Source organism: Embleya sp. AB8 (assembly GCF_049739465.1).
Lineage (GTDB): Bacteria > Actinomycetota > Actinomycetes > Streptomycetales > Streptomycetaceae > Embleya.
Window position 1 is genome coordinate 284,179 of the sequence record NZ_JBMHHY010000004.1, and the last position, 114,947, is coordinate 399,125.

Genomic DNA, 114,947 nt, shown 5'->3' on the forward strand with positions numbered 1-114,947 from the left:
CAATGCCTACGGCGGTGACTGTGTGGAGGTTGCCCACGACCCCACGGTTGTGCCAGTCCGTGACTCGAAGGAACCGGGCATCGGGCACCTGGTGATTCCCTCGGCGTCGTGGTCGGCGCTCGTCGTCACGTTGCGATCCGTTTGACGCCCTGAAGCCCGACGCCCCGAACCACGCTGGCGCGCAACTGGGGTCGGTGGCTGTGTCGTGCGTGCTAGCCGGCGATGCGCACCACAGTCACCGTCAGCTCCGAGTTCGTGATCTGGTACACGACGATCACGGAATTGCACGTCGCCTCGCGCCGGTCCTTGCTGTACGTGGCCGATGAACCGCACCCGTACGGGTCGCGGGCGATGCGGGCCATGCCGTTGTCCAAGTCCTGACGCTGCCTAGGGTTGAGCTTGGCCCGGTCCCTTTCGCACGTCGGCGAGTAGGCGATCCTGTACGTCGGCAAGGTCTTCCCCCTCGATGTGTCGTCGCGCGGCGTCCTCGTACAGCTCACTCACCCACTGGTGGTTCGCTTCGTCCTCTGCTGCGATGCGCGGGTCGAGCGTGCTTGCCCACCGGTACAGGGTCAGATGCATGTCCCGCGCGGGCGTGGCCTCGATCTCCTTCGTGAAGGCGTCGCGCCGGTCCTCTGGTAGTGCGTTGCGGATTCCGGCGATGGTGGCCGGCAGCACGGCCTGTTCACCGCCGACGGTGGTCCGGAAGAACCGTCCGTCCGGTTCCGGTCCGTCCTGGTATTCGTGCTCGTCGGTGTGCTCGTCCACAGGCTTCCTTCGGTGTGTCATGGCCCGGCTACAGTCGGTGTGCCCCTGATCGTGTGGGTTCGTGAAGCAGCGCAGGCACCTGGCCCGAACACGGCCCGTCGGCCTACAGGTTCGCGAGGCATACAAGTCTCCGCCCGCCGGCACCCGACGCCCGTCCTTGAAGTTTTCGATACGACGACGATATGGCCGGGCTCGTAGCCTCGGCGTATGCGTGTGTTGATCGTCGAGGACGAGCCCTATATGGCGCAGGCCATTTGCGATGGTCTGCGTCTGGAAGCCATCGCGGCGGACATCGCAGGTGATGGCGATACCGCGCTGGAGCTGCTGAGCATCAATGGGTACGACATCGCCATCCTCGACCGGGACATTCCCGGGCCCAGCGGTGACGAGGTCGCCAAGAGCATCGTCGCCTCCGGCAGTGGCATGCCGATCCTCATCCTCACCGCTGCCGACCGTCTCGACGACAAGGCCACCGGGTTCGAGCTCGGCGCCGACGACTACCTCACGAAGCCGTTCGAACTTCAGGAACTCGTGCTCAGGCTCAGGGCACTCGACCGCAGGCGTGCGCACAGCAGGCCGCCCGTGCGGGAGATCGGCGGTCTGCGGCTTGACCCGTTCCGCCGGGAGGTCCACCGCGACGGCCGCTATGTCGCGCTCACCAGGAAGCAGTTCGCCGTTCTCGAAGTCCTCGTCGCCGCCGAAGGCGGTGTCGTCAGCGCCGAGGAACTGCTGGAGCGGGCCTGGGACGAGAACGCCGACCCGTTCACCAACGCCGTACGCATCACCGTCTCAGCCCTGCGCAAACGGCTCGGCGAACCCTGGATCATCGCCACCGTGCCGGGCGTCGGCTACCGCATCGACACCGCACCCGGCACCGGACCCGGCACCGGACGCGAGGGGCAGGGCCGTGGATAGGCAGCCCGGTGTGAGCGTGCGCGTCAAGCTCACCCTCAGCTACGCCGGATTCCTCATGCTGGCCGGCGCCCTGCTGATGGGGGCGGTGTGGGTGTTCCTGCTGAGGTACGTCCCCGACCGTGCGATCCTCTACAACCCCGATGACAGGCCCAGCAGCGGTGTTTTCCCCATCCGGTCCGCTCTTTTGCACGTCTTCGCTCCGAGGGCAGCCGCGGTACTGGCATTCCTGCTGGTGTTCGGCCTCGTGGGAGGGTGGATCCTCGCCGGCCGCATACTCGCTCCGCTGACCCACATCACCGATGCCACCCGCATGGCCACCAACGGATCGCTCTCGCACCGCATCCGGCTGCCGGGTCGCGGGGACGAGTTCCGCGAACTCGCCGATGCCTTCGACATCATGCTGGAGCGGCTCGAAGCACACGTTGCCGAGCAGCAGAGATTCGCCGCCAACGCCTCGCATGAACTGCGCACGCCGCTGGCGATCACGCAGGCTCTTCTCGACGTGGCGCGCAACGATCCGCACCGCGACATCGACGAGCTCATCGAGCGCCTCCGCGTCGTCAACACCCGGGCGATCGACCTCACCGAGGCGCTGCTCGTGCTCAGCCGCGCCGACAAGCAGACCTTCACCCGGGAGCCCGTCGACCTGTCCCTGCTCGTGGAAGAGGTCGCCGAGACACTGCTCCCGCTCGCCGAGAAGCGCGGGGTCGCCATCGACACCTCCGGTGACATCGCCACGGCTTCCGGGTCGCCGGCGCTGCTGTTGCAGATGACGACGAACCTCGTGCACAACGCCATCGTGCACAACCTGCCCGAACGCGGTTCGGTGTGGGTCCGCACCGGCGTCCGCTCCGGGACCGCGGTACTCACTGTCGAGAACAGCGGCGAGAAGCTCTCCCCAGAGTTGGTCTCGCCCCTGACCGAACCGTTTCAGCGCGGCACCGAGCGCATCCACAACGACCACGCCGGGGTCGGCCTCGGCCTGGCCATCGTCCAGCGGATCGTCCACGTACACGACGGATCCCTCACCCTCACCCCGCGCGCCGACGGCGGCCTGCGGATCACCGTTCAACTGCCCGCCCCAGCACCGCATTCGGCCAAGTAGCTGAGGAGTTCGATCAGTGCGTGAAGCAAGACAAGACGTTGCGGACGCGCGGCAGCAGGTCGAAGCGGAGGGGCGCGCCGAGACCACCGTGAACGCCGAAACCGCCGAAACCGCCGAAACCGCCGAGACCACCGAAACCGCCGAGACCACCGAGACCACCGAGACCACCGAGACCACAGTGAAGCGCTCGGTCGTCCACCGGGCGATCGGCAGCCTGTGCCGGCCGGGGCCGTGGAAGCGCGGCCGGGTGCTCGCGGCGTTGGCGCTGCTGCTCGGCCTGCTCCTGCTGCTGCATGCGCAGATACCGAACCGGGTCGGGCACATCGGCAGTCTGGTGGAGACCGCCCTGCCGTGGTTCGGCGTGTTCATCCCGGTGCTGCTCGCCGGGGCGCTGTGGCGTCGGTCCGCCGCCGCGGTGGTCGCGCTGCTGCTGCCGGTCGTGACGTGGGTGAGCCTCTTCGGCTGGCTACTCGTCGACAAGTCACGCCCGGGCGGCGACCTCACTGTGGTCAGCCACAACGTCGACGCCGACAACCCCGACCCCGCCGGCACCGCCCGCGACCTGGCCGCCTCCGGCGCGGACCTGCTGGCCCTGGAGGAGATCACCGCACCGGCGAAGCCGGTGTACGAGCAGGAACTGGCGAAGGCGTACCCGTACCACTCGGTACAGGGCACGGTCGGGCTGTGGAGCAAGCTGCCGCTGTCGGATCTCCGGCCGGTCGACATCGCGCAGGACGTCGGGCCGCTGGGGGACTCCAAGCCGGCCGACGTCAAGCTGACCGACAATCGGGCGCTGCGGGCCACGGTGGCCACCGACCACGGGCCGCTGGCCGTGTATGTGGCCCATCTGGGATCCGTTCGCGTGAATCCCAGGGCAGGCTTCTGGACGGCGAGCCGGGACCGGAACGCCGAGGCGCTCGCCAAGGCCGTCGCCACCGAGCAGAACAGGCGGGTGGTGCTGCTCGGCGACCTGAACGGCACCACGGACGACCGCGCGCTCGACGGCATCACCTCGCAGCTGCACTCGGCCCAGGACGCGGCCGGGAACGGCTTCGGCTTCAGCTGGCCGGCGAAGTTCCCGATGGTACGGATCGACCAGATCCTCACCCGGGGCCTGGAGCCGCGGAGTTCGTGGGTGTTGCCGGCCACCGGGAGCGACCACCGGCCGGTGGCGGCTCGGGTCGGCTGGTGACCGCGTCCCGGTACGGGGCGTGCCGGAACAGGCCGGCCGAAAGTTCCGGAACATATCGCCGGCGTATCGAAAACCGCATACGCGCCTGCAACACCGCATTGTCTTGACTGGCGGCATGTCCTACAGCGAACCAGTACACACAGCAGCCGGAACCCGGCGGTACTCCGGGGCAAGCGCCTCGGGCGCGCCGTTGACCGTCCGGCCGATCAGCGCCACCGAGCACTTGGCGTTCGTCCGGTCCCAGCGGTCGGCGAGCTTCCTGCAGACGCCGGCCTGGGGCCGGGTGAAGACCGAGTGGCGCAGCGAGTCCCTCGGCTGGTTCGCCGGCGGGCAGTTGGTCGGTGCCGGGCTCGTGCTGCACCGCCCGGTGCCGAAGCTCGAACGGTTCACGCTGGCCTATCTGCCCGAGGGCCCGGTCATCGATTGGACCGGCGATCTCGGCGGGTGGCTCGACCCGTTGGCGGCTCGGCTCAAGGCGCACGGCGCGTTCGCGATCCGGCTCGGCCCGCCGGTGCGCACGGACACCTGGAGCGCCGTCCAGGTCAAGGAGGGTGTCGCCGACCCGGGCACCGGGCGGCTCACCGAGGTGCCCGGCCAGTGGTCCGACCCGGTCGGCGCCCGGGTGGCCGACCGGCTCAGGGGTGCGGGCTGGCTGCCGCAGAGCCCACAGGACGGCTTCGGGGTCGGGCATCCGCAATTCAAGTACGAGCTTCGGTTGGCCGGCAGAACCGAGGAGCAGCTCCTCCAGGGCATGAACCAGCAGTGGCGCCGCAACATCAAGAAGGCGGCCAAGGAGGGAGTCGAGGTCACGGTCGATACGGTCGGCGCGGGCCTGAAGGCGTTCCACGACCTCTACGTCCACACCGCCGAGCGGGACCGCTTCACGCCCCGGCCGCCGGGCTACTTCGAGACCATGTTCGCCGCGCTGAGCGCGGAGGATCCCGAGCGGATCAAGCTCTATCTGGCCCGCCACCGGGACGACTTGGTCGCCGCCACGATCCTGGTCCGGGTCGGTGCCCACGCGGTGTACTCCTACGGCGCCTCCTCTACCGAGAAGCGCGAGGTGCGCGGCTCCAACGCCTGCCAGTGGGCGATGATCCGCGACTCGCTCGCGGCCGGCTGCGACGTCTACGACCTGCGCGGCATCACCCCCACCCTCGACGCCGACGACCCGCATGTCGGGCTGATCCGGTTCAAGGTGGGCACCGGCGGTCAGGCGGTGAGGTACGTGGGCGAGTGGGACCTGCCCCTGCGGCCGATGGTCTACCGGGCCTTCGACCTCTACATGAGGCGCCGCGAGCGGTAGGCCCGACGGCCGCGGGCGGTAGGCCCGACGGCCGCAGGCGGTAGGCCCGACAGCCGCAGGCGGTAGGCCCGACAGCCGCAGGCGGTAGTGGGCCCGACCGGCGGGAGGCAGCAGGCGGGAGGCCCAATTACCCGAGCCGGGCGGCCACTTCGTCGAGGCGGGCCCCGCGGGACGCCTTGACGAGCACCACGTCGTCGGCGGCGAGCCGGCCGCGCAGCCAGGTGACGGTCGCGTCGTTGCCGTCGAGCAGCACCGCCCGCTCCCCCGCTCCGTCGGCGATCGACCGGGCGGCCTCGCCGACCACGACCACCACATCGGCGCGGGCGGCGGCGTACTCCCCGATGGCCCGGTGCTCGGCCGCACTGGCGTCGCCGAGTTCGAGCATCTCGCCGAGTACGGCGATGCGGCGCCCACCCTCGATCGCCGCCAGCGCGTCCAGGGCGGCGCGGGTCGAGTCGGGGTTGGCGTTGTAGGAGTCGTCGAGCAGCCTCGCGCCACCGGCGAGGACACGCAGCTCCATCCGCCACCGAGACAGGGAAGCGGTGGCCAGCGCCGCCGCGGCCAGGTCGAGGGGTACTCCGGCCGCCAGCCCCGCGGCAGCGGCGGCCGACGCGTTGAGCGCCTGGTGGGCGCCCACGTGCGGCAGCGTGACGGATGCGCAGGCGGCGGCGGTCCGCAGCGTGCAGGACGGACGGCCGAGCCGGTCCAGAACCAGGTCGAGCATCGTCACGTCGGCGTGCTCCGCCCGACCGAAGGTCAGCACGGGGCCGTCGGTGAGCGCACGCATCGTGTCCACGCGGGGATCGTCGGCGTTGAGTACGGCGGTGCCGCCGGGCGCGAGCCCCCGCACCAGCTCGCCCTTGGTTTCGGCGATGGCCGCGCGCGACCCGAACTCGCCCAGGTGCGCTTGGCCGACATTGAGGACGACGCCGATGTCGGGCGCGACCAGGCCGGTGAGCTCGGCGATGTCGCCGATGTGGCGGGCGCCCAGCTCCAGTACGAGGAACCGGGTGGCCGCGTCCGCACGCAGCATGGTGAGCGGCACACCCAGCTCGTTGTTGCGCGAGCCGATCGTGGCGACCGTCGGCCCCGCGCTCGAAAGCACCGCCGCCAGCAGGTCCTTGGTGCTGGTCTTGCCCTGCGAACCGGTCACCCCGACCACGGTGAGGCCGTCGCGCAGCCGGGCCACGACGTGCGCGGCGAGCGCCTGCAACGCGGCCCGAGCATCCTCGACGACGACGGTGGGCAGCAGCGTGGGCCGGGAGCCGAGCACGGCCACCGCGCCGGCCCGGCCGGCCTGACCGACGTATTCGTGGCCGTCGACGTGCTCACCGGCGAAGGCGACGAAGAGGCCGCCCGGTTCGGCCTGCCGGCCGTCGAGTACGGCCGGCGTGGTCACCGTCACGGACGCGTCGCCCTCGACCGTCCCGCCGACAATCGCGGCGATCGCGCCGAGGCCGAGGGGGATCATGCTGATTCCTGGTAGGTCATGCCATCAGTCAATGCGCCGCGGTGTATCGCCGGCATATCGAAATCCACATACGTTCCGACAACACCACGACGCCTTGACTGTACGTATGACCTACCGCGAACCACCCCGCATCACCGTCTATGGGTGCGGCCCCGATGAGGCCGTCTTGTTCCGAGAGCTGACGCCTCGCTTCGGTGTGACGCCAACCATTACGGACGCACCGGTATCCGAAGCGAATATCGAGCTGGCCGCCGGAAGCCGATCCGTCAGTGTCGGCCACAAGACCCCCATCGCCAACACCACTCTTCTTGCGCTCGGCCGAGTCGGCGTGACGTATATCTCCACACGGAGCATCGGGTGCAACCACATCGATGTGGAATACGCGGCCGGCATCGGCATCACGGTGGAGAACGTCAGCTACTCGCCGGACAGTGTGGCCGACTTCACGCTGATGCTGATGCTGATGGCGGTACGCAACGCGAAATCCATCATCCGGCGCGCGGAAGTCCACGATTACCGACTGAACGAAGTGCGCGGCAGGGAACTGCGCGATCTGACCGTCGGCGTGATCGGCACCGGACGCATCGGCGCGGCGGTCATGGACCGGCTGCGCGGTTTCGGTTGCCGCATACTCGCCCACGACAATCGCCCCAAAACCCCCGCCGATTACGTTCCGCTCGACGATTTGTTGCAGCAGAGCGACCTGGTCACGCTCCACACACCGCTCAACCCGGATACGCATCATCTGCTGAACCGGCAGCGTATCGAGCAGCTGAAACAGGGCGCGCTGATCGTCAATACCGGACGAGGGGCACTCATCGACACCGAAGCCCTTGCGTCGGCCCTGGAAAGCGGCAGGCTCGGCGGCGCGGCATTGGATGTCGTCGAGGGTGAGGAGGGAATCTTCTACGCCGACTACCGAACCAGGCCCATGAAAAGCAAGTCACTGCTGCGGCTGCAAGAGCTGCCGAATGTGCTCATCAGCCCGCACACCGCCTACTACACGGACCACGCCCTGCGTGACACGGTAGAAAACTCCCTCACCAACTGCCTGAAATCGGAAAGCGGGAACCGGCATGGATAAGCTGAAGGTCGGCATCATATTCGGCGGACGTTCCGAAGAGCACCCCATCTCCATCAAGTCCGCCCAAGAGATCGCCCGGAACCTCGACGCCGAGAAGTACGAACCGTTCTATATCGGCATCACGAAGGACGGCGCCTGGAAGCTCTGCGCCGGCCCCGACCCGGACTGGGAGAACGGAAACTGCCGTCCGGCCGCGCTGTCGCCGGACCGCACCGTGCACGGACTGCTCGTCCGGGAAGAGGGGCAGGCGCCGGGGCGGTACGAGACGATCCCCTTGGACGTCGTACTGCCCGTGCTGCACGGCAAGCACGGCGAGGACGGTGCGATACAGGGGCTGCTCGAACTCTCCGGCATCCCCTATGTCGGCTGCGATGTGCCGAGTTCCGCACTGTGCATGGACAAATCCCTTGCCTACACCGTCGCCGCAAGCGCGGGAATCGCCACGCCGAATTTCCGGATCATCGCGGCGGAGCAAAACATCGATCCCGATCCCGGCCCGCTCACCTATCCGGTCTTCGTGAAGCCGGCACGTTCGGGCTCTTCTTTCGGCGTCACCAAGGTGTCCCGGGCAGAAGAACTGCACAGCGCGGTGGAGACCGCACGGCAGTATGACACGAAGGTGCTGATCGAAGAGGCCGTCGTCGGCAGCGAGATCGGCTGCGCCATCCTGGGTAACGAACTCGACCTGATGGCGGGCGAGGTGGACCGGATCGCGCTCTCCCACGGCTTCTTCCGGATCCATCAGGAGGCTGCGCCGGAAACCGGTTCCGACAACTCGACGGCGATCGTTCCGGCCGACATTCCCGCGGAGTCACGCCTGCTCGTCCAGGAGACCGCCATGGCCGTATACCGCGCCTTGGGTTGCCGCGGTCTCGCCCGGGTGGACCTGTTCCTCAAGGAGGACGGAGCGGTGGTCCTCAACGAGGTGAACACATTCCCCGGCATGACCTCGTACAGCCGCTATCCCCGCATGATGGCGGCCACAGGCATACCGCTCGGCGAAGTGCTCGACCGAATCCTGTCCCTGGCCTTGACGGGAAAGAGCCGATGAACGACGACTTCGTATTCGTGGACGAACTTGCGTCCGGATCAGCCGGATCAGCCGGAACAGCCGGAACAGCCGGAACAGCCGGAATTCGCTGGGACGCCAAGTACGCCACCTGGGACAACTTCACCGGCAAGCCCGTGGACGGATATCTGGCCAATCGAATCGTCGGCACCAGGGCGCTGTGCGAAGGACTGGAACGAGCGCGCGAGCACGCCGAATCCCTGGGCTTCGGCCTGCTCCTCTGGGACGGATATCGCCCGCAACGCGCCGTCGACTGCTTCATACGCTGGTCAAAGCAGCCGGAGGACGGCCGCACGAAGGCGCGGCACTATCCGAACATCGGCCGGGCCGAGATGTTCGAGCAGGGATATGTGGCCGCCAAGTCGGGTCACAGCCGGGGCAGCACCGTTGACCTCACGCTCTACGATCTGGCTTCGCAGGAGATCCTCCCCATGGGCGGCGGCCATGACTTGATGGATTCCATCTCGCATCACGGAGCACAGGGGATCACGCAGGCCGAAGCAAGAAACCGCCGGCACCTGCGCACCCTCATGGAGACCTGCGGTTTCAGCGCATACGACTGCGAGTGGTGGCACTACACGCTGACCGACGAACCGTATCCGGACACGTATTTCGATTTCCCCATCGCATAGTCGAGCACACCGACCTGTCGGCGAGGCCCTCCCGAGGGTGCCCGACTCCCGACTTCCCCGGGAGGGCGTTGGCGTGGTCGTCGGCGGTCAGTCCCAGAAGCCCTCGTGGACCTCGCGGGCCTCCGGAAGGGCGACCGGGCCGATGACCGTCAGATCGCGTTGGCCGGCCCGGAAGACCTCGCGGCAGGGCAGGGCCAGCGTCGGGTTCTCCTCGTTGGCGCCGGTCATGGCGCGGAGTTCGTCCTCGCCGACGGCGTAGACGACGCGGCCGAGATTGCTCCAGTAGATGGCGCCGGCGCACATCGCGCACGGTTCGGTACTGGTGTAGAGCGAGCAGGTGCGCAGGAACTCCGCGTCGTACTGCGCCGTGGCGCGCCGGACGAGATTGGTCTCGGCATGGCCGGTGACGTCGCGTTCGGTGGTGACCGTGTTCTCGGCCGTCAGCAGGACGGTGCCGTCCGGGCCGGCGAGGACCGCGCCGAAGGGATGGTTGCCGGCCGCACGGGCACTGCGGGCCAGTGCGACGGCGGTGCGCAGGATCTCGACGTCGGCCGTGCCGGCGGCGGTTGTGGTCGGGTCGGTGGTCATCCGGGGATCTCCTCGGGTCGGCCCGTCGACGGATCGAGGCCGCTCCGGACATCGGTTGGACGGCCTTGCAGGGTGCCGGCAGCATGGTACGCCATGGCGAACATCGAGCCGGTGACCGCCGCAGACCTCCAATCGATGCAGGGTCTGGCGCAGCGTGTCACCGCCATCCGCCGTTGCTGGGCGCGGCGCTAACTCCGGCCGCCGAAGGTCCAGCTGTGCACCTCGATGGATTCGTACAAGTCGGCCTGGGCGTATGGGCTTTGGGCCAGCAGGGCCGCCGCGGCGGCGTGGTCCGGGAGTTCGGCCAGGATCGTGGTGCCCAGCCATTGCGAGGCATCCTCGGAGTGCAGCGGGCCACAGGCGATCAGGGACTTCCCATGCTCGCCGTCGAGCAGCCGGCGGCGTTGTTCCTCGTGCAACGTGTCCCGGGTCGCGGTTGCGCCGGGTCGGGCGTGGGCGAGGATCAGGAAGCGAGCGGGCTCGACCGAAGTACCCGAGTTCCCCACGAAATCCCACATCGTCCGGCCGAGGGTGTTGCTCCAGCGGCGGATCAGGACCTCTTCCTCGTATACGCCGGCGCGGTGGTTCGGCTCCTCGAAGGCGAACACCCGGGCGGCGTCCGGGCCGGGGAGGTCGACGATGTGCATGCTGCCGGTCAGGGTCAGCCCGTCGGCGGACCAGGTCGGCCCCCGGGCGATCATGCCCTCGGCGTATCCGTCCATGAACGAGTGGTGCGCTTCGAGCAGTTCGTGGCGCAGCGGCCTGGTGCCGGGCCGGTCGCGACAGTAGAAGAAGTACTCCATGTGGATGTCGACCCCCTCGGTGGCGACGTTCACAGTACGCGAGGGAGGGCATTCGTGCTGACGAGCAGCCCGAACGCCCTCCCGGCGATCATGATCCGCATCCGCATCCGCAGGGGCGCGCGGGCGTCAGCCGACCTTGTCGACGAATTCCGTCGTGTACGTCTTGGTCAGATCGACCGAGTCCTTCTTGCCCTTGACGCTGGGGGAGAACTTGCCCAGTACGTCGAGGACGTTGCGCGCGCCGGCCGGGTCCATCTTGCCGTCGCCGTTGAACATGGCCATCGTGTCCTTGATGGACTGTTCGTACAGCGCCTTGCCGCCGTTGGCGTAGTCGGCCGGCATCTGGGCGGCGATCTCGGCGGGCAAGTGGGTGTTGATGTAGCGCAGCGTCTTGACGAAGGCGTTGGCCAGCTTCTGGACCGTCTCCTTGTTCCGGCCGACCCAGCCGCAGTCCATGTACAGGGAACTCGCCGGGTACAGCCCGCCCAGTGCCTTGCGCGTGCCCTCGACGGTGCGCGTGTCGACCAGGACCTTCGCCTTGCCGGTGTTGACCAGTTGCGCGATCGTCGGGTCGGTGGTCATCCCCGCGTCGATGCCGCCGTTGTCGATCGCGGCGATGAACGGCTGCCCGGAACCGGCCTTGACCGGCGTGTAGTCGGACGTCGCGACGCCGTTGGCGGTGGCCAGGTATTGGGTGAGGAAGTCGGTGGAGGAACCCGGGCTGGTGAAGCCGAGCTTGGCCCCCTTGAAGTCGGCGGGCGAGCGGATCTTGCCCGCCTTGTCGGTGGCCACCATCTCCGCCTCGCCCGGGATGTTGGCGAACTGCACCACGCTTTGGATGCACTTGCCCTTGGTCTGGAGATCGATCGTGTGGTCGTAGAAACCGACCACCCCCTGGACGTCCCCGCTGATCAAGGAGTTCTCCGCCTGGGCACCGGCAGGCTCGGTGAGCAGTTCGACGTCCAGGCCCTCGGCCTTGAAATAGCCCAGCCGCTCGGTGAGCATCGCCGGCAGATAGATCACCTTCTCGATCCCGCCGACCATGATCTTGGCCTTCGCCGGACCGGAACCCGACGACGACGAAGCGGAGTTGCGGGAATCCTGACACCCCGACAACACGCCTGCGGTCAACAGCGCCGCCACGCCGGCGGCCAGGCTCGCGCGAACCTTCATGAGCAGTCTCCTGGGAATTCGGTTCCGGAACGGCGATGACTGAGCGCTGAGGGCCGAGCGCTGAGCGCCGAGGTTGGGGGCTGGGGGCTGCGGGTCAAAGCCGGATCTCCGCGCTCGCGGCCGGCGGGCGCCACTTCAACAGGCGCTTCTCGACGATCGCCAACAACGATTCGGCCAGCAGGGCGATGACGGTGATCACGATCATGCCCGCGTAGATCCCGGCCGCGTCGAAGGTGCCCTGGGAGCGGTTGATCAGCAGGCCCAGGCCCTTGCTCGCGCCGGTGAACTCGCCGACCACCGCGCCGATCAGGGCGAAGCCGAACGCGGAGTGCAGGGACGCGAGGATCCACGAGGTGGCGCTGGGCACCACGATGCTGGTCAGCACCTGGGTACGACTCGCGCCCAGGATGCGGGCGTTGTCGACCAGGTTGCGGTCCACCTCCCTGGCCCCCTGGAACGCGTTGAAGAACACCGCGAAGAACACCAGGACGAACGCCGTGGCCACCTTCGAGGACAGCCCGAGCCCGAACCAGATCACGAACAGCGAGGCCAGCACGATCCGCGGGACCGCATTGGCGGCCTTGATGAACGGTGCCGCGACCTCGGCGATCATCGGGCTGCGCCCGAGCAGGATGCCCAACACCACCCCGGCGGCCGAGCCCAGGACGAATCCGCCCGCGGCCTCCTGGAGGGTCACCGAGATCTGCTCCCAGATGCTGCCCTGGCTGGTGCCGTCGGTGAACCACTCGACCAGGCGGTCCCAGATCAGGGTGGGCTTGGAGTAGAAGAACGGGTCGATCCAGTGCGTCGCGGCCAGTTCCCAACTGCCCAGCCACAACACCACCAGCAGGGCACGCAGCGACCACATCCGCGCCCGGCGCCGCCGTCGGGCCCGCACCGCGAGCGCGCCCAGGTCCGGCTCCGACGCCGGCTCCTTGGTGTCCGACTCCTTGGTGTCCGGCTCCTTGGTGTCCGGCCGACGCGCGGGGTCCGACCCGGCGCGGACCGCGGTCTGCGCCTGCGTGTCCGGCCCGCCGGCGGTGATCGGGGTCGGCGTCGGCGTCGGCGTCGGTGTCGACTCAGGCGGCATGTCCGGCTCCTCGTTCGCGGGTGATGGTGACCTCCGTGCGCAGCGACTCCCAGATCTCCCGGTAGATCTCCAGGAATCGCGGGGTCAGTCGGACCTCCTCGACGGTGCGCGGGCGCTCAAGGGGCACCGGGAAGGAGTCCTTGACGGTGGCCGGGGAGGCGGTCATCACCACGACCCGATCGGCCAGCGCGATCGCCTCGTCCAGGTCGTGGGTGACGAACACGACGGCCGCGCCGGTGCCCGCCCACAGCCGCAACAGCTCGTCCTGCATCAGCGCCCTGGTCTGCACGTCCAGGGCGCTGAAGGGCTCGTCCATCAGCAGCACGCTCGGCTCGTTGACCAGCGTCTGGGCGAGCGAGACCCGCTTGCGCATGCCGCCGGAGAGCTGGTGCGGGTAGTAGTGCTCGAACGCGCCCAGGCCCACCCGGTCCACCCAGGCCCGGGCCTGCTCACGGGCGGCGGCCCGCGAGGCCCCTCGATAGCGGGGGCCGGCCGCGACGTTGTCCAGCACCGAACGCCACGGCAACACCGCGTCCTGCTGGAACATGTAGCCGACCCCCTCGGGGACGCCGTCCACGGGCACCCCGCGGACCAGTGCCTCGCCGAGCGAGGGCGGCTCCAGGCCGGAAATCAGGGACAGTGCGGTCGACTTCCCACATCCGGTCGGGCCGACCACGGCGACGAACTCGCCCGCCTCGACCCGCAGGTCGAGATCGCGCACCGCGGTGTGTACGCCACCGCTGTGGGTCGGGAACCTTTTCATTGCGGCGCGCAGTTCGACAAGTGGTTGCGTTGCCATGGAGATCCTTTCCGTGCCGATCCAGGGAGTCGTGCCGATCCGAGGAGTCGTGCCGATCCGAGGAGTCGTGCCGATCCGAGGAGTTGCGGCGATCCGAGGAGTTGCGGCGATCCGAGGAGTTGCGGCCATCCGAGGGGTCGCGGCGACCCGTCGGGTTCGATCGGATCCGATGTGCCGCCGGTCACAACGACCGTTGGCCGAGGAACGTACTGACGGTCGACGCGGACGATCGACTTGCCCGCGTTGCGCGCGACGTTTCGAATAGATCTCGTTTTGCGCATTGTGCGCACCCCGGGGATGGGCAGGATTCCGCGACGCGGCTACCGTCCCCCCTCATGAGTCGTCCCCGTCTTTCCTTCATCGCGCAGATGTTGCTGTTGCAACTCGCGCTGGTCGTGGTGGTCGCGGGGTTCGGCTTCGCCCTGATCAGCCGGCTGCTCGACGGGCAACTGACCAACCAGTACGAGGAGCGCGCCTTGTCCGTGGCGCGCAGCGTGGCGTCCGACCCGACGCTGGCCGCGGCCGTCGTGGCGGACGACGCGGAGGGGACCGTACGCGCCCGCGCCGAGGCCGCCCGGCGGGCGACCAGGGCACTGTTCGTGGTGATCACCGACGAGAAAGGCATGCGGCTGGCCCACCCCAACCCCGACCTGATCGGCCGACGGGTCAGCACCGACCCCTCCGCCGCGCTGGCCGGACAGGAGGTCTCCAACCTCGAGGTGGGCACCCTCGGCATCTCCGCCCGCGGCAAGGTCCCGGTCCGCGCGGCGGACGGCACCGTCGTCGGTGAAGTCAGCGTCGGCTTCGACGCCGACGACCTACGCCGGCACGGACTGGAGGTGATGCGCATCGTCGGGCTCTACTCGGCGGGAGCCTGCCTGCTCGGCATCATCGGCTCGCTGCTGCTGGCCCGCCGACTGCGCCGACAGACCCTCGGCCTGGAACCCCACGAACTCGCCGAACTGATGCAGGAACACGAGGCGGTGCTGCACGGCGTCGGAGAGGGCGTTCTCGCGGTCGATGGCACCGGAATGGTCACCGTATGCAATGGCGAGGCGCGGCGGCTGCTCGGCCTCGACGATGCGCTCGGCAACCGGGTCGAGGCCCTGGAGTTGCCGGCCAGGCTGCGCAAGGCACTTTCGGTACAGGGAAGTTGCGACAACATCGTAGCGGTGGCCGGGGATCGGGTGGTGGTGGCCAGCGCGCGGGAGGTCCGCCGAGAACGCCGTGACCTCGGGCGTGTGCTGACCGTGCGTGATCGTACCGACCTGGACAAGCTCACCCGCGAACTCGACTCGGTGCGCGGTCTCACCCACGCGCTGCGCGCCCAGCGGCACGAGTTCGCGAACCGGTTGCACACCCTGTCCGGGCTGATCCAACTCGGACACCACGACGAAGCCGTGCAGTATCTCCAGGCGTTGACGGCGGGCGCGGGCACCGACCCGCAACCGGACGCGGTCCGCGACCCGTTCCTGCGCTCGTTCATGGCGGCCAAGGCGGCCGTCGCCCGCGAACACGGGGTACGCCTGGTGATCGGCGAGACCAGTTGGGTGCCGACCACGGTCCTGGCCCCGACCGAGGTGACCACCGTGCTCGGCAACCTGGTCGACAACGCGTTGGAGGCGGCCCGCACGGGGTTGCGGATGCCGCCGTCGGTCGAGGTCGACCTGCTCGCCGACGGCGCCGACCTGCACATCTTCGTGGTCGACTCGGGCGCGGGGGTGGCGCCGGAGTTGCGCACGCTGATCTTCCGGGACGGGGTGAGCACCCACCGGGACGAGGAGCGCGGGCTCGGCCTGGCCATCGCGGCGCAGGCGGCCCGCCGCACCGGAGGCGGGATCCAACTCGCGGATCCGGGCGGGGCCGCGCACGGCGCGGTGTTCACGGCGCAGTTGCGGAACGTGTTGACGGTCGGGCCGGACGGGCACACGACGGACGATCCCGATCCGGATGCCGAGGTCGATGTTGCGATGGACGTCGCGGTCGAGGTCACGGTCGAGGTCGCGGTGGATGTCGATGTTGCGGTGGATGTCGTCACCGAAGGGGTGCGCAGATGATTCGGGTTCTGGTCGTCGACGACGACTTCCGAGTGGCCCAGGTACACGCCGGGTTCGTGGCGCGGATCGCCGGCTTCGAGGTGGTCGGCACCGCGCGCAGCGCCGCCGAGGCGCGGATGCGGGTCCGCGAGTCGGCCCCGGATCTGCTGCTCCTGGACGTGTATCTCCCGGACGCGTCGGGCCTGACCCTGCTGCGCGAGTTCGACGTCGACGCGATGGTGCTCACGGCGGCCTCGGACGCCGCGTCGATCCGCAGTGCGCTGCGCCGAGGCGCGCTGAACTACCTGGTCAAGCCGTTCGCCGAGCGCGACTTGGCGGATCGGCTGGCCGCGTACGCGCGCTATCGCAAGGTGCTCACGAGCGGCGGCGCGCTCGGCCAGCCGGATCTGGACCGGGCGTTGCGCGCGTTGCGCGAGGGTGACCGCAGGCCGGACGCGCGCAGCGGTCCCTCGGTCACCGGCCGGCTGATCTCCCGGGCCCTGGAGGAGGCGGACGGGCCGCTGTCCGCGACCCGGATCGCCGGCCTGCTCGGCATATCCCGGGCGACGGCGCAGCGCTATCTGGGCGCGCTGGTCGAGTCCGGGGCGGCGCTGGTGACCCTGCGGTACGGGGCGACCGGCAGGCCGGAACACCTGTACGCGTGGCCGAAGTCCGGCTCGGCGGCGGCCCCGGCGGCGGCCCCGGTGTCGGCATCCGTACGGCAGGGGCAACTGGTGGGGCCGGGCGGGGACGCCGACCTCGATCGGGGGTGAGTGCGTCGCAACACGCGACGCACGAGGCGCATCCGTACCGCCCTGCGCCGACCCGTCGGCCCCTCCGCTCACCGACGCCCCGTCGCCCGGGCGATCGAATTTGGCCAGTTTAGCCAGCGAATTCACCCTGATCGCGAGTTCGGCGCGGGATCCGGGCGGCCGGACGGTGTTGTCCGATGCCCGCTCGCACGGCCCCCCGCGCGCCGGATTGCCGCAGGTCGGGCGCATGGCGTCGGGTCGGATGGTCTTCCGGCGGGAACTGCGTTCGAGCGGCGGCGAGTTCGCCTGCGGCGCAGGTGTCGACCCCCCGACCGCCGGCCAACCTAGCGTAACGGTCTTGTCTCCGACGGTGATCATGGCATTGGATCGGTGGCGCAGTAACGATCGTGCACGACTGTGCGCGACCGTTTGCAAGCACATACGACCGTTTGCGAGCGTTTGCGACCGGTACAGCGTTCCGGAGATCCGAGTCGGTGCCGTCGACGACCGCACCGAGGCAACCCACCCGACCAGGGAGTGGACCGTGATTCTCGACAACCTGAGCGACGCCAACGAACCGAGGCACGCCAACGAACCGAAGCCGAGGAGCAACACGTCGGCATACCCCGTCAGTTCCTACACGGAGTGGGACCCACTGGAAGAGGTGATCGTCGGCATCGTCGACGGAGCCGCCTTCCCCACGTGGCACATGTCCCTGCCACCCGTGCTCCCCACCGACCAACACGACACCTTCCGCAGCCGGGCCGGCCAACCCTTCCCAGCCGAGCAAGTCGAGGCCGCCCGCCGGGAGTTGGAGCAGTTCGTACACATCCTCGAAGCCGAGGGGGTGACCGTCCGCCGCCCGGAACCCATCCCCCAGCAACAGACCTACAGCACCCTGGACTGGGCCAGCACCGGAATGTACGCCGCCATGCCCCGGGACGCGCTCCTGGTCGTCGGCGACGAGATCATCGAATGCCCGATGGCCTGGCGCTCACGCTACTTCGAGACGCTCGCCTACCGGCCGCTGCTCAAGGAGTACTTCCGAGCCGGCGCCCGATGGAGCTCCGCACCCAAGCCGGAACTCAAGGACGAGCAATTCGACCAGAGTTGGACCGATCCCGGTGACGAAGGCCCGACCCGACTCGTGGTCACCGAATTCGAACCCACCTTCGACGCCGCCGACTTCACCCGCTGCGGCCGGGACATCATCGCCCAGACGAGCAACGTCACCAACACCTTCGGCATCGAGTGGCTGCGCCGCCACCTGGGCGACGAATACCGCATCCACGTCTTCGAGTTCAAGGACTCGCACCCGATGCACATCGACGCCACGCTGGTACCGATGGCCCCCGGGAAGCTGCTGATCCACCCGGACCGCGTCCCCGAGGTGCCGAAGTTGTTCAAGGGGTGGGACGTGATGGCGGCACCACAGCCGGTCATCCCCGACGGGCACCCGCTCTACATGACCAGCAAGTGGCTCAACATGAACATCCTGATGCTGGACGAGGAACGAGTGATCGTCGAGCGTCAGGACGAGCCGATGATCGACGCGATGCGCAGGTTCGGCTTCACGCCGATCCCCTGCGACTTCCGGAACTTCAACAGCTTCGGCGGCTCGTTCCATTGCGCCACGCTCGACGTGCGCCGCCGCGGCACCCTCGAATCCTACCTGTGAGGAAGGCGCGGAATCAGGCGATGAGAATATGGCGGAACACCCCGAAGGACATACTGCTCCTCGGGCTCAGCGTGGCGCAGTTCGCCGGCACCGTCTGGCTCGCCGTCCGCTGGGACGACGCCTCGATCCCGGCCCGGGCCGGCGGTACCGCCGCGCTCGCGGTGATGACGGCGTACAACATCATCGTCATCTCCCATCTGTTCACCCACGTCCCCTGGTTCACCTCGGACCGACTCAACGCGGCGGTGTCCGTGCTGAATTCGGCCAACATCGGCCAGTCGGTACAGGCGTACCAGCTCACCCACGTCCGCAACCACCACCGGTTCAACAACGACTACCCGGGCCCGGACGGCAGCACCCGCGACACCACGTCGACCTACCGCCGGGGCCGGAACGGCGAACACGCGCCGCTGCTGCGCTACGCACTCGGCGGCGCCGTCGAGTCGACCATCGACCGCGCCCGGGAAGTCCTCTACGTGGTACGGCTGTGGCGGGTCGGCCCCGGCGAGACCAGGCTGCGCTCGCTGGCCTCGCGTCGGGAACGCCGACGGATCGGCGAACTGCGGTTGATCCAGGCGGATCGGGCCGCACACGTACTCACCCCCGCGCTGCTCGCGCTGATCTCCTGGCAGTGGGTCCTGCTCAGCTACCTGCCGGCCTACTTCGTGGCGTTGACGATGGTGAACGTACAGAACTACTACCGGCATTACGGCGCCGACCCCACCGAACGCGCGGCCGACTCGGTGAGCCACTACGGACGGCTGTACAACCTGCTCACCTTCAACGACGGCTTCCACCAGGAACACCACCTGAGCCCCGGGATGCACTGGTCGAAGATGCCGCAGGTACGCGAGCGCAACCGGGACCGGCTCGACGCGCAACCGCGCATAGTCAGCCCGGTACCGGCCATGCTCGGCTTCCTCGACCGGCGCAGGCCGCTGCTCCACCGCACCTCGACCTCGGGCGCCGAACTCGGAGGGACGTCGTGATCACCGGACGGGCGCTGTCCACCGAGGGGTTCCGCGTACACGAGACCTCCGGCGTGGTCGACGTGCACGCCGTCCGGGACGTACTGCACGGCGAGTTGGCCGCCCATCGGGTGCGCGGATTCATCACGCCACCGGACTGCGCACGGATCACCGCCAACTTCTGGGCCGCACCGCAGCGCACCCCGCGCTACGGCGCGGGTGCGGACGGCGTCGAAGGATACTTCGTCGGCGCCTCGCACATCGAGAAGACCTCCGCGGACTACCTGACCGCGGTCGCCGACTCGGCGGACGCGGTCGCGGCGCTGTACGAGGGCGCCGTCGATCCGGTCACCGCGCTGCGCGACCAACTGGTCACCCACGGCGTGGTGTCCGGGGCTCGCCCGGCCGCACACGAGGGACGGATCGCGGGCAACTCCAAGGCGGTGTGCTGGAATCAAACCGGCGCGTATCAACTGATGCCGCACGACGACCTGGCCCAACTCCGCGACCCACTCCAGGCCGGCTTCGAGATCCAACGACTGTCCCGGGTGATGGCAATCAACGCATACCCGCAAGTACCCGAGGGCGTCGGGGCCTTGCGGCTGTGGAACGTCGAACCGGACGACGCCTCCCGGGCCGCGCTCGGCCTGACGTACAGCGGATTCCCCTATCCCCCGGAGCTGTTGGCACATCACCCCGACCTGACCGTACCCGTCGCCACCGGCGACCTGTGCGTGATCAACGGCAACCTGGCCCACGCGGTGGTGGGCAGCGAACACGCCCAACCCGCCGCACGGTTGCTGCTGACCTGCTTCACGGCGATCGGAGGTGCCGGCGAACTCGTCTGGTGGACCTGAGCGTTGTCGGGCCGAGAAGGACACGCCACACCGCCTCGGCCCGAACTCATGGCGCGACCGGCCGCGACTCGACCAGCGCGAGGCCACCGACGGACGCGAGCATCAATACGGTGCCCACGATCGTCGCCGCGGTAAGCCGTTCGTCCAGGAGCAATACGGCCAACACCGCCGCACTGACCGGCTCGATCAACATCACCACCGACGCGGTGACGGCCCGTACGGCGGCGGTCCCGGCAAAGTACAGCGGGTACGCAAGCGCGGTCGTCACCGCGGCCACATACAACATCATCACCAACACCCGCCCCGGCTGCGCCGTTTCCGGCCACGCCCCCTCACCGAGGGCGAACGGCAACATCACCGCCGCCCCGATGCCGAACGACCACACGGTCAACGTGCCGGGGTCCTCCCCCGCCCCACGCCGCCCGGTCCACCGCCCGAGCAGGCTCGACGCGGCAAACCCGGCGGCGGACAACAACGCCAACCCCACACCCACCGGCCGCACATCGGTCCGCTCATTGCCCAACACCAGCACGGCGAGCCCGATCAACGCCCCACCGATCGCCAACCACCCGCTGCGCCCGATCCGTTCCCCCAGGAACAACCGCCCACCGGCAGCGGTCAACACCGGCGCGGCACCGAGCGCCACGATGGTCGCCACGGCCAACCCGGTCTCCATCACCGCACCGAAGTAGGCCGACTGGAACACGGCGAGCCCGACACCGGTACCGGTGAACAACAGCGCACGACGGCCGGGTGACTGCACGGAGCGGGAGGGTGCGACGGCCGGGCGGCGGCGGGATGGCCGCAGCAGGCCCGCCGTCAACAACAACACCATGCCACTCACGAATCGCCAGAACGAAACGGCCATCGGCCCGAAGTCACTGGACCGATAGACCACTTCGACCGCCGCCCCGGTCGTCCCCCAGGTGACCCCGGCGATCGAGAGATAGGTCAACCCGCGCGGCACCGACAACGAGGGCCGGCGCTCGGCGGCGGACGTCACCACGACACACTTCCCTGCCGGGCGGCGGGACGGGCGGCGAGCGCTGCGAGGCACATGAGCGTCACTCTAGGCCATCGGTGCGTCACCGAGACATTGTCCTTGATCACGCAATGCGCCGATTCCACGGCATTACGTGAGATTCGGCCACTAGCATGGCGACGGAATCACCGAGCCAAGCGCACTTCGGGCGGTAAACCGCATCGCGGTATCAGCGCGAATTCCCGCTGCACGCAAGAGCAACGCGCCCGGAACCGGTGATTCCCGCTGGGGCGCAGAACGTTCTTGCCGGGGTGGGACGTTCGCCGAGACACTGAAATCGTGTGCGGAGGAACAAAGATGATCGAGGACATCGAGTCGGCCACACCGGCTCTGTGCCGCCTACAACTCGGCGCGGAAATGCGCCGGTTGCGACACGAGGCCGGCCTCAAGTCCAGCCAGGTCGCCAAGCGCCTCCTGTGGAGCCCATCGAAGGTGACCCGGGTCGAGTACGGGGACAACTCGGTGGTGGACCCGGAGGACGCGACGATGTTGTGCGACCTCTTCGGCGCCGACGCCGAGACGCGGAGGCTGCTGATCGACTACGCGATGGTGACCAAGACGAAGCAGGATCGGTGGGCATCGGCTGGGGAGCATCCTGCTGTCCGGCCAACCCTGCACGCCTTCATCGGGCTGGAAGCCTCGGCAGCCGTGGTCCGTTGCTACGCATCGGACCATGTGCCCGGGTTGCTGCAAACGGAAGCCTACGCCCGGGCAACCCACAGGGCGGCGCCGACGAAGTCCAGCACCGAGGCGATCGAGCAAGGGGTCGCCGCTCGCATGGCACGCAAAGAGGTACTGCACCGAGAGGAGGCACCTCTGGAACTCCTCGTCATCCTCAACGAGTCCGTACTGCACCGCCACGCCGGGGGTCCGGCCGTGGCACGCGAACAGCTCGAACATATCGCCGACGTCTCGACTCTCGACAACGTGCGAGTGCAGGTGATGCCGTTCAGCTTGGGGATCCACACGGGCATGAACGGCCCGTTCACCATCATCCGATTTGCCAGAGCGTCCGCATCGCGACCGATCGTCTACTTGGAGAACATGGCCTCGAATTGGGTCGTCGCACAGGAAAGCATCATCGACAACTACGAGCACATCTTCGGCGAACTTCAAGCACTCGCTCCGAGCCCGCAAGAGGCCCGGAAGATGATCCATGAAGCAATCAAGGAGATTTGATTCATGACCGCCGGCATATGGTTCAAGTCCAGCTACAGCCTCCCGAACAACGACTGCGTCGAAGGATCCCACTCCCCCGACGACACCATCTCCATACGCGACTCCAAGGCCCCCGACCAAGGCATCTTCCGCTTCCCCGGCCCCATCTGGACCCCCTTCCTCGCCGCCCTCAAAACCAACGAACCCCCCTCCCAATCCTCGTAACCCACCCCCCGACGGAGTCAAGGCCGTGCTGCGGGGTGCGATGGCCGGCGTCCACAACGGCGCGCAACCCTCAGTACGGCTGGGGCGGAACCCGTACCGTCTCGCCGCCGTAGATCGATTCGCGCTCCACGGTCTCCCCCGTCCGCACCAGATCGGCCTGGCCGAGCATGACCGTCTCCTCGCCGACGTGGACGGCGTACATCCACCCGTCCGCAGCCTCGGAACCACCGAGGACCACCCCGCGAGTTCCGGCAACCCCCAGGCGCACGGCCGCTTCCGTGTTCAGCACGGCAACCACGTCGAAGAAGTCGATATCGCCCATCAAGCCCATCAATACGTCACCTTGCCGTGAGACCCACGTTCACTTGCCCGCCTTCCCAAGCGTAGGGCGGAGTTCCCCGTTCTCTCGTGTCCGGCGAGCGCCCACTCGATCGCCTCCACGTACTGGCCCGGGTGGAATCGGGCCTCGACCATGTCCTCGCGGTCGACGCCACGACGCCCACGTAGTGGGCCGGTTCACTCGCGGTCCAGGCGCGGCCGTGCAACAGCGCGAGGCAGATCGCGGCTCGGGTGGGGTCGGCCGGCAGCCCGGCAAGCCGGGCCAGAGGTTGCCCGGACGTGAGGCCATCATGCCCCGGCTACGGTTCGGCGTGCGCCGAAGTATTCCGCACGTAGCGTCGGCCGCATGACGATCTCCGACCCGCCCATCCACCCGTCCCGTGTCACCGCATACGCCGACGCCCGCGCAGTGCTCGACCAACCACTGCTGGTCCCCGAACCCGCCGCCGACGCGGCGGACGCACCCGCCGGCTCACTGGCCTGGCTGCGCGCCTCCGTCGCCCGCTTCACCGGCGACGCACAGACGCACGCCCGTCGCCACGCTCACGCGAAGGCCGAGCCGGCCGGGTTGGACCCGCGCGAACTGCGCCGGGCCGCCGCCGGTTCAGCGGTCGGCGCGGATGACCGGCACACGGTCGTGCGCATCCTGGCCGAAGAGCTGGGCCTGCCGGGCCCGAACGCCGTGGCTGATGCGGTCGTGACGGTCTCCGCCGGGTACTTCGGCGACGAACTGACACCCTCCCAGGCGAAGGCCGCCGACGAGGCCGTCGCGTCGCTGCTTGCCCGGACCGCCCGGAAGGACGGCGTGGGGGACCTGGAGGCCGCCGCGCAGCGGATCGGGCTGTTGGTGCAGGCGTGCGATGCGACCGCCCGATTGGTCGAGCACGCTCGCCGGGCCGCGCTGGGCGGGCTCCCGCCAAGTAGCGCGGACGTCCTCCTCGCCGAGGTGCTGCGGCAGGACCCGCCGGTGACCGCGCTGCGCCGACGAGCGCCGGCCGACGTCCGCGTGGGCGGGCTGGACCTGCGGGCCGGGGAGGTGGTGCTGGTCGACGTCACCGCCGCACAGCACGCCCCCGCCGGCGGCGACCGGTCCGATCCGGACATCGGCGCCCATGACGATCCGGCCCCTCTCGCCTTCGGCGCGGGGCCGCACCGGTGTCCGGGCCAGGCCCAGGCACTGGCGCTCGCCGCCGGGCTGCTGGAACGGGACGACCCGGCCGCGCAGGTCACAGAGGCGGTCGCACGGGTGCTGGACCTCGCCGCGACCTGGACTGCCTGGGACGGGCAACCGCAGGCGGTGGACGACCGCGTCTACACCCCGCACAAGGCGATCCGCCGGGTCGCCGACCATCTGGTGGACCACCTCGCCGAGTTGGAGGCCCGTCTGGCCGGCCAGGAGCCGCAGCCGGACCACTGGCACGCATCGGCGACCACCACCCCGGCCGACCTCGCGCCGTTCACCACGGCGGACCTCGACGAGGCGCGCAGCCGCCTGGTCCGGCTCGGCAGGATCTGGGCCGACCGCCTCGGGGCGCTGAGCGACGCGCAGTTGGACCGCTCGCCCGGCCCGGGCTGGTCCTTCCGACTGCTCGCCGCGCACGTCGCCGGCTCGCTGGACTACTACGCCGGAGCCGTCGGCCATCTCGGCGCCGCTGCCAACCCCGAGGAGCAGATATGAGCACTGTCGGCGCTTCCGCCGCCATCGCCTTCCGCGAACTGCACCACCGCCCCGGCGCGCCGTTGTTGCTGCCGAACGCCTGGGACCACGCTTCTGCGACCGCGCTCGCCGCGGCCGGCTTCCCCGCCGTCGGTACCACCAGCCTCGGTGTCGCCGCCGCGGCCGGGCTGCCGGACGGGGCCGGCCGGACCCGTGCTGAGACGCTGCGGCTCGCGCGCCGGATCGGCGGCGAGCTCTTCCTGCTACCTACCTATGCACTTCCAGCTGTACGCGTCACGGCGTTCTCGGTGTCATCCGTCGCAGGCAACGTCGATGCGGGCCAGTAGCGCGGCGGTGCCGTCCTCTGTGACGATGCGGTGGGCGAGTTCGACCGCTCGTTGCCGGTGGGTCGGATCGGCCGTGCAGGCGGTGATTGCCTCGGCGAGGGCTTCGGCGGTGAGTTCGTGGAACGGCAGGGGGCGCGGGGCGACTCCCAGCCGGTGCAGCCGGGCCGCCCAGAACGGCTGGTCGGCCATGACGGGTACCGGCACGGCGGGCACCCCGGCGCGCAGTCCGGCCCCGGTGGTGCCCGCTCCGGCGTGGTGGACGACGGCGGCCGTGCGCGGGAACAGCCAGTCGTGTGGGAGGTCGCCGATCGCCAGGATGTCGTCGCCGACCGCGCTCAGGCCGGCCCACCCCGCCTGCACCACCGCGCGCGCCCCCGCCCGGGCCACTGCCGCGGCCACCAGCTCGCCCAGGCGTTCGCCCTGGCCCGGTGCCATGCTGCCGAATCCGATGAACACCGGGGGCGGACCGGCCCGGAGGAAGTCGACCAGGTCGGCCGGGGGCCGCCAACCTCGCGGCCGGGCAGGCCACCAGTAACCCGCCACCTCGACCTCGGACGGCCAGTCCGCCGGGCGCGGTACCACCCGTGGACTGAAGCCGTGGAAGACCGGCCGGATCCGTCCCGATCGCACCGACGCCACGGCGGCGGGCACGGCGGGCAACCCGAGCCGGGCGCGCAGCCGCGTCACGACCCCTTCCTGGAGCGTTCCGGCCCGCGCCAACAGCGCCCGGCCCGCAGCGAGGTTGCCGTCCGGCCCGAGGTCGTCGGCGCCCGGCCCGCCGGGCAGCGGGAACTCCCGCGTGGCAAAGGCCGGCGCGAGGTAGGTACCGATGACCGGGACGGCGAACGCCTCGCCGGCCGCCCGGCTCACGGATGCGGGGCCGAACGCGGTGAGCACCAGATCGGCGCCCTCCGCCACGGCCGCCACCACCCCGTCCGCCAACCGGTCCAGGAACGCAGAGGTCACCGCCCGCACCGCCTCCGGTGACGTCGCCAGAGCGCGGGCGCGGATCAACTCCTGCGGATCCCCCGGCAGAAGCCGGTGGTCGAGGCCGCACCCGGCGACGAGTCCGGCAAAGGGCGGGTGCGCGGCCACGGCGACCCGATGCCCGGCGTCCAGCAGACGCCGCCCCAGACCCGTGAACGGTGCGACGTCGCCGCGCGAACCGGCGGTGACGATCAGAATCCGCATGTGATGATCCTCCTCGGCGAGTGCCGCCCCGGGCGCACCGGAAGGCGGCGGTCGCCGTGGACGCTAACGGCTCCTGCGCGGTGGAGGTTCAACCAGCTGTGACGCACGGCACGCACGGCGAGAACACACAGGGCGAGCACACACAGAGCGAAAACACGGTGGGCATCGGCGAGTTGGCCGCGCGCACCGGGCTGCCGGTGAAGACCGTCCGCTACTACTCCGACATCGGGCTGCTGCCCGAGAGCGCACGCAGCCGAGGCGGTCACCGCAGATACGCCGCGAACGCCCTGCCCCGGCTCCGCCTGATTCAGCGCCTCCGCGCGCTCGACACCCCGATCGCCGTAATCGCCGCAGTGATGACGGGAGAACACTCCCTGGCCGACCTCGTCACCCGCGAACTGGACACCGTCCAGGCGCACATGCGTGAGCTGACGTGGCGCCGGGGGCTACTGCGGGCGCTGGACGACTGCCCCGAGCCGGAACGGCTTCGCCGCCTCGCACTGCTCGCCGAGGTGGGCAGGCTCGACGAGGCCCACGACCGCCTGGTCCGGTACTGGCACTGGGCGCTCCCGACCGACTTGCCACACCGCCTGACCCGGGCCGTCATCGAAGGCGCGGTGCCCGAACCGCCGGCCACCCCGACCGGCACGACCACCCTCGCCTACGCCGAACTCCACGCCCTGACCGGCAAAGACGACCGGCGCCGCCAACCGCAGAGCCACCAGGTCGGCGACGTCGCGTCGTTCTACTCCGGCATCATGGACGCCTGCACCCTGGCCGCCGAGGCCCTGGCCGCCGACTGCCCGGCCCAACGCGCCGAGGCCCTCGACCACTTCGTACGCACCTACGCCCGCATCGGCGGCCACGACGACACCCCGGCGTTCCGCGCACACCTGCGCACCCGATTCCGCCACGCGGCGCACCACGACGCGTTCCCGCTGCGCTACTGGCGACACGTCCTCGCCGTCACCGGCGAAACCCCGCCCCGATCCACCGTCACCGGCCCGGGACACCTCGCCGCTTCCCTCGCCACCCTGCACCAACAAGTCGCCGGCCTCCCCCTGGCCGCAGAGCGCCGGAATACCGAAGAAACGCCACAATGACGGTTCGACGTCACCGCGCGCACAACCGGTCCAATGCCGACTGGCTCTCATCGTCCGCCGCACGGCAGATCATCAACCGTTGGTCCGGATCCTGAAGTGGCATGAGCACTTCGAAATGCACGGCGATCCCACCGACGTCGGGATGCCGCATCACCTTGCGCCCGCGCCCGTTGACCATGATCTCCCGCTCGGCCCACAGTCGCGCGAATTCCTGGTCCCCGGTGGTGAGTTCGGCGATGAGGTCGGTCAATGCCCGATCCTCCGGATGCGCGGCCCACGCAGCGCGCAGGTGGGCGACCCCCTCCCGCACGACACGTTCGCGGTCGACATACAAGTCGCGCATCTCCGGATGCATCAGGCACAACCACATCGCATTGCGCTGCGCCGGCGGCAGGGTGTCGAAATCCAGTAGCAGCCTCGCCATCTCGCCGTTCCAGGCCAGGATGTCGTAGCGGTGGTTCATCAACATGGCCGGCAGCGGCGACAGGTCGGCGACCAGCCGGGCCAGCGGCGGCGCCGCACTGGTGGCGGGCCGGTCGGCGCTGCGCGGCCGCTGCCGGGCCAGGTCGAAGAGGTAGGCACGCTCGTCGGGGGCCAGGCGCAGCGCCCGGGCCAGCGCCTCGACCACGTCCGCCGAGGGCCGCAGCCCGCGGGCCTGTTCCAGCCGCACGACGTAGTCGATGCTGATCCCGGCCAGTTCGGCGACCTCTTCGCGGCGCAGTCCCGGGGTCCGCCGGGACTGCCGGCGCGACGGCAGGTCGAAATCGTGCGGGTCCAGGCGTTCGCGCCGGGTCCGCAGGAACGCGGCCAGCTCGTGTGTCGGGTCCACGGTGCGACTCGTCATGCCCGGTCCAACAGCCAGGGTAGGACCGGTGTTCCCAGGAAGTTCCTTCCCTTACCCCCGGCTCGCGACGGCCGCAGCCTGGTGTCACTGGTTCTCGACAACGAATCACAAGCAACGGATCACAAGCAATGGATCACACGCAACGGATCACACGCAACGGATCACACGCACAGGAGGACACGATGTCGCTCACCCTCGATACCTTCCGACTGCTGGGCCGCTCCGGGCTGCGGGTCTCGCCGCTGGCACTGGGCGCGGCAACGTTCGGCACCGAGTGGGGCTGGGGCGCCGAACAGGACGAGGCGCGCAAGCTGTTCGACCTCTACGTCGAGCGCGGCGGCAACTTCATCGACACCGCCAACACGTACACCGATGGCAGCTCCGAGCGCCTGCTGGGCGAATTCACCCGCGACAACCGCGAAAGCCTGGTGCTGGCCACGAAATACACCACCCTGCGCCGGCCCGGCGACCCGAACTCCGGGGGCCCACACCGCAAGAGCCTGTTCGCATCGGTGGAAGCCAGTCTGCGCCGGCTGCAGACGGACTACCTCGATCTGCTCTACCTGCACGTGTGGGACTTCACGACACCGGTCGAGGAGATCCTGCGCGGCATGGACGATCTGGTACGGCAGGGCAAGGTCTTGTACGTGGCGATCTCCAACGCCCCGGCCTGGCAGGTGTCCCGCATGCAGGCGATCGCCGACCTGCGTGGCTGGTCGCCGCTGGTCGCGCTGCAGATCGAGTACAACCTGATCGAGCGCACCGGGGAACGTGACCTGATCCCGATGGCACGCGAAATGGGGTTGGGCGTGGTGCCGTACTCGCCACTGGCCGGCGGGGTACTCACCGGCAAGTACAGCCGCGCCGACCTGACCGCGCCGAACGCCCCGGTCGACGACGGCACCCGTAAGAACTTCAACCTCGCCAACGGCGGACTCACCGAACGCAACCTGGACATCGCCGATGTCGTACGGGAGGTCGCCACGGAGCTGGACCGCAGCACCGCCCAGGTCGGGCTGGCCTGGACGCTACAGAACCCGGATGTGACCGCATCGCTCATCGGCGCCCGCACCCTCGCGCAGCTGGAGGACAATCTGGGCGCCCTGGAGATCACCTTCACCGCCTCCCAACTGGCCCGCCTCGACGAAGCCGGCGCGATCGAACTCGGCTTCCCGCACGACCTGCTCGCCGGCGACCGGATGCGCGCGGCGACCCGCGGCGACCTGAAGATCGAAACCCGCCGCTGAGCCGACCCCCGATCGAGCCCCGATCGACCCCCGATCGAGCCCCGAGGGCGGCGCCGGCGCCGTCCTCGGGACGATCATGCGTCAACGGTGGCAGCCGGTCGGTCGGCCCGGCTGCCGGTGGGAGCCCTCCTGGCGGGCAAGCCAGGACAGGGCGGCGGAGCGGGCGAGGCGTCGGCAGGTGTGTTCGCAGTCCTCGTCGATGCCGAAGACACGGTTGTGGTGCATGTGCAGCAGGGCCGGCGTGACCGATTCCGGGGTGATCTGCCCGGTGGCGTGGAGGAGTTCGCGGTAGGCAGCGAGCGCCGCACGACGTCGTGCCCAGCGCGCGACCACCTCCGCGCCGCCCGGTATCGCCCGCAGTGCGGCGTGGTCCTCGCGTGGATCGGCCAGCCGGATCGCCTCGTCGTGGACGCTTCGGGCGGACGCGGGCGACGAGGTCCGGTCCAGGGTCTCGACGAGCCCACGCATACCCGCACCGGTGTCGCCGCTGAAGGAGGTGACGAGATCGACGAATCCGGCTGCCGTCAGCGCCTGTGGATCCGTCCCCCGGACGCCGAGTTGGACGAGAGCCGCCGCCGAGTCGGCGGCGAACACCTCCTCCGCCGCGGCCATCGCCGCGCCGGGACCGTAGCGGCCGACCTCGGGATGGTAGGTGTCCCATTGCATGCCGCCGAGCAACCCGAGCGCACGCAGGTCCGCGACCCAGTCGCCGACGCGACGGGCGGTCGGGCCGAAGACGTCGGTATCGGCGTCGGCATCGGCGTCGGCATCGACGCCGGCATCGCGGAGCCGGATCCAGAGACGCAGATGCGGATGCGGGCCGCTGGAGCGGACGAACCACCACCGGGGCGCGACATCCCAGCGCGCCCACAGGGCCGGCAGGTGGGCAGTGAGGATTTCGGTCTGGCGGTCCGGGTGTCCGTACAGCTTCGCGTACGCCCACGCCGACCCCGACGCTCCCGGAAGGTGCCCGGGGCCGCCGATGATCACGGGCCCGGGCCCGTGCCCGTGGTTGGAACGCCGCGCAGTGGGTTGGCGTACGGCAGCGAGCGCAAGCGCGATCTCGTGCGGGCGTCCGTCGCACCAGCCGTACGCGGAGGTGTCGGGCGCCTCGTCGAGCGTGGCGTGCCCGACCCGGTTCAGGTGCTCGCGCAGGAGTTGCGCGTGCGCCTTCTCGGTCAGGTCCAGGCGCAGGCGTTGATCGGCGTCGCCGAGCCGGACCGTCTCGGGCGCACGGAACCGGGCCCGCCAGGCGGTCAGGGTCCGGGTCCACTGCTCCCAGGAGGCGTCCGGTGCGGCGAGGTCGCGCGCCTCCAGGCGCCATCGAGCGGTCGAGACGACGACCCGGCCGTGACGCAGGCGCGGCAGGAAGGGCAGTTTGCGCGCCGCTCCCCAGTGGAACGCGGCCAGTTGGGTATGCGCGCGGGGAAGCTCGTAGAGGAAGCGCGCCAGCGGATGCGCGATATTGGTCAGCTTCACGGCGTCGACCGCCGTGGGTTCCAGCACGCGCCCGTCGGTCGAGGACAGCAGATACATGCGATCCGCGTCGGCGCGGACGGCAAGATCGCGCAACGCCAACCCCGTTCCGGGGGTGGCGTGTTCGGCAAGCGAGATCACCTGCGGCAGCACGGCCGGCGTACGGCCGACGTTCTCGTTGACGACCCGGAGCGGCGGACTGGATATCTGCACCCGCAACGCACCGGGCTCACCGCTGGGCAGATCGGCGTAAATCCCGGTCATCCGCTCGCGATCGACCGCATCGAGGAGATCGAGGAAGCGGCCCGCAGCGGCGCCGGCCGCCGCAGACGCACCCGCCACGACGAGATCGAAACGCCCCAGGTCCAGTTCGGTACGGCTGCGGGCCTCGATGCGGAAGCACAGTTCGATGTCGGCCGGAGGGCTCGGCGCGGCGCCGCCGGGTCCGCCCAGATCCGCGAACGCCCGTTCGTCGAGGGCGATTTCGTCAACAGCATCGAACGCCGCTCGTTGCGCCCAGGACAACAACCGCTCGTCGCGCGCGGACAGTCGCGACGCGGGACGTTCGCGCCGGGAGGAACGATAGCCGGCGGGATAGCCCAAACCGACGTCCGCATCGACCACTTCCCGCAAGGGAACCGCACCGCCGATGCCGTAGCGCTCCAGAAACGCCGCGTGGTACGCACGCCAGGCCAGACTCCCCGGCGAAGGTGCGCCCAGCCGCGCCAGAGTATCCGCCGCCTCCTCCGCCACCCGGCCGACCACCGCCGGCAGGACCAACGAGGAGTCCACCCGCAGATCCACACACAGCGGCTGCTCCACCACATCCGACAACGCACGCATCTCCCGACGCAGATCCGTACGCATCCTCCGACGCGCGCCCGGAGCCGCCTGCTCATGACGCAGCAACTCCCCATGAATCCCACGTAGTTGCCGAGCCAAGGCCGCCGCGCCGGTATCCCTCTCGGCGCCCACCGCCGCCAACAGGTCGACCACGTGGCCGGTGGCATCGGTGACCGTCATCGGCGCACGCAACCCCGTCAGCAACACCCGCAGCGCCACCAACTCGCCCACGAGCGTGTCCCGCACCGACGCGGGCGTATCGGGATACTCGGCCGCGAGCCGCGCACGCAGATCCGCGACGAGGATCGGCGTCCGCGCCGCGCGAAGAACCGACTCGACAGCGCGGGTGTGCCGCATGGTCACATCCGCCGGGCCCACATCGGCACGCACGGCCTGCCGAAACGGCAACACCAACTTCCCGCCACGAACGATGTGGGTCGGATCGGCGACAACCTCGATCCGGTCCAACAACTCCGGACACGCCTCGAGCCGACCAACCACGTCCGCAAGCCACGTGGCATCCGCACGCGCCACAGGACGGTGCTCCGAGCCCACGCGCAGGGTCACGGCCGACCCGAAACGAACCGGCGCCACACCGGCGAACAGACCGAACGGCGTGGCCCGATACCGCATCCGCAGCAGATACCTCACCAGCGACACCACAACCCGCCGCACCTGCCGAGGCGAGGCATCACCTCCCCCGCACAGCGCAACAATCCGCGCAGCCAAGACCGGGCTCGCCAATTCCACCGCCTCGGCAACCGCCTCCTGCGCCCACGCCCGCTTCACCCAGTCCCGCCAACACTCCACATCCGCAGGGCTGTTGCCATCCAGATCCGGCCACGGCGGCACCTGCCACCCACCCGGATACGCGGCAAACCGCACAAGCGCCGCATCGACGTACCGGTACACCCCCAGCACCCCCAAGTCCCCCTCATCCCCCAGGTCCCCCAGGTCCCCCACCACAAAGCCCAATCCACACCCACCGACTCGACGCCAAGCAAACCAGCACGAACCGCGCCAGGGAACGGACCTGTCCGAAACACGGCGGCGGGCGGCCCGGGGTCGGCCGGGCGTCAGGCGTGCGGTTCGTCGGTGTCCAGGGTCATGCCCGACGTGGCGCTCATCATGCGGCGCAGGACGGTGTCGGCCCGCTCGCCGTCGCGAGCCATGACCGCGTCGAGCAGGTCACGGTGTGCTGCGTGACCCGCCGGGTCGGTCGCCCACCGACGCGCGTCCTCCGGCGTGGGTCGGCTCCAGCGCCGGTACAGTTCGGCCTCCTCCCGCAGGGACGCGGCGAGGTCGCGCAGCCGGGGGTTGGCGCAGCCGGCCAGAAGCGCGGTGTGGAAGTCGGCGTGGGCAATCAGCCAGTCCTCGTCGGGCTGGTCGCCGTCGCCGAGTGGGGTCTGCTCGAACGTGTGATGGGCGGCCAGTACGCGGGCCTGCCACGCGAGGTCGCCCTCGTCGATGGCGCGGCTCAGGGCGAGGGATTCGATCTCGGTGCGGGCATCGGTCAGGTCGGCCAGCCCACGGGCGGTGACGTCGGTGACCCGGAACCCGAGGTGTGCTTCGGAATCCACCAGGTTCCTGGCGACCAGCTTGAGCAATGCCTCGCGCACTGCGCCGGTGCTCACCCCGTAACGCTCGCTGAGCTCAGGGAACTTCAGCCGCTGCCCGGGCCGAAGCCTGCCGCCCAGAATGTCGGCCCGGATGCGATCGTGCGCCGCCTCGCTGCGGGTCTGCTGCCCGGTTCCTCTCGCCACGGGACGGATCCTACAACATTCGACAGATGGCGAAACTTTTAAAAGTATGGTTGAGTATTGAAAGTCAGCAGGCGCCTGGCACTGCGCCTGGCATTACCAACCGGAGGACCCGATGACCAGCCCGTATGACACCCTGCCCGCCGTTCCCGGCTTCTCGGTCACCAGCGCGGACGTCACCGACGGGGCGCAGCTGCCGCCGGCGCAGTTCGCCGCCGCAAGTGGCGTCGCCGGGGCCGAGGACCGCTCCCCGCAACTGTCATGGAGCGGCTTCCCGGCCGCCACCCGCAGCTTCGTCGTCACGATGTACGACCCGGACGCCCCGACCCCGTCCGGCTTCTGGCACTGGGCGGTGGCCGACCTCGCCGCCGACACGACGTCCCTCGACACCGGCGCCGGCACACCCGGCGCCGGCAAGCTGCCGGACGGCGCGTTCCACATCCCCAACGACGTCCGCGCGACCACCTACGTCGGCGCCGCGCCGCCGCCGGGAACCGGCAAGCACCGCTACTACATCGCCATCAACGCCCTCGACATACCGTCGGTGACCACCCTCGGCATCACCCCGGACTCAACCCCGGCCGCCCTCGGCTTCCTCATCGCCGGACACACCCTCGCCCGAGCCGTCCTGGTGGCGTGGGCCGAGGGCGAATAGGGCCCGGTATTCCCCCGCCGCGTGCGCCGTCACCACACCGGAGGCAGCGCTCGCGGCCCGGCTCCCCTTGAACCCAATCGCAGTGGAGCTTGTTGCGTTCGAATTTCCGGGGGAGTCGGAGGCGCCGACGATCTGCCCGGCGACGTAATCGCAACCGGCACCACAGCCGGCGTCGGCGTGGCCATGACCCCACCGCAGTACCTCCGGCCCGGAGACGTCGTCGCGGTCGAGATCGAGTCCATCGGCGTGCTCCGCACCCCCATCGTCAAACCTGACGAATACCGCTAGCAGGCACCGATCAGCCGGACTCCACAGCGCACCCACGAGTCACCCGGACCGACCGTCCCAAAGCCGCCCGGCGAATCGTCACGCCCGAACCGGCCGCTGTCATCGATCGATCCACACGGAACAGGGGGCATGACCCGGCGCTAAAGCCCGGTGCTGCCGTCGATACGTTCCCGAAGCAGGTCGGCGTGACCGTTATGACGGGCATACTCCTCGATCATGTGAACGTAGATCCAGCGGAGGCTGACGTCCTGCTCCATGAGGCGACCGGTATCGGTAAGAGCATGGCCGTCGCAGTACGTGCGGGCGCGAGCGATCTCCGCATGCCAGGTGGTGAGCGCGTCGCGCAAAGTGGCACCCTCGGCCAGCTCGAAACCGCCGTCGGGACCACGCGGATCGGTCTGCGTACCGTAGATGGGCGGGACCTGTTCCCCGGCCAACACGCGGCGGAACCAGTTCCGTTCCACCTCCGCCATGTGCTGGACGAGACCGGTCAACGTCAATCCGGACGGCAGCACGGACGCAACGGCGGCCTGCTCGTCGTCCAAACCCGCGCACTTCATGGCAAGTGTGGCGCGGTGAAAGTCGAGCCAGCTTTCAAGCGTGGTGCGCTCGTCGGCGTTCAGAGGCGGGATGGGACGTTCGATGGCACTCACCAACCGATTATCACCGGCAACCGAGGCCGCCGACAGCAAATCCCCACAACAGCACGAGTGTTGCCCGACACGCCACTGGCCACGGCAACAGCAACCGACACCGTGAACCGGCCCGCGGTTCCTACGTCGAACGTCGCGCGCAGACAGAGAGGAGAAACCAACCAGTCTCACGGGCAGCTGGGTAGGCAGTGTCAGGCGCAGGCCGGACCGCGCCGCCTGATTCAGCCGAGGCGGCCGATGAGGATGACGACGATGGTCAGGGTGGTGTCGGTGATCTCGTACATCAACCGGTACCGGCCGACGCGCATGCGGCGCAGGTCAGGGGGGCCGTACTCGAAGGTGCCCTCGGGTCGGGGGTCGTTGGCTTGATTGATGACCTTGCGGTGGTTGATCGGCCTGCGCCCGTCCTCCCGGCGGAACGGGCCTCGGACCCCCTGGTCAGGGGATCCGAGGCCCGCGTTTCGGTGCTTCGCGGGGCCGTTGGTGGAGCGACCTTCGGTCCGCGTTTTGTTAACTCGATCTCGCCGTCTCGGTGGGAGAACGGGTCAGCAGGTGATCGGTACGTTGATGCTTACCGGTGTCGTCGACCAATCGGGGGCGGACGAGACGGTGAATGTGCCGTGTAGGACCGAGCCGCACGGGACCGTGCCGTCGAGGCTGTACACCTTCTCCGCGGCGCCCGTGTAGCGCAGGTTGCGCTGTGCCAGGCCGAGGGACGGGCCGCCGACGATGTTGCCGGTCAGCGTGGTCTGCAGGTACTTGAGCTGGGGCGGCGGGCCGCCGGGCGAGGGTGAAGTCGCCATGATCCGGCCGAAGATGCGGACATCGCCGCCGGTGATCTCGACGCATACGTCGGTTTGCAGGCCGACCTGAATGCCGGGTATTCCACACGAAACGGTGGTGGCGACCGCATCGGTGGCCGTGGTCGGGGAGGCGGCGAACGTGGGAGCGGCGTTGACGGCCGTCAGGCACGCGGCGCCGATCAGGGTCAGGGCTAAGCGCTTCATCGAAGTTCTCCTTGGTGCCGGGGAATGGAGATTGGAGATTGGAGATTGGGCATGCGCATGCGCATGCGCATGCCCGCGGCGAGGTGTGACATTGCACATCTCGCTGCTCTCCAGCCTCCCCGGCCCCGCGTCACTTGTTAAGCCCCTCTGCCTGAAGATTGTGTGACTTGGACAACAACCACACGAGTCACATCGGTCGCACAGGCCCCTTGCTTACCGCACCCCGCAGATCGTCCGCCCGGCCGCGCCCCCGGCACTACTGGCGCGGCCGGGCGGAACGGCCTACCCCCGGAACGCCTCCGTGCGTTCCCGGTCGGCCTCGGCCAAAGCCTTGGTGACCGCGTCGACACCGGCGCGGAGGCCGTAGACCGGTGTACCGGGCTGCTGGCGCCAGGAGTCGTCCAGGCCTCCCGCGTCCACGGAGTCGAAGCCGAGTTGGTCGATCAGTGTGCGCACGGTCTGCTTCGCCGACTCGTCGTCGCCCGCCACCGGCAGGGCCTGCCGGTCGGGATGGCCGGCCGGGAGGGGGCGCTCCAGGAGGTCCTCGGCGAAGGTGCCGTTGAAGGCCTTGATCACCGGGTGGCCCAGGTGCCGCTCGGTCCAGCGGCTTTCGGTCAGGCCCTCGTCCTCGATGGCGGCGATTCGGCCGTCGCGCTGCTGCGGGTAGTAGTTGTTGGTGTCGATCACGGTGAACCCGTCGGCGGCTCCGTCGAAGAGGCCGGCCGGTAGGTTCGGGACGTTCTTCAGCGGGATCGTCACCACGACGATCTCCGCGCCTCGGGCCGCCTCGGCCACGGTGACGGGCGTGGCGCCGGTCTCCTCGGCGAGGGCCGTCAGGGTCTCGGGGCCACGGGAGTTCGCGATGGACACCTCGTGTCCGATGGCGGTGAGCCGGCGGGTGAGGTTGCCGCCGATGTTGCCGGCGCCGATGATGCCAATCTTCATGAGCTCTCCTGTGTGTGCGGAATCCGGGGGTGGGTGATGGGTGATGGAAGTCCGATGTCGGGTGGCGGGCATCCGCTGTTGTCTATGCCCCGAACCCCGCCGAGCCGCACGGCATTCCGCGATCGCCGCCGGCGCCGACACATATCGGCGCGGCATCCGCCAAAGGTCCACACACGTCCGCCACACCACCCGCCGGCCGGCCGGCGTCAGCGTCCCTCCCAGCCGTCGTGATCCGCTCCTCCGCCGACGACGACGGCAGCGGCAGCGGAGCGGCGCCGCAAAAGTTCCGTTGTCACGGCAAGCGGCGGCCAGTTCAGGCGGCCGTGGCGGGCGACGGCGTATGCGCGCAGTCGGACGTCCGGCGCGGTGAGCGGGACCAGCCGGACGCCCGGGAACGTGTCGGTGCCCAGCGGGAGCAGGCCGACGCCGAGGCCGGCCGCGATCATCCCCTGCACCAGGTCGAGGCTGTCCGCCTGGTGGGTGATGCGCGGGCTGAATCCCACCATCGAGGCGAGCGTGCGGATCACCGTCTCGTCGGCGGTGTTGCGGGAGTTGACGATCCAGTCGTGGGCGTCGAAGCGGGCGAAGACCTTCGGTGTCGTCCCGGTACGGACGTCCGCGTCGGCCGGTACGCCCAGGCCCCAGCGCGCGGTCCACAACGCGGTGGCGCGTAGGGTCGGGTCCTCGGCGGCGGGCGCCAGGTTGTAGTCGTAGGTCAGCGCCAGGTCCGTGGCGTCCTCGGCCAGGAGAGCCAGTGCCTCGGCCGGTTCGTGCTCGCGGATCAGCACGCGTACGCGCGGATGGCTGGTGGCGAGTTCGGTGACCACGGGCAGTAGATAGGCCCGGATCGCGGTGGCGAACCCGGCGATCCGCAGCGTGCCGTTGGGCTCCGCGCCCGGGGACAGGTCGTGCTGCGCCGCCTCGACGGCGGCGAGGATGGTCACGGCGTGCTCGGCCAGTCGGCGTCCCGCCGGGGTGAGGCGGACCAGGCGTCCGTGCGGCTCGATCAGGGCGGTGCCCAGGTCTCGGGCCAGGGCCGCGATCTGCTGCGAGACCGTCGACGTGGTGGTGCCCAGTACGTCCGCGACCGCGCGCATGGAACCCAGCCGGGCCAACTCCACCAGCACCTGCAGCCGTCGGGTCTCCATCCGCTCATTGTCCCGTCCTGTCCGGTCCTCGTCCGGCATACGTCATCCGGGATACGTCATCCGGGATACGTCATCCGGGATTCATCGTCCAGGAATCATCGTCCAGGAATCTTGAACGATACGTTGCGAATCGGCACGTGGACACGAACGATGCGGACGCCCTCTACTTGGGGTCATGATCTCGCCGAAAACGCCGCGCCTGCCCGACCCCGCGACCGGTGCCCTGATGGCCGTCGCCGCCATGTCCACCGTGCAACTGGGGTTGGCACTCTCGGTACCGCTGATCGACCGGCTCGGCGCACCGGCCACGGCCGGGCTGCGGCTCGCCTGGGCGGGCGTACTCCTGCTGATTCTCATCCGGCCGCGCCCACGCGACTTCGCCGGCCGGGATCTGTGGGCGTGCGTCGTACTGGGCGCGGTGAGCGGCGGGATGATGTTGTTCTTCATGCTGGCCGTCGCGCGCCTGCCGCTGGGCACCGCGAGCGCGCTGGAGTTCCTGGGGCCGTTGGCGGTGTCGCTGTATGGAGGTAAAGCCGGAGGAAAAGCCGGAGCAGGCCGCGGGCGCAGGCGGTGGACCGTCCTGGCCGGCCTCGGCGTCGTCCTCCTCACCGAGCCCTGGCATGCCGGCATCGACCCCGCCGGCCTGGCCTTCGCGCTTGCCGCCGCGGCGGGCTGGGCGGCGTACATCCTGCTGACCCAGCACGTCGGCGACCGGGTCACCGGGCTGAACGGGTTGGCCGTGTCGATGCCCGTGGCCGGGCTCCTGGCGATCCTGGTCGCCGCGCCGACCGGCCTCGGTCGGGTGACCTGGCCGCTGTTGCTGACCATGTTGGGGTTGGCCGTGCTCAGCGCCGTACTGCCGTTCACCCTCGAATTCCTCGCGTTGCGGCGGCTGACTACCTCCGCGTTCGGCACGCTGATGAGCCTGGAGCCCGCGATCGCGCTCCTGATGGGCCTGTTGGTGCTCGGCCAGATACCCGGCGCGGTGCCCGTGGCCGGCATCGTGTTCGTGGTGATCGCCGGCGTCGGCGCCACCCGCATCGGCGCCCGCGCGACCACTGCTCCCCGGGACCCGTTCCCCGTACAGTCCCCCGCCCAGGACCCCGTTCAGGCTTCCTGACCACCCGCCAGGAACGGCAGTACGTGCGGGAGTATCTCGGCCGACCGGCTCCAGCCGCCCAGGTGGTCGGCGTCCGGTACGGAGAAGAAGCCTCTGCCGGTCTGCCGGGCGAACTCCCGTACCGGGCCGTGCCATGGGTCGGCCGTACCCGCGTACATCAACATCGGCACACCCGTGTCCGCGAGCCGTGCTCGCACACCCGGTTCGTACCGGATCGCAGCGAAGTTCGCCCGTAGGGCCACCGGCGGGACGGCCTCGATCACCGCGGCCAATTCGGGATCGGCCAGCGCCCCCTGCTTCATCAGCGGGTACGGATCGGTGTCGGCCGGGAGGCCGAAGTGTGCCAACAGCGCGTCGACCGCGGTTCGGAAGCCGTCGATCGGGTCGAAGGCGCCGGCGACGAGTCGGGTGAGCCGCTCCGGCGCGTACAGGGCGACGCCGTAGCCGGTCAGCGCCCCCAACGAGTAGCCCCAGTACGCGGCGCGGTCCACTCCGGCGTCGTCGAGTACGGCGGTGACGTATTCGGCCCGCCGCGCCAACGCGTACGCCGCCGGGTCCTCCGGCGCATCGCTACCGCCCAGGCCCAGCGGGTCCACGGTGATCACCGTATGCGCCGCCGCCAGCGCCGATGTGTAGCCCGCCCGGCTCCAGTGCGAGCCGACCTGGAACATGCCCGGATGCAGGACCACCGGCGGCCCGTCCCCGAACACCTCGTAGGCGACCTTGAATCCGTTCCTGCGTGCAATGGGCACCCGTTGCTCCTGACCACCGATTCACCACCGATTCACCACCGGCTTACCACCGATGATTCGCCGACCCGCCCGGCGAGGCGGGTTCGAGGCTACCGCCGGTCGGTCAAGGGGTGCGCAGGGTTGTCGCCGCCTTGTAGGTGCGCAGTACCGGGGCGGTTTCGATGCGGGTGATGGCTTCCCAGGCGACTCGTCGGGTCAGGTAGTGGTGTAGGGCTTCGGCGTTTTGGCACAGGGCGTGGGCGACCAGGTTTGTCGGGCCCGTTGTCGCGGCGACCAGGGCGAGTTCGTCGTGTGTGGCCAGTGCGGTGGCGACCGTGTCGAGGTGGGCGGGGGCGACCTGCATCCACAGCAGCGCGGATACCGTGATGCCCAGTAGTGCCGGGTCGATGTCCACGTCGAAGAACAGCGCGTCGCGGGCGCGTAGTTCGGCCAGTCGGCGGGCCGCCGTGGACGCGGTGGTGCCGGTCGCGGCGGCCAGGTCGGCGTAGCCGAGGCGGGCGTCCTCGCGTAGTGCGGACAGCAGTTGGCGGTCCGCGTCGGTGAGGACGTACGCGGGGACATCGGGGGTCGCCGGGTCGGTGGTGTCCGGGATGCCGGACTCGGCGCGCAGCCTGGCCTGCCCGGCCTCGTCCAGGATGTCGACCCGGCCGCGCCACGCGGTCGGCCCGCCCAGGTAGGTGTGCAGCAGGTAGTGCGCGGACACCGCGGTGATCCCGGCCGTGCGCGGGATGTCGCGCAGCAGCAGGGCGTGCGCGTCGGGGCCCGTCGGCGCGGTGTGGATGATCGCGACGATCTCGGTGCCGCCGGAGGTCAGCCGCACCCAGGAGGTGTCGGGGCGGCGGGCCAGTGCGAGTGCGATGTCGTGTGCGTTGCGGGTGGCGGCGGTCAGCCGGATGAACCACTGGTGCGTACCGGAGTTGCGCGGTGTGGGCAGTGCGACCACGCGCAGTCCGGCGTGCGCGTAGAGCCGGCGGTAGCGGCGGACCACGGTCTGCGTGGAGGAGCCGAGGATGTCGGCGATGAGCGTGAACGGTGCCCGTGCGTCCACCTGTAGGGCGTGGATCAGGCCTCGGTCCAGGTCGTCGAGTGTGAGCATGATCGGCAAACTAGCCGAGGTTGGTGGAAGTAATCAGCGATGGGGGTCGGTGGAGTGGAAGTCGGTGGGGGTCGGGCGGCACGGTGATCGTCGGGCGGCTGCCGGCTGCCGACTCCCGGCTGCCGGCTGCCGGCTGCCGGCTGCCGGCTGCCGGCTGCCGGCTGCCGGCTGCCGGACGGGGCGACTCCGCCGTCCACGGCTCGGTCACCGTCACGACCACCGCCACACCTGCGCCGTCCCCCTTGGGAGATCCATGCCCGGCACCGCCAAGTCCGGCACCGCCAAATCCGGCACCGCCGCCCGGTCCAGCACCACCAAACGCACCCGGTCGGCCCTCGTCCCCGCTCCGCCCCCGCCCCCGTCCCCGCACGTTCACCGCCGAGGTCTCGCCCTCGCCGCCGTGTTGATCGCCGAGGCGATGAATCTCCTCGACGCCACGATCGTGCAGGTCGCGGGACCGGTGATCCACGCCGATCTCGGTGGCGCCCGGGCCACCATCCCGTGGTTCAGCACCGCCTATACCCTCACCTTCGCGTTGGGGCTCTTGACCGGCGCCCGACTCGGCGATCTCGCCGGGCGCAGGCGGGTGTTCCGGATGGGTGTCGTGGCGTTCGCCGTCGCGTCCCTGGCCTGTGCGTTCGCACCCGGTGCCGGGGCGCTGATCGGGTTGCGCGCCGTGCAGGGTGCCGCGGCGGCGGCGATCATCCCGCAGACGTTCGGGCTGATCCGCGCGATGTACGACGGGGACCAACTCACCCGGGCGCTCGGCCTGATCGGTCCGGTCATGGGTCTGTCCGCGGTCCTCGGCCCGGTCCTCGGCGGCGTGTTGACCCATGCCGACCTGCTCGGCTCGTCGTGGCGCGCGGTGTTCCTGGTCAATCTCCCGCTCGCCGCCGCCGTCCTGGCCGCGACTCCGTACCTGACCGAGGACCGTGCCCCGATCCGTCCCCGCCTCGACCCGGCGGGCACGGCCCTGGCCATGCTCGGTACCGCGCTCGTCGTCGGCCCGCTCGCCACCGGCGACCCCGCGCCCGGTGGCTGGGCGGTCGCGGCTGTCGGCGTCGCGGTGCTGGCCGGGTTCGTCGCGCATCAGCGTCGTACGGCGCGGCGCGGCCATGCCCCGCTGATCGAGCCGGCCCTGCTGCGCGGTCGGGCGTTCCCCGCCGCGCTGGCCACCTCGATGTTGTTCTTCGCGGTGCTGAACGGGGTCATGATCACCGTCGTACTGCACCTCGAACTCGGCCTCCACGACGGCCCGCTCACCGCCGGGCTCACCCTGTTGCCGTGGTCCGCCGGATTGGCGATCGGGTCGTGGGCGGCGGGCAGTCGGCTGGTTCCCCGGTACGGGACGCGCGTCCTGCACACCGGCCTCGGCGTACTCGCGATCGGCCTGGCCGGCGCCGTGCTCGCGTATCGGCTCGCGGACCCTGCCGGTTACCCCGCCGCGCTGCCGGTCGCCCTCGGCGTGGCCGGGCTCGGCACCGGCCTGTTCACCCCGCCGTTCTTCGGTACGGCGCTGAGCGGGGTCGGCCCGCAGGAGACCGGCTCGGCCGCAGGTCTCCTCAACGCCGTGCAACAACTCGGCGGCACCCTCGGTGTCGCCGTCGTCGGCGGCGTCTACCTGAACGCGCCGGGCAGCGCGCGCACCGCGGCCCAGCACGCGCTGTGGGCGGCGGCGCTGTTCCTGGGCGCGACGGCGGTGGCAGCCGCGGTGATGACCGCGCGGCCCGGGCGCCGCTGATCCGTGGGGGCCGCCGATCCGTGGGCGCCGCCGGGCCCGGTCGGCCGGATCGACGGGGCCCGGTGCGGCTACTCGCCGCGGTTCCCGCCCGTACTGCCGTAGCGGAGTCCGTCGACCAGTAGGGCGATCATTCGTTGTGTGTGGCCGGTGGGGTCTTCCTCGGCGGGCAGGGTCAGGTTGCGGGTGGCGAGCAGGAGGTCTTCCGCGTCGACGTCGGAGCGGATCCGACCGGCCTTCGCGGCGGCGTCCAGGAGCATGCCGAGCGCCGGCATGAAGCGCTGGTCGAAGTAGGCGGGCAGGGTTTCGTAGGTCGGGTCGCCGGAGTGGAGGGCGGCGCTGAGTCCGCGTTTCGCGGCGATGAAAACCGTGAAGCGCTGCAACCACTTGGCGAGTGCCTCGGCCGGTTCGTACTGCGCCGCGAGGTCCGGTGCGGCGTCGGCGCACGCGTCGACCTCGCGCCGGAAGACCGCGGCGATCAGGTCGGCGCGTTGCGGGAAGTGGCGGTAGAAGGTGCCGGCGCCGACGCCCGCCTTGGCGGTGATCTGGCGTACGGGGGCGTCCACCCCCGAGGTGGCGAAGACCTCCGCCGCCGCGGCGAGCAGGGCGTCCATGCTCCGTTGCGCATCGGCGCGCACACGCTTGGCGGGCGGCCCCTCGGCCGCGCCGGCCCCCCCGGTCGGGTCGTCGTTCACGATGTACCCCCTTGCCAAAACGGAACGACGTTCCGTATCGTCTAAGTCGAACGTTGTTCCGCTTACTCAAGGAAGCCTAGCGTGCCGCTACCGGCGCGGGCCACCGCATGAGAAGCCAGAGAAGCCAGAGAAACCCGCGAAGCCCAAGAAGCCCGCGAAGCCCGCGAAGCCCGCGAAGCCCGCGAAGCCCAACAAACCCGAGAAACCCAAGAACCCTGAGAAGCCTGAGGAACCCGATGAAATATCGCACGCTCGGTCGAACCGGTATCAAGGTCAGCCCCTACTGCCTGGGCGCGATGATGTTCGGCGCCGCGGGAAACCCCGATCACGACGACGCCGTCAAGATCATCCACAAGGCGCTCGACGCCGGCATCAACTTCGTCGACACCGCCGACGCCTACTCGCGCGGCGAGTCCGAGGAGATCGTCGGCAAGGCCCTCAAGGGCCGCCGGGACCAGGTCGTACTGGCCACCAAGGCGCACCTGCCGATGGGCGACGACCCCAACCAGCGGGGCAACTCGCGGCGTTGGCTGGTCCGCGCACTGGACGACTCGCTGCGCCGCCTGCAGACCGACCATGTCGACCTGTACCAGATCCACCGGCCCGCGCCGGACACCGACGTCGAGGAAACCCTCTCCGCCCTCACCGACCTGGTCCGCGCCGGCAAGGTCCGCACCATCGGCACCTCCACCTTCCCCGCCTCGGACCTGGTCGAGGCGCAGTGGGTCGCCGAGCGGCGCGGCCTGGAGCGGTTCCGTACCGAGCAGCCGCCGTACTCGATCCTCAACCGGGGCATCGAGCGCGAGGTACTCCCGGCCTGCGAGCGCTACGGCATGGGCGCCCTGGTCTGGAGCCCGCTCGCCCAGGGCATGCTCACCGGCCGCTACCGCAAGGGCCGCCCGACCGACGGCCTCCGGGCCAACCGTGGCTACCGGCACCTGACCGACGAACGCCGCCTGGACACGGTCGAACAACTCATCCTCGTCGCCCGGGACGCCGGCATCTCGCTGACCCACCTGGCCATGGCCTTCGCGATCGCCCACCCCGGGGTCACCTCGGCGATCCTCGGCCCACGCACGATGGACCACCTCGACGACCTCCTCGCAGGCGCCGAGATCACCCTGACCGACGAGATCCTCGACCGCATCGACACCATCGTGCCCGCCGGCACCGACGTGGGCGCACTGGACATGGCGTACAACCCACCCACCATCGAACACCCGCACCTACGCCGCCGCCTGCCCCACGAACGCTCCGCCGCGTAGTTCCGTCGGGGACGCGGCGGATCGGGCCGGGGCTTCAGTGCGGATCTCGCCGGGAGTTCGGGTCGGGCCCGGTTGATCAAGTGGGGGCGGCGTGCCGCGCCTGCGGATCCGGCGATGTCCCGCCGACGCCGCCCGCAGCCCGCCGGCCCGCTCAGCGGCCCACCGCGTAGCCCTGTATGCCTCGTGCGTCGGCGGCGGCGGAGAGTACGCCGGTGTGTGGGTCGCGGGCTACGGCGCACAATCGGCCCTGGGACCACGGCTCGGCCACCGTGATGTCGTGGCCCCGGGCGCGGAGGGCGGCGATCTGCGGGTCGCCGAGGCGGGATTCGACGGTGAGGCTGCCGGGGTGCGTCGTGCGTGGGTGGAAGGAGCCCGGGAAGGCGGCGGTGTGCCAGTTGGGGGCGTCGATGGCGGCTTGCAGGTCGAGGCCGCCGAGGGTGACGGCGAGGAAGAAGTGCAGGGCCCACTGGTCCTGTTGGTCGCCGCCCGGAGTGCCGAAGGCCAGGATCGGGACGCCGTCGCGGGATGCGATCGACGGTGACAGGGTGGTGCGCGGGCGGCGGCCCGGGGTCAGCGAGTTGGGCAGGTCCGGCGCCAACCAGGCCATCTGCAACCGGGTGCCGAGTGGGAAGCCGAGTCCGGGCACCGCCGGGCTCGCCTGGAGCCAACCGCCGCTGGGGGTGGCCGAGATCAGGTTGCCCCAGCGGTCGACGATGTCCAGGTGGCAGGTGTCGCCCCGGGTCAGCCCGTCGGTGCGGACGGTCGGCTCCCCCGCGCCGGGATTCGCCCCCGGCACGCCGACGGCCGCCGGGCGCAGTGCCGGCAAGCGGGGTGTCCGGCCGCCCGGACTGCCCGGGCGCAGTTCGAGGGAGGCCCGCCGGTCGATCAGCGCGCGTCGGCCGGCGTTGTACGCGTCGGACAGCAACTCGGTGATCGGCACGGGGGCGGCGTCCCCGTACCAGGCCTCCCGGTCGGCCATGGCCAGCTTGGTGCCCTCGACCAGGGTGTGTACGTAGTCGGGGTCGTCGTACCCGAACCCGTCCGGGAGCAGGGCGAGTTGCTGGAGGAAGACCGGGCCCTGGCTCCACGGGCCGGGCTTGTGCACGGTCCAGCCGCGCCAGTCGTAGCCGACCGGCGCCTCGTAGTGGGCCCGGTGCCGGGCGAGGTCGTCGCCGGTGAGGGTGGCCGCGTGTCGCCGGCCGGAGGTGTCCATCGCGGGCAGGGCGGCGAAGGCCGCGATGGCCTCGGCGATGAAGCCCTCGCGCCAGATCCGCCGGGCCGCGTCGATCGTGGCCTCGCGCGAGGCCACCCCTGGGGAGGCCGCCCGGCTTTCCCGGAGCAGCGTGCGCCAGGTGCCGGCCAGGGCGCGGTTGCGGAACAACGTCCCCGGCGCCGGCGCGGGCAGGTACAGCTCGGCCGACGTGGTCCACTCGGTCTCGAACAGCTCCCGCACCCGCGCCACGGTCGCGGTCAGCAGCGGCGAGACGGGATGGCCGTGTTCGGCGTAGCCGATCGCGTACGCCAGCACCTCGGCGAGCGACTTCGTCCCGTGATCGCGCAGCAGCACGAGCCAGGCGTCGAAGGCACCCGGCACGGCGGCGGCCAGCGGCCCGGTCCCGGGCACCAGGTCGAGTCCGAGCGACCGGTAGTGCCCGATCGTCGCCCCCTGCGGCGCGGGCCCCTGTCCGCACAACAGCCGCACGTCCGCGCCCGCCGGGGCGAACAGGATCGGTACCTCGCCGGCCGGCCCGTTCAGGTGCGGCTGGACCACGTGCAGTACGAATCCGGCGGCCACCGCCGCATCGAAGGCGTTGCCGCCGTCCTCCAACACCGCCATCGCCGACTGCGAGGCGAGCCAGTGCGTGGTGGACACGACGCCGAAGGTGCCTCGTATGGTCGGCCGCGTGGTCCAGTCACCCATCGCGTCTCCTCCGTCATGTGGCCCGGCCGGGCCGCTCGTACCGAATCACCAAGTGTTGCCGAGACGCTTGGCAGATGTTGCCGATTCCGTGTCATCGCACGCCGAGTTGAATCGCAGTCAGCAGCCGGGCGACCCGCCCGCCACGAACGCGAGCGCGACAGCCAAGGCCATCGCGACCGCGAACGAACCGCCTGCCCCCTCCGATTGGAGCGCGCTGATGACGCCTGCCGCAACGGCGGGACCCCGCCGACGGATCCGGATCGGTATCGACACCGGCGGAACCTTCACCGACGTGGTCGCCCTGGACGAGGAGTCCGGCGAGCTCGTCACCACCAAGACGCCGTCCACGCCGAGCGACCCCGCCGACGGCTTCATGAACGGCATCGACAAGGTGTTGGGCCTGCTCGGCTGCACCGGCGCCGACGTCACCGCCGTCGCGCACGGCACCACGGTGGCCACCAATCAGCTTCTGGAAGACAAGATCGACCGCCTCGGGTTCATCACCACCGAGGGCTACGAGTACATCCTGGAGATCGCCCGCCAGGCCGTCCCGGACGGCTACGGCAACTCCTACTTCTGGGTCAAGCCGGACCGGATCGTGCCGGTCGACCTGGTGCACACCGTCGGCGGCCGGTTCGACCACAAGGGCAACGAGGTGCGCCCGTTCGACGAGGACGGCGCCCGCACCGCCGCCCGCCGACTGCGCGAGCAGGGCATCGTCACCATCGGGGTGTGCTTCCTGCACTCCTACGCCAACCCCGCGCACGAGTTGCGGATGCGCGAGATCCTGCGCGCGGAGCACCCGGACGCGGTGGTCTCGATCAGCTCCGAGGTGCTGCGCGAATACCGCGAGTACGAACGCTCGATGACCACTCTCGTGGACGCCGCGGTCAAGCCGCGCGTGGCCCGCTATGTCGGCGGCATCCGCCGGCGCCTGGACGCGTTCACCACCGACGGCGAGGCGGCCCGCCGGGTCCCGTTCGCGATCATGAAGTCCAACGGCGGCGTGCTCTCCGCCGAGGAGGTCGTGCACCAGCCGATCACCACCGTGCTCTCCGGCCCGGCCGCGGGCGCCCTCGGCGCGGCGCTGATCGCCCGCCGGGCCGGCTTCGACAAGGTGCTCACCTGCGACGGCGGCGGCACCTCCACGGACGTGTCGGTCGTCCTGGGCGGCGAGCCGACGTTGACCACCGAGGGTACGGTCGGCCGCTTCCCGTCCAAGATCCCGATGATCGACGTGGTCACCGTCGGCGCCGGCGGCGGCTCGATCGCCTGGATCTCGCCCGAGGGCACGCTCAAGGTCGGCCCCCGCTCGGCCGGCGCCGACCCCGGCCCGCTGTGCTACGGCAAGGGCGGCACCGAGCCGACCATCACCGACGCGCACGTGCTGCTCGGCCGGATCCCCCCGCACCTGCTCGGCGGCGAGATCCCGCTGGACGTGGCCGCCGCCCGCGAGGGCCTGACCAAGTTCGCCGCCGAACTGGGCATCGGCGTCGAGCAGTGCGCCACCGGCATCCTGGAGATCTCCGCCTGGAACCAGGCCAACGCGCTGCGCCAGATCACCGTCAAGCGCGGCCTGGACGTGCGCGACTTCACCATGGCCACCTTCGGCGGCTCCGGCTCGCTGCTGCTGTGCCGCCTCATCGACATCCTCGGCCTCGCCGGCGTCATCGTGCCGCGCGACCCCGGCAACGTCTCGGCGTTCGGCCTGCTCACCGTCGACGTACGGTGCGACTACGTGCAGACCGCCGTCGGCAGCCACCCCGAGCTCGATCACCCCAAGGTGGCGGGCATCTACGGCGAACTGGCGGGCAAGGCGGGCGCGGCCCTCGACAAGGAGGGCTTCGCGGCCGAGGACCACCGTTATGTGCGCACCGCCGACCTGCGCTACTTCGGCCAGGCGTTCGAGGTCCGGGTGCCGGTGCCGGACGGCCCGTTCGACGCCGAACTCGCGGACACCGTCGCGGAGTCCTTCCACGCCGCGCACGAACAGCTCTACGGCTACAACTTCCGCGGCGACGCCGGCCAGCCGGTGGAGTGGGTCAACCTGCGGGTCACCGGCGTCGGCCCGATCCGCCGCCCCGAACTGCGCGAACTCGCGGGCCGCGAGGGCGATGTCGAGCGGGCCCGGACCGGCACCCGGCAGGTGTGCTTCGTCGACCGCGACGGCTACCTGGACACCGCCGTGTACACCCGGCCCGAACTGGCCCCCGGCGACCTGGTGGTCGGCCCGGCCATCATCGAGGAGTTCGGCTCCACCATCCCGATCCACCCGGGCTTCTCCGCCCGCGTGGACGCCTACGGCAACGTCGTCGTCACCCGCGACACCACCACCTCCGCCCCGAAGGGAGCCTGAGCATGAGTGTCACCGCCACCACCGGCACCGCCGGCACTGCCGGAAACCCGCAGGACGCGCTGCACGGCGTCGACCCCGTGCTCCTGGAGATCGTCGAGGGCACCCTGGCCTCGGTCGAGATGGAGGTCGAGACCGCGATCGGCCGCACCTCCCGCTCGCCGATGATCCGCGACGCGCACGACTTCCGGGCCGGCATCCACGACCGCAAGTTGCGCAAGCTGACCGGGCGTTCGTACTCGGCGCTGGTGCACCCCGTGGCCCGGGACTTCCCGTTGGAGACGATGCGTCCGGGCGACGTGTTCTTCCACAACGACGTCTACGAGTCCGAGGGCGGCATCGGCCACCTGCCCGACCTGTGCGTGACCGTCCCCGTCTTCGCGGACGGCCAAGTGGTCGCGTTCGTCCAGGCGTTCGGGCACCACGACGACATCGGCGGGTGCTGCCCGGGGTCGATGCCCTCGGGTGCGACCAGCGTGTACGAAGAGGGCCTGATGGTCCCGCCGATCAAGCTGTGGGACCAAGGGGTCCCGAACCAGGCCGCGTTGCGGATCATGACCCGCAACTCGCGGATGCCCGACTCGCTCGCCGCCGACCTGGACGCCGAGTGCTCGGCGTGCCTGATGGGCTCGCGCCGGCTCGGCGAACTCTTCGAGCGCTACGGCCGGGAGACCGTCGAGGCGTGCTTCGACGCAATCCTGGACAAGACCACCGAGACCTACCGCCGCGAGATCCTCTCCAAGATCCCGGACGGGGAGTACGTCTGGGAGGACTACGCCGAACACGACGGCGTGGACGAGCCGATGTTGCACACCCAGCGGATCACCCTGACCAAGACGCCCGAGAAGATCGTCATCGACTTCACCGGGACCTCGCGTCAGGCCAAGGGCCCGATCAACCACTGCGGCGACTACGCGGACGGCAACTTCCTCAAGAAGTGGCTCGCGCCGATCCTGCGCAACCTCGCGGACACCCCCGAGCGGATGGCCGAACTCGACGTCAACGAGGGCGTGGTGCCGCTGATCGAGATGAAGTTCCCGGAGAAGGGCACGCTGCTCACGCCGATCTTCCCGGCGCCGACCAACGCCCGCACGTTCGTCATCCTGCGGCTGCTCGGCGTGCTCGCCGGGGTGCTGGCCAAGGCGGTGGACGGCAAGATGCCCGCCGATCAGGAGACGATCCGCTACACCGGCGTGTACGGGCACGACGCGGACGGGCGCGACTACCTGATGCGCGAGGTGCTCGGCGGCGGGTCCGGCGGGCGCTACTACGCGGACGGCGAGGACACGATCCACGTCGTGCCCGACTCGCGCAACCTGCCCACCGAATTCACCGAGTCCCGCTTCCCGTTCCTGGTCGAGCGGCTCGGCCTGGCCACCGACTCGGGCGGCCCGGGGCAGTTCCGCGGCGGGCTCGGCTACGAGAAGCACATCCGGATGTTGCTGGACGCGTCGTTCATGTCCATCGCCGACCGCTCGATCCTGGCCTGCTGGGGTGTCAAGGGCGGCAAGGCCGGGCGTTCCTTCCAGGTGGTGATCGACCCGGGTGGCCCGAACGAGCGCGAGATGGACGGGCTGGTCGACGACGAACCGGTCAAGGCCGGTGAGGTGATCCGGATCCGCACCACCGGCGGTGGCGGCTGGGGCGACCCGCTGGACCGGCTGACCGCGTCCGTGCTGCGCGACGTGCAATGGGGCAAGGTCTCGCGCGGCGCCGCCGCCGACGACTACGGCGTGGTACTCACCGGCGAGGGCGACGCACTCGCCGTGGACGAGCCGGCCACGGCCGCGCTGCGTGCCTCGATGCGGGCCGAACGCCCCGAGGTGGAGCCGTTCTTCGACCGGGGCCCGGGGTATGCGCTCCTCTCCGGCGGGGAGGCGTACCCGGCGGTGGACCTGCTGTAGGCGAACGGTCTTGCCGATACGGCCGCGCCCCCTCTGCTCGGGGCGCGGCCGTACGTACCTTCGCCCATCAGCGTCGCGCGAAATCCACGTCCTCCGGCGCACGTCCCGGCCAGGTCAGTCGGGTCGGCGTCGCCGGGGTCTCGGCCACCACCCGGCCCCGGGAGATCACGTGGGTCGGGCGGACCTGGCGGCGCAGTACGTCGAAGGGCGAATCGGCGGGCAGGACCAGGAAGTTCGCCGGTCGGCCGACGGCCAGGCCGTAGCCCTCGCCGAGATCGAGCACCCGGGCCGCCCGCTCGCCGACCATCGCGAACGCCTCGTCGATCTCGTCCTGACCGGAGAGTTGCGCGGCCAGGATGCCGGCGTGCGCGACCTGGATCGGATCGGCCGTGCCCAGCGGGAACCACGGGTCCATCACGTCGTCGTGGCCGAACGCGACATTGACCCCGGCCGCCAGCATCTCCTTGACCTGGGTCAGCCCGCGCCGCTTCGGGTAGTCGTCGAAGCGGCCCTGGAGGGTCAGGTTCACCATCGGGTTGCACACCAGGTTGATCCCCGAACGGGCCACGATCCGGCGCAACTTGCGGCTGTAGGCGCCGTTGTACGAACCCATCGCGGTGGTATGACTGGCCGTCACCCGGCCGCCCAGCCCGGTACGGCGGGCGAGGGTGGCCACCACCTCCACGAAGCGGGACTGCTCGTCGTCGATCTCGTCGCAGTGCACATCCACCAACAACCCGTGCCGCGCGGCGAGTTCGAAGGCGATCTCCAGGGACCGGACGCCGTCCTCGCGGGTGTCCTCGAAGTGCGGGATCGCGCCGAGCACATCGACCCCGGCGGCCACCGCCCGCTCCATCAACCGCTCGCCGTCGTCGAAGGACACGATGCCCTCCTGGGGAAACGCCACGATCTGCAGATCGAGCACGTCCCGCACCCGCTCGCGCAACTCCACGAGGGCGTGCAGCGCGGTCAGTTCGGGGTCGGTGACATCGCAGTGGCTGCGCACGTGCAGCACGCCGTGCGCGACCTGCCAGCGCAACACCTCCTCGGCGCGGGCCAGTACGTCCTCGCGGGTCAGCAGCGCCTTGCGTTCGGCCCAGCGCTCGATGCCCTCCCACAACGTGCCGGAGACGTTCCAGCGCGGTTGGCCGGCGGTCAGCGCGGTGTCCAGATGGATGTGCGGCTCGACGTAGGGCGGGGTGACGAGCGCGCCGGCGGCGTCGATGGTCGGGCCGCTTCGGGCCGGGCGGCTCTCGGTCGGCGTGATGCCGGTGATCACCCCGGCGTCGACCGCGATGTCCACCCGCTCGGCGCGGTCCAGGAGGCGGCAGTCGGTCACGGTCAGGCGCTGCATGCGGGTTCGCTCCACGGCTCGATCGGGAATTCGGTTCACTGCGCGGCCCGTTCGCGGCGACCGAGCAGCAGGTACAGCCCACCGGCCACCAGCGAGCCGGCCAACCAGGACAGGTCCACATTGCCGATCGCCTCCGCACCCGGGCCGCGCAGCGCCTGCGGCACGCCGTACTCGAAGCACCACGTGGCCACCATCCCGCACACCAGTGCAACGATCGCCGACCAGCGCACATCGGCCAACAGCCCCCGGCGCGGCGGCGCGTAGAGCGCGGGCACGTCGATCTTCTGCCGGGCGAACACATAGAAGTGCACCAGCATCACCGCCGCCCACGGCGCGACCCACGTGACCATGCCGGCCAGCCAGGTGTCCAGGGTGTGCGCCAGGCTCGCCCGGAAGACCAGGAACAGCGTGAAGACGGTGGCGAATCCACCCACCAGACACGACAACACACGCCGCGACACCTTGATGTCCAGGGTCTGCGCACAGAGCGAACAGCTGTACAGATTCAGGATGTTGGTGGCGATGGGCCCATGCAGTACGAGCAGCAGCACGGGGATGGCCAGGCCGCCGAACGAATCGACGATCAGCCGGCCCGGGTCGGCCTTGGCGTTGACCGTGGCCAGCGACGCGCCGAGCACGCCGAGCCAGACGACGGGGATGAACTGGCCGAGCACGCTGGCCGCGTAGAGCCTGCGCCGGGAGGTGGCGCGCGGTACGAACCGCGAGTAGTCCGAGGCGTACGCGAACCAGGTGATCCCCCAGCCGACGCCGATCGCGGTCATCACCGTGCTCATCGCCGACCACCGGTCGCCGCCGCTGAGGGTGCTCGGGTGGCCCCAGTCGATGTCCAGGCGGGTCCAGGCCACCACGGTCATCGCGGCGAGCACGACCAGCGTCGCGGGCACCGTCCAGCGCTCGAACCCGGCGATCGCGCCGAACCCGGACGCGGCGATCGCCACCTGCGTGCCCATCACCACCAGCACGACCACGACCTTGGTGCCGTTGCCGCCGACATAGCCGACGCTGTCCAGCAGGGCCAACACCAGGTCCAGCACGATCCAGGTGTTGATCGCACACCAGCCGGCCGAGATCACGCCCTGCACGGCGGCGGGCAGGTAGGCCCCGCGTCGCCCGAACGCGGCCCGGGCCAGCACCATCTGGGTCACCCCGGTGCGCTGGCCCATCAGTACGAACAGGCCGAAGACCCCCATGCCGACCAGGTTGCCGACCACCAGCACCAGGATGGTGTCGAGCAGCCCGAGGCCGAGCACGATCCCCAGGGCCCCCAGCACCCAGTTGATCGGCGCGATGTTGGCACCGGCCCAGATCCAGAACTGGTGCGCGGGCGTCGAGTCGCGGGCCGTGTCGGGGACGGGCTCCAACGACTGGGTATGGTCGACCGCTCTGGCCGGTTGCGCGGGTTGGTCGAGGATTGCCACGAGGACCTCCGGTGGGGCGGGGGCGGAGCGCTGCGGTGGGGTTGGGGCGATCACTGGGACGATCACCGAAGGTTCCTCGGCCGGGAGGGTCGTGACAACGGACACGGTGACCGCCATACTGACGCGACTTCCGGACGGAGTGTCCATGACGCTGTCCCTGCGAGCGGTCCTCGACCACCCCGTGATGCGCGGCGCCGACCCGACGGTGCCGGATCCGGGCGCGGATCTGGACCGCCCGGTGCGCTGGGTGCACTCCAGCGAGATCTACGAGATCGCCCCGTTGTTGCGCGGCGACGAACTGCTCCTCACCACGGGCCTGGGCCTGGCCGGCCGGGACGCGGCCGAGCGCCGCCGCTACATCGTCGACCTGGCGGCGGCGGGGGTGGCGGGGGTGGCCCTGGAGGTGGGCCGCACGTTCCGCGCGGTCCCCGCCGATGTCGTCGAGGCGGCGACGGAGGCCCGCCTCCCCTTGGTCGTCCTGCGCGGAGTCGTCCCCTTCGTGGCGATAGCCGAAGCCGTCAACGCGGCAATCCTCGACTCGGCGGTGACCCGCCTACGCCACGTCAACGAAGTCGTCCGAGAGCTGTCCGGCGTCCTGGCGCGGGGCGCCGGCGTCGACGAACTCACCACCACGCTGTCCCACCTCACGGGCCGCCCGGTGATCCTGACCGCCATCGACGGAACCCTCACCGCACACGCGGGCACGGACGACCCGACGGAGGTGACCAAGGCCCCCGCGGCGGAAGCCAGCGTGGAACTACGCGGCGCACTGTGGGGCCGACTGGTACTCGGCGAACGAACGCACACACAACCGCCCGGCGCCACCCCCACAGCGGCCACCGCGCGACCGAACGACGCCGTGCCCTGGTCGGCCGCCGCGCCCGAGGTGGCTCGGGAGGTGGTGGAGCATGCGGCGCAGGTGTTCGCGCCCGCGTTGTTGCGGCTCGCGGATCGGGGTGGGTGGGTCGGGCGGGAGCGGCGAGAGCTGGTGGAGGGGCTGCTGCACGATGCGCTCCCGGCCCGTGAGGTCGCGGCGCGGTTGACGGTGTGCGGCCTGGTGCCGGCCGGCACTGCGGTCTGGGCCGGCGTCGCGGTGCAGTTGGCGGATCCCGTACGGGCCGTCACCGCGTTGTACGAGGGGCTGCGGGTGTGTGGCGGCCGGGGCCTGGTCAGCGATGGGCCCGGCGGCGCCGCGTACGCCGTGATCGCACTCGACCGCCCCATCCACGTCACCGAACTCGCCGACCGCCTGGGGCTGTCCGCCGGCACCGGCGACGAACCCACCGCCGCGCTCGGCCCGATGGTGCGCGACGTCGCCCGCGTCGGCCACAGCCTGCGGGCCGCGCGGGACACCCTGCGCCTGGCCCGCCGCGTACACCCGGTCCGCTCCGCGCCGGTCGCCGACACCGTGCTCGCCGACGCATGGGCCCTGGAGCGAGTCCTGGACCGGCTGTCCCCCGAAGAGCTCGCCGACCTGGTCGAGGACCAACTCGGCCCCCTCCTGGCCGCCGACGCCACGCGCGGCACCGGCCTGGTGGACACCCTCGAGGCGTACCTGCGCTGCGGCTGCTCCAAGACCGAGACGGCCGGCGTACTGTTCCTCCGCCGTCAATCGGTCCACCAGCGCCTGGCCCTGATCGAATCCCTCCTCCGGGTCAGTCCGGACGCCCCCGACCGCCAGGGACCCCTGCGCGCCGCCCTCACCGCCCGCGAACTGCTCTCCACCCGAGGCCCGCACAGGCCGTAGGCCATCGCCTTCGGCAGGATGTGCCCGATTCCGGGTGGCCGGCTTGGCGAGCGCGGCCCAAGCACACCACCCGCCCCGCTGCCTAGCGTGGGGCGCATGATCGTGATCACCGGTGCGGCCGGCAAGACCGGGCGGGCGCTGACCTGGGCGTTGGCCGAACGAGGGGCTCGGGTGCGGGCGTTCGTGCGCCGGCCCGAGCAGGTCGCGGCGGCGCTGGCGGCCGGGGCGAGCGAGGCCGTGGTGGGCGATGTCGGCGAACCGGCCGACCTGGCCGAGGGGCTGCGCGGGTGTGCGGCGATCTACCACATCGCGCCGAACGTGCACCCCGACGAACCGGCCATCGGCCGCGCCGTGATCGCCGCCGCGCGGCGCGAGGGCGTCGAGCGGTTCGTGTTCCACTCCGTGCTCCGCCCGCAGTTGCGGGCGATGCCGCATCACGAGGCGAAGGCGCGTGTGGAGGAGGCCCTGTTCGAGTCGGGTCTCGCGGTGACGGTGTTGCAGCCGGGGCCGTACCAGCAGAACACCCTGGACGCCCGCGAGGCGATCGTGCGGATCGGCGACTACGCGGTGCCCTACCGGGTCGACGCGCCGTTCGCCGCCGTGGATCTGCGCGACGTGGCACAGGCGGCGGCGGTGGTGTTGTGCGAGGACGGCCACGCGGACGCGGTGTACGAACTGGCCGGTCCCGAGCCGCTGACCCCCCGGCGGATCGCGGCGGACCTGGCGCTCGTCCTGGACCGGCCGGTGACCGCGCGCCGGATCGACCCGGGCGAGTGGTGCGAGCGCGCCCGGGCCGGCGGGCTGTCCGGCTATGCGCTCGACACGCTGACCGCGATGTTCGCGTACTACGACCGGCACGGCCTGACCGGCAACCCGCGCACGCTCGCCATGCTGCTCGACCGCCCGCCGACCCGCTTCGCGGACTTCGCCCGCCGGGAGTTCACCCCCGACGACGCCCGCCACGCCTAGGCGTTCCACCCCAAGTATTGCCAAGTCAGCACGATCCATTAGGCAGTAACTGACGACGAGCATCGCCGCCGAGCCGCCTAGCTTGGACGCATTCGGCCCTGGACCCGCGCCCCGCACACCACGTGGACGCGCCCTGCCGCACGCATGCACGCATTCAGCTGAAAGGGGTGTCGACGTGAGCGGACCGCTCTGCGACCTCGTCGTGCTCGACCTCTCCCGCGCCCTCGCCGGCCCGCACGCCGCGATGATGCTCGGCGACATGGGCGCCCGCGTCATCAAGGTGGAGAACCCCGACGGCGGGGACGACACCCGGGGCTGGGGCCCGCCCTTCGTCGGCGCCGAGGACGCGCGCGAGTCGACGTACTTCCTGTCCTGCAATCGCAACAAGGAGTCGATCGTCCTCGATCTGAAGACCGAGGAGGGCCGCGCCACGCTGGCCCGGTTGATCCGGCACAGCGACGTGCTCGTGGAGAACTTCCGGACCGGCGTGCTGGATCGGCTCGGCTTCCCGATGGAGGAGCTGACCCGGCTCAACCCGCGCCTGGTGGTGTTGTCCATCACCGGCTTCGGCCACGACGGTCCGCAGGGGGGCAGGCCCGGCTACGACCAGATCGCCCAGGGCGAGGCCGGCCTGATGAGCCTGACCGGCCCCGGTCCCGACGATCCGACCCGGATCGGCGTACCGATCGGCGACCTGTTGGCCGGGATGTACGGCGCGTACGGTGTGGTCGCCGCGCTGCACGAGCGCGAACGCACCGGCCTGGGCCGGGTGGTCCGCACCTCGCTGCTGGCCGCGATCGTCGGCGTACACGCCTTCCAGGGCACCAACTACACCGTCGCCGGCCAGGTCGGGCACGCGCAGGGCAACCTGCACCCCTCCCTCCAGCCGTACGGCTCCTACCGCTGCAAGGACGCGATCATCCAGGTCGCGGTGGGCAGCGAGAAGTTGTGGGCGAAGTTCGCCCCGATGGTCGGCCTGGCCGTGGCCGACCCCCGCTTCGCGGTCAACGCCGATCGGGTGGTCAACCGGGCCGAACTCGCCGACACGATCAACGCCGCGTTCGCCACGCGCGCCGTGGACGAGCTGCTGCCGGAACTGGCCGCCGCCGGCATCCCGGCCGGCGAGGTACGCACCATCGACCGTGTCTACGAGTGGGACCAGACCAGGTCGCAGGGCCTGCTGTTGGACGTCATGCACAGCACGCTCGGCCCGATCACCCTGCCCGGCCCACCGATCCGCCTCGACGGCGGCGCCGACCACACCGACGGCGGTCGGCGTCGGCACGAGGCACCCCCGACGCTCGGGCAACACACGGACAGCGTGCAGGCCTGGCTGGACGCCGAGGACGCCCGCGCCCTGCACGCCGCGCGGCGCGCGTGAGCGCCATCCCCGCACCGGCCCGGCGGACCCGGGTCGGCGCCCACGACCTGATCCGCCGCGTCCTGGACCCGGACACCTGGACGAGCTGGGACACCGCGCCGCAGCGCCCGGCGCGCCTGGACCCCGCCTACGCCGAGGAACTGCGCGTCGCCGCGGCCAGGAGCGGTGTGGACGAGTCGGTACTCACCGGCGAGGGCCGCATCCGCGGTCGCCGAGTGGCCGTCGTGGCCTGCGAGTTCGACTTCCTGGCCGGCTCGATCGGGGTGGCCGCCTCGTCCCGCCTGGTCACCGCGATCGAACGGGCCACCGCTGAACGCCTCCCGCTGGTCGCCTCGCCCACCTCCGGTGGTACCCGGATGCAGGAGGGTACGGTCGCGTTCCTGCAGATGGTCCGGATCAGCGCCGCGGTCGCCGCGCACAAGAGCGCGGGCCTGCCGTACCTGGTCTACCTGCGCGGCCCCACCACCGGTGGCGTGCTCGCCTCGTGGGGCTCGCTCGGCCATGTCACCGCCGCCGAACCCGGCGCGCTGATCGGCTTCCTGGGCCCACGCGTGTACGAGGCGCTGCACGGCGAGCCGTTCCCGGAGGGCGTCCAGGTCGCGGAGAACCTGTACGCGCACGGCCTGGTCGACGCCGTGGTGGACCCGGACCATCTCGGCGAGGTGGCCGCGCGCGTCCTGGACATCGTCACCGCGCCGCGCGAGCACCTTCCCGACGTGGCCCCGCTGCCCGTGGAGGACCTGGCCGACGTCCCCGCGTGGACCTCGGTCGAACTCTCCCGGCGGCCCGAACGCCCGGGCGCCCGCGCCCTGTTGCGGCATGCGGCCGGCTCCGTGGTACCGCTGCACGGGACCGGGCAGGGGGAGAGCGACCCCGGCCTGCTGCTCGCGCTGGCCCGGTTCGGCGGCGCGCCGTGCGTGGTGCTGGCCCAGGACCGGGCCGGCCAGTCCGGCCACGGCCCGTTCGGCCCGGCCGGGTTGCGGGTGGCCCGGCGCGGCATGCGGCTGGCCGCCGAACTGGACCTGCCGCTGGTCAGCGTCGTGGACACCGGCGGCGCCGCGCTCAGCCGGGCCGCCGAGGAGGGCGGGTTGGCCGGCGAAATAGCCCGCTGCCTGGCCGAGTTGGTCACGCTGCCCACCCCGACGTTGTGTCTGCTGCTCGGACAGGGCGCGGGCGGCGGGGCGTTGGCCCTGCTGCCCGCCGACCGGGTGTTGTGCGCGCAGCACGGCTGGTTGTCGCCGCTGCCGCCGGAGGGCGCGTCGGCGCTGCGCTATCGGACCACCGCGCGCGGCGCGGAGATCGCCGCCGCGCAGGGGGTGCGCTCGCTCGATTTGCTGCGCGACGGCGTGGTGGACCGGATCGTGGCCGAGCGCCCCGACGCGGCCGACGAACCGCACGCCTTCCTGGCCCGGCTCGCCCAGGTCCTGGAGTACGAACTGGTCGGCCTGCTGCGTCGGCCGACCGCGGAACGCCGTGCGGCCCGGCTCGACCGGTACGCGCGGTTGGGTTGCCAAACCCGAGGGTGAACCCGAGTGGTGCGCCGCCCGTGAGGCGCACCACTCGGCACGCGAGGGCTCGCCACTCGGCAAGTTCTGCCAGATGGATCAGCCTTTGTGGTCAATAAACCCTCAAGCCGGCGACCCGATCCCCCACCTAGAGTCCCAAGTCCCGGACGAACGCACGGACGGGACTCCCGCGTACGACAGGACAGGAGAGTTCGACACATGCCAACTCCCCGCCCGACTCCCGGCACCGGGAGAGTGCTCATCGCCCTCGGCGGCAACGCCATGACGGGACCGGACGGCAGCGCGACGCCCGACGCCCAGCGGGCCGCCGTCGCGGTGGCGATGGAGGCGGTGGCCGACCTGATCGGCTCCGGCGTCGACGTCGTGCTCACCCACGGCAACGGGCCGCAGGTGGGCAACCTGCTGGTCAAGAACGAGTTGGCCGCGCACGTCGTGCCCCCGGTGACCCTGGACTGGTGCGGCGCGCAGACCCAGGGCACGCTCGGCTTCACCGTCGTCTCCGCCCTCGAGGCCGCACTGCGCCGGCGCGGGCATCCCGCCCGGGTCGCGGCCCTGGTCACCCGCACCCTCGTGGACGGCGCCGACCCGGCGTTCGATCACCCGACCAAGCCGGTCGGGCGGCACCTGCCCCGGGACGAGGCGGAACGCTTCGTCGCCCTCGGCCAGCACTGGGAGGACCGCGGCGCCAAGGGTTGGCGCCGGGTGGTCCCCTCGCCGAACCCGCTCGAGGTGCTCGACGCGCCGGCCATCCGCACGCTGGTCACGGCGGGCTTCACCACGGTCGCGGCCGGTGGCGGCGGCATCCCGGTGGTCCGCGACGCGGACGGCGCCGAGCGCGGCGTGGAGGCGGTCCTGGACAAGGACCTCACCGCCGCGCTGCTGGCCGCGTCGGTGGGCGCGGACGTGTTGGTGATCGCCACGGACGTGCCGAACGCGATGCTCGACTACGGCACCGCGAACCAGCGCGAGCTGGGCCGGGTCACTCCCGAGGAACTGCGCGAACACGCCGCGGCGGGCCAGTTCGCCGGGGGCAGTATGGGACCCAAGGTCGAGGCGGCGGTGCGCTTCGTCGAGGCGGGCGGGCGACGCTCGGTGATCACGTCGCTCGACCGGATCACCGCCGCGGTGGCGGGGGAGGCGGGCACGGTTGTGGAACGAAGCGATCAACAGCAATAACGGCAACGCACGGCAATACGCGGCGACGCACGGCAATACGCGGCAATACCCGGCAACGCATGAACAGCAATAGGCAGCAGCGAACTCCAATGAACGAGGTGGAACGAGTGCCCAGGCCGATCGAGGTTCACAAGGTCGCCATCGAGAGCGTCACCGACGCGTCCGGATTGGCCAAACTGATCGACGACGGCGTGTTCGCCGCGGACGACGTGCTCGCTGTCATCGGCAAGACCGAGGGCAACGGCGGGGTCAACGACTACACCCGCATCCTGGCCGACCGCGCCTTCCGCGAGGTGCTGGTGGCCAAGGGCAAGCGCTCCGTCGAGGAGGCCGGCAAGGTTCCGCTGGTGTGGTCCGGCGGCACCGACGGGGTCATCTCCCCGCACGCGACGATCTTCGCCTACGCGCCGGAGAACCGGTACGAGCCCTCCGACGAGCCGCGCGTGTCGGTCGGTGTGGCGATGAGCGAGACGATTCTGCCCGAGGACATCGGCCGGGTGCCGATGGTGGAGAAGGTCGCCGCGGGCGTACGCGCCGCGATGGCCGTGGCGGGCATCACCGACCCGGCCGACGTGCACTACGTGCAGACCAAGACGCCGCTCCTGGTGCTCGACACGATCAACGACGCCAAGGCGCGCGGGTTCGACGTGTGGACCGAGGACACGCTCAAGTCGATGGACGTGTCCAACTCGACCACCGCGCTTGGCATCGCGGTCGCGCTCGGCGAGATCGAGCTGCCCACGGCCGAGCAGATCCACCGCGACCTGTCGTTGTACTCGTCGGTGGCGTCCTGCTCCTCGGGCGTCGAACTCGACTGCGCGCAGATCGTGGTGGTCGGCAACGTACGCGGGGTGGGCGGCCCGTTCCGGGTCGGCCACGACGTGATGCGCGACGCGCTCGACGCGGACGGCATCTGGTCGGCGATCCGCTCGGCCGGGCTCGACCTGCCGGAGCGGGCCCGCACCTCCGACCTGGGCGACCGACTGGTCAACGTGTTCCTCAAGTGCGAGGCCGACCCGAGCGGCAGCGTGCGCGGACGGCGCAACATCATGCTGGACGACTCGGACGTGCACTGGCACCGGCAGATCAAGGCCACCGTGGGCGGGGTGACCGCGGCCGTCACCGGCGACCCGGCCGTGTTCGTCTCGGTCGCAGCGGTCCACCAGGGCCCCTCGGGCGGCGGGCCGGTCGCGGCGATCGTGCGGATGGACTGACCGCATATCCCAACCCCACGGGGCCACCACCTCATCGTCTCGGAGGTGGTGGCCCCGCCGCGGGCAACGGCCGGGCAACTCCCATACCCTCGACCGGCGTCGGCAGGGGACGCAGGTTGCGGACGGCACCATCTTTAGGTGGCCGACCGCCCGGCAACTCGGCACTTTCGCAGGCAGCCGGCCATCCCCGCCGGATGTGATCGTAGTCGCATGACTACACAAAGCGAGCACCGGTCGCGCATCCGACCACGCCTCCCCCGTCGCGACCCGGCCGGCAGCCGCCGTGGCGGACCGGTGGCCGCCGCGGCCGTACTCACCCTCGCCGGTGTCCTGCTCACCGCGGCCGGCACCCCGGCCGGCGCGCTCACCCGCTCCGACGTACCGCCCGACCCCGGCGACCGAGTCACCGCCGACGCCAACCGCCGTTCCCTGGACGGATTCTGGCAACTGGACGGCTACGGGCTGATCCTCGGGATCCACAACAAGGCATTCCAGCTCTACGAGACGACCGGGATCAGCTGCGCGCCGAGCATTTCCGCCCAACAGGTCGGCACGCCCGACCCGGACGGCACCATCCACTTCGGCGACGGCGGCGGAATCGGCCTCCTGGTCCGCCCCGCCCCGCGACGCAACGCCGCCTCACTGCGCATCGACGGCGCGCTGGGCACCCACCGACTGCGCCGACTGGCCGCGCTGCCCACCACCTGCGGCCGAGCCACGCCCGCCGATCCGGTGAGCACGTTCGACGTGTTCTGGCAGACGTATAAGGAGAACTACGCGTTCTTCGACACTCGGGGCGTCGACTGGGACGCCGCGCGCGCCAAGTATCGGCCCCGGGTCACCGCGAACACCACCGACGATCAGCTCTTCGACATCCTGACCGCGATGACCGACCCGCTGCACGACGCACACGTGGGTCTGCATGCGGCCGGCCCGACGATCAATCGCACCTCCGGCGGCCGGCGGCCGGGCACCGTCAAGCCGACCAAGGAACTCGACGACAAGGTAAAGGAGTTGGTCCAACGCCGGGATCTCGGCGGCGTCCCACTCGAACTGTCCGCCAACGGCGCGATCGGCTACGCGGACCTGCCCGGCGGCCTCGGCTATCTGCGGATCACCCGCTTCGAAAGGTACCGGGCCGGCGGCCACGGCTATCCCGACGACACCACCGAACTGGCCGCCGCCCTGGACACCATCGTCACCTCGGCCCGCACCTCGGGCCCGACCGCGTGGCGCGGGCTGATCGTGGACGTCCGGTTCAACACCGGCGGAGCGGACCCGCTGGGCCTGCAGATCGCCGCGCGGCTGACCGATCGGCCGTATGTGGCCTACACGAAGCAGGCCCGCAACGACCCCGACGATCCGGACGCGTACACCCACCCGCAGCCCTTCCCGGTCGCACCGGCCGCGTCCGCACCGCACTACACCGGCCCGATCGCGCTGCTCACCGGCGGCACCACGGTCAGCGCCGGGGAGACCTTCACCCAGGCCCTGATCGACCGCCCGACCGCCGTCACCCGGATCGGCGAGAACACGCAGGGGGTCTTCTCCGACCGGATGATCCGACTGCTGCCCAACGGCTGGCAGTTCAGTCTGTCCAACGAGCTGTACCTCACCCGCACCGGCCACTCCTTCGAGAGCCCCGGCATCCCGCCCGACATCCGCACCCCGGTCTTCACCGACGAGGAGTTCCGCGACGACCGGGACGGCGCCTTCGACCGGGCCCGGGCGTTGTTGACCCGGATACCCGACTGATCCCGGGCCGCACCTGCACTGCCGTGGGCCGGCAATTTCCTTGCCTGTAGCGGAAGTTGCCGATCCGCAGCCGAGGGTCGGATAGGCTCCCCTGGCCCGGATGTCGCCATGGGTCAGCGCACGCGTACACCGACGAGGAGCAGCCGTGGTCGAGCGGGAGCAGGACGAGTGGGGCTATTCGTCCCCGCCGGCGGGCGAGTCCGCCGAGGAGTGGGTACCGACCGGGATCGACGTCACGGTGCCGAGCGTCGCCCGGGTTTACGACGCGATCCTGGGCGGCAAGAACAATTTCGCCGTCGACCGCGCGATCGCCGACGAGGCGCTGCGGAACCTGTCCAACGAGGGTGCCTGGCACAACCGGCACATCCTGGCCCGGGGTGTGCGCTACCTGGCCGGCCAGGGCATCGACCAGTTCGTCGACCTCGGCTCCGGGCTGCCGACCGTGCAGAACACCCACCAGGTCGCCCAGGAGGTGAACCCGGACGCGGCGGTCGTCTACGTGGACAACGACCCGATCGTGCTCGCGCACGGCCGGGCGCTGCTCGCGGACAACCACCGCACCCGGGTGGTCACCGCCGACCTGCGCGATCCGGCGGATGTGCTGGGCCGCCCGGAGCTGCTCGAACTCGTGGACCTGAAGCGGCCGGTGGGCCTGCTCCTGGTCGCCGTGCTGCACCACCTCGCCGATCACGAGGATCCGGCCGGCGTGGTCCGCGCCTACCGCGACGCGCTCCCGCCCGGCAGCTACGTCTTCATCACCCACTTCTGCGACTCCACGCCGGAGGGGCGCGCCCTGGAGAAGATCTTCCTGACCCAGCTGGGCAGCGGACGCTTCCGCCCGCTGGAGGAGATCGAGGGCTACTTCGAGGGTCTGGAACTGGTCGAGCCCGGTGTGGTGTTGCTGCCGCTGTGGCGCCCGGACGAGCCGGTGACCGAGCCGCTGTCCCCGGAGGGGCACCTGTCGGTGGGCGGCATCGGGCGGCTGCCCGGCTAGGGCGTGCCGTCAAGCCCCCGTCGGGCGGGTCGGCCCGGCCGGCGAGGGCGGCGCGCGATAACCTCGGGCATCATGAGGATCGCCATTCTCGACGACTACCAGAACGTGGCCCTCGGCCTCGCCGACTGGGACTCGCTCGACGCCGAAGTCCGGGTGTTCACCGAGCCGCTCGCCGACGCCGACGCGGTGTGCGCGGCGCTGGCCGGCTTCGACGTGGTGGTCGCGATGCGCGAGCGCACCCGCTTCCCCGCCGACGTGCTGGCCGGCTTGCCCGATCTGCGGCTGCTGGTCAGCACCGGGCCGGTCAACGCGGCGATCGACGTCGCGGCCGCGCGCGAGCGGGGCATCGTGGTGTGCGGGACCGGCATCCTCAAGTACCCGACCGTCGAGCTCACCTGGGCGCTGATCCTGGCCGCCGCGCGCAATCTGCGCACCGAGGCGGACTCGGTACGCGCGGGCGGCTGGCAGGTCGGGCTCGGGGTCGGCCTGCACGGCAAGACGCTCGGCCTGCTCGGCCTGGGCCGACTCGGTGGCGAAGTGGCCCGGATCGGGCAGGCGTTCGGCATGGAGTGCATCGCGTGGAGCGCGAATCTCACCGCCGAACGGGCCGCCGAGCACGGGGTGACCGCGGTCGCCAAGGACGAGCTGTTCGCCCGTGCCGACGTGGTCTCCGTCCACCTGGTGCTGAGCGCGCGCACCACGGCCCTGGTCGGCGCCGCCGAACTCGCCCTGATGCGGCCCACCGCGATCCTGGTCAACACCTCGCGCGGCCCCATCGTGGACGAGGCCGCGCTCCTGGACGTACTGCGGCGCGGCACGATCGGCGGAGCCGCGCTGGATGTGTACGACCGCGAACCGCTGCCGCCGGAGCACCCGTTGCGCGGCCTGGACAACGCGCTGCTCACCCCGCACATCGGCTATGTGGTGCGCGAGACATACGAGATCTTCTACCGGGACGCGGTCGAGAACATCGCCGCCTTCCGGGCCGGCGAGCCGATCCGAGTCATGAAGTAATCGGGTGGAAGTAGTCAGGTATTCATCAAGTAGGCATCCGGAGTCGTCAGTCCGTACGCCTGCGGTCGTCGTCCCGGTCCGGCTCACCGCCTTGCTGCTGGGATGTGCGCGGCCATCCGCGCTGTGCCTGGGTCGGATGCGCCCGGCGGCCGATCCGCATCCCGGTCGGGCCGTCCGGATGCCACCGCAGGTACACGAGCGCGCCCAGCAGGAGCAGTGCAGGCACCGCCACGCCCGCCGCCGCGAACACCACGACGGGGGCTCCGGTGAGCAGCGCGGCGACCAGAAGGCCGGCCGAGGCGCCGGCCAGTAGCAGCGCCGACCACCTCAGGATCGCCGACCACTGCGGCGTACCGGGCCGCGGCGTACCGAACGAGAACTCGACGCGCGGGCGCCGCACTCGCGTGCGCGGCGCCGCTTGGGGGGCCGGTTCGTCGAACACGCGCAGCAGTTCGGTCAACTGCTCGTCCTGCGCGAGGGACTCCTCCAGGCGCGCGAGCGTACGTCGTTCCCGGCCCGAAAGCGAAGGTCCGTCCACCACGTCCACCTCCCACTCGGGGCAGCGGAACGGGGCCGCAGACGGGGTGCGCCGGGCGGTACCCGCCGAGGCGAACCGCGCGCCGGCGGGACCGACCGGCGACCCGGTCTTGGGTTGGGTTGGTTGGTTGGTTGGTTGGCTTGGATTTGGCTTGGGTTCACTCACCTGCGAATGCGAATGTGAGTGCCGATTCCGATCGTCCGGCTCGGGTCACGCACAGCCGCTGTCACTCACAGCCGCCGGATCCCGATCACCCCGCGCAGCGCCAGGGCGAGCGCCATCAGGCACGCCACCGCGCCGACGATCACGTTGCTCGTGATCGATCGGGTGGTGTGCACGGATCCGGAGATCGCCCAGGGAGCGACGATGGTCCACGCGCCGATGACGAACGCGGCCCAACTCATCGCGTGCGTGCGCTCGTAGGCGGTTCCGAAGCCGCCCATCAACAGCGCGAGCGCGACGCCCGTGACCAGGTTGGTCGTGCGCAGCGTGGTGAGATTGTTGAATCCGACGATCCACGGGGAGGCGGCCAGATACACGCCGCACAGCACGCCGAGGGCTTCCGCCGCCTGCGCGACCGCGCCGTGCGTGGCTCGTTCGGAACGGAGTCGGAGATTCGCTATGTCCGGGTGCTGCTCAATCGAAGACGATGTCGACGTGGACACGTCCACCACCCTCTTTCCGAGGAATCGCGGTCCCTTGGTTGATAGCCGTCGGACCAGTGACTAACCCGGCCAAACCAGAATATTTACCGACATTTCCCTCCGATCGTGATCTGCCGGTCACCCTCCCCACGCCCGGGGTCACACCCCGAAGTTGACATTCTCCCTACATATCGAGAAAACTAGATCCAACCTCGCGGAAAGACCGGACCGACGCGGGCGAAGAAGGGCGGCATCGTGGATCCCCTCGCCGTACACAAGGCACTCGCCAATCCGACGCGCCTGCAGATCATGGGCTGGCTCAAGGAACCCGCGAAGTACTTCGACGAGGACTCCTACCGACAGCAGGGCCTCGGCTTCCACATCGGGGTCTGCGTCGGCGACATCCAGTCGCGGGCGGGACTGGCCCAGTCGGTGGTCTCCGGCTACCTCCAGACCCTCAAGGACGCGGGTCTGCTCGACTCCGAGCGCATCGGCAAGTGGACCTACTACCGCCGCAACGAACGCGCGATCGCCGACTTCGCCGAACACGTCCGCACCGAACTCTGACCGCACCGACGCCCTCGGCCGGGGCATCTCCACGCCCTGATCCATCTACATATCTCGATATGTATCAGCAGCCGGGCAAAGCCGAGCGACCATCCACAGACCACCACCCACCCGCAGACCACCCACCCACAGACAGGCGAGCAAAGCCGCAATGAAACCCGCCTCCCTCACCATCGCCACCCTCGCCCTGGGCGTGTTCGGGATCATCACCACCGAGATGGGCATCGTCGGCGTCCTGCCCCAGGTCTCCGCCGAACTCGACGTCGCCCCGGCCACGGCCGGGCTGCTGGTCGGCGTCTTCGCCCTGGTGATCGCGCTCACCGGGCCGTTCATGACGCTGCTCGCCTCGCGGTTCGACCGCAAGACCGTACTGGCCACGTCGATCGCGGTCTTCGCCGCCTCGAACGCCGGGTACGCGCTGACCACCCGGTTCGACGTGATGCTCGCCTTCCGGATCGTCCCGGCGGTGTTCCACCCGGTGTTCTTCTCGGTCGCCCTGGCCACCGCCGCGCGCCTGGTCCCCGCGCGGGACGCGACCCGGGCCACCACCCGGGTCTTCGCGGGCGTCACCGTCGGCTTCGCCCTCGGCGTGCCGCTGACCTCCTACCTGGCCGAACACCTCTCCCTCCAGGCCGCGTTCTGGTTCGGGGCGGCGATCAACCTGATCGCCTTCCTGGGCATCCTGCGCTTCCTGCCCACCCTGCCGGAGGCGCGCCGCCAGTCCTACGGCGACCAGGTCGGCGTACTGCGCAGCGGGCGGATGTGGCTGAGCATCCTGTCGGTGGTGCTGATCTTCGCGGCGATGTTCTCCGTCTACGGCTACTTCGCCGAATACCTGGGCGAGGTCACCGGGCTTGACGGCTCGTGGGTCAGCGGCCTGCTCCTGGTGTTCGGGCTGGTGATGATCCTCGGCAACTTCGCCTTCGGCGCCCTCCTGCGCCGGCACCCCATCCGCACGGCGCTGGCCTATCCGGCGCTCTGCCTGGCGGTGTTCGTCCTGGTCTACGCGACCGGCCCGCACACCACGGCGATGCTGGTGGCCGTCCCGATCTGGGCCGCGATCCACTCCGGCGGCCTGATCGTCAGCCAGACCTGGCTCGGCCGCGACGCCCGAGCGGCCCCGGAGTTCGGCAACAGCCTGTTCATCTCCTTCTCCAACCTGGGCATCACCGCAGGCACCACCACCGCCGGCCGGCTGCTCGCCACCACCGACACCCACCAACTCCCCTGGACCGGTGCCGCCTTCGCCGCCGCCGCCCTCGCCACGATGCTTGTGCGCACCACCCTGGACCGCCGCCTGCCGGCCAGGGCTCACCGCATCGCGACCTCCGCAAGCCCGGCCACCAGTTCCCGATAGTCCCCGCGCATCGGCAACTCCCGCGCCACCCGCACCCGCCGCCGAGCGGCCGGCACCTCCACCCCGCGCACCGGGTCGTGGCCACCTCGCTCGTGGCTCTCCCACCACAGCCCGACCCCACGCCGTCGCGGCGAACCACATGCAGGGCGGCGAGGCCCTTGTTCGGGCGGGGCGGGCGCAGGCGCTTCAGGGTGGCCCGGACGCCGATCTCCGGCACGCGGATTTTCGCCGGCCGAACGGCGCTCACGTGCACGTGGGTGGCGGCCAACACGCTGCGGCGGAAGGTGGTTTTCCCCGATGCCTGGAGGCCGATCGGGATCGCCACTCGCATTCGTGCCTGCCTTCGAGCCGGTTTGGGTCGTTGGAGGAATTGTCGGGGAGTGGTGTGCAGACTGTCGCTATGGAAAAGCTCTCCCTGGATGCCCAGGTCCGTGAACTGCTCGAACTCGCCGCCGCCGGGACCACCGGACGTAGTGCGCACACGGTGTACGGGGGGCATGAGCATGTGTTGCGGCAGACGCTGATCGCGCTCACCTCGGGGACCACGTTGGCCGAGCATGACAACCCCGGTGAGGCCACCCTGTTGGTGATGCGTGGGCGGGTGCGGTTGGTCAGCGGTGAGACGTCGTGGGAGGGGCGGTCCGGGGATTTCCTGGTCGTGCCCAAGTCGCGGCACAGTGTGGACGCGCTGGAGGATTCGGCGGTGTTGCTCACCGTGGCCAAGCGCGGTTGAGTGGAGCCGTGGTGCGTGGGCCCGGGCGGGAACCGCCGTCCGGGCCGCGCCGCGTCGCCATGACAGGTGCGTGGAGAGTCGGCAGGCCACGCCCGAGACCCCGACGGAAGCAGGCATGCGCATGCGGCAGTTCTTCGACGTCGAGACACTGCCGGTCGGCGTGTGGCGCAACGGCGGGGGTGACACCCGGGAGATCGCGGCCGGGCCGGCGGACTCGACCGAGCCGGGGGACTTCGGCTGGCGGGCGAGTGTGGCGACCGTCGCCGCCGACGGGCCGTTCTCCGCGTTCCCGGGCGTGGACCGGACGATCACCCTGCTGAGCGGCGACGGCGTACGACTGGCCGACGGCGAAGGGCTCGATCACCGGCTGGATCGACCGGGCGCGCCGTTCGTGTTCTCCGGGGACCTGGCGGTGCGGGCCACGCTGCTCGGCGGCGGTTGCCGGGTGCTCAACATCATGACCGGGCGCGGGCGCTGGGCCGCGCGGGTACTGCGGATCACCACTCCGGTGGCGCTGCCCGCCGGACACGCCGGCGTGTTGTATGTGCTTGCCGGCGGCGGCGAGGCGGTGCGGGCGGGGCAGGGATGGTGGTGGGCGAGCGGCGCCGCCGGGGAGGCGGCGCCGCTCGCGCCGGGTGCGGTCGTGCTCTGGGCGGACCTGCGACCGCTGTGACGCGGCACCGCGCCGAGCCGGTCAGGGCATCGAGCGCAGGTGGGCCGAGATGGTGTCGGCCAGGGCGTAACCGGCGGTGGCGTCCCAGTTGATCGACCACGTCATCGCACCGCGGATGGTCGGCCATGTGCTCGTCGGTCGGTAGCTGCCGCAACTGGTGCCCTGGGCCAGGCAGTCCAGCGCGTTGTCGACCACGCCGGGCGGGACGTAGCCGCTGCCCGCCGCACGGCCGGTGGCCGGGACACCCAGGGCCACCTGGTCGGGGCGCAGGCCGCCCTGGAGTTGGAGGCACGCCTGGGCGGTGAGGAAGTCGACGCCGCCCTGTGCGTACAGGTTCTGGTCGCAGCCGAACATGGTGCCGGAGTTGTAGTACTGCATGTGCACGATGGTCAGGATGTCCTTGATGGTCAGCGCGAGTTGGAAGTAGGCCGCCTGGGTGGACTGCATGTCCAGGGTCTGCGGGGCCATCGTGATGATCAGCGATGTGCCGATCTGCGCCCGGACCGCGCGCAGCGCGGTGGCCAGGTAGGTCGGGCTGACGCCGTTCTCGAGGTCGATGTCGATGCCGTCGAAGCCGTATTCGCGCAGCAGCCCCGTCGCGGTGCTCGCGAAGGTGGCCGCCGAGGCGTCGTCGCCGACCCAGACCGCGCCCAGTTCGCCGCCGACGGACAGGATCACCTTCTGGCCGCGTGCGTGCATCGTGGCGATGTCGGCCTTGAGGTCGGCGTTGGTGTAGCCGCCGAGCGCGGTGGACAGGCCCGGGTCGACGCCGAAGGTGATCGCGCCCCAGCGGCTCCGGTCGGCCTCGGCGAAGGCGACCGCGACCAGGTTGTAGGACGCGGGCACGTCGCGCAGCCGCAGTGCCGTCGAGCCGTTGACGAAGTTGTGCCAGTAGCCGGTCATCACCCGCTTGGGCAGCCCGGTCGGGTCCTGCCCGGTGGGCCCGTCCGGCCCGGTGGTGGCGGTCACCGGCGCGGAACGGGCGGAGGTACCGGCGCTGTTCGTGGCGGCGACGGAGAAGGTGTAGGCGGTCTGCGGGGTCAGGCCGGCCACCTCGGCCGAGGTGCCGGCGACGGTGGCCACCTTGGTGTCGGCCCGGTAGACGTCGTACCCGGTCGCCCCCGGCACCGCGGCCCAGCCGAGGGTGACGCTGCGCGCGGTGGTGCCGGTGACGGCCAGGCCGGTGGGGACGGCCGGGATCGTGGTGGAGCCGCCCGGGCCGAGGAGCGAGACGTCGTCGGCGTAGTAGGCGGGTTGGCCGTACCAGCCGTTGAGGTGGATCGTCACGCTGGTGGTGTTCGCCCCGGTGCGGAACGACGTGGTGAGTTGTTGCCAGGTGGGGGCCGAGGAGGTCCAGGTGGACACGTCGGTGGTGCCGGTGCCGCTCGCGCCGAGGTAGATGTAGGAGCCCTGGACCCACGCCGACATGGTGTAGGCCGAGTCGGGCCGAACGGCCACGGTCTGGCTGCAACGGGCGTTGTCCCCGCCGGTCGGAGCGGCCTTGAGCGCGCCGGCGCCGCTGTGTACGGGGTTGCCGGTGGCGCTGCCGCTGCCGCCGGAGCAGGTCCAGCCGGACAGGCCGGACTCGAAGCCGCCGTTGACGATCAGTTCGGCAGCGGCGGCGGTGCCGGCGGCGGGCGCGGGCGCGGCGAGCGTGACCAGGCTCGCCGAGGCCAGTGCGCAGGCCGCGAGCAGCGCGGTGAGATACCTGCGCGGCGCATGGGTCTTCCTGGGACGTGGTGGTTCCATCGTCGGTGCCTCCCGTACCGGCCCGGGCAGCGGTGCCCGCGGGCGTGGGTGGTGTGCGTGGGGCACGAACGCTGGCCCCGGCGCGCCGGGACTGTCAATAGGTCTGGACCAATTTTGCCGACCTGGGAAATTCCGTCGAATCCGGAACCGTCGGGGGTGGGTGTGGGCCCACCCCGGACGGGGTCTGACCGGATGGGACGCGCGGCCGCGCGCCGATGTACTTGAGCCGGAAGGAACGGCTCACACGGGGAGAGACAAAGCGATGACAGTACGAATCGGCAGGCGTGGTCGGGCGATCGGCGGTGGCGTGGCGGCGCTGGTGGCAGCGGTGGCGCTGGCCGGGTCGGCCGGGGTGCCGGCCTCGGCGGGCGGGCAGCCCGGCCGCTACGACGACGCGGCGCTGCGCAAGGACCTGCGCACCGTGGCGGCGGCGGCCGACGGGGTGAACCTGGTCGCCCGGGTGCAGACCGAGCACGGCACGATCCAGGCCAGGTCGGGCACCGCCGGTCCGGGGACCCGCACCCCCGTCCCGTGGGACGCGCGGTTCCGGATCGCCAGTACGAGCAAGACGTTCACCGCGACCGTGGCATTGCAACTGGTCGCCGAGGGCCGCCTGTCGCTGGACGACACCGTCGAGCACTGGCTGCCGGGGGTGGTCAAGGGCAACGGCAACGACGGTGCCCGGATCACCGTGCGCGATCTGCTCCGGCAGACCAGCGGGCTGTTCGACTACGTCAACGACCCGCAGGTGCAGGCGACGCTGTTCGGCGACTTCGAGAAGATCCGCAACGACGCCACGCCCGGCCGGGACTGGGTCGCCATCGCGATGCGCCACGCGCCGAACTTCACACCGGATCGGGCGAACCCGAGGTGGGCCTACTCGAACACCAACTACCTGCTCGCCGGGATGATCATCGAGCGCGCCGGCGGGCTGCCCTGGCGCGAGCAGGTCGAGCACCGGATCATCGTCCCGCTGGGCCTGCGGGACACCTCGGTCCCCGGCGCCAACCCGTTCCTGACCGGCCCGCACAACCGGGTGCGGCTGGCCCTGCCCGGCGGCCCGGTGGACACCACCGACACGAGCATCGAGCACGACGCCGACTCGGGCGTGGTCAGCACCACCGCCGATCTGAACACGTTCTTCGCCGCGCTGATGGGCGGCCGACTGCTGCCGCCGGCGCAACTGGCCGAGATGCGCCGCACCGTGGACCGGGCCACCGCCCCGGCGGAGGACCTGGCCGAATGGCCGCAGGGCGGCTACGGCCTGGGCCTGCGCTACGTCCCGCTCGGCTGCGGCGGCGGCTACTGGCACCACGAGGGCGACGGCCTGGGCAGCTACACCCGCACCGCCGCGACCGCCGACGGCAAGCGCACAGTGGCGATCTCCATCACCGCCACCGGCACCGCACCCGACCTGCCCCGCCTCAACACGGCCACCCGTGCCCTGGTCGAACACGCCCTGTGCGCACGCTGATCGGGTCGCCGCGAGTGCCGCGCCCGGCGACGTTTGCCCCGGCGCCGGGACGGGCGCCGGGACGGGGTGAACGTCGCCGGGCGTGGCACTACGTGGTCAGCAACACCACGCGCCCGTCCACGTTGAGTACCCGACCGCCGGGCGCGGCGGACACCGGTACCGCCCACCCCACATGCCCGCACACGGTCAGCGCGGGCGGGCGCAGCCGGAGCCGGGCGGCGAGTTCGGCCCGACCCACCTGGCCGGCTCCCCGCCCGGGCGGCCCCTCGTGCAGGACCAGTACCGACGGGTCCTCGGCCAGTACCCGATCGAGCAGCCCGGTCTGGGTGCGCGCGTCGCGCCGGCCGGGGCGGGCCGGGTCGCCGATGATCCGCCCCACGCCGCCGAACCGTACGCCGCCCACCACCACACAATCCCCGTCGAGCAGCGCGACCCGCGCGCCCGCCTCGGCCAACTCCCCCGCCGCCACCACGTCGTGGTTGCCCGCGACGCCCAACACGAACGAGCATCCGGCGGCGGCGAACGCCCACCACACGTCCCGCACCGCCCCACCGGCCCCGCGCCGATCCGCCGCCGGCGCCGAGTACAGGTCGCCCGCGAGCAGCACACCGACCCGCTCCGGCGCCGGCACCCACCCCTCCCCCGCCCACACCGTCAGGAAGTCGGCCAACGCCACGCCCAGCAGCACCGGCGGCCCACCCCACGGCGACGGCGCGACGCCCTGCAGGTCACCGGCCACCAACACCGCGTCACACCCCGCCGGCAGCCGGTCCACCCGCAACCGCCCCACCGGCAACCGCGCGCCCTCGACGCCACCGCCCCGCCGCGCCCGCCGATAGCCGACCTCGGTCAGCGCCACCGGCTCCCCATCGACGATCCGCATCCCCGCACGATAGGGGCCGATCCCGAGGATCTACGCTGGCGAGCGTGCCAAACGACGACGAACCGGTCTTCAAGCGGAGCAGGTGGGGGGTCCACCGCTACGAGTACAACGTGCGAAACCCCATCGGCCTGACGCTGACCGTGCTCACCCTGATCGCCGCCGGGGTCCTGCTCCTGCTGATGCACAACCACGCCGGCCCGTTCGCCACCCCCGACCCGCCACGCTGGACGCCCCCCGCGGTGACGCAGTGGGACCCGCCGATCGGGTCACTCCCGAGCTGCCATACGTGCACGCCTTCGGCGACCCACTCCCCCTAGGGCGCACACTGCAACGGGCCCCACCCGCTCAGTCCCGCACCGCCCCCAGCCGTTCGTCGCGCAACCGCCGGGCCCGCAGCACCAGTTCGAGTTCGAAGCGGCGATCCGGCCGGTCCATCTCGTCGCCCAACAGCTCGCGGATCTGCCGCAGCCGATAGCGCACGGTCTGCGCGTGCACCCCGAGCCGGGCGGCGATCTCCGGTGCGCCGCCCCGGGTCTCCAGCCACGCGAGCAATGTCTCGGCCAGCCGCCGGGCATGCGTGGGCGAGCAGTTGTCCAGCGGTGCCAGACAGCGCCGGGCCAGGTCCTCGATCAGTTCCTCGGGCGGCAGCAGGACCAGCGCCTCGGTGTGTTCGGTACAGCGGATCACCCGCCCCTCGGGCAGTTGGCCGCGTTCCATCAGGCGCAGCGCCGTACACGCCCAGTGCAGCGACTTGGGCGCGTCGGCGAGCGGTACGGACGGGCCGATCGCGCCCGACCACCCGGCCATCACCCGACGCAGCAGTTCGGGGCGGCCGGCCGCGTCCGGGTCGGGCAGGATCATCCGGGGCCGCTCGCACTCCATGTCCAGGAGCACATCCCGGCCCACCGCCGGCGCCACCGCGTCCGGGGCCGGGCGCAACAGCACGCCGACGGCCACCTGTTCGGGCAACATCCAGCCGATCCGGGCGGCGTGTTCGGCCAGCGCGCCGGCCGGCTCGGTGCCGTATTCGGTGAGCATCAGCTTGATCAACCGTTTCTGCGCCCACAGTCGTTCGCCCACCTGCCGGGCCGCCGCCTCCGCGTAGCCGTGCACGGACTGGGCGACCAGCCCGTCCAGGTACTCGAAGCCCGCCTCGGCCAGTTCGTACATGGCCGGCGGCGGGATCTCCACCTGCTGGCCGATCTCGGCCAGTCGCCGCCAGGCCAGCCGTACGCCCAGCCGATACACCGCCTGGAGCGAATCGAGCGTGCGGCCCTGGAGCACCTCCGCGCGGCCGAACATCTCGAAGATCTCCAGGCGTTCGTGCCTGCGGTCGTCGGTGGCGAGCAGGTGTTCGACGAAGTCGACCAGGGCGTGGCGGATGGCGACCAGGGCCATCGGCTCGCCCGACTCGTCCGGCACCAGCGGCAGGCCGGGATATTCGATCCGGATGTCGCGCAGGATGTCCCGCGCCAGCTCGGGGATCTCGGCCATGGCCAGATCGGCGAACCGGCGCAGTTGCGGCCGGGGTACATCCCGCCAGGCGGTGCGCACGCTCATGTCGCCTCTCCCTCGCGGCGGATGGTCGACGCCGGTGCCCGAACGCACGAACGGCCGTTGCCGGCTGCGGTTCCCGGCTCGCGGGCTCGGCATCAGGGCTGCGCGGTCGGGGGCGGCGGATCGTTCCGGAACGAGACGAGGGGGGTGTTCGGCTGATCGGGCGTGGTGTGCAGCGCGGCGACGATCCCGAACGCGGCTCCCACGGCGAGGGCGGCGGCGAGGATCACGGTCGATCCGGCGGCGAGCAGTCTGTGCATGCTTCGACGAGCCTCTCGATCGGAGGGCACCCCGCCCATTCCCATGCACCGGCTCTATATCAGCACAGTGTGCGAGGTGTATTGACACTCCGTCAAGAGTGCGCCTACGGTTCCCGGCCTGAGACAGACGTGCACGTCCCCGAGGCCGCTCGCCGTCAGGAGTGCCGGATGCGCCGCACCACTTCGTCCCGCTCGTCGATCCCGTCCCTGCTCCTGCTGGGCGCCGGAGTCTTCCTGCTCGTGCTGGCCGCGATGCTGGCCTGGTACGTCGAACCGCAGGCCAAGCGCACCCCCGTCGACATCGACGACACCGTGGTGTTCGCCGGTACCGGCAGCTACTTCGACACCACGACCCTCAAACCGGTCGACCACAAGACGCTCACCGTCACCCGCCACGTGCTCGGCAATGTCGCCGAGTCCGAGCGCAGCGGTCGGGCGGTGTGGGACGTGTCCACCACGATCGACACGCCGGACACGCTCACCTGGCACGACCCGCGCAAGTCGTACCAGTGGACGGTGGCCCGCTGGGTGACCGACCGCCGCACCAATGCGCCCGTGCACTGCTGCGGGGAGACGCCGGCGATTGCGGGCGAGGCGTTCCTGAAGTTCCCGTTCGACCTGGAGAAGCGGCAATACCGCTGGTGGGACGAGACGTTGGGGGCGGCGATCCCGCTCGACTACCGCGGCACCGCGAAGGTGCGCGGACACACCGGCTACCGCTTCACCGGCACCGTGCCGGACACCCGGATCGGCACCCGGCAGGTCCCGGGCACCCTGGTCGGGCTGCCCGCGCAGGGCCAGGTGATCGCCGAGGAGTGGTACGCGAACGCCGGCGTCGACCTGGTCGTCGATCAGCGCACCGGGCGGGTGATCAACGCCAAGATCGCGCCGCGCAAGACCCTGCGCGCGCCGGACGCGGCCACCGCGTCGGTGGTGCTCCTGAACAGCGACCGGATCGAGTTCACCCCCGAGACCCAGCGCAAACAGGTCGACCTGGCCAAGCACGACGACACCAAGCTGACCGTGGTCGGCGAACTCGCCCCGCTGGTGGCCTCGTTGCTCGGTGCCGTGCTCACCGCGGCCGGGGTGGTCCTGCTGGTCCGCGGCCCGCGCGAGCAGGGCGCGCGGCACCCGCGCCGGCGCCGATCGGCACCGGTGGCCGGGCCGGCCGCCGGCCGACCGGCACCGAGTTGACGGTTCGTCGGAGCCGGCCGCGACGAAAGTTGTCACCTGGGTGAGTAGCAACCCCGCACGGCGTGCCCAAAACTACGAACTCACCCCGCACATCCCGTACTTCCCACGCACCGGCACCACGTTCGACCTCTTGGACCGTTTCGCGAACCGACCTCGTTCGATCCAGGCCAGAGACGAGTTGGAGCTCGCATGCCCCAGCACGTACCCCCCGCGTTGCGTCCGGTGACGCCCCTGTCGTCGGTCGAACCCCCGTCGGCGCAGGCCCGCCGGCCACCGCCGCGTCCGCACCCTTCCCCACGTCGCATCGTCTTCCTGGCCCGCCGCGACCTGGCCAACCCGGCCGCCGGCGGGTCCGAGTTCCTGATCGACCGGCTGGCCGACGGGCTCACCGCCCGGGGACACCGGGTGACCCTGCTGTGCGGCGGGCCCGCCGCCGAGCGGGACTACCGGGTGATCTCGGCCGGCGGCGACGCCGACCACTACCTGCGCGCCCGTCGGGCCCTGGACCGCCGGGTCGGCGGCTGCGATCTGCTCGTCGAGGTGTGCAACGGGCTGCCCTATCTGACCCCGCTGTGGCACCGCGGCCCCACCCTGTGTCTGGTCAACCACGTGCACACCGACCAGTGGGGGATGCGCCTTCCCGGCCCGGCCGCCCGGCTCGGCCGCCGCCTGGAGCGCTGGGGCCTGGCCGGCGCCCATCGGGGCAATCTGATCGTCGCGGTGTCCGGCTCCACCGCCGCCGCGCTGCGTACGCTCGGCGTACCGGCCGACCGGATCCGGGTGGTGCACAACGGCGTCGAGGAACCCGGCCCGCTGCTCCCCGAGTCGGACCGACCGCTGTTCCTGGCGGTCGGCCGGCTGGTCGAGTACAAGCGGATCGACCTGCTGCTGCGGCTGTGGGAGCGGGTCCGCCCGGTGACCGGCGGCCGGCTGGTGATCGTCGGCGACGGCCCCGAACGTGATCGGCTGCGCGCGCTCGCCGGACCGGGGGTGTTGTTCACCGGACACATTTCCGAGGCGGAGAAGCACCGACTCCTGTGCTCGGCCTGGTTGTTGCTGCATCCCTCCCTGGTCGAGGGCTGGGGCCTGGTGGTCACCGAGGCCGCCGCCCGCCGCACCCCCGCGATCGGCTTCGACATCCCCGGGCTTCGCGACTCCATCGACGACGGCGTCACCGGCGTACTCGCCCACGGGGAAAGCTCGTTCGCCGCCGCGTGGTGCACCCTCGCGCTCAGCCCCGACCGCCGCGCCGCGATGCGCCGGGCGGCCGAACTGCGCGCCGCCCGCTACCGCTGGACCGCCACCGTGCGGCAGTTCCGCGCGGTGGCCGCGGAAGCCGCCGGCCGCGACACCGGCACCGGCACCGGGTGGTGACCGCGTGAAGGACCCGTCGCTGCGCCGATCCATCGCGCTGTGCCAAGCCTTCCGGCACGAGCAGCGCGACCCGGACCGGTGCTACGACCTGCTCGCCCGCGACGCGGCCGACCAGGTCGAGCGGCACGTGCGGCTGCGCGGCCGGGTCGTGGTGGACGTGGGCGGCGGCAGCGGCCACTTCACCCGCGAGTTCCGCCGGCGCGGCGCGCACGGATTCCTCTTCGAGCCGGACCTGCGCGAGCTGACCGCGCGCGGCACCCCGCCCGAGGGCGCGGTCGTCGCCGACGGCTATCTGCTGCCCCTCGCGGACGGCGTGGCCGACGTGTGCTTCTCCTCCAACGTGCTCGAACACGTCGCCGACCCACGCACGTTCCTCAGCGAACTGGTCCGGGTCACCCGCCCGGGCGGGCTGATCTACGTCTCCTTCACCAACTGGTTCTCCCCGTGGGGCGGCCACGAATGGGCACCCTGGCACTACCTGGGCGCCGAACGTGCCCGCGCCCGCTACCTGCGCCGCACCGGCCGACCCGCCAAGCACACCCTGGGCGAGAACCTGTACGCCGTACACATCGGCCCCACGCTGCGCCACGTCCGGGCCCGCCCGGACGTGGCGGTGGTGTCCGCGCGCTCGCGCTACTGGCCCTTCCTCCCCGGCGCGGTCACCCGCGTGCCCGGCCTGCGGGAGCTCATCACCTGGAACCTGCTCCTCATTCTTCGGCGGTGCCCGTGACGGCGGCGCCATCGCCCGACGCATCCGTCGGTCCCGCTGCCGGCTCCCCGGCGCCCGGGTATCGCGCGCGCTTTGCAGGAGGCACTCGTGGCTGAGACGACCCTGTCCCTCCCCCCGGCGCGGCCGGCCGAGCCGCCCGCCGTGCCGTCGGCGGCCGAACCACCGGCCGACCGACCGCGCGGCAGGCGCTGGTTGCCGGGGTTCTGGGCGCTGGTCTTCCTGGCGTTCCTGGCCCGCTCGCCGGGCCGGATGACGTTCGAGACCAAACTCGGCGTGGTCACCGACCCGTGGGGCTTCCTCGGCGACCTGGGCAGCCTGTGGCACGACCGGGCCGGTTTCGGCGGCCTCACCGACCAGTACGTGGGCTACGCGTTCCCGATCCTGCCCTACTACGCGCTCGCCGATCTGGTCCATCTGCCGGTGTGGTTGGCCGAACGGTTGTGGCTCTCGCTGATCGTCACCGGCGCGTTCTGGGGGGCACTGCGGCTGGCCGAACGGCTTCGTGTGGGCACCTCGCGCAGCCGGCTGCTCGGCGCGGTCGGCTACGCGCTGTGGCCCACGTTCACCATCGTGATCGGCTCCACCTCGGCCGCCGTGTTGCCCGGCGCACTGCTGCCGTGGGTGTTGCTTCCGCTGCTGAACACCCGGCTGAGCCCGCGCGCCGCCGCGACCCGCTCGGCGCTGCTGATCCCGTTCATGGGCGGGGTCAACGCCGCTTCCACGCTGGCCGCGCTGCTCCCGGTCGGGCTGTACCTGCTCAGCCGGCCGGCCGGACCGCGCAGATGGCCGCTGCTCGGCTGGTGGGTTCTGGGTGTGGTGTTGGCGACCGCGTGGTGGGTGGTCCCGCTGCTGTTGCTGGGCGTGTACGGGGAGAACTTCCTGCCCTACGTCGAGCAGGCGGACACCACCACGAGCACGATGTCCGCGACCGAACTGCTGCGCGGCGCGGGCGACTGGGTGGCGTATCTGAACTTCGGCGAGCCGTGGTTGCCCGCCGGGTGGACGGTGGCCACCTCGGCGATCACCATCCTGGGCTCGGCGTTCGCCGCCGCGCTCGGCCTGGCCGGGCTGGCCCGGCGCGATCTGCCCGAGCGGCGCTGGTTGTCGCTGGTCGTGCTGACCGTGGTGGCCATCGCGCTGGCCGGCTACGCGGGTTCGCTCGGCGCGCCGTTCCACGGGCCGGTCCGCGACTGGGTGGACGGGCCGCTGCGGCCGTTCCGCAACATCTACAAGTTCCAACCGGGACTGGCCCTGGCGCTGATCCTGGGCCTGACCCACCTGGTCGGCACGGTGCGCGGGCCCGCGCGGCCGGTGGTCAACGCGCGCCTGGTGCCCGCCGTCGCCGCGTTGCTGATCCTGCCCGGTCTGGCCTGGCCCTACCTGAACGGGACGATCCTGCAGCCCGGCGCGTTCAAGAAGCTGCCGCACCACTGGCAACAGACCGCCGACTGGCTGAAGCAGAACTCCGCCGACACCCGCGCCCTGGTCGTCCCGGCCACCGCGCACGGCCTGTACACGTGGGGCTCGCCGATCGACGAACCGCTCGACCCACTGGCCGATTCCCCGTGGGCGCAACGGGACTTCGTCCCGTTCGGGACCCCCGGCGCGCGGCGGATGACCGACGCGATCGAGCAGGCCCTGCTCACCGGCGGCGAGGTACCCGGACTGCGCGACTTCCTGGCCCGCGCCGGCCTGTACACCGTCGTGGTGCGCAACGACCTGGACCCCGACCAGATCGGCTACGTCCCGCCGCTCGTGGTCGAACGCACCCTGGAGGCCTCCGGCTACCACCGGGTGACCGGATTCGGGCCGCTGATCACCGGCGGCCGGATCCCCGAGGAGACCCCGATCCAGGTACAGGGCCTCTACACCCGGCGGCAGGCCGTGGAGATCTACGAACCGCCCGCCGGCACCCCGCGACCGGGCCGGGTCGGGGGCCGCGCGGTCGCCGACACCGCGCTGCTCAGCGGCGGCCCCGAGGCGCTGATGCAACTGTCCGCCGACCCGACGATGCGCGAGCACCCGACCGTACTCACCGGCGACAAGCACCCCGGCATCGACAAACCCGCCACCCAGATCACCGCGGACGGACTGCGCCGCGCGGACACCCGCTTCGGCCTGGTCAACGCCAACACCTCGTACACCTACACCGCGGGCGAACACAATCCGCCGGACAGCTCGCAGGGCGCCGGCGACCCGCCGAAGCAGATCCTCCCGGTGTCGGGCGTCGCCCACCAGACCACCGCGGTGCTGCGCGGCGCCGCGTCGGTGACCGCCTCCAGCAGCGGCAACTGGCTCTTCCACCTGCCGCAGTACGACCCGGTCAACGCGTTCGACGGCGACCCGGCGACCGCGTGGGCCGAGGGCAGCGCGGACGGACCGGTCGGGCAGTGGTTGCGGGTGGAGTTCACCGGGCCCAAGGACATCCCCGCGACGCTGCGGGTGACCCCGCTGCCCGGGGACGGGATGCGGGCCGCGCCGACCCGGATCCGGATCGAGACCGATCGCGGCGCACAGGACAGCAACCTGCAGCCGGACGGCACACCGCAGACCGTCAAGGCGCCCGCCGGGCAGGCCAAGTGGCTCAAACTCACCATCCTGGCCGCGCAGTCCACCCGCTCCGGGCTCTCCGGCGCCGGATTCGCCGAGGTGTCCATCCCGGGCCTGCAGGTCTCCCGACTGCTGCAACTGCCCACCGACGCCGCCGCGTCCGACGCGCCGAACCAGATCTGGTCGCTGCACCGGGACAACGACCCGGCCGCACTGTCCCCGGTGGCCGCCGAGGACGGACTACACCGCCGGTTCACCACCCCCGCCGACGCCACCCTCGGCTTCGACATCCGCGCCACCGCGAACCCCGGCCCGGACCTGGACCGACTCGTGGTGAGCGCCGCACCGAACCAGGCCCGCCGAATCACCGCCACCGCCGAATCCACCGCGCATACCGCCCCCGGGCTCAGCGCGCGCAACCTGGTCGACGGCGACCTGACCACCGCGTGGATCGCCGGCGACCGCCCGGTGATCCAGCTGAGCTGGCCGGGCCGGGAGACCATCGACCGGATGGTGCTCGCCCCGGCCGGCGGCCTGTCCACCCGCCCCGAGCAGGTGCTGATCAGCTCGCCCAACGGCTCGGCGACCGCGTCCGTCGACGAGAACGGCCTGGTCCGCTTCGAACCGATCACCACCGACCGACTCACCATCACGATCAGCAAGGTCGCCCCACTGACCATCCACAACCCGCTCGCCGACGACCGCCTGCAACTCCCGGTCGGGCTCGGCGAGATCTACGTGCCGGCGCTGGACAAGCTGCGCACCCCGCCGCCGGACCCGTCGGCGCGGTTCACCCTGCCGTGCGGACAGGGCCCACCGCTGGCCGTCGACGGCGTCCTGCACGCGACCGGCGCGACCGGCTCGGTGCGCGACCTGACCGAACGCCGACCCGTGCGGGTCCGGCTGTGCGCCGACGAGGCCCCGGGCGGCACCCTGTCCCTGGGCCGCGGGCCGCACACCGTCGAGGCAGGCAACCAGGGCGCGCTCGAGGTCACCGACATCACCATCAGCCGAGGCCAACTGCCGTCCACCGCACCGCAGTCCGCCCGCTCGGCGGTGGCCGCCGACTGGAGCGGCGACCGGCGCAGCGTGCGGATGGGGGCCGGCGAGGCCACCTACCTCCAGATGTACGAGAACCACAACTCCGGCTGGAAGGCCACACTCGACGGCAAGGAGCTGACGTCGGTACGGATCGACGGCTGGCAACAGGGCTGGCTGGTCCCGGCGGGCGCGGCCGGCACGGTAGAGCTCAGCTACGAACCGGGCGAGGTGTACCGGGGCGGACTGATCGGCGGCGGCGTGGCGCTGCTCGCACTGCTCGCGCTCGCCTTCGTCCGCCGCCGCGACGCGGGCCCGGCCGACCCCGACCACGCGTTGCCGATCGACCCGCCCGCGCCCGGCCCGATCCTGGGCCTGCTCGCGCTCACCGCCGTACTGGTCTTCGTCGCCGGGCCGCTCGCGCTGCTCGTACCGGCCCTGGCCGTGGTCGCCCACCTGCGACACCGCCTCCTGGTCCCGATCGCGCTGGTCGCGATGGCCGGCGCCGGGATCGCGGCGGCGACCGGGGCCAATGACGCGCTGGTCGACGGCGAGGGCTCGTTCGGGCCGGCCGCCCAGGCATTGGCGCTGATCGCGGTGTGCGCGGCGCTGGTGACGGTGGGCGGCGAGTCGGCTCGGGACGACGGCTCGACCGGGGCGAACCCCGGGCCGTGGTACGGGAGTTGGCGACGCCGGTCGCCCTCGGATCTCGCGGAAGGGGCCCATCCGCCGGTCGGCGGACCCGGATCCGGCGCCACCCCGGCCGGCGCGCCGGACCCCGAGTACGGCGGCCTCGCCGCGCTCTTCCCACCCCCGCCGGCCGCTCCCCCGCCGCCCGGCGCGGTGGTGTCCACGGCCGAGCCCGGGACGGTGCCGGTGGCACCGCCGCGGCCCGACGAACCGCCGGCCCCGGGCGCGCCCGCTGCGGCGTCGACCGAGCCCCAGGCGCAGCCGACCACACACCACGCAGGACCGGATCGGGAGGCCGACACGGCCGAGTTGCCGACACTGCCGACGCTCCCGCCACCCGACGGTAAGGGGAACGAACAACCATGACCGCAGTGCGTCCGGCTCGGCGCGACCATCCGGCCGAGCCGGCCCTCGCCCGGATCCCGTTCCCGCTCGTCGACGAATTCTCCCGGCAACACCAGCGGCCGGGCGAGCCGATCGCCGTGCACATGGAGATCCGGCTGCCCGGGCAACCGGAACCGGCCCGGCTGCGCGCCGCGTTCCGGGCCGCGCTGTGCCGGCACGCCCGGGCGCTGGTCCGCGAGGCGCCCGGGCGGTGGTATCGGCGACGCTACGAATGGGAACTCACCGACGCGCCCGACCTCGAACCGGTCGGCTTCCCGCCGGCCGGACCGGACGCATTGGCCCGGGCCCGCGCGGTGGCCCTGGCCGAGGCACCACCACTGTCCCTGGCCCCGCCGATCCGACTGGAGGTGATCCGCTCCTCGCCGACCGCCGCCGGTTGTGTCCTGCTGTGCACGATCCACCACACCGCCCTGGACGGCCCCGCCTTCCTGCGCGTCCTGGCCAGCACCGCCGAGTTGTACGGCGGCGCCGGCGAACCGGCCGACCCACCGCCGAACCACTCGGCCCGCCCCGCCCCCGGCCGCCCGGCCGGACCCACCCTCGATCCCGGCCCGCCACTGGCCCGTTCGGCCCGGGTCGCCCCGGCCCCCGCCGCCCACCCGGGCCGGCGCGTCGGCAACGGCGTGCTGCTCGGCGAACTCCCGGTCCGCCCCCGCCCACCCGGCGCCGACCACACCGTCAACGACCGCCTCCTGGTCGCCACATGCCTGATGATCGCCCGCTGGAATCGGCTGCACGACGCGCCCACCCGGCCGATCCGGATCACCATGCCGATCGACGACCGCCCGCGCGGCGTCGAGATGCCGATCGGCAACGGCACCCGACTGGTCGAAGTCCGCTTCGGCCCCCGGGAATACGCCGGCGAACCCGGCCCGGACCAGATCGCCGAACTGCTCCGCCGCACCGCCCGCCGCACCGCCGAACTCAAGGCGATCCGCCGACCACCACTGGGCCGCGGCGCCGCACTGCTGACCGCGCCGGTGCTCCCGGTCGGGCTGCGCGCCGCGCTCACCCGGGGCCTGGGCCGGGCGATCGGCCCGTGGACGTCCAGCACCCTGCTCAGCAATCTGGGCCGGATCCCCTACCCGCTCGACTTCGGCGACGCCGGCCGCGCCGACGCGGTCTGGGTCTCGGCGCCCACCCGGATGCCCCGGGGACTCACCCTGACCACCACCGGCACCGGCGACCGGCTGCACGTGGCGCTGCGCTGGTCGCGCGCCCTGCTCGACGACGAGGCGGGGCGACGGCTCTACGGCTTCTTCGCGGAATCCCTGGCCGCGGTCTCGGCCGTCCCGCCGACCGAGGGCGGCGCACCATGACCGACACCCACGACCTGCGCCCCGCCGAGCTGCGCGACTTCTACGAGGACCCCGCCGTACCGGTGGCCTCCGGCCCCGAACGCAGCCGCCGCCAGGCCGTCATGCTGGCCCGCGCGCTCGGCCCGGAACCGGCGCTGATCGTCGACATCGGCTGCGGCGACGGCTTTGCGGCCTCGGTCGCCGGACCACTGCTCGCCGGACACACCCTGGTCGGGATCGACTGGTCGCAGGACGCGCTGCGCCGCGCGGCGGGCCGGCTGCGCCACCGCGTACGCGGCGAACTCACGGACGGCGGGCTGCCGTTGGCCGATGCGAGTGTGGATGCCGTGTTGTTCGGCGAGGTGCTCGAACACCTGGTGGACCCGGACGCCGCGCTCGACGAACTGCGCCGCGTACTCAAACCGCGCGGCCACCTGATGCTCTCCACCCCGAACCTGGCCGCCTGGTACAACCGCGCACTGCTCCTGGCCGGCGTGCAACCGATCTTCTCCGAGGTCAGCCTGCGCGGGATCCACGGCCGCCCCGGCGCCCAGGTGGTCGGCCACCTGCGGCTGTACACCGCCCGCGCGCTCCGCGAGTTCCTCACCGCGTCCGGTTTCGAGGTGATCCGGCTCGGCGGGGCACCGTTCCACGGCGTGCCGCGCGTCCTACGCCCCCTGGACCGGGCCGTGTGCGCGGCCCCCTCGCTCGCCTCGATCCTGCTCGTCCACGCGCGGCGGGCCTAGCCATGTGGTGGGGAGTCGCCGCGGCACTGCTCGCCAACGTCCTCTACAGCAGCGGATTCGTGCTGGAGAAGCGGGCGTTGACCGGCCTGCCGGCGCTCACCGCGGGCCGCCCGCTGCGGGTGGTCCGACTGCTGCTGCGCAGCCCGCTGTGGTTGGCCGGCTCGCTCGCGCTCGCCGCGGGCTTCGCCGCGCAACTCGCGGTCTATCGCACGTTGCCGATCGCCGCCGCGCAGGGCATCTTCGTGGCCGGCCTGGTCTTGCTGCTCCTGCTGTCCGCGACGGTGCTCGGTGAGCGGCCCACCGCTCGCGAACGGGCCGGTGTACTGGCCGTACTCGCCGCACTGGCCATGGTGGTCGGCTCGCTGCGCGACTCGGACGCGGTCGGCGAGCGGGCTCCGGTCGGCCGACTGCTCGTGGTCTGCCTGCCCGCACTGGCCGCCGGGTTGTGGCTCTACCTGGCCGCCGCGCGGCGCGACCGGGACCCGAATCGGCCGGCCGGGACCGGCGTCGAGTACGGCGTGGCGGTCGGCCTGCTGTACGGGGTCAGTTCGCTCGCGATCAAGGGCGTCGCCGGCCGATTGACCACGCACGGTGTCGGCAACGCGGCCCTGGCACTGCTGCGTTCGCCCTACCCGTACCTCCTGGTCGGCACCGGCGCCGCCGGCCTGGTGTTGTCCCAGACCGCGCTGCAGCGCTGTCGGGCGTCGCTGATCGTGCCGGTGTGCACCACGGTGTCCGCGCTGTTCACCGCCGTTGTGGGCACGTTCGCCTTCGGCGAGTCGCTGCCCGCCGATTTGCCGCGGCTGACCCTGCGCCTGGCCGGCACCGCGCTCGCGGTCACCGTCCTGCTCGTCCTGCCGCGCCACGACGAAGTCCCCGTGCCCGTGCGGCAATAGCCCGCCGAATCGCCGAATCGACCGCCCGGTAGAGGAGTCGCCCGATGGAACCCGACAACCCGCTGCTGCGGATCCTGGCCTGCCCGCTGGACAAGGGCCCGCTGGTCCTGCTGGGCCCGGAGGACGCCCTGTACAACCCCCGGCTGCGCCGCCGCTATCCGATCCTGGACGGCATCCCGCAGTTGTTGCCCTCCTCCGGTGTCCCGGTCTCCGCCGCCGAACACGCCCGGATCACCGAGCGGACCGGGTCGTGACACTCGCCGCGCGGCTTGCCCCCCGGGTGCCGCCGAGGCTGGTCCGCACCGCCGTCGACGTGCTGTATCCGCGCTTCGAACCGGAGTTGCGCCGACTGGCCGACTTCGTCCCGCGCGGCGGCACCGCGGTGGACGTGGGCGGCTGGTATGGGCCCTGGTCGCGCCGGCTGGCCCGGCGCGCCGACCTGGTGCTGACCGTGGAGCCGGTCCCACACCTGGCCGAACTGATCGGCGCGGGTGGGCCGGCCAACATCCGGGTGGTCGCGGCGGCGGCCGGCGATCGGGCCGAGGGCACCGTCGCGCTGTGGCTCCCGCCGGGCGATCGCGGCGATCGGGGCGTGTCGTCGCTGGTCCGCCGGGCCATCCACGACCGGGCGGTGGAGGTGCCCTGCGTCCGCCTGGACGACCTGGCGGCGACCGACGTCACGTTCGTCAAGATCGACGTGGACGGCAGCGAACCGGCGGTACTGCACGGCGCCGAGGCGATCATCCGCCGCGACCGCCCGGCCCTGTTCATCGAGTTGGAGGCGCGCATCCAGTGCCCCGCGCCCGTGCTCGACTTCCTGACCGAACTCGGCTACCGGGGCTGGGTGTTGCCCGGCCGACGGTGGCTCCCGCTGGCCGACTTCGACCTGGCCGCCCACCAGTCCCGCACCGCCCATGTGGCCGACCGCGGCCTGCTGCGCCGCACCCTGGCACCGTTCAACCGCCGCTACGTCAACTCGGTATTGTTCCTGCCGAAGTCCCGCCGCCCGGGTGCCGATTAGGTCGCCGGCCCCGGCCCCCGCCCCCGCTCACAGCAGACCGCGATCGTGGGCGTAGATCGCGGCGTGTGTGCGGTCGCGCAGGCCGAGCCGGGACAGGATCCGGGAGATGTGGTTCTTGACCGTGCCCTCGCTCAGGAACAACCGGGCGGCGATCTCCCGGTTGGTCGATCCGCCGGCGATCAGCCGGAGCACCTCGGTCTCGCGTCCGGTCAGCAGGCCGGGGTCCGGCGCGGCGGGAGGCGGCGGTTCCGGACGGGTCAGGCCGGCGGCCAGCCGGCGGGTGATCGAGGCGTCGAGTTGGGCGACCCCGTCTCGGGCCAGCCGTACGGCGGCGGCCAGTTGCGCCGCCGGCAGGTTCTTCAGCAGGTAGCCGATCGCCCCCGCGCGCAACGCGTCGGCCACGTACTCGTCGTCGTCGAACGTGGTCAGCATGATCACCCGGCAGCTCGGCGCCCGTTCGGTCAGTTCCCAGGTCGCGGCGACCCCGTCGAGGACCGGCATCCGCACGTCCATCAGCACCACGTCGGGCTGCTCGGCGACCGCGACGGTCACCGCGCGGCGACCGTCCGACACCGCGCCGATCACGCTGATCCCGGGCTGGATGCCGAGCAGCGACGCGATCCCCTCGCGGACCAGTTCCTGGTCGTCGACCACCAACACCCGTACCGGGTCGTCCCGATCCGCGCTCATCGGGCCACCGCCTCGGCCCGGACCGGCACTCGCGGCACGGTGACGGCAACCGTCGTGCCCCGTCCGGGTGTTGCCGCCACCTCGACCCGGCCACCGAGCAGCTCGATCCGCTCGTGCATCGCCCGCAGGCCGAACCCGTCCCGGATGCCCGCGAGGGCATCCTCCCGATCGACCTCGAAGCCGCGCCCGTCGTCCGCGACCGCCAACCGCGCCTCGTCCCGACCACAGTGCGCCGACACGGTCACCCGCCCGGCGTCCGCATGCCGCTGAGCATTGGTCAACCCCTCCTGGGCGGCGCGATACAGCGCGGTGAGCGATTCGACGGGGTAGCCGTGTTCGTCCCCCGACATCTCCAGTGTCACCCGCGCCGGCCCGCCGGCCACGTGCCGCACCAACTCGCTCAGCGCCGCCGACAGCGAGAACGGCTCCCCCTCGTCCCGCAACGCCCGTACCGACACCCGTACTTCGTCCAGGGCCCGGCTTGCCGACCAGCGCGCGTCGGCCAGTGCCCGCTCGGCGACCCGGGCATCCAGGTCGCGAAACGCCGATGCCTTCTCCAACTGGATGGCGATCGCGGTGAGGTGATGGCCGAGTCCGTCGTGAAACTCGCGGGCCAGCCGATTGCGTTCACGCACCGCGGACAATCGCTCGACTCGTTCCGCGTACTCGGCCAACCGCGCGTGCGATTCCCGCAGTTCGCCCAGCGCGTCGGCGAGCCGCAGCCGCCCCGCCTGCTCGCCCACCGCGACCACCGCCAATGCGGCGGCGAGTACCAGGGCCAGTCCGGCCATCAGCAGCTCGGTGACGATGTCGGCGCGCACGTACCACCCAGGCACCCACAACACGTTCCCGAGCAGGATCACCCCCAGGCACGCCGCGCTCAGCGCCACCCCGACCCGACGCCCGAACGCGACGCAGGCGGTCAGCGGCACGAGTACGAACAGCGCCCGGGAGACCCCCGAACGATCCAGCCCGACCGCCGCCCCGAACAGCGCGAGTCGCCCGCCAAGGAGCAGCACCGCCGGCCTCGGCGGCGTTTTGTCGGGACAGCGGCGTCGCTCCACCTCGTCGAGCACGAGCAGCACCAGCAGGCATCCGGCGAACCCGGCCAGGCGCCCGGCCCGAACCGGACCGTCCGCCACCACCGCGCCGTACAGCCCGCCGGCCAGTACCGCGAGATAGACCGTCGGCGGCACCCAGGCCATCGGCCGGGCAGTCGATATCGATATCGATCCGGCCATGTGTTCCCCTGTCCGATCCCCGGGTGCGGTGCGCCGAACGATACCCGCGCGCCGCCGCCCCGAGGCCCGGCCGGCGAGCCGCGCCCAAGGTTTGGCCGAAGGTCATGTGCCGTTCGGCCGGCGCACCCCCTGCCGGCCGCGCCCGCATTCCGACCACTCGGCATCTGTGGCCCGACCACCGGGCGTTCCTAGTCTCGGCCTGCCGGTCATCCGCGTCCCCACCCGGCGAACACCCCACGAACACCCCACGAAGGGCAATCCGTTGGCCAAACCGACCCGCCTCCTGGCCGTCGCCGCGGCACTGCTGCTGACCGCGACGCTCGGCTCGACCGCCGCCGATGCCGACCCGCTCGCCGGCTCCCCCTGCACGGTCCGCGTGCCCGGCGCGGCGAAGGTGATCGGCGCCTGCCTCGCCGACCTGACCACGACCGGCACGATCCCGTCCGGGCACACCAATCCGGCCGACTGGGCCGGCCTGGAAGCACCCGGCACGCACAACCCGTCCGGCGTCGAAGGTGTGCAGCTCGACGGTTACTTCCCGGACACCTCGACGACCAACACCAACCACGGCTGGAACCACGACAGTCAGTTCGTCATCCGGCTGCCGAAGAAGTGGAACGGCGGCCTCGTCGTGGCCGGCCCGCCCGGTCTGCGTGCGCAATACGCCAACGACCGGCTGATCTCCGACCACGTACTCGCCGCCGGTTTCGCCTACGCGGCCACCGACAAGGGCAACACCGGTCCCAAGATCCACCAGGACGGCGTGCGCCCCGGCGAGGCGATCGCCGAATGGCATCGGCGGGTCACCGAGTTGACCGTGGCGGCCAAGCGGGTCGCCGCGCGGCACTACGGTCGGCGGCCGACGACCACGTACGCGGCGGGCGCTTCCGCGGGCGGCTACCTGGTCCGCTGGCAACTCGAACACCATCCCGAGTTGTTCACCGCCGGCATCGAGATGCACGGCCTGCTGCTCACCCCGGACTCGCCCAACATCCTGGACACCGCCCCGGCCGCACTGCGCGCGTATCCGAGGTATCGCGCCGGCGAACCGGGCGCCGCCGAGGCGATGTACGCCGCCGGCTACCCGGTCGGTTCCGAGCCGACCTGGGAGTTTCACTACCGCAACCTGTGGGACCCGCTGCAGCGGATCCTGCGCGAGGAGGTCGACCCCGGGTACGACGGCGCGCAGGAGGCGGGCATCCCGTTCTGCCCGGCGAACACCATGCCGGGCTGCGACGCCGACTACGTCTACGCCGACCGGCCGGCCGCCGTACACCGCACGGTTACCCGACTGTCCCTGACCGGGCGGATCAAGCGCCCGCTGATCAGCCTCCAGGGCACCCTCGACGCGCTGCTGCCGATCACGAAGAGCGGTGACACGTACGCCGGGATGATCGACGACGCGGGGCGCGGCGGGCTGCACCGCTACTACCGGATCACCAACGGCACCCACGCCGACGGCCTCTACCAGGCGTTCCCGAAACTGGTTCGCCCGATGGCGCCGTGCTTCGCGGCGGCCTTCGACGCGCTCGCCGCCTGGACCGGCAGCGGCACGCCACCACCCGCGAGCCACACCGTCCCGGTACCCCCGTCGGGCACGGACTCGGTAAATTCCTGCACCCTCTGACCCTGCCCGATCGATCCGCCCGCGCCCGCGTCGAACACGCGGCGCGGGCGGTCGGGTTCAGCGGCGGCCGGCTTCAGCGCCGGTTGGGAGAGGCCTCGCGCTCGGCGGAGACCGCGCGGGCCGTGCCGGCGTCGCCGGGGGCGGCCTGCACCACGCGGGCGGCCTCGGGCTGCGGCTCGGCGGCGGCCGGCTTCGGCGGGTCCTCCTCGCGCATCGCCTTGGCCTCGCTCTTGAGGATGCGCATCGACCGGCCCAGCGCGCGGGCGGTGTCCGGCAACTTCCGGGATCCGAACAGGATGATCACCACGATCGCCAGGACCAGCAGGTGTCCGGGCTCCAACCCGTTGCGAAGCATCGCCACTCCCCTACTTGCACATCGCGGGACATTGCGGGCCTGGGCAGGCCGATGTCGACACAATACTTGCCGTCTTGCGCAACTGTACAACCCCCTCGGCTCGTACAGCAGGTCGGATCAGGCCCGATTCCCCTGCCGCCGATCGTAACGCCGGCGCACCAGCGTCAGGGCCGTCGCGTACAGCGCGAGCACCCCGGCGAGCGCCAGGTAGTACGCGCCGGGCAGCGGCGCCATCCCGAGCGTCGGCGCCACCGGGGACACCGGCAACAACACCCCGATCCCGGCCAGCGCGGCGGCGGCGCCCAGGATCGGCGTGGACACGCTGCCGTGGGCCGCGCCGCGTCCGGCCCGCAGCAGCAGGATCACCAGCGCCTGGGTGAGCAGGTTCTCGGTGAACCAGCCCGCGTGGAACGCCTCCTGGTCCACCTCACCGCCTTGATGCACCATCAGCACGAGCAGCGTGAAGGTGGCGAGGTCGGCAATCGCGTTGAGCAGGCCGAATCCGGTGATGAAGCGCAGCAGTTCGCGCGGATTCAGCGCGCCGGGGCGGCGCAGCGCGGCGGCGGCCGGGCGGTCGAAGACGAACGCCGCCTGCGCCGCGTCGAAGCACATGTTCTGCACCAGGACCTGCGCGGGCAACATCGGCAGGAACGGCAGCAGCAGGCCCGCCATCAACATCGCGATCACGTTGCCGAGGTTGCAGGACAGGGTGATCCGCAGATAGCCGGCGATCGTGTCGGTGCTGCGCCGCCCGGCGACGATCGCGCCGTCGATGGCGCCGAGATCCTTGGACACCAGCACCACGTCGGCGCTCTCCCGGGCCACGTCCACCGCGTCTCGGGGGCAGATCCCGACATCGCACGCGTGCAGCGCGGGCAGGTCGTTGACGCCGTCGCCGAGGAAGCCGGTGGTATGCCCGCCGGCCCGCAGGGCGCGCACGATCCGTGCCTTGTGCTCGGGCGTACAACGGGCGAACACCGTGTGGTCGGCCGCCAGGCGGGTCAGCGCGGCGTCGTCGAGCCCGTCGATCCGGTCGGCGGTGACCACCTCGCCGGGGTCCAGGCCCAGGTCGCGGCACATCCGCGCGGCGGTACCGGGCAGGTCGCCGGTGAGCACCTTGACCGCGACACCCCGCCCGGCGAGTACGGCCAACGCGTCGGCGGCGGTCGGCGCGAGCGCGTCACGCAGGCCGACGAAGCCGATCAGGGTCAGGCCGCGTGCGTCGGCGGCGTCCTCGACGTCGGTGCCGGCCGGGCGTTCGGTCAGCGCGACCGCGAGCAGCCGCAGGCCGTCGGCGGCCAGTTGCTCGGCGAGCCGCTCGGCGTCGGCCCGGGCGGCGTCGTCCAACTCGCGGACCACGCCGTCGAGCTCGACCCGGGCGCACCGGTCGAGCACGTCGTCCACCGCGCCCTTGACCACCACGGTCAGCGGCCCGGCCCGGCCCGGCCGCCGGACCACGGCACACGAGGTGCGCCGGATCGGATCGAACGGCCACGCGGCGACGCCGTCGTAGTCGGCCGGGTCCTCGGGCACCGCGTACAGCCCGCCGCCGCCCGGCACCTGATCGTGCGGTGCCTGGCCGCCCACCGCGTGGTCGTCCGGCTCGGGTTGCGGTACGGAGGACAGCTCGAACCCGGCCAGCACCGCCTCGTCGAGCGCGTCCGGTACCGGCGGGTCGGCCAGTTGCAGCGTCCACCAGCTGTTCAGCGCGGCCCAGTGCAGCACGCTGGGGTCGGCGCGTCCGGCCGGGTCGAGGTGGCAGTCAAGGACCGGCAGGTCCTGGGTGAGGGTGCCGGTCTTGTCGGTGCACAACACGTCGATCGCACCCAGGTCGTGCAGTGCGGGCAGCCGCTTGACGATCACGTCGTGCTCGCGGGCCAGCAGTCGCGAACCCCGGGCCAGCGTCGTGGTCACGATCACCGGCAACATCTCCGGGGTCAGTCCGACCGCGACGGCCACCGCGAACGGCAGCGTGGCCAGGCCCCGGCCGCGCACCACCGAGTCGGCGAGCAGCACCAGGGCCGGGGTGACCAGCATGAAGCGGATCAGCGTCCAGGAGATCCCGTGCACCGAACGGTCGAACGCGGTCGCCCGGCGGCGCGGCGGCCCGGAACGCCCGCGCGGGGTGCCGGCGAAGCGGGTGCTCGCCCCGGTCGCGTAGACCACCGCCGTGCCGCTGCCCGAGGCCACGCTGCTGCCCTGGAAGCACAGGTGGGGTCGGTCGAACACGGGCGTCGCGGCCTCGCCCGACGGCTGCGCGACCGGCTGTTCGACCGGATGTTTGGGCACCGGCGCGGAGGCACCGGTCAGCGCCGCCTGATAGACCGTCAGCCCACTTGCGCGCAGCAGCCGGACGTCGGCCGGCACCAGGTCGCCCGGGCCGAGGCGGATCACATCGCCCGGTACGAGCTGGTCCACCGGGACCTCGCGGGGCACCGGATCCGGACCGCCCGTCTCCTCGCGGCGGCGCACCGTCGCGGTGGTGGCCACGAGTTGGCGCAGCGCGCCGCCGGCCCGCTCGGCGCGGTGCTCACTGGCGGCGCGCAGCGCGCAGCTGACCACGACCAGGACCACGATCACGCACGCCGTGGTCCAGGCGGCGACCGCGGCGGAGACCAGGCCGAGCCCGAGCAGGACGGCGGTGAACGGGTCGCCCGCGCTGCGCACGAAGCGGCGCGGCAGGGTGGGTGGGCGGCGGCCGGCCATGGTGTTCTCGCCGTGCCGCAGCAGTCGCGCGTCGGCCTCGGCGTCGGTCAGCCCGCGCGGGCCACTGTCCAGGACGCGCAGCAGTTCGAGGGCGGACGAGCCGGCCGCGACCTCGGCGAGCGCGGCATCGGCCGCGGCGCCGCTCCCGCGTCGGCCCGAGCGTGGGCCGGGTACTCGGCCGGTCGTGCCGACCAGGTCTACGGCGTCCTGGGCACCGCCCCCCGCGCCGGACCCGGGGACGACCTCAGGCGCCCAGGCCACGAACCCGCCCCGGCACCGCCTCGGACTCGGCGCGCTCGACGAGGCGTTCGATCAGCCAGCGCACCATGATCACGACGTCGGGGTGGTCGACGAGATAGACGACCCGGCGGCCCTCGCGACGGGAACGGACCAGGCCGGCCAGCTTGAGCTTGGCCAGGTGCTGGCTCACTGCGGGCAGGGCGCCGCCCACCCGCTCGGCGAGCGCGGTCACGTCGCTCTCGCCGCAGGCCAGCGCCCAGACGATGTGCAGGCGTGCGGGCGAGGCCAGCAATCCGAAGGCGCCGGCCGCCTCGGCCAACACCTCGACCGGCGGGTCCTCGAAGTCGCGGACCGCTGACGCCACAGTCGTTCTCCCGTCCACTGCCGGCCGTTGCCGGTCCGTGCAAAGGACACCAGTCTAGGTGGTGGTCCTCACTCGCCGGACGGGCTGGAGTTGTCGGCCCACGCTCGCCTCGGCGGGCGGCCTGCGGCCGGGTTGTCCTCAAGCGCCGGACGGGCTGGGGTTGTCGGCCCACCCTCGCGTCCGCAGGCGGCCTGCGGCCCGCCTGTCCTCAAACGCCGGACGGGCTGGGGTCGTCGGGCCACCGTCGCCTCGGCGGGCGGCCTGCGGCCCGCCTGTCCTCAAACGCCGGACGGGCTGGAGTTGTCGCGCCACCGTCGCCTCGGCGGGCGGCCTGCGGCCCGCTTGTCCTCATGCGCCGGACGGGCTGGGGTTGTCGGCCGACCCTCGCGTCCGCAGGCGGCCTGCGGCCGGCCTGTCCTCAAACGCCGGACGGGCTGGGGTTGTCGGGCCACCGTCGCCTCGGCGGGCGGCCTGCGGCCGGCCTGTCCTCATGCGCCGGACGGGCTGGGGTTGTCGGCCCACCGTCGCGTCCGCAGGCGGCCTGCGGCCGGCCGTCCTCAAACGCCGGACGGGCTGGAGTTGTCAGCCGCCCTCGCGTCGGCAAGTGGCCCCCAACGCCGGACAGGCTGGAGTTGTGAGGCCGCTGTCCCATCCGCAGTCAGGCGTTTGATGACGGAAGACCACCGGCCACGTGTGGAAACGATGGTGGGTCGCAACACTGTCAGCCCGTCCGGCGTTTGAGGACAGGCGGGCCGCAAGCCGCTTGCCCACGCGACGGCAGGTCGCCACCCTCAGCCCGTCCGGCGTTTGAGGACAAGCGGGCCGCAGGCCACGTGCCCACGCGACGGCGGGACACCGTGCCCAGCCCGTCCGGCGTTTGAGGACGGCAGGCCGCAGGCCGCCCGCCGAGGCGACGGCGGGCCGACAACCCCAGCCTGTCCGGCGCTTGAGGACAAGCGGGCCGCAGGTCGCGTGCCCGCGCGACGGCGGGACACCGTGCCCAGCCCGTCCGGCGTGTGAGGACAACCCGATCGTGACGATCGACCGTCGGGCGAATTACAGTTGCTTTGTTGCGCAATTGAGCAACCAGTACTCTGCGTCGCGCGTCCATTGCAGCACGACCGCGCCGCGACGGCGTGTCCGGATGACGAATGGAACAGGCGTGCGGATGGATGACCAGCAGTTGGCGGCCCGGGCCCATCGGTTGCGCAATATCGAGCTGTTCATGGTCCTGGGCGCGATCGCGGTGTCGACCTACGCCGGCGTGGAGACCGAGTTGGCGCTGCGCGGTGGGCTTCCGCACGGATTCGTGCTGCACCTGGTCGGGCTGTGCGTACCGCCGCTGGCCGCGCACCTGGCCGTGCGGCGCTACGCCCGCTTCGCCGATCCGCTGATTCTGCCACTCGCCGTGTTGCTCAGCGGGCTCGGTCTGGTTCTGGTACACCGGCTGGACATCTCCTACAAGGAGACGTACAAGTCGACACCCGCCGCGTCCGGCCAGGTGTTGTGGCTGACCATCGGCATAGCCGTGTTCATCGGCGTCACCGTCTTCGTCAAGCACCACCGGCTCTTCCAGCGCTACACCTACCTGCTGATGGCGGGCAGCATGGTGCTGCTCGCCGCACCCGCGTTCTTCCCCGGCGACACCTACGGCGCCAAGCGCTGGATCCGGCTCGGCGGCCTGTCCTTCGAACCGGACGAGCTGACCAAACTCGCGCTCACCGTGTTCTTCGCCGGCTACCTCGTGGTGCACCGTGACGCGCTCGCCCTGTCCAGTCGCCGATTCCTGGGCATCGAACTGCCGCGCGGGCGCAACCTGGGCCCGGTGCTGGCGGTGTGGATCGCCGGCCTGCTGGTGCTGATCTTCGAGCGCGACCTGGGTACGTCGCTGATCTTCTTCGGGATCTTCGTGGTGATGCTCTACGTCGCCACCGAACGCACCAGCTGGCTGATCCTCGGCCTACTTCTGGCCGGCCTCGGCGCGGCCGTGGTCGGCAAGTTCGAGCCGCACGTGCACGGCCGGGTGGTGGCCTGGCTGCACCCGATGGACATCTACCTGCCGCACCCGCCGCCCGGCCTGATCACCGAACAGGGCGCGCAGGCCCTGTTCGGCTTCGGCAGCGGCGGCCTGGTCGGCACCGGACTGGGCCAGGGCCACCCGGAGCTGATCGGCTTCGCCGGCCGCAGCGACTTCATCCTCACCACCGTCGGCGAGGAACTCGGCCTGGCCGGTGTCACCGCCGTACTGGTCCTCTACACCCTCCTGGCCGTCCGCGGCCTGCGCACGGCGCTCGCGCTGACCGACCCGTTCGGGAAGCTGCTCGCGGCCGGCCTGGCCACCGCGTTGATCCTGCAGGTGTTCGTGGTCGCCGGTGGCGTCACCGGGCTGATCCCGCTGACCGGCAAGGCGCTGCCGTTCCTGGCCCAGGGCGGTTCCTCCACCCTGGCCAACTGGCTGTTGGTGGCGATACTGGTCAAACTCAGCGACGCCACCACCCGCCCGCTGCCCGCCGGGCCGCTGCCGGCCACGATCGGCGCCGGCGTCGAGATCACCGGGGGGCCGACCCCGCCGCCGCCTGCGGAACCGGAAGCGGGCCCGAATCCGGACCCGAATCCGGAACCGGACCCGGAAGCGGGCCCGAAACCGGAAGCGGACCCGGAGCCGACTTCTCGATCACGACGCCCGCGGACGCCACGACCGATGGTGTGACCTCGGCGATCTCGGCGACCTCCTGGATGCCCGGGAGCGGCGGCACCGGCTCGCCGGCGAGCACCTTCCGGGCCCGGTCCCGGTCCAGCACGCCCTCCCACGCGGCCACCACCAGGCTGGCCACGCTGTTCCCGCACACGTTGGTCAGCGCCCGGCACTCGCTCATGAACTTGTCGATGCCAAAGATCAGCATGATCCCCGCCACCGGCACGTGACCGACCGTGGACAACGTCGCGGCCAGCACGATGAACCCCGAACCGGTCACCCCCGCCGCCCCCTTGGAGGTCAGCAACAACACGCCGATCAGCCCGAGTTGTTGCCCGAGCGACAGCGGCGTGTCGGTGGCCTGCGCGACATAGAGCGCGGCCAGCGTCAGATAGATGCAGGTCCCGTCCAGGTTGAACGAGTAGCCGCTGGGCACGGTCAGCCCGGCCACCTGGCGGGGTACGCCCAGGTGTTCCATCTTGGTGATCACCCTCGGCAGCACCGACTCGCTGGAGGAGGTGCCGAGCACGATCAGCAACTCGTCCTTCATATAGCGCAACAACTGCAGGATGTTCAGCCGGATCGCCGCAAGCACCACGCCGAGCACCACGAGCACGAAGAACAGGCTGGTCCCGTAGAAGATCGCGACCAGCTTGCCCAGGCTGGTCAGCGTGTCGATCCCATACTTCCCGACGGTGAACGCCATCGCGCCGAACGCACCGACCGGCGCCGCGTACATCACGATCCGCAACACCGCGAACAACACCCGCCCGGTCTTCTCCACCCCCACCGCGATGCCCGCGGCGGGCGGTCCGACCAGCTTGATCGCGATACCGAACAACACCGCGAAGAAGAGCACCTGGAGCACATCGCCGTTGGCGAACGCGCCCACCACGCTGCTCGGCACCAGATCGGTGAGGAAGTGCCACCAGGACTGCGCCTCGCCCTTGTCGATGTAGCCCTGCGCGGTCGAGGAGACCTTCATCGAGCCGACCTGGGCGTGCACTCCGTCGCCGGGGCGCAGCACGTTCATCACCACGAGCCCCAGGATCAGTGCGACGGTGGTCAGCGCCTCGAAGTAGACCAGCGACTTCCAGCCGATCCGGCCGGCGCTGCGCAGGCTCTCCACGCCGGCGATCCCGGTCACCACGGTGACGAAGATGATCGGCGTGATGATCATCTTGATCGCGTTGACGAACGTGTCGCCCAGTGGGCGCAGTTGCTCGCCGGTGCCGGGCCACGCGGCGCCGACCACGACGCCGGCGAGGATGCCGACGAGCACCCATACGTACAGCCGTGTGTACCACGGTTGCCGTGCTGTACCGGCGACCTGAGCGGTCGCGGTGGCCTGGGACATCAGGGGCCTCCCGGTCGAGGGTGTGGGGCGGGCTGCGTGCTGCGGCCGGCTCGCGTCGTTCGGTCGGGACGCGGAAACATCGGCGTAACAGCGGGTTACGCGTCGTAGAGTGGCGCGCCGTCGCAGTCCTCGGGGGCTTACGCGCATTACGCGCACCGGAAGAAGCACCGGAGGAGGCACCGGAGGAGGCACCGGAGAAGGCACCGAGAGAAGCAGCTGGAGCAGCAGCTAGAGAAGCGTGGGAAGAATCCGAGCGAATCGCCGGAAATACGGTGAAACGTGGATATCGGGGGGCCTTGCGCGCCGGGGTGGACGTGCATCGATAATTCGGACGTGTCGAACCAGAGCATCGCCCGGCAGGTGCTGCTGTGGCAGCTCGCCCTCGTCCTGCTGCTCGTCGTGGCCGGCGCCGGCGTGGCCTTCCACGTCGTGCGCCGCTCCGGCGAGGAGACCGCCCGCGAGCGCGCGCTGGACGTGGCGCGCACCCTCGCCCGTTCCCCCGGAGTGGCCGAGGCGGCCACGAGCGCCGACCCGACCGCCCGGCTGCAACCGATCGCCGAGGCGATCCGCAAGGAGAACGACGTCGACTTCGTGGTGGTGATGAGCGTGGCCGGGATCCGCTACACCCATCCCGACCCGACCCGGATCGGGAAGAACTTCCTGGGCCACATCGACGCCGCCGCGCACGGCCGCACCTCGACGGAGACCTACACCGGATCCCTCGGCCCGTCCGTGCGCGCCGTGGTCCCGGTCCCCGGCGGCCCCGACGGCCGCCCCGCCGCGCTGGTCTCGGTCGGGGTGACCAATCGCCACGTGGACGCGCTGATCGGCGAGGACATCCCGCTGCTGTTCACCGTCGCCGCCGGCGCCCTCGCGCTGGCCTGCGTGGCGAGCATGGCGGTGCACCACCGGCTGCGCCGGCAGACGCTCGGCCTGGGGCCGGTCGAACTGCGCCGGGTATACGAGCACCACGACGCGGTCCTGCACGCGGTCCGCGAGGGCCTGCTCGTGGTGGACGCCGCCGGGTGCCTGGTGCTGGCCAACGACGAGGCGGTGCGCCTGCTCGACCTGCCGGCCGAGCCGGAGGGGCGGCACGTGGGCACGTTCGGCCTGGACGAGGCGCTCGCCGACACGCTCGCCGCGGGCCGCACCGTCAGCGACGAGATACACCTGTGCGGCACCCGCGCGCTCGCGGTCAACATCAGCCCGACCGGACGCGACGGGCGGATGGTGGCCACCTTCCGCGACCACACCGAACTGCGCGCCCTGGTCGGCGAACTCGACCAGGTCAAGGGCTTCGCCGACGCACTGCGCGCGTCCGCGCACGAGGCGGGCAACCGGCTGCACACCGTGGTCGCGCTGGTCGAACTCGGGCGCGGCGACGAGGCGATCCGCTTCGCCACCGGCGAACTGGCCGCCGCCCAGGACCTGGCCGACGAACTCACCACCGCCGTCCAGGAACCGGCCCTGGCCGCCCTGCTGTTCGGGAAGCACGCGCAGGCCGCCGAACGCGGCGTGCAGCTGACCGTGACCGGCGGGGCGGACCAGGACCGCGACGACCCGGACGCGGCGAACCCGCTCGACGCGCTGGCCGCCCGATTCGACCCGCGCGACCTGGTCACGGTGCTCGGCAACCTGGTCGACAACGCGATCGACGCCGCGGTGTCCGCACCGCCGCCGCGCACCGTACAGGTCACCGTCGGCGCGGATCCGGACGCGGACGGCGCGGGCGGCCTGCTGCTGCGGGTGGCCGACAGCGGCCCCGGTATCGACGAGCCGCTCACCGCCCGGGTCTTCGAACGCGGTTGGAGTACCAAGGAGGCGTACGGCTCGCAGGGTCGCGGGCTCGGCCTGGCCCTGGTCCGGGCCACCGTGGCCCGGCACGCGGGCACCGTGGAGGTGGCCCGGGGCACCGCCGGCGGCGCGGTGTTCACCGTGCGCCTGCCCGCCGTACCCCGCCAACGCCCGCAGGGGGACGCGTGATTCGCACCCTGGTGGTCGAGGACGACCCGGTCCTGGCGGACGCGCATGCCGTCTTCACCGGCCGCGTCCCCGGCTTCGAGGTGGTCGGCGTCACCGGGAGCGGTACCGAGGCACTGCGCCTGCTGTCCACCCGCCGGGTCGACCTGGTCCTGCTCGACCTCTACCTCCCGGACCTGCACGGCCTGGACCTGTGCCGGACGATGCGCGCCCAGGGCCACGAGGCCGACGTGGTCGCCGTCACCTCGGCGCGCGACCTGCGCCTGGTGCGCTCGGCGGTGTCCCTGGGCGTCGTGCAATACCTGTTGAAGCCGTTCTCGTTCGCCGCGTTCCGCGAACGCCTGGACGGCTACGCGGAATACCGCCGCCGGATCGGCGCACCCGACACGGTGCCGGCCGGCACCGGGCAGCAGGACGTCGACCGCGCGTTCGCCGCGCTGCGCCGCACTTCGGATGCGTCGCCGCTGCCCAAGGGGCTGGCCGCCGCGACATTCGAGGCGATCGTCGCGCAACTGGGCAGCGGGGCACCGACGTCGGCTGCCGACATCGCCGACGCGGTGGGCATCTCCCGCCCCACCGCCCGCCGTTACCTGGACCACCTGTCCACCCGCCGACTGGTCTCCCGGGAACCGCGCTACGGCGGCGCCGGCCGCCCCGAGTACATCTACCGGTGGCACATCCCGCCGACCTCGTCGGAGCTGCCGCGGCCGTAACCGCTCGGGCCGGTTCCGCCCGAACGTACGGTCCGGGCGAAGGCCGGCGGAGAGCCGCGCGGCGCCGACGAGGCCAGTGGACGCGGACCGCTGCCGGCGGCTCGGCGCATACGAAGTCTTTGCCACGGGACGGAAGTTCGTACCGTTCACGGTGTTGTCGGGTGCTTCGTCGGCCTGACAACATCTCGCCTCGTACGCGTAGGTACCGCTCTTTCGCACCAGTGAGAACAGGCGTATCGGTTTCCTGACCGATCGAAGGGATCCGTCATGCGGATGCGAACAACCTGGGCGGCGGCGACCGCGATCCTGCTGTGCGTCACGCCGTTGGCCGCCGGCCCGGCCGGGGCCGCCGGTCAACCGCTTCAATCGGCCTCGCCCGGCGACCCGTACGCGAACTGCCGGATCGGCGCCTCCGGGACCGGGGTCAATGCGCCCTCCGCCGAGGTCGAACCCTACGTCGCGGTCGACCCGCGACACCCCGACCACACCATCACGGTGTTCCAGCAGGACCGTTGGTCCAACGGCGGCGCCCGCGGTCTGATGTCCTCCTCGACCACCGACGGGGTGCACTTCACCGAGACCCCGCTGCCGTTCAGCGCGTGTGCGCCCGGCGGCGCGAAGTACGAGCGCGGCTCGGACGCGTGGGTGTCCTACGGCCCGGACGGTGTCGCCTATGCGAGCGGCCTCAGCTTCGACGCGAACGGCCCGCGCAACGGGGTCACCGCCGCGAGCACCTACGACAACGGCCGTACCTGGCAGGACCTGCGCTCGGTGATCGCCGACAACGACGCGACCATCACCAACGACAAGAACTCGGTGACCGCCGACCCGCGCCGGCCGGGCACCGCGTACCAGGTGTGGGACCGCATCGACCAGGTCGCCACCGGGCCGAACGCGCACTACAACGGGCCCGCCTACCTAGCGATCACCCACGACCACGGCAAGACCTGGTCGCCGGCCCGGCCGTTCGTGGACACGGGCGCGATTCCCAACTCGCAGACCATCGGCAATGTGATCGTGGCCGACGCGCGCACCGGGACCCTGTACGACTTCTTCGAGTGGCAGACCTACTCCGACGCCACCGGCACGCAGGCCACCGATCTGCACTACGCGGTGGTGAGTTCGACCGATCAGGGCGAGCACTGGACCAAGCCGGTCACCGTCGCGGTGGACACCGGGATCCTGGAGGTGCACCCCAACGCGCCCACCGATCCGAGCAAGGCGCTGCGCGGCGGCAGTGGGCTGCCCAGTCCGGCCATCGATCCGGAGACCGGCGAGCTGTATGTCGCCTACGAGGGCACCGACTTCACCGGCGGCGCCTACGACGCGATCCAACTCACCCACTCCACCGACGGGGGCCGCACCTGGTCCGGGCCGACCCGGATCAACCAGGCCCCGAACGCCCCCGCGTTCACCCCGTCGATCGCGGTCGACCGGCACGGGACGGTGGCGGTCGGCTACTACGACGTGCGCTACCTGACCCCCACCGACACCACCACGTTGCCCACCGCCGCGTGGCTGGTCACCTTCCCGCGCGGCGGCGAGGAGTTCCCGGCCGAGCGCCGCATCTCGGCCGTCTTCGACTGGGAGGCCGCGCCGTACGCGGGATGGGGCCACTTCCTGGGCGACTACGAGGGGATGACCCTGGCGGGCGACCGCTTCCGGCCCGTCCTGGTCGAGGCGAACAGCCTCGCGCCGCTCGATTCCACGGATGTCTGGACCGGGACCTTCAAGCCCGTCGTGATCCAGGGCGCGGCGGCCCCGCAGCACGCACTCACCGCGGCCGCCGCCCCGAACCGCGCCGCGTCGTTGGCCGCCGCACACCGGCTCCAGCGCTGACGCGGGGGCCTACGCGCTGCCTGGTCGCGTGCGGGCCCACGCGGCTCGGCCTGCGGCCTGCCTGTCCTCAAACGCCGGACGGGCTGGATTGATGCGGTCCCGTCCGGCGATTGTGGCCGGCCGAATGTCAAGCGGCGCTCGGCCAGGAGAGAGCGGCCCCATCAGCTGGAAAAAATTGGCTCCATCAGCCCGTCCGGCGCTTGAGGACAAGCGGGCCGCAGGCCGGCGGCAACGCGATCCGGGTGGCCATGCGCATCGCGCGAGGCCGGCTCAGGCCTGGACCGCGTCCGAGAGCTTGACGAACTTGTAGCCCTGTTGCAGGAGTTCGGGTACGGCCAGGCGGATTCCGGCGGCGGTGCCGCCGTGCGGGTGGTTCATGTGACCGATCACCACGGACCCCGGCCGGACGTCCCGCATGGCCTTGTGTACCTGTTCGGGGTTGAACGTCGCGCCGCCGTCCGCGTTGACCTGGAAGCTTGCGAACCGCTCGCCCAGGTCGGTGACGATCCGCGCCGCCACGTCGTCGCAGTAGGCCGTCCCGGAACGGAAGAACCGCGGTGGGTGGCCCAGGAGTTCGGTCAGCTTGGCCCGGTTGCCGGCGATCTCGTCGTAGACCTCGCCGGCGTCCTTGGTGCCCGGGATCCCGTAGGCGGACTTCCCGGAGACGGACAGCGGCAGATGACTCGTGCCGTGGTTGGCGATCTCGAACAGCGGGTCGGCGGCGAGTTGCCGCAGCAGGGCCGGATTCTCGTCGATCCACCGGGAGTTGATGAACAGCGTGGCCGGCACGGACCGTTCGTGCAGGAAGTCGATCAGCGCCCGGTCGTAGTCGCCGCCGCCCTTGCCGCCACACGCGTCGAACGTCAACGCGGCGACCTTCGCGGTGCCCGGCAGTCGGGTCAACGATCCCGGCACCTCCAGACCCCAGCTGCTCGGCACCTGCTTGCCGTACTTTGCGACGATCTCCGCCCGAGTCGGCCCCGCCACGGGCGGCGGCGCGGAGTTCGGCGGTGCCTGCGTCCCGGACGGCGCGGGGCGGGCCGGCGCCGGGGCCGCCGGTGTCGAGTTCGCCGCGGCGGGCTTCCCCGAGCCCGAACCCGAATCCGAACACGCCGCCAGCAGCCCACCCAGCGCCGCCGCCAACACCGCCCGCCGGCCCACGTCCATCGCGCCACCCTCCACCCACGCGCGACGCCACCCGCCACGCGGGTTCACCCTAGAAGATCGGCGCACCCCCGGCGGACACCCACACGCCGGCACCGGGCGGGCCCGTCGTGGCGCGCCGCCCGGTGTCGATGCCGGGCGGTACGGTCCTGCCATGGCGGCCCACCTCGACCCGACCCTGGATTGCCCGAACGCGCCGCTCGTGGCCGACTTCCGGAAGACCGCCCTCGGCTACGTCGACGAGCCGCCGCCCGCGCCCTTCAAGACCCGCGCGGAGTGGCCGGCGCACGTCGCGCCGGACGAGGACCCCAACGCCCGGGACGCGGCCCGGTTGTGCGATCCGGACGGGGTGGGCCCTCGGCTGTCCATCCCGACCGTGCCCGAACCGAAGACCGCGAGGAACCGCCTGCACCCGGACATCCGGGTGCCGTGGCACGCCGATCCCGTGCAGGTCGCGGCGGCTCGATGGCCGAGCTGCGCGGCGGCGCCGTCGTGGTCGAGCGCGGTTGGCATCGCGGGGTCGGCGAATCGCCGGATCGGGGACAGTAGGCTGGTAAAACGCCCCAGAGAGTCCGAGCAGAGGTGCCCGATGACGTCGCTGTCCCCCGCGAAACCGACGGTCGGCATCCGCGAGCGCAAGAAGGCCCGGATGCGTGCGGCCATCCAGGGCGCGGCGCTGCGGCTGTTCGACGAACGTGGTTTCGATGCGACCACGATCGAGCAGATCGCCGAGGCGGCGGAGGTCGCGCCCAGCACGGTCTTCCGGTACTTCACCACCAAGGAGGACCTGGTCCTCTCGGACACCTACGACCCGCTGTTCTTCGAGTCGTTGCGCACCCAGCCCGCCGACCTGAGCCCGATCCGTGCCCTGCGGGCCGCGCTGCGCGACACCCTCGCCGCGATGTCGGCGCAGGAGTTGGCGGAGGCCCGGCGGCGCACCGTACTGGTCCTGTCGGTGCCGGCGCTGCGCGGCCTCAGCTTCGCCAACTTCGTGCAGGTGATGCGTACGGTCGGGGAGTGCGTCGCGGAGCGGTCCGGGCATGCCGTGACCGATCCGGCGCTGCGGGCGTTCACCTCGGCCGCGTTCGGGATCATGCTCGACACGATGGTGCGCTGGGCGGACGAGCCGGATCTGGATCTGGCCGGCACCCTCGACGAGGCACTCGGGCTGTTGGAGGCCGGACTTCCCCTGTAGGTCCCGACGGCGAGAGTGGGTCCGAACGGCGGGCCTCCTTCCGTACACCCAGCATCCCCCGCACTGTCACTACCGGTCAATGGCTGGTTACGGGTGGTTGACGAAGTTGCGGCGCCCGAGGTTTCATGCAGCGGTGGGAGAACGTGTGCAGACCGATATATGGGGGCGCGCAGAGGCCATGGAGTTCATCGAACGAGGTCCGGAATTAGGCAGGTTACGCACCGCGCTCAAGGAGTGCGCCGAGGCCCAGGGCGGCATCGTCCTGGTCGAGGGCGCCGTCGGTTGCGGCAAGAGCGAACTGCTCGGCTGGGTCGGCGAACAGGCCGCGACGAGCGGCGCGATCGTCTTGTCCGCGACCGGGTCGGCCGCCGCCGGCACCCGACCCCTGGGCGTATTAAGGCAGTTCCTCGACGGCCCGACCCTGCCGGGCAGACTGGTCGGCCCGCTGGAGCGGCTGATCGACGACGGCGATCTGCCGCGCGCGGCCCGCCGGTTCACCACCGCGCTGCACGAAGTCGCCCGCCGGCGACCGGTGGTGGTGTCGCTGGACGATCTGCACCACGCCGACGGCGCGTCCGTGCACTGCCTGCTGCACCTGGCCCGGCACTCCGCCCGGTCCCGGGTCCTGGTCCTGCTCGCCCGCTCCCCGGGCCTGGCCCTGCAGGACCCGCAGCTGGACACCGAGTTCCTGCGCCAACCCGCCCTTCGCCGCCTGCGGCTCGCCCCGCTGGGCCCGGCCGGGGTGGCCGAACTGCTCGCCGAGGGATTCGCCCCGCCGGGCCCCGAACGGGCCGAGGATTTCCACGAACTCACCGGCGGCAACCCGCTGTTGCTGCGCGCCCTGGTCGAGGAGTACCGCGCCGCCGGCTGCCGACCGGGGACCGGGTTGCAACCCGCCCCGGGCGGCCCGTACAGCCAGGCGGTACTGACCTGCCTGCGGCGCGGCGGCCCGGGGGTATGGCGCGTGGCCAAGGCACTCGCGGTGTTGAACCATCCCGCGTCGGCCGAGCTGCTGGGCCGGCTCGCCGGCACCACGCCGGTGGCCACCGCACAGGCCCTCGGCGCGCTGACCGGATCGGGCCTGGTCGAGCGCAACCGGTTTCGTCCCGCCGCCGCCGGCGCGCTCCTGGACAGCCTGGATCCGACCGAACACGGCGCGCTGCACCGGGATGCCGCCGTGCTGCTCCGCACCGAGGCCGCACCCGCGTCCCGGATCGCCGCGCACCTGCTCGCCGCCCGCGAGGCGCCCGACACCTGGGCGATCCGCGCGCTGCGCGAGGCCGCCGAGGAGGCGTTGTCCCGGGACCTGGCCCGGCGGGCGATCGCCTATCTCGAACTGGCCGCCGAGCAGTGCCGCGACCCGGGACTCCGCGCCGAGACGCATGTCCGGCTCGCCGAGATCAGCTGGCGGATCAACCCCAGCGCCGCCGAACAGCTGTGCCTGGCCGAGCCGTTGGCCGCCCTCGCGGTCGGCGACCTGCCGGTGTCGAGCATGACGCCGCTGGCCCGCCTGCTGCTCGCGCACGGCCGGCTCGACGCGGCCCGCCGAGTCTTCGACCACCTCCGGGAACACACCGACCCCGACGCCGAATGGGTCGAGCACGTGCGGTCCGACCTGCCGAACCCGTGGGTGGGCCACACCCGCCCACAGACCCCGCTGCCCGATCCGGCCGAGCGACTCGACGCCGCCGAACGGCTGTTGCGCGTATCCGGCCTGACCGACGTGACACTGGCCCCGATCGTTGCCGCGATCCACCTGCTGATCGACCGGGACCGGGCGAGCGTCGCCGAGGCGCACTGCCGGATCCTCCTCGCCGAATCGATCCGCCGCGAAGCCCCGGGCTGGGCCGCGGTGTTCGGCTCCGCGGGTGCCGAAGCCGCGCTGCGCCAGGGCCGGTTGCCGGATGCGGAGAACTACGCCCACCAGGCCATGGCGGCGCTCCCCGAGCGCACCGGAAGCCTGTTCCTGGGCGGGCCGTTGGCGAGCCTGATCTCCGTCTACACCGCGATGGGCGACTACGAGGCCGCCGCACGACAGGTGAACCAACCGGTCCCCAAAGCCCTGTACTCCAGCCTGCACGGGCTCGCCTATCTGCGCGCCCGGGGCCGGTTCCACCTGGCCACCGACCGGGTCCAGGCGGCCCTCGCCGACTTCCTGCACGTGGCCTGGCTGGTCCGCGCGTGGGGCGTCGACCAGCCGTTCCACATCCCGTGGCGCACCGACGCCGCCGAGGCACTGCTGCGCCTGGACGAGCCCGACCGGGCCGGCCGTCTGGTGATCGAGCAGTTGCGGCTGTGCGGCCCGGGCGGCGGCCGAGTCCGCGGCACCACCCTGCGGCTGCGGGCGATGACGGTGGACATCGCCGAACGCCCGGAGTTGCTCAGCCAGGCGGTCGAGGCGCTGCGCCAATCCGAGGACCCACTGGAGCTGGCCCGCACCCTGGAGGCGCTCGCCGAGTCCTACCGGGCGCTGGCCGAACCCGCCAGGGCCGCCACGCTGCAAAGCCGCGTCTGGCGCCTGACCCGGGACTGCGGCAAACGACCGCGCTCGCGCACCGTCGCGCACGCCTACGCCGACCTGCTCACCGGCACCGCCCCCGGCTCGGCCGCCACCACGACCGCCGACCTCAGCGAATCCGAGAAGCGGGTCGCCGCGCTGGCCGCCTCCGGCTACAGCAACCGGGGCATCTCGGAGGAACTCTTCATCACGGTGAGCACGGTCGAACAACACCTGACCCGCGTCTACCGAAAACTCGACATCAAGAACCGCCGCCAACTCCCCGCCCACCTACGCATCACCTTGAACCGGGTCTGACCCGGTCCGCCCCACCCCCGGTCCGCGCCTACCCCCGGTCCGCCCCTACACCCGGCCCGGCAGCACGAACGCCCGGGCCAGCAGGTCGCGATGCAGCGTGCCGGCCGCACCGTCGAACGAGTCGGCCGGGTACGACGCGAACCCGGCGGCCGGCTCGCCGCTGCCCGGGATCAGCGCCGTGGTCGGGCCGAGGCCGAGCAGGTCGAGGACGATCGGCCCGAAGTCCTGGGCCAGTTCGGCGCCCAGCAGCCCGGCCGCGGCGGCATACGGGCGAGCCGCCGGGCCGGGCACAGACAGTGCGTCCGCCGTCGACACCAGGCGCAACGCCTGGGTGCGGACCACCAGTTCGGCCAGTGCCGCCCGCGCGGCGGAGCCTCGCGGACCGGCCGCGGGCTCCGGGTCGGCCGCCGTACGCAGCACCGTGATCAGGTCGATCAGGTCCCGGTGCAACATGGCCGCCAGATCGCCGCGCAGGATCGGCTCGGCGGCAAACGTCTCGGTGATCACCGGCCAACCCCCGTCCACCACACCGATCCTGGCCGCGTCCCGGACCCGGACCTGGTCGAGCAGGACGACACAACCACTCTCGCCGGCCGGGGACCGGCTCGGCCGTATCGTCACCCCCGGCGCGTCGGTGGGCACCAGGAACACGGTGAGCCCACCGTGCGCGGTCTCCGCCTCGGGATCCGTCCGGGCCGCCACCCACAGGTGGTTCGCCCGTTCCGCGTCGCGGATCCACAACCGCTCGCCGGTGAGGGTCCAGTCCGCCCGATCCCGCTCGGCGGCCACCCGCACCGTCGCCGGGTCGAAGTCGGCCGCCGAGGTGCGATGGGTCGGCGCGATGCGTACCGCGCCCCGCCGGATCGCCGGCAACAGGCGCGCCCGCTGTGCGGGCGTCCCGTACCGCGCGATCGGCGCGCCGAACACCGTCGCGGTGGTCAGCGCCTCGGTGATCGGCAGCCGATGCCGGCACGCCTCCTGACGCAGCGCGAACCGCTCGGCGGCACTGCCACCCGCGCCCCCGTCGGCGACGAACCAACCGTGCCCGGCCAGTTCGGCCACCGTGTCCGGATCGTCCGCGCCCGAGACGGCAAACACCGGCCGCCCGGCCACCACCTTGCGCACCGCCTGCCGCAGGGCGTCCCCGTCCGGCCCCAACCACGGCTCCGGCAGCCCGAGTTCGGCATCGGCATCGGGGTCGAGCAGGCGATCCGCCACATCCCCACCGGTCGACGCGAACGCCCGTACATAGGCCAGGTCGACCTGCACCCGACCGTACAACCAGGGCGCCTCGTGCTCGTCCACGCAACTCGTCGGGCCCACCGGGTGGTGCGCGCCGAACCGTACGCGCGACGCGGCCCGCCGCACCTGGGCCACCGCCAACTCGGCGGCCAGCACCCAGTCCGCCCCGCCCTCGGCATACCGGCGCACCGCGTCGGCCACGAGCAGTTCGCCCGCGTCGAGTTCGACGCGCCCGGCCACCGCCCGCTCCCGCGCCGCGTCCGCCCCACAGGCGTGCGCGAGCACCGCCGCCGCGCCCCGCTCGGCCGCGCCGAGCGCCCGGGCGGCCAGGCCGAGCCGGACCAGGGTCAACATGCGGTCGGCCTCGGCGGCGGATTCGAGCAGCGCGTACGCCAACGGCGGCCCGAGCCGCACCCGGCGCCACCCCGGCCCCACCGGGCCCTCGACGGGGTCCGCCGCGGCGATCCGGTACAGCCCCACCGGGCCGCCGCCGTACGGGAGTCGCAGCACGTGGGTGGCCGCCGCACCGGCCTCGACCAGGCAGTCCACGCCCGCCCCGGGCCCGTCCGGCCCGCCCGGCAGCGCGGTCACCACCCGGACGCCGCCGTCGCCGATCGCACCGGCCAGTCCGGGATACTCGGCGAACAACCGCGCGGCGACGAACCCGTCCAGCACCGGCAGCGGACACGCGGCCCGCCCGAGCGCCCGGACCAGGCCGATCACCTCGGCCAGGGCGTCGTCCCCGCCGAGGTCGAACCAGCCGTGCGCGGCGCCCACTTCCCACAATCGGTCCAGGTCGCCCCCGGCCGCGGCGGCGGCCGTACCCCAGTGCCGGGCGATCAGCGCCGCGGCGCCGGCGGCGAACTCCCCGACCTCGTCCCGGTTCGACCCGTCCATGTCGCGGCTCCCTTCGGCGGTGGGCCGGTACGGATCCGACGGTCCGCACGACGACACCCGCGATCCGGTCGACGCCGAACCCACGCGGGAGGCGGCGGTACGGCGGTCAACCGGTTGGCTCGGCCAGCGTATGAACCCGGCCGGCCCGGCGGAACCCCTGACTGTCGCCCTTACCCCACGTACCGGTCCCGGCCCCTACTCGGCCTGGAGTGACCCACGGGCTCCGCGGCCGGCCCCGCCGTCCGCACCGGCCCGGACGGCATGAACACCAGCGCCAACACCAGCCCGAGCAGCGCGATGCCCCCGGAGAGCAGCAGCGCGAGGTCCATCCCGTGCACGAACGACGCCCGCACCGCCGCCGACATCGACGCCGAGTGCAACCGCTCGGCGACCTCCGTGCCGCCGAACACCCCGGACCGGACGGCATGCCGATCCGCCCCGGACAGTTCGGGCAGTGTGGGCAGCTCGGGCAGTACGGCCGGCCCGGGCAGCCGATCCCGATACCCGGTCAGCAGCACACTGCCCAGGATCGCCGAACCGAGCGGCGCACCGACCTTGTTCACCGCCTGGAGCACCGCCGCCTCGACCCCGCTGCGCTCCGCCGCGACCTCGGCCAGCGCGGCAGCCGTCGACGTGGCCATCGCAAGGCCCATCCCCGCCCCACCGAGCCCCATCCACAACGCGACGAACCACCCGCTCGACCCCACCCCGGTCGCACCGCCGAGCAGCAGACCACCCGCCATCACCGCGAAGCCGAGCGCCACGGCGAACTTCGCGCCCAGCCGCCGGGCGACCCGATCCGCGGGCACCGCGCCGAGCACCAGACCGCCGATGATCGGCAACAGCCGTACGCCCGAGCCCATCGCGTCGGTGCCCCGAACCGCCTGGAAATACTGCGGCATCGTGAACAGCACACCGATGTTGGCGAACACCGCGATCCCGATCAGCAGCACACCCCACGTATAGGGGGCCGACCGGAACACGCCCGGATCCAGCAGGGGTTGCCCGCCGGGCCGGGCACCGAGCAGGTGTTCGTACCGTCCGAAGGCGGCCAACACGATCAGCCCACCGCCGATCGGCGCCCAGGTCCCGACCGCGGCCCAGCCGTACTCCCCGGCCTCGATCAGCCCGAACGTCACCCCCACCAACCCGCCCGTGGACAGCAGTACCCCCACCAGGTCCAACCGCCGCCGGCGCCGCGCCGCCGCCTCGGGCACCAGGACGACCACCACGGCCACCGCGAGCAGCACGATCGGCACGTTGATCAGGAACACCCAGCCCCACCACAGGTGAGTGAGCATCCAGCCGCCGAGCAGCGGACCCAGCGGCAGGGCCAGGAAGTTCGCCGCCGACCAGACGCCCACCGCGCGAGGCCGCTCCGCCACGTCGAACAGCACGGTCAGCGCGGACAACGCCATCACGATGATCCCGGCCCCGCCCACCCCGAGCACACAGCGGGCGGTGATGAACTGCGCGGGAGTACGGGCGTACGCACAGGCCGCCGACGCGGCGGCGAACAGCAGCAGCGCGCCGAGCAGCACCTTCTTGTGCCCGAACCGATCGCCGAGCAGGCCGGCCGGGAGCATCGAAGCGGCCAGGAAGAGCAGATACGACGCCGAGAACCACTGCAGGTCGGCGGCATCGGCGCGAAGATCGCCGGCCAACCTCGGCAGCGCGACGCTCAGGACCGTACCGTCCAGCCCCACCGCGAGCATCGCCAGACTCAGCGCCGCCAACGCCCACCACCTGCGTCGTTCCGCGTCCGCCTCGTGCATGCGATGTCCCCTCGTCGACGCATGGGTCAATTCCGAGAGTCAACACTAATTTCGGAGTCAGCTCTCACTTCGAAGCGTACTCCTGTTTCTTGCGGCCATCAGGGCATGCCGAAACACCGTCCGACGGACAAGGCGGCCGGACGGTCACGGACTGCTCAGGGGTTCAGGGGTTCAGCGGGTCAGCAAGGCTGCGGAGCAAGCGGAGCAGCGGGGTCAGCAGAGCGGCGGAGCGGCCATCCGGTGCGTGCGCCCTCACGGCGCCGCCAGGTTCGGGCACACCCGGTTCTCCGCACGCTGTACGGGAGTGATCACCGATACGGGAGTGATCACCGATACCGTCCTCGACGCGTCGGCCGGGAGCGCACGGCCGGCCGCCATCCCGGCGGTGCACACCAGTTGGTCCAGGGCCGTCTCACTGAGCGGACTCGTACCGCCCAGTTCGATCCGGATCGTTCGAGGGTCGAGCGTCACCCGCGCGGGGGCGGCCGACCCGGGGATCTGTGTGGTCAGCCCGCCCCGGGCCTCGTCCGGCGTCGGCCCCGCGAACAGCAGGTCGAGCGCCGGCTGCGGCCCGTCGCCGGCGGGGGACGAGCGCAGCACGGCCCGAACCCGATGGCCGTCCGCCAGGTACACGTACACCCCGCCCGGGTGGCTCGCGTCACCCGGCTCCACGATCCCGGTCGCGGGCATCCCGGCATCCACCGCGCCGGTGGTCGGAATACCGCACCCGGCCCCGACGGCGAGCAGCACCGCAGCGAGCGCGGGCAGCGCGGGCAGTCGGAATCGGGCCGCGCGCCTCACGCGTCCTCCTCGGTACCGGCGCGCTCGCCGGCCGGAGTCGCGTGCCGAGGCAGTTCCACCGTGAACACCGCGCCTCCGTCGGGTCGGTTCGCCGCCGTGATCCGCCCGTCGTGCAGCCGGACGTTCTCCAATGTGATCGCCATCCCGAGCCCGCTCCCGGCCGAGCGCGCCCGGGCCGCGTCGGCCTTGAAGAAGCGCTCGAAGACGCGGTCCAACGTGTCCTCGGCCAGCCCGGGACCCCGGTCGGCGACGGTCAGCACGGCCCATTCGCCGTCCGCGCGCCGCTCGGCGGCCAACCGCACCTCGACCGGCGGCGCGCCGTGCCGCAGCGCGTTGCCCACCAGGTTGGCCACCACCACGTCCAGTCGGCGCGGGTCCACCTCGGCCCGGATCCCGGCCGGCAGCTCGGTGGTCACCCGGTCCTGCCAGCCCCGCGCGGCCAGGCAGCGGCGTACGCCCTCGGCCAGGTCCAGTTCGTCCAGGTGCAGCACGGCGGCGCCGGCGTCGAATCGGGAGATCTCCATCAGGTCGTCCACCAGTCGGGTCAGCTTGCCGGTCTCGGCGGAGATCAGGCGCAGCGCGGCGGCGGTGTCCGGGTCCAGTTGCTCGGCGGCGGCGTCCTCGTCCAACACGTCGGTGACCGCGGTCATCGCCGCGAGCGGGGTGCGCAGTTCGTGCGAGACGTCGGCGGCAAACGCGCGGGCCCGGGCCTCCATCGTGCGCAGGCGCTCCTCGTTGCGTTCCAGGGCGGCTGCGGTGTGGTTGAAGTCCCGGGCCAGTTCGGCGAGTTCGTCCCCGCCCCGGATCGTCAGCCGGGTGTCCAGGCGACCCTGGGCCAGCCGCCGGGTGGCCCGTTGCAGGGCCCGTACCGGCCGCAACACCCCGCCCGCCACCACCAGGGCCAGGACCAGTGCGAGCAGCACCGCGGGCACCGCGGCGTTGCGTGCCGCGCGGACCAGCGCGGCCTCCTCCTTGACCTGGGCGGTCATCGGCGCCATCACGTAGACCTCGAGGCCGGAGGGGCCGTGCCTGCTGGGGTCGGCGAAGGTGATCGGCACGCCGACCGCCAACCAGAGGTTGCCGTCCCGATGGAAACGCTGGAAGGCGGTCGCGATCCGCCGGGTGACGGTGTCGCGCAGGTCGGCCGGGATCCGGCCGGGTTCGAAGCGGTAGTCGGTGGACGCCCACGCGCCCTTGAAGCCGACCGACACGGTCCAGTGGTCGGTTCGCCCGCGCGTGTCCACCGC

At 71.6% G+C, this 114,947-nt stretch carries 98 protein-coding genes and 2 pseudogenes (2 of these 100 only partly in view); 57 read left to right on the plus strand and 43 right to left on the minus strand.

Annotated elements, in window-relative coordinates; all coding sequences use genetic code 11:
• Positions 1–145, plus strand: the 3' portion of a protein-coding gene (locus ABIA38_RS07950; RefSeq protein WP_424637741.1) for a DUF397 domain-containing protein. Its footprint begins 53 nt before the window's first position; the window shows 145 of its 198 coding nt (coding positions 54–198); its start codon lies off the left edge, out of view; the stop codon is at positions 143–145.
• Positions 146–212: 67 nt separating this feature from the next.
• On the opposite strand, the gene ABIA38_RS07955 is transcribed toward ABIA38_RS07950, so the two are convergent.
• Both ABIA38_RS07955 and ABIA38_RS07960 read right to left on the minus strand, forming a co-directional pair.
• The gene (locus tag ABIA38_RS07955) at positions 213–374 is read right to left on the minus strand and encodes a hypothetical protein (protein ID WP_424637742.1); all 162 of its coding nucleotides are present in this window, start codon (positions 372–374) and stop codon (positions 213–215) included.
• Between the two features lie 13 nt (positions 375–387).
• Positions 388–768, minus strand: coding sequence for a hypothetical protein (locus tag ABIA38_RS07960; RefSeq protein WP_424637743.1), 381 nt, complete (start codon positions 766–768; stop codon positions 388–390).
• A 207-nt stretch (positions 769–975) separates the two neighbouring features.
• Between ABIA38_RS07960 and ABIA38_RS07965 the strand changes: the two genes are divergently transcribed.
• The 4 genes from ABIA38_RS07965 to ABIA38_RS07980 all read left to right on the plus strand — a co-directional run bounded on the left by ABIA38_RS07965 (position 976) and on the right by ABIA38_RS07980 (position 5,286).
• On the plus strand, positions 976–1,683 hold the full coding sequence (locus ABIA38_RS07965; RefSeq protein WP_424637744.1) for a response regulator transcription factor: 708 nt from the start codon (positions 976–978) through the stop codon (positions 1,681–1,683).
• Between the two features lie 10 nt (positions 1,684–1,693).
• The gene (locus ABIA38_RS07970; protein ID WP_424637745.1) at positions 1,694–2,788 is read left to right on the plus strand and encodes a sensor histidine kinase; all 1,095 of its coding nucleotides are present in this window, start codon (positions 1,694–1,696) and stop codon (positions 2,786–2,788) included.
• Positions 2,789–2,993: 205 nt separating this feature from the next.
• Complete coding sequence (locus ABIA38_RS07975; RefSeq protein ID WP_424637849.1) at positions 2,994–3,980, plus strand: endonuclease/exonuclease/phosphatase family protein; 987 nt, start codon at positions 2,994–2,996, stop codon at positions 3,978–3,980.
• Between the two features lie 115 nt (positions 3,981–4,095).
• Entirely contained in the window at positions 4,096–5,286 is a 1,191-nt protein-coding gene (locus tag ABIA38_RS07980; RefSeq protein ID WP_424637746.1) for a lipid II:glycine glycyltransferase FemX, read from the plus strand.
• A gap of 127 nt (positions 5,287–5,413) precedes the next feature.
• On the opposite strand, the gene ABIA38_RS07985 is transcribed toward ABIA38_RS07980, so the two are convergent.
• On the minus strand, positions 5,414–6,757 hold the full coding sequence (locus tag ABIA38_RS07985; RefSeq protein ID WP_424637747.1) for a UDP-N-acetylmuramoyl-tripeptide--D-alanyl-D-alanine ligase: 1,344 nt from the start codon (positions 6,755–6,757) through the stop codon (positions 5,414–5,416).
• Between the two features lie 106 nt (positions 6,758–6,863).
• Between ABIA38_RS07985 and ABIA38_RS07990 the strand changes: the two genes are divergently transcribed.
• From ABIA38_RS07990 to vanX, 3 genes are read left to right on the plus strand one after another with little or no spacing between them, the layout of a single operon-like run.
• On the plus strand, positions 6,864–7,841 hold the full coding sequence (locus ABIA38_RS07990; protein WP_424637748.1) for a D-isomer specific 2-hydroxyacid dehydrogenase family protein: 978 nt from the start codon (positions 6,864–6,866) through the stop codon (positions 7,839–7,841).
• Entirely contained in the window at positions 7,834–8,892 is a 1,059-nt protein-coding gene (gene vanA / locus ABIA38_RS07995) for a D-alanine--(R)-lactate ligase (RefSeq protein ID WP_424637749.1), read from the plus strand. The genes ABIA38_RS07990 and vanA overlap by 8 nt, the downstream gene beginning before the upstream one ends.
• Positions 8,889–9,542: a D-Ala-D-Ala dipeptidase VanX gene (gene vanX, locus ABIA38_RS08000; RefSeq protein WP_424637750.1), complete on the plus strand. Its 654-nt coding sequence runs from the start codon at positions 8,889–8,891 to the stop codon at positions 9,540–9,542. The genes vanA and vanX overlap by 4 nt, the downstream gene beginning before the upstream one ends.
• Before the next feature lie 87 nt (positions 9,543–9,629).
• Here the strand turns inward: vanX and ABIA38_RS08005 are convergent, their stop codons facing one another.
• The 5 genes from ABIA38_RS08005 to ABIA38_RS08025 form a co-directional block, all read right to left on the minus strand.
• On the minus strand, positions 9,630–10,130 hold the full coding sequence (locus ABIA38_RS08005; protein ID WP_424637751.1) for a nucleoside deaminase: 501 nt from the start codon (positions 10,128–10,130) through the stop codon (positions 9,630–9,632).
• A 188-nt stretch (positions 10,131–10,318) separates the two neighbouring features.
• Positions 10,319–10,933 carry a YciI family protein gene (locus ABIA38_RS08010; RefSeq protein ID WP_424637850.1) on the minus strand — a complete coding sequence of 205 codons (615 nt, stop codon included), beginning with the start codon at positions 10,931–10,933 and terminating at the stop codon, positions 10,319–10,321.
• 126 nt (positions 10,934–11,059) lie between these two features.
• Entirely contained in the window at positions 11,060–12,106 is a 1,047-nt protein-coding gene (locus ABIA38_RS08015) for an ABC transporter substrate-binding protein (protein ID WP_424637752.1), read from the minus strand.
• Positions 12,107–12,200: 94 nt separating this feature from the next.
• Positions 12,201–13,196 carry an ABC transporter permease gene (locus tag ABIA38_RS08020; protein WP_424637753.1) on the minus strand — a complete coding sequence of 332 codons (996 nt, stop codon included), beginning with the start codon at positions 13,194–13,196 and terminating at the stop codon, positions 12,201–12,203.
• Positions 13,186–13,995, minus strand: coding sequence for an ABC transporter ATP-binding protein (locus ABIA38_RS08025; RefSeq protein ID WP_424637754.1), 810 nt, complete (start codon positions 13,993–13,995; stop codon positions 13,186–13,188). Before ABIA38_RS08025 ends, ABIA38_RS08020 begins: the two co-directional genes overlap by 11 nt.
• A 335-nt stretch (positions 13,996–14,330) precedes the next feature.
• On the opposite strand from ABIA38_RS08025, the gene ABIA38_RS08030 reads away from it, so the two are divergent.
• From ABIA38_RS08030 to ABIA38_RS08050, 5 genes are all read left to right on the plus strand, one after another.
• Positions 14,331–16,052: an ATP-binding protein gene (locus tag ABIA38_RS08030; protein WP_424637755.1), complete on the plus strand. Its 1,722-nt coding sequence runs from the start codon at positions 14,331–14,333 to the stop codon at positions 16,050–16,052.
• Complete coding sequence (locus tag ABIA38_RS08035; protein ID WP_424637756.1) at positions 16,049–16,804, plus strand: response regulator transcription factor; 756 nt, start codon at positions 16,049–16,051, stop codon at positions 16,802–16,804. Before ABIA38_RS08030 ends, ABIA38_RS08035 begins: the two co-directional genes overlap by 4 nt.
• 523 nt (positions 16,805–17,327) lie before the next feature.
• Positions 17,328–18,461 carry an amidinotransferase gene (locus ABIA38_RS08040; RefSeq protein WP_424637757.1) on the plus strand — a complete coding sequence of 378 codons (1,134 nt, stop codon included), beginning with the start codon at positions 17,328–17,330 and terminating at the stop codon, positions 18,459–18,461.
• Positions 18,462–18,481: 20 nt separating this feature from the next.
• Positions 18,482–19,450, plus strand: a complete 969-nt coding sequence (locus ABIA38_RS08045; RefSeq protein WP_424637758.1) for a fatty acid desaturase family protein — start codon at positions 18,482–18,484, stop codon at positions 19,448–19,450.
• Positions 19,447–20,286, plus strand: a complete 840-nt coding sequence (locus ABIA38_RS08050; protein WP_424637759.1) for a hypothetical protein — start codon at positions 19,447–19,449, stop codon at positions 20,284–20,286. Before ABIA38_RS08045 ends, ABIA38_RS08050 begins: the two co-directional genes overlap by 4 nt.
• Positions 20,287–20,332: 46 nt before the next feature.
• Here the strand turns inward: ABIA38_RS08050 and ABIA38_RS08055 are convergent, their stop codons facing one another.
• A complete protein-coding gene (locus ABIA38_RS08055) occupies positions 20,333–21,292 on the minus strand; it encodes a DMT family transporter (RefSeq protein WP_424637760.1) in 960 nt (319 codons plus the stop codon).
• 333 nt (positions 21,293–21,625) lie between these two features.
• Between ABIA38_RS08055 and ABIA38_RS08060 the strand changes: the two genes are divergently transcribed.
• Complete coding sequence (locus ABIA38_RS08060; RefSeq protein WP_424637761.1) at positions 21,626–22,507, plus strand: helix-turn-helix domain-containing protein; 882 nt, start codon at positions 21,626–21,628, stop codon at positions 22,505–22,507.
• Between the two features lie 3 nt (positions 22,508–22,510).
• A complete protein-coding gene (locus ABIA38_RS08065; RefSeq protein ID WP_424637762.1) occupies positions 22,511–22,711 on the plus strand; it encodes a DUF397 domain-containing protein in 201 nt (66 codons plus the stop codon).
• 70 nt (positions 22,712–22,781) lie between these two features.
• Here the strand turns inward: ABIA38_RS08065 and ABIA38_RS08070 are convergent, their stop codons facing one another.
• Both ABIA38_RS08070 and ABIA38_RS08075 read right to left on the minus strand, forming a co-directional pair.
• Positions 22,782–23,042, minus strand: coding sequence for a hypothetical protein (locus ABIA38_RS08070; protein ID WP_424637763.1), 261 nt, complete (start codon positions 23,040–23,042; stop codon positions 22,782–22,784).
• A gap of 151 nt (positions 23,043–23,193) precedes the next feature.
• A pseudogene (locus tag ABIA38_RS08075) lies at positions 23,194–23,316 on the minus strand (transcriptional regulator); the annotation flags it as partial.
• An 80-nt stretch (positions 23,317–23,396) separates the two neighbouring features.
• On the opposite strand from ABIA38_RS08075, the gene ABIA38_RS08080 reads away from it, so the two are divergent.
• Positions 23,397–24,728: a hypothetical protein gene (locus ABIA38_RS08080; protein WP_424637764.1), complete on the plus strand. Its 1,332-nt coding sequence runs from the start codon at positions 23,397–23,399 to the stop codon at positions 24,726–24,728.
• Entirely contained in the window at positions 24,725–25,054 is a 330-nt protein-coding gene (locus ABIA38_RS08085; protein WP_424637765.1) for an isocitrate lyase/phosphoenolpyruvate mutase family protein, read from the plus strand. The genes ABIA38_RS08080 and ABIA38_RS08085 overlap by 4 nt, the downstream gene beginning before the upstream one ends.
• Here the strand turns inward: ABIA38_RS08085 and ABIA38_RS08090 are convergent.
• Positions 25,019–26,245, minus strand: a complete 1,227-nt coding sequence (locus ABIA38_RS08090; protein WP_424637766.1) for a glycosyltransferase — start codon at positions 26,243–26,245, stop codon at positions 25,019–25,021. The genes ABIA38_RS08085 and ABIA38_RS08090 overlap by 36 nt on opposite strands.
• Positions 26,246–26,343: 98 nt before the next feature.
• Between ABIA38_RS08090 and ABIA38_RS08095 the strand changes: the two genes are divergently transcribed.
• A complete protein-coding gene (locus tag ABIA38_RS08095) occupies positions 26,344–27,348 on the plus strand; it encodes a MerR family transcriptional regulator (RefSeq protein ID WP_424637767.1) in 1,005 nt (334 codons plus the stop codon).
• A gap of 10 nt (positions 27,349–27,358) precedes the next feature.
• On the opposite strand, the gene ABIA38_RS08100 is transcribed toward ABIA38_RS08095, so the two are convergent.
• On the minus strand, positions 27,359–28,192 hold the full coding sequence (locus tag ABIA38_RS08100; protein WP_424637768.1) for a helix-turn-helix transcriptional regulator: 834 nt from the start codon (positions 28,190–28,192) through the stop codon (positions 27,359–27,361).
• Between the two features lie 182 nt (positions 28,193–28,374).
• Here ABIA38_RS08100 and ABIA38_RS08105 point away from each other — a divergent pair, with 182 nt between their 5' ends.
• Positions 28,375–29,439, plus strand: coding sequence for an aldo/keto reductase (locus ABIA38_RS08105; RefSeq protein ID WP_424637769.1), 1,065 nt, complete (start codon positions 28,375–28,377; stop codon positions 29,437–29,439).
• A gap of 81 nt (positions 29,440–29,520) precedes the next feature.
• Here the strand turns inward: ABIA38_RS08105 and ABIA38_RS08110 are convergent, their stop codons facing one another.
• Both ABIA38_RS08110 and ABIA38_RS08115 read right to left on the minus strand, forming a co-directional pair.
• Entirely contained in the window at positions 29,521–32,724 is a 3,204-nt protein-coding gene (locus ABIA38_RS08110; protein WP_424637770.1) for a lantibiotic dehydratase, read from the minus strand.
• A 110-nt stretch (positions 32,725–32,834) separates the two neighbouring features.
• Positions 32,835–33,521: a GntR family transcriptional regulator gene (locus ABIA38_RS08115; RefSeq protein WP_424637771.1), complete on the minus strand. Its 687-nt coding sequence runs from the start codon at positions 33,519–33,521 to the stop codon at positions 32,835–32,837.
• A 112-nt stretch (positions 33,522–33,633) separates the two neighbouring features.
• Here ABIA38_RS08115 and ABIA38_RS08120 point away from each other — a divergent pair, with 112 nt between their 5' ends.
• Both ABIA38_RS08120 and ABIA38_RS08125 read left to right on the plus strand, forming a co-directional pair.
• Complete coding sequence (locus ABIA38_RS08120) at positions 33,634–34,173, plus strand: YbhB/YbcL family Raf kinase inhibitor-like protein (RefSeq protein ID WP_424637772.1); 540 nt, start codon at positions 33,634–33,636, stop codon at positions 34,171–34,173.
• A 21-nt stretch (positions 34,174–34,194) separates the two neighbouring features.
• Positions 34,195–34,461 (plus strand): fumarylacetoacetate hydrolase family protein, encoded by a 267-nt coding sequence (locus ABIA38_RS08125; protein ID WP_424637773.1) that lies wholly within the window; start codon positions 34,195–34,197, stop codon positions 34,459–34,461.
• Positions 34,462–34,601: 140 nt separating this feature from the next.
• Here ABIA38_RS08125 and ABIA38_RS08130 read toward each other — a convergent pair whose 3' ends face one another.
• The 5 genes from ABIA38_RS08130 to ABIA38_RS08150 form a co-directional block, all read right to left on the minus strand.
• Positions 34,602–35,114: a DinB family protein gene (locus tag ABIA38_RS08130; protein ID WP_424637774.1), complete on the minus strand. Its 513-nt coding sequence runs from the start codon at positions 35,112–35,114 to the stop codon at positions 34,602–34,604.
• A gap of 221 nt (positions 35,115–35,335) precedes the next feature.
• Positions 35,336–35,506 (minus strand): type II toxin-antitoxin system RelE family toxin, encoded by a 171-nt coding sequence (locus tag ABIA38_RS08135; protein ID WP_424637851.1) that lies wholly within the window; start codon positions 35,504–35,506, stop codon positions 35,336–35,338.
• Positions 35,507–35,659: 153 nt separating this feature from the next.
• Entirely contained in the window at positions 35,660–36,121 is a 462-nt protein-coding gene (locus tag ABIA38_RS08140) for a hypothetical protein (RefSeq protein WP_424637775.1), read from the minus strand.
• A 282-nt stretch (positions 36,122–36,403) separates the two neighbouring features.
• Positions 36,404–37,222, minus strand: a complete 819-nt coding sequence (locus ABIA38_RS08145) for an NADPH-dependent F420 reductase (protein ID WP_424637776.1) — start codon at positions 37,220–37,222, stop codon at positions 36,404–36,406.
• Between the two features lie 50 nt (positions 37,223–37,272).
• Positions 37,273–38,214 (minus strand): LysR family transcriptional regulator, encoded by a 942-nt coding sequence (locus ABIA38_RS08150; protein WP_424637777.1) that lies wholly within the window; start codon positions 38,212–38,214, stop codon positions 37,273–37,275.
• A 175-nt stretch (positions 38,215–38,389) separates the two neighbouring features.
• On the opposite strand from ABIA38_RS08150, the gene ABIA38_RS08155 reads away from it, so the two are divergent.
• Positions 38,390–39,334, plus strand: a complete 945-nt coding sequence (locus ABIA38_RS08155) for an EamA family transporter (RefSeq protein ID WP_424637778.1) — start codon at positions 38,390–38,392, stop codon at positions 39,332–39,334.
• On the opposite strand, the gene ABIA38_RS08160 is transcribed toward ABIA38_RS08155, so the two are convergent.
• Together ABIA38_RS08160 and ABIA38_RS08165 are read right to left on the minus strand one after the other, a co-directional pair.
• Positions 39,322–40,086 (minus strand): alpha/beta fold hydrolase, encoded by a 765-nt coding sequence (locus tag ABIA38_RS08160; RefSeq protein ID WP_424637779.1) that lies wholly within the window; start codon positions 40,084–40,086, stop codon positions 39,322–39,324. The genes ABIA38_RS08155 and ABIA38_RS08160 overlap by 13 nt on opposite strands.
• Before the next feature lie 103 nt (positions 40,087–40,189).
• Positions 40,190–41,182 carry an Lrp/AsnC family transcriptional regulator gene (locus ABIA38_RS08165; RefSeq protein WP_424637780.1) on the minus strand — a complete coding sequence of 331 codons (993 nt, stop codon included), beginning with the start codon at positions 41,180–41,182 and terminating at the stop codon, positions 40,190–40,192.
• Between the two features lie 253 nt (positions 41,183–41,435).
• On the opposite strand from ABIA38_RS08165, the gene ABIA38_RS08170 reads away from it, so the two are divergent.
• The gene (locus tag ABIA38_RS08170; protein ID WP_424637781.1) at positions 41,436–42,923 is read left to right on the plus strand and encodes an MFS transporter; all 1,488 of its coding nucleotides are present in this window, start codon (positions 41,436–41,438) and stop codon (positions 42,921–42,923) included.
• A gap of 68 nt (positions 42,924–42,991) precedes the next feature.
• Here ABIA38_RS08170 and ABIA38_RS08175 read toward each other — a convergent pair whose 3' ends face one another.
• On the minus strand, positions 42,992–43,534 hold the full coding sequence (locus tag ABIA38_RS08175; RefSeq protein ID WP_424637852.1) for a TetR/AcrR family transcriptional regulator: 543 nt from the start codon (positions 43,532–43,534) through the stop codon (positions 42,992–42,994).
• Between the two features lie 317 nt (positions 43,535–43,851).
• On the opposite strand from ABIA38_RS08175, the gene ABIA38_RS08180 reads away from it, so the two are divergent.
• Positions 43,852–44,880 (plus strand): aldo/keto reductase, encoded by a 1,029-nt coding sequence (locus ABIA38_RS08180; RefSeq protein WP_424637782.1) that lies wholly within the window; start codon positions 43,852–43,854, stop codon positions 44,878–44,880.
• A gap of 151 nt (positions 44,881–45,031) precedes the next feature.
• Here the strand turns inward: ABIA38_RS08180 and ABIA38_RS08185 are convergent, their stop codons facing one another.
• Positions 45,032–46,801: a gamma-glutamyltransferase family protein gene (locus ABIA38_RS08185; protein ID WP_424637783.1), complete on the minus strand. Its 1,770-nt coding sequence runs from the start codon at positions 46,799–46,801 to the stop codon at positions 45,032–45,034.
• Between the two features lie 217 nt (positions 46,802–47,018).
• On the opposite strand from ABIA38_RS08185, the gene ABIA38_RS08190 reads away from it, so the two are divergent.
• Complete coding sequence (locus ABIA38_RS08190) at positions 47,019–49,157, plus strand: hydantoinase/oxoprolinase family protein (protein ID WP_424637784.1); 2,139 nt, start codon at positions 47,019–47,021, stop codon at positions 49,155–49,157.
• A 2-nt stretch (positions 49,158–49,159) separates the two neighbouring features.
• A complete protein-coding gene (locus ABIA38_RS08195) occupies positions 49,160–51,058 on the plus strand; it encodes a hydantoinase B/oxoprolinase family protein (RefSeq protein WP_424637785.1) in 1,899 nt (632 codons plus the stop codon).
• Positions 51,059–51,125: 67 nt separating this feature from the next.
• Here the strand turns inward: ABIA38_RS08195 and codA are convergent, their stop codons facing one another.
• Together codA and ABIA38_RS08205 are read right to left on the minus strand one after the other, a co-directional pair.
• Positions 51,126–52,412 carry a cytosine deaminase gene (gene codA, locus ABIA38_RS08200; protein ID WP_424637786.1) on the minus strand — a complete coding sequence of 429 codons (1,287 nt, stop codon included), beginning with the start codon at positions 52,410–52,412 and terminating at the stop codon, positions 51,126–51,128.
• A 35-nt stretch (positions 52,413–52,447) separates the two neighbouring features.
• Positions 52,448–53,851 (minus strand): purine-cytosine permease family protein, encoded by a 1,404-nt coding sequence (locus ABIA38_RS08205; RefSeq protein WP_424637787.1) that lies wholly within the window; start codon positions 53,849–53,851, stop codon positions 52,448–52,450.
• Positions 53,852–53,996: 145 nt separating this feature from the next.
• Between ABIA38_RS08205 and ABIA38_RS08210 the strand changes: the two genes are divergently transcribed.
• The 9 genes from ABIA38_RS08210 to ABIA38_RS08250 all read left to right on the plus strand — a co-directional run bounded on the left by ABIA38_RS08210 (position 53,997) and on the right by ABIA38_RS08250 (position 65,627).
• Positions 53,997–55,598, plus strand: a complete 1,602-nt coding sequence (locus ABIA38_RS08210; RefSeq protein ID WP_424637788.1) for a PucR family transcriptional regulator ligand-binding domain-containing protein — start codon at positions 53,997–53,999, stop codon at positions 55,596–55,598.
• 96 nt (positions 55,599–55,694) lie between these two features.
• Positions 55,695–56,567 (plus strand): SDR family oxidoreductase, encoded by an 873-nt coding sequence (locus ABIA38_RS08215; RefSeq protein ID WP_424637789.1) that lies wholly within the window; start codon positions 55,695–55,697, stop codon positions 56,565–56,567.
• Positions 56,568–56,742: 175 nt separating this feature from the next.
• A complete protein-coding gene (locus ABIA38_RS08220) occupies positions 56,743–57,948 on the plus strand; it encodes a CaiB/BaiF CoA transferase family protein (RefSeq protein ID WP_424637790.1) in 1,206 nt (401 codons plus the stop codon).
• Positions 57,945–59,474, plus strand: a complete 1,530-nt coding sequence (locus tag ABIA38_RS08225) for a carboxyl transferase domain-containing protein (protein ID WP_424637791.1) — start codon at positions 57,945–57,947, stop codon at positions 59,472–59,474. Before ABIA38_RS08220 ends, ABIA38_RS08225 begins: the two co-directional genes overlap by 4 nt.
• A gap of 198 nt (positions 59,475–59,672) precedes the next feature.
• Entirely contained in the window at positions 59,673–60,650 is a 978-nt protein-coding gene (locus ABIA38_RS08230; RefSeq protein WP_424637792.1) for a carbamate kinase, read from the plus strand.
• A gap of 89 nt (positions 60,651–60,739) precedes the next feature.
• The gene (locus ABIA38_RS08235; RefSeq protein ID WP_424637793.1) at positions 60,740–61,864 is read left to right on the plus strand and encodes a ring-opening amidohydrolase; all 1,125 of its coding nucleotides are present in this window, start codon (positions 60,740–60,742) and stop codon (positions 61,862–61,864) included.
• A 210-nt stretch (positions 61,865–62,074) separates the two neighbouring features.
• Positions 62,075–63,619 carry a S41 family peptidase gene (locus ABIA38_RS08240; RefSeq protein ID WP_424637794.1) on the plus strand — a complete coding sequence of 515 codons (1,545 nt, stop codon included), beginning with the start codon at positions 62,075–62,077 and terminating at the stop codon, positions 63,617–63,619.
• 145 nt (positions 63,620–63,764) lie between these two features.
• Positions 63,765–64,613 carry an SAM-dependent methyltransferase gene (locus tag ABIA38_RS08245; RefSeq protein ID WP_424637795.1) on the plus strand — a complete coding sequence of 283 codons (849 nt, stop codon included), beginning with the start codon at positions 63,765–63,767 and terminating at the stop codon, positions 64,611–64,613.
• Positions 64,614–64,685: 72 nt separating this feature from the next.
• Positions 64,686–65,627, plus strand: coding sequence for a D-2-hydroxyacid dehydrogenase family protein (locus ABIA38_RS08250; RefSeq protein WP_424637796.1), 942 nt, complete (start codon positions 64,686–64,688; stop codon positions 65,625–65,627).
• A gap of 46 nt (positions 65,628–65,673) precedes the next feature.
• Here ABIA38_RS08250 and ABIA38_RS08255 read toward each other — a convergent pair whose 3' ends face one another.
• Together ABIA38_RS08255 and ABIA38_RS08260 are read right to left on the minus strand one after the other, a co-directional pair.
• Positions 65,674–66,165, minus strand: coding sequence for a hypothetical protein (locus ABIA38_RS08255; RefSeq protein ID WP_424637797.1), 492 nt, complete (start codon positions 66,163–66,165; stop codon positions 65,674–65,676).
• A gap of 230 nt (positions 66,166–66,395) precedes the next feature.
• On the minus strand, positions 66,396–66,830 hold the full coding sequence (locus ABIA38_RS08260; protein WP_424637798.1) for an SPW repeat protein: 435 nt from the start codon (positions 66,828–66,830) through the stop codon (positions 66,396–66,398).
• 234 nt (positions 66,831–67,064) lie between these two features.
• On the opposite strand from ABIA38_RS08260, the gene ABIA38_RS08265 reads away from it, so the two are divergent.
• The 4 genes from ABIA38_RS08265 (at position 67,065) to ABIA38_RS08280 (ending at position 70,139) form a co-directional block, all read left to right on the plus strand.
• Entirely contained in the window at positions 67,065–67,376 is a 312-nt protein-coding gene (locus tag ABIA38_RS08265; RefSeq protein ID WP_424637799.1) for an ArsR/SmtB family transcription factor, read from the plus strand.
• Positions 67,377–67,527: 151 nt separating this feature from the next.
• Complete coding sequence (locus ABIA38_RS08270) at positions 67,528–68,733, plus strand: MFS transporter (protein ID WP_424637800.1); 1,206 nt, start codon at positions 67,528–67,530, stop codon at positions 68,731–68,733.
• Between the two features lie 400 nt (positions 68,734–69,133).
• Positions 69,134–69,466, plus strand: a complete 333-nt coding sequence (locus tag ABIA38_RS08275) for a cupin domain-containing protein (RefSeq protein WP_424637801.1) — start codon at positions 69,134–69,136, stop codon at positions 69,464–69,466.
• Positions 69,467–69,581: 115 nt separating this feature from the next.
• A complete protein-coding gene (locus tag ABIA38_RS08280; protein WP_424637802.1) occupies positions 69,582–70,139 on the plus strand; it encodes a HutD family protein in 558 nt (185 codons plus the stop codon).
• A gap of 21 nt (positions 70,140–70,160) precedes the next feature.
• Here ABIA38_RS08280 and ABIA38_RS08285 read toward each other — a convergent pair whose 3' ends face one another.
• Entirely contained in the window at positions 70,161–71,888 is a 1,728-nt protein-coding gene (locus ABIA38_RS08285) for a chitinase (RefSeq protein WP_424637803.1), read from the minus strand.
• Positions 71,889–72,150: 262 nt separating this feature from the next.
• Between ABIA38_RS08285 and ABIA38_RS08290 the strand changes: the two genes are divergently transcribed.
• Positions 72,151–73,362: a serine hydrolase domain-containing protein gene (locus tag ABIA38_RS08290; protein WP_424637804.1), complete on the plus strand. Its 1,212-nt coding sequence runs from the start codon at positions 72,151–72,153 to the stop codon at positions 73,360–73,362.
• Between the two features lie 88 nt (positions 73,363–73,450).
• Here the strand turns inward: ABIA38_RS08290 and ABIA38_RS08295 are convergent, their stop codons facing one another.
• The gene (locus tag ABIA38_RS08295) at positions 73,451–74,245 is read right to left on the minus strand and encodes a hypothetical protein (RefSeq protein WP_424637805.1); all 795 of its coding nucleotides are present in this window, start codon (positions 74,243–74,245) and stop codon (positions 73,451–73,453) included.
• 44 nt (positions 74,246–74,289) lie between these two features.
• Between ABIA38_RS08295 and ABIA38_RS08300 the strand changes: the two genes are divergently transcribed.
• Positions 74,290–74,562, plus strand: coding sequence for a hypothetical protein (locus tag ABIA38_RS08300; protein WP_424637806.1), 273 nt, complete (start codon positions 74,290–74,292; stop codon positions 74,560–74,562).
• A gap of 28 nt (positions 74,563–74,590) precedes the next feature.
• Here ABIA38_RS08300 and ABIA38_RS08305 read toward each other — a convergent pair whose 3' ends face one another.
• Both ABIA38_RS08305 and ABIA38_RS08310 read right to left on the minus strand, forming a co-directional pair.
• Positions 74,591–75,805: a helix-turn-helix domain-containing protein gene (locus tag ABIA38_RS08305; RefSeq protein ID WP_424637807.1), complete on the minus strand. Its 1,215-nt coding sequence runs from the start codon at positions 75,803–75,805 to the stop codon at positions 74,591–74,593.
• Positions 75,806–75,897: 92 nt separating this feature from the next.
• Entirely contained in the window at positions 75,898–76,062 is a 165-nt protein-coding gene (locus tag ABIA38_RS08310) for a hypothetical protein (protein ID WP_424637808.1), read from the minus strand.
• A 168-nt stretch (positions 76,063–76,230) separates the two neighbouring features.
• Here ABIA38_RS08310 and ABIA38_RS08315 point away from each other — a divergent pair, with 168 nt between their 5' ends.
• The 9 genes from ABIA38_RS08315 to ABIA38_RS08355 all read left to right on the plus strand — a co-directional run bounded on the left by ABIA38_RS08315 (position 76,231) and on the right by ABIA38_RS08355 (position 88,004).
• Positions 76,231–77,256, plus strand: coding sequence for a DUF3068 domain-containing protein (locus ABIA38_RS08315; RefSeq protein WP_424637809.1), 1,026 nt, complete (start codon positions 76,231–76,233; stop codon positions 77,254–77,256).
• A gap of 189 nt (positions 77,257–77,445) precedes the next feature.
• A complete protein-coding gene (locus tag ABIA38_RS08320) occupies positions 77,446–78,630 on the plus strand; it encodes a glycosyltransferase family 4 protein (RefSeq protein WP_424637810.1) in 1,185 nt (394 codons plus the stop codon).
• Positions 78,631–78,634: 4 nt separating this feature from the next.
• The gene (locus ABIA38_RS08325; protein WP_424637811.1) at positions 78,635–79,360 is read left to right on the plus strand and encodes a class I SAM-dependent methyltransferase; all 726 of its coding nucleotides are present in this window, start codon (positions 78,635–78,637) and stop codon (positions 79,358–79,360) included.
• An 87-nt stretch (positions 79,361–79,447) separates the two neighbouring features.
• Complete coding sequence (locus ABIA38_RS08330; protein WP_424637812.1) at positions 79,448–84,004, plus strand: alpha-(1->3)-arabinofuranosyltransferase domain-containing protein; 4,557 nt, start codon at positions 79,448–79,450, stop codon at positions 84,002–84,004.
• Entirely contained in the window at positions 84,001–85,362 is a 1,362-nt protein-coding gene (locus tag ABIA38_RS08335; protein ID WP_424637813.1) for a condensation protein, read from the plus strand. The genes ABIA38_RS08330 and ABIA38_RS08335 overlap by 4 nt, the downstream gene beginning before the upstream one ends.
• On the plus strand, positions 85,359–86,087 hold the full coding sequence (locus tag ABIA38_RS08340; protein WP_424637814.1) for a class I SAM-dependent methyltransferase: 729 nt from the start codon (positions 85,359–85,361) through the stop codon (positions 86,085–86,087). Before ABIA38_RS08335 ends, ABIA38_RS08340 begins: the two co-directional genes overlap by 4 nt.
• A gap of 2 nt (positions 86,088–86,089) precedes the next feature.
• Positions 86,090–86,983, plus strand: coding sequence for a hypothetical protein (locus tag ABIA38_RS08345; RefSeq protein ID WP_424637815.1), 894 nt, complete (start codon positions 86,090–86,092; stop codon positions 86,981–86,983).
• Between the two features lie 44 nt (positions 86,984–87,027).
• Positions 87,028–87,237, plus strand: coding sequence for a Trm112 family protein (locus ABIA38_RS08350; RefSeq protein WP_424637816.1), 210 nt, complete (start codon positions 87,028–87,030; stop codon positions 87,235–87,237).
• Complete coding sequence (locus tag ABIA38_RS08355) at positions 87,234–88,004, plus strand: FkbM family methyltransferase (protein WP_424637817.1); 771 nt, start codon at positions 87,234–87,236, stop codon at positions 88,002–88,004. Before ABIA38_RS08350 ends, ABIA38_RS08355 begins: the two co-directional genes overlap by 4 nt.
• 27 nt (positions 88,005–88,031) lie before the next feature.
• Here ABIA38_RS08355 and ABIA38_RS08360 read toward each other — a convergent pair whose 3' ends face one another.
• On the minus strand, positions 88,032–88,694 hold the full coding sequence (locus ABIA38_RS08360; protein WP_424637818.1) for a response regulator: 663 nt from the start codon (positions 88,692–88,694) through the stop codon (positions 88,032–88,034).
• A complete protein-coding gene (locus tag ABIA38_RS08365) occupies positions 88,691–89,935 on the minus strand; it encodes a sensor histidine kinase (RefSeq protein WP_424637819.1) in 1,245 nt (414 codons plus the stop codon). The genes ABIA38_RS08360 and ABIA38_RS08365 overlap by 4 nt, the downstream gene beginning before the upstream one ends.
• Positions 89,936–90,197: 262 nt before the next feature.
• Here ABIA38_RS08365 and ABIA38_RS08370 point away from each other — a divergent pair, with 262 nt between their 5' ends.
• Positions 90,198–91,562: a tannase/feruloyl esterase family alpha/beta hydrolase gene (locus ABIA38_RS08370; RefSeq protein WP_424637820.1), complete on the plus strand. Its 1,365-nt coding sequence runs from the start codon at positions 90,198–90,200 to the stop codon at positions 91,560–91,562.
• Positions 91,563–91,635: 73 nt separating this feature from the next.
• Here the strand turns inward: ABIA38_RS08370 and tatA are convergent, their stop codons facing one another.
• The 3 genes from tatA to ABIA38_RS08385 all read right to left on the minus strand — a co-directional run bounded on the left by tatA (position 91,636) and on the right by ABIA38_RS08385 (position 95,227).
• Positions 91,636–91,917: a Sec-independent protein translocase subunit TatA gene (gene tatA, locus ABIA38_RS08375; RefSeq protein ID WP_424637821.1), complete on the minus strand. Its 282-nt coding sequence runs from the start codon at positions 91,915–91,917 to the stop codon at positions 91,636–91,638.
• Positions 91,918–92,034: 117 nt separating this feature from the next.
• Entirely contained in the window at positions 92,035–94,884 is a 2,850-nt protein-coding gene (locus tag ABIA38_RS08380; RefSeq protein ID WP_424637822.1) for an HAD-IC family P-type ATPase, read from the minus strand.
• Positions 94,868–95,227: an ArsR/SmtB family transcription factor gene (locus tag ABIA38_RS08385; RefSeq protein ID WP_424637823.1), complete on the minus strand. Its 360-nt coding sequence runs from the start codon at positions 95,225–95,227 to the stop codon at positions 94,868–94,870. Before ABIA38_RS08385 ends, ABIA38_RS08380 begins: the two co-directional genes overlap by 17 nt.
• 1,168 nt (positions 95,228–96,395) lie before the next feature.
• On the opposite strand from ABIA38_RS08385, the gene ABIA38_RS08390 reads away from it, so the two are divergent.
• Entirely contained in the window at positions 96,396–97,937 is a 1,542-nt protein-coding gene (locus tag ABIA38_RS08390; protein ID WP_424637853.1) for an FtsW/RodA/SpoVE family cell cycle protein, read from the plus strand.
• 109 nt (positions 97,938–98,046) lie between these two features.
• Here the strand turns inward: ABIA38_RS08390 and dctA are convergent.
• Positions 98,047–99,426 (minus strand): annotated as a pseudogene (gene dctA / locus ABIA38_RS08395) (C4-dicarboxylate transporter DctA); the annotation flags it as partial.
• Between the two features lie 186 nt (positions 99,427–99,612).
• Here dctA and ABIA38_RS08400 point away from each other — a divergent pair.
• From ABIA38_RS08400 to ABIA38_RS08410, 3 genes are all read left to right on the plus strand, one after another.
• Entirely contained in the window at positions 99,613–101,262 is a 1,650-nt protein-coding gene (locus ABIA38_RS08400) for a sensor histidine kinase (RefSeq protein ID WP_424637824.1), read from the plus strand.
• Positions 101,259–101,972 carry a response regulator gene (locus ABIA38_RS08405; protein ID WP_424637825.1) on the plus strand — a complete coding sequence of 238 codons (714 nt, stop codon included), beginning with the start codon at positions 101,259–101,261 and terminating at the stop codon, positions 101,970–101,972. Before ABIA38_RS08400 ends, ABIA38_RS08405 begins: the two co-directional genes overlap by 4 nt.
• A 267-nt stretch (positions 101,973–102,239) precedes the next feature.
• Entirely contained in the window at positions 102,240–103,811 is a 1,572-nt protein-coding gene (locus ABIA38_RS08410) for a sialidase family protein (RefSeq protein WP_424637826.1), read from the plus strand.
• Positions 103,812–104,081: 270 nt separating this feature from the next.
• Here the strand turns inward: ABIA38_RS08410 and ABIA38_RS08415 are convergent, their stop codons facing one another.
• Complete coding sequence (locus tag ABIA38_RS08415; protein WP_424637827.1) at positions 104,082–104,978, minus strand: polysaccharide deacetylase family protein; 897 nt, start codon at positions 104,976–104,978, stop codon at positions 104,082–104,084.
• Positions 104,979–105,129: 151 nt separating this feature from the next.
• Between ABIA38_RS08415 and ABIA38_RS08420 the strand changes: the two genes are divergently transcribed.
• Entirely contained in the window at positions 105,130–106,170 is a 1,041-nt protein-coding gene (locus tag ABIA38_RS08420; RefSeq protein ID WP_424637828.1) for a TetR family transcriptional regulator, read from the plus strand.
• A gap of 133 nt (positions 106,171–106,303) precedes the next feature.
• A complete protein-coding gene (locus ABIA38_RS08425; RefSeq protein WP_424637829.1) occupies positions 106,304–108,985 on the plus strand; it encodes an ATP-binding protein in 2,682 nt (893 codons plus the stop codon).
• Positions 108,986–109,030: 45 nt separating this feature from the next.
• Here the strand turns inward: ABIA38_RS08425 and ABIA38_RS08430 are convergent, their stop codons facing one another.
• The 4 genes from ABIA38_RS08430 to ABIA38_RS08445 all read right to left on the minus strand — a co-directional run.
• Positions 109,031–111,124 carry an acyl-CoA dehydrogenase family protein gene (locus ABIA38_RS08430; RefSeq protein WP_424637830.1) on the minus strand — a complete coding sequence of 698 codons (2,094 nt, stop codon included), beginning with the start codon at positions 111,122–111,124 and terminating at the stop codon, positions 109,031–109,033.
• Positions 111,125–111,294: 170 nt separating this feature from the next.
• Entirely contained in the window at positions 111,295–112,899 is a 1,605-nt protein-coding gene (locus ABIA38_RS08435) for an MFS transporter (protein ID WP_424637831.1), read from the minus strand.
• A gap of 252 nt (positions 112,900–113,151) precedes the next feature.
• A complete protein-coding gene (locus ABIA38_RS08440; RefSeq protein ID WP_424637832.1) occupies positions 113,152–113,700 on the minus strand; it encodes a hypothetical protein in 549 nt (182 codons plus the stop codon).
• Positions 113,697–114,947 carry the 3' portion of an ATP-binding protein gene (locus ABIA38_RS08445; protein WP_424637833.1) on the minus strand. Its footprint extends 207 nt past the window's final position, so the window shows 1,251 of its 1,458 coding nt (coding positions 208–1,458); its start codon lies beyond the right edge, outside the window — the gene reads right to left on this strand; the stop codon is at positions 113,697–113,699. Before ABIA38_RS08445 ends, ABIA38_RS08440 begins: the two co-directional genes overlap by 4 nt.

What these genes read in the sequence shown, in the direction of transcription:
- ABIA38_RS07965 (WP_424637744.1), top strand. Translation starts at nt 976, where the DNA reads ATGCGTGTGTTGATCGTCGAGGACGAGCCCTATATGGCGCAGGCCATT.
- ABIA38_RS07980 (WP_424637746.1), top strand. Translation starts at nt 4,096, where the DNA reads ATGTCCTACAGCGAACCAGTACACACAGCAGCCGGAACCCGGCGGTAC.
- ABIA38_RS07985 (WP_424637747.1), bottom strand. Translation starts at nt 6,757, where the DNA reads ATGATCCCCCTCGGCCTCGGCGCGATCGCCGCGATTGTCGGCGGGACG.
- ABIA38_RS07990 (WP_424637748.1), top strand. Translation starts at nt 6,864, where the DNA reads ATGACCTACCGCGAACCACCCCGCATCACCGTCTATGGGTGCGGCCCC.
- vanA (WP_424637749.1), top strand. Translation starts at nt 7,834, where the DNA reads ATGGATAAGCTGAAGGTCGGCATCATATTCGGCGGACGTTCCGAAGAG.
- vanX (WP_424637750.1), top strand. Translation starts at nt 8,889, where the DNA reads ATGAACGACGACTTCGTATTCGTGGACGAACTTGCGTCCGGATCAGCC.
- ABIA38_RS08005 (WP_424637751.1), bottom strand. Translation starts at nt 10,130, where the DNA reads ATGACCACCGACCCGACCACAACCGCCGCCGGCACGGCCGACGTCGAG.
- ABIA38_RS08010 (WP_424637850.1), bottom strand. Translation starts at nt 10,933, where the DNA reads ATGGAGTACTTCTTCTACTGTCGCGACCGGCCCGGCACCAGGCCGCTG.
- ABIA38_RS08015 (WP_424637752.1), bottom strand. Translation starts at nt 12,106, where the DNA reads ATGAAGGTTCGCGCGAGCCTGGCCGCCGGCGTGGCGGCGCTGTTGACC.
- ABIA38_RS08020 (WP_424637753.1), bottom strand. Translation starts at nt 13,196, where the DNA reads ATGCCGCCTGAGTCGACACCGACGCCGACGCCGACGCCGACCCCGATC.
- ABIA38_RS08025 (WP_424637754.1), bottom strand. Translation starts at nt 13,995, where the DNA reads ATGGCAACGCAACCACTTGTCGAACTGCGCGCCGCAATGAAAAGGTTC.
- ABIA38_RS08030 (WP_424637755.1), top strand. Translation starts at nt 14,331, where the DNA reads ATGAGTCGTCCCCGTCTTTCCTTCATCGCGCAGATGTTGCTGTTGCAA.
- ABIA38_RS08035 (WP_424637756.1), top strand. Translation starts at nt 16,049, where the DNA reads ATGATTCGGGTTCTGGTCGTCGACGACGACTTCCGAGTGGCCCAGGTA.
- ABIA38_RS08045 (WP_424637758.1), top strand. Translation starts at nt 18,482, where the DNA reads ATGAGAATATGGCGGAACACCCCGAAGGACATACTGCTCCTCGGGCTC.
- ABIA38_RS08060 (WP_424637761.1), top strand. Translation starts at nt 21,626, where the DNA reads ATGATCGAGGACATCGAGTCGGCCACACCGGCTCTGTGCCGCCTACAA.
- ABIA38_RS08065 (WP_424637762.1), top strand. Translation starts at nt 22,511, where the DNA reads ATGACCGCCGGCATATGGTTCAAGTCCAGCTACAGCCTCCCGAACAAC.
- ABIA38_RS08070 (WP_424637763.1), bottom strand. Translation starts at nt 23,042, where the DNA reads ATGGGCTTGATGGGCGATATCGACTTCTTCGACGTGGTTGCCGTGCTG.
- ABIA38_RS08080 (WP_424637764.1), top strand. Translation starts at nt 23,397, where the DNA reads ATGACGATCTCCGACCCGCCCATCCACCCGTCCCGTGTCACCGCATAC.
- ABIA38_RS08085 (WP_424637765.1), top strand. Translation starts at nt 24,725, where the DNA reads ATGAGCACTGTCGGCGCTTCCGCCGCCATCGCCTTCCGCGAACTGCAC.
- ABIA38_RS08090 (WP_424637766.1), bottom strand. Translation starts at nt 26,245, where the DNA reads ATGCGGATTCTGATCGTCACCGCCGGTTCGCGCGGCGACGTCGCACCG.
- ABIA38_RS08100 (WP_424637768.1), bottom strand. Translation starts at nt 28,192, where the DNA reads ATGACGAGTCGCACCGTGGACCCGACACACGAGCTGGCCGCGTTCCTG.
- ABIA38_RS08105 (WP_424637769.1), top strand. Translation starts at nt 28,375, where the DNA reads ATGTCGCTCACCCTCGATACCTTCCGACTGCTGGGCCGCTCCGGGCTG.
- ABIA38_RS08120 (WP_424637772.1), top strand. Translation starts at nt 33,634, where the DNA reads ATGACCAGCCCGTATGACACCCTGCCCGCCGTTCCCGGCTTCTCGGTC.
- ABIA38_RS08140 (WP_424637775.1), bottom strand. Translation starts at nt 36,121, where the DNA reads ATGAAGCGCTTAGCCCTGACCCTGATCGGCGCCGCGTGCCTGACGGCC.
- ABIA38_RS08145 (WP_424637776.1), bottom strand. Translation starts at nt 37,222, where the DNA reads ATGCCGCGCCGATATGTGTCGGCGCCGGCGGCGATCGCGGAATGCCGT.
- ABIA38_RS08150 (WP_424637777.1), bottom strand. Translation starts at nt 38,214, where the DNA reads ATGGAGACCCGACGGCTGCAGGTGCTGGTGGAGTTGGCCCGGCTGGGT.
- ABIA38_RS08155 (WP_424637778.1), top strand. Translation starts at nt 38,390, where the DNA reads ATGATCTCGCCGAAAACGCCGCGCCTGCCCGACCCCGCGACCGGTGCC.
- ABIA38_RS08165 (WP_424637780.1), bottom strand. Translation starts at nt 41,182, where the DNA reads ATGCTCACACTCGACGACCTGGACCGAGGCCTGATCCACGCCCTACAG.
- ABIA38_RS08170 (WP_424637781.1), top strand. Translation starts at nt 41,436, where the DNA reads ATGCCCGGCACCGCCAAGTCCGGCACCGCCAAATCCGGCACCGCCGCC.
- ABIA38_RS08175 (WP_424637852.1), bottom strand. Translation starts at nt 43,534, where the DNA reads ATGGACGCCCTGCTCGCCGCGGCGGCGGAGGTCTTCGCCACCTCGGGG.
- ABIA38_RS08180 (WP_424637782.1), top strand. Translation starts at nt 43,852, where the DNA reads ATGAAATATCGCACGCTCGGTCGAACCGGTATCAAGGTCAGCCCCTAC.
- ABIA38_RS08185 (WP_424637783.1), bottom strand. Translation starts at nt 46,801, where the DNA reads ATGGGTGACTGGACCACGCGGCCGACCATACGAGGCACCTTCGGCGTC.
- ABIA38_RS08190 (WP_424637784.1), top strand. Translation starts at nt 47,019, where the DNA reads ATGACGCCTGCCGCAACGGCGGGACCCCGCCGACGGATCCGGATCGGT.
- ABIA38_RS08195 (WP_424637785.1), top strand. Translation starts at nt 49,160, where the DNA reads ATGAGTGTCACCGCCACCACCGGCACCGCCGGCACTGCCGGAAACCCG.
- codA (WP_424637786.1), bottom strand. Translation starts at nt 52,412, where the DNA reads ATGCAGCGCCTGACCGTGACCGACTGCCGCCTCCTGGACCGCGCCGAG.
- ABIA38_RS08210 (WP_424637788.1), top strand. Translation starts at nt 53,997, where the DNA reads ATGACGCTGTCCCTGCGAGCGGTCCTCGACCACCCCGTGATGCGCGGC.
- ABIA38_RS08215 (WP_424637789.1), top strand. Translation starts at nt 55,695, where the DNA reads ATGATCGTGATCACCGGTGCGGCCGGCAAGACCGGGCGGGCGCTGACC.
- ABIA38_RS08230 (WP_424637792.1), top strand. Translation starts at nt 59,673, where the DNA reads ATGCCAACTCCCCGCCCGACTCCCGGCACCGGGAGAGTGCTCATCGCC.
- ABIA38_RS08235 (WP_424637793.1), top strand. Translation starts at nt 60,740, where the DNA reads ATGAACGAGGTGGAACGAGTGCCCAGGCCGATCGAGGTTCACAAGGTC.
- ABIA38_RS08240 (WP_424637794.1), top strand. Translation starts at nt 62,075, where the DNA reads ATGACTACACAAAGCGAGCACCGGTCGCGCATCCGACCACGCCTCCCC.
- ABIA38_RS08250 (WP_424637796.1), top strand. Translation starts at nt 64,686, where the DNA reads ATGAGGATCGCCATTCTCGACGACTACCAGAACGTGGCCCTCGGCCTC.
- ABIA38_RS08270 (WP_424637800.1), top strand. Translation starts at nt 67,528, where the DNA reads ATGAAACCCGCCTCCCTCACCATCGCCACCCTCGCCCTGGGCGTGTTC.
- ABIA38_RS08275 (WP_424637801.1), top strand. Translation starts at nt 69,134, where the DNA reads ATGGAAAAGCTCTCCCTGGATGCCCAGGTCCGTGAACTGCTCGAACTC.
- ABIA38_RS08280 (WP_424637802.1), top strand. Translation starts at nt 69,582, where the DNA reads ATGCGCATGCGGCAGTTCTTCGACGTCGAGACACTGCCGGTCGGCGTG.
- ABIA38_RS08285 (WP_424637803.1), bottom strand. Translation starts at nt 71,888, where the DNA reads ATGGAACCACCACGTCCCAGGAAGACCCATGCGCCGCGCAGGTATCTC.
- ABIA38_RS08290 (WP_424637804.1), top strand. Translation starts at nt 72,151, where the DNA reads ATGACAGTACGAATCGGCAGGCGTGGTCGGGCGATCGGCGGTGGCGTG.
- ABIA38_RS08295 (WP_424637805.1), bottom strand. Translation starts at nt 74,245, where the DNA reads ATGCGGATCGTCGATGGGGAGCCGGTGGCGCTGACCGAGGTCGGCTAT.
- ABIA38_RS08305 (WP_424637807.1), bottom strand. Translation starts at nt 75,805, where the DNA reads ATGAGCGTGCGCACCGCCTGGCGGGATGTACCCCGGCCGCAACTGCGC.
- ABIA38_RS08310 (WP_424637808.1), bottom strand. Translation starts at nt 76,062, where the DNA reads ATGCACAGACTGCTCGCCGCCGGATCGACCGTGATCCTCGCCGCCGCC.
- ABIA38_RS08315 (WP_424637809.1), top strand. Translation starts at nt 76,231, where the DNA reads ATGCGCCGCACCACTTCGTCCCGCTCGTCGATCCCGTCCCTGCTCCTG.
- ABIA38_RS08320 (WP_424637810.1), top strand. Translation starts at nt 77,446, where the DNA reads ATGCCCCAGCACGTACCCCCCGCGTTGCGTCCGGTGACGCCCCTGTCG.
- ABIA38_RS08335 (WP_424637813.1), top strand. Translation starts at nt 84,001, where the DNA reads ATGACCGCAGTGCGTCCGGCTCGGCGCGACCATCCGGCCGAGCCGGCC.
- ABIA38_RS08340 (WP_424637814.1), top strand. Translation starts at nt 85,359, where the DNA reads ATGACCGACACCCACGACCTGCGCCCCGCCGAGCTGCGCGACTTCTAC.
- ABIA38_RS08345 (WP_424637815.1), top strand. Translation starts at nt 86,090, where the DNA reads ATGTGGTGGGGAGTCGCCGCGGCACTGCTCGCCAACGTCCTCTACAGC.
- ABIA38_RS08350 (WP_424637816.1), top strand. Translation starts at nt 87,028, where the DNA reads ATGGAACCCGACAACCCGCTGCTGCGGATCCTGGCCTGCCCGCTGGAC.
- ABIA38_RS08360 (WP_424637818.1), bottom strand. Translation starts at nt 88,694, where the DNA reads ATGAGCGCGGATCGGGACGACCCGGTACGGGTGTTGGTGGTCGACGAC.
- ABIA38_RS08365 (WP_424637819.1), bottom strand. Translation starts at nt 89,935, where the DNA reads ATGGCCGGATCGATATCGATATCGACTGCCCGGCCGATGGCCTGGGTG.
- tatA (WP_424637821.1), bottom strand. Translation starts at nt 91,917, where the DNA reads ATGCTTCGCAACGGGTTGGAGCCCGGACACCTGCTGGTCCTGGCGATC.
- ABIA38_RS08390 (WP_424637853.1), top strand. Translation starts at nt 96,396, where the DNA reads ATGGATGACCAGCAGTTGGCGGCCCGGGCCCATCGGTTGCGCAATATC.
- ABIA38_RS08410 (WP_424637826.1), top strand. Translation starts at nt 102,240, where the DNA reads ATGCGGATGCGAACAACCTGGGCGGCGGCGACCGCGATCCTGCTGTGC.
- ABIA38_RS08415 (WP_424637827.1), bottom strand. Translation starts at nt 104,978, where the DNA reads ATGGACGTGGGCCGGCGGGCGGTGTTGGCGGCGGCGCTGGGTGGGCTG.
- ABIA38_RS08420 (WP_424637828.1), top strand. Translation starts at nt 105,130, where the DNA reads ATGGCGGCCCACCTCGACCCGACCCTGGATTGCCCGAACGCGCCGCTC.
- ABIA38_RS08430 (WP_424637830.1), bottom strand. Translation starts at nt 111,124, where the DNA reads ATGGACGGGTCGAACCGGGACGAGGTCGGGGAGTTCGCCGCCGGCGCC.
- ABIA38_RS08435 (WP_424637831.1), bottom strand. Translation starts at nt 112,899, where the DNA reads ATGCACGAGGCGGACGCGGAACGACGCAGGTGGTGGGCGTTGGCGGCG.